Here is a 109922-nt window from a genome sequence, read left to right on the forward strand (position 1 = left end):
CGGCCAGCGGCTCGGCGGCCTTGGCTTCGATCGCCAGGTTCGGCAGCGGCAGGGCCGGGAAGCGCTCGCGCCCGACGCCCGGCTCGACGTCCTCCTGGCTGGCGACCACCCGTGGCCAGTTCTTCAGCCGGGCGAAGCAGTCTTCCACCGGAAGGAACACTTCCGCCGGCGGCAGCAATGGCCGTTCCGGATCGACCCGGCGGTCCTCGTAGCGGCTGCGTACGTCATTCCAGAACTGCTCCGCGGCCTGTTCGATGCCGGGCAGGGAGAACACCTGGGTGTCTTGCGGCAGGTAGTCGAAGAGGGTCGCGGTTTCCTCGAAGAACAGCGGCAGGTAGTACTCGATTCCCGAGGGTGTCAAACCGCTGGCGAGGTCCTGGTAGATCGGGCAGCGCCGGTAGTCGACGTCGAAGCGCTCGCGGAAGCGGCCGCGGAAGCCGGTGACCGCTTCCTTGTTCAGGGGGAATTCGCGTGCCGGCAGCAGGCGGATCGACTCGACCTTGTCGATGGAGCGCTGGGTCTCCGGGTCGAAGGTGCGCAGGGTCTCGATCTCGTCGTCGAACAGGTCGATACGGAAGGGCAACTCGCTGCCCATCGGGAACAGGTCGATCAGCGCGCCGCGGACGGCGAACTCGCCGTGCTCGTAGACCGTGTCGACGCAGCGGTAGCCGGCGCCTTCCAGGCGCAGGCGCATCCGCTCGACGTCGAGTTTCTGGCCGACGTCGAGGACCAGGCTGCTGCCGAGCAGGAAGCGGGTCGGCGCCAGGCGGTGCAAGGCGGTGGAGATCGGCACCACCAGCACGCCGTGCTTGAGCTGCGGCAACTGGTAGAGGGCGGCGATGCGCTGGGAAATGATGTCCTGGTGCGGCGAAAAGACGTCGTAGGGCAGGGTTTCCCAATCGGGGAAATGCAATACCGGCAGGTCGGGGGCGAAGAACCGCAGTTCCTGTTCCAGGCGTTCGGCATTCTGGCTGTCGGCGGTCAGCAGCAGGGTGAAGCGCTTGGCGGAACTGGCGGCCTCGGCGACAGCCAGGCTCAGCGCGGCACCGGGGAGGTTGCCCCAGTGTTGCTTGCCGGCGCTGGCCGGCAGGCTGGGAAGACGCAGTACGGACACGGGCAAGCTGGGCTCCGGTCGGGAATTTGACCCGCCGGATTGTAACTTTCCCGACTGCTGGATGTCAGTCTTCCGACTGCTGCAGATTGCCGAGCCTGGCCGGCGCGGTCATAATGTAGCCCCTTTTTTCATCCCCTACATGTGGAAGGTATTGCCCGTGACTCAGAAGCCCGACCAGTGTCTCGGTGAATGGATCGATCGTGAAGCCATCGCGGAAGCCATGATCCCGCTGATTGGCCAGCTCTACCGCAATAACAATGTGGTGACCTCGATCCATGGCCGTGGTCTGATCAACCGCTCGGTGATCGCGATCATGAAGGCGCATCGTTTCGCCCGTCATCGCATGGCTGATGACGCCGAGCTGTCGGTTCACGAGACGTTCCCGATCCTCAAGGCGATGAGCGAGCTCAAGCTGGGCGCCGCTTCCGTCGATCTGGGCAAGATGGTCGCCAAGTTCAAGGCAGAAGGTAACGGCCGCAGCATCGAGGACTTCGTCAAGGCCGAGCTGGCCGAGGTGGTCGGCAAGCAGAACGGCGATGCCCGCGAAGGCACCGACGTCGTGCTCTACGGCTTCGGCCGCATCGGCCGCCTGCTGGCGCGCATCCTGATCGAGAAGACCGGCGGCGGCGACGGCCTGCGCCTGCGCGCGATCGTCGTGCGCAAGGGTGCCGAGAACGACCTGGTCAAGCGGGCCAGCCTGCTGCGTCGGGACTCGGTGCACGGTCCGTTCGACGGCACCATCACCATCGACGAACAAAACAACACGCTGACCGCCAACGGCAACCTGATCCAGGTGATCTACTCCAACGATCCGGCGTCGATCGACTACACCCAGTACGGCATCAAGAACGCCCTGCTGGTCGACAACACCGGCAAGTGGCGCGACGCCGAAGGCCTCGGCCAGCACCTGAAGTGCCCGGGGATCGATCGCGTGGTCCTTACCGCTCCGGGCAAGGGTGCGCTGAAGAACATCGTGCACGGTATCAACCACACCGACATCGGCGCCGACGACAAGATCATCTCGGCCGCCTCCTGCACCACCAACGCCATCGTGCCGGTGCTGAAGGCCGTCAACGACCAGTACGGCATCGTCAACGGTCACGTCGAGACCGTTCACTCGTACACCAACGACCAGAACCTGATCGACAACTTCCACAAGGGCAGTCGTCGTGGCCGCAGCGCGCCGCTGAACATGGTGATCACCGAGACCGGTGCCGCCACCGCCGCGGCCAAGGCCCTGCCGGTGCTGAAAGGCAAGCTGACCGGCAATGCGATCCGTGTGCCGACGCCGAACGTGTCCATGGCGATCCTCAACCTGAACCTGGAAAAGGCCACCACCCGCGAAGAGATCAACGAGTACCTGCGCCAGATGGCCATGCACTCGGACCTGCAGAAGCAGATCGACTTCGTCAGCTCCCAGGAAGTGGTTTCCACCGACTTCGTCGGTTCGCGCCATGCCGGCGTGGTGGACGCCGAGGCGACCATCTGCAACGACAACCGTGTCGTCCTGTACGTGTGGTACGACAACGAGTTCGGCTACAGCTGCCAGGTAGTGCGCGTGATGGAAGACATGGCTGGGGTCAACCCGCCGGCCTTCCCGCGTTGATGCGCAAGGCGTAGAGGAAAACGGGAGCTCTCGGGCTCCCGTTTTTCATTTCTGTGGATAACCAGAACAAGAAACTACTCACTTCGATTTAGGGTTTTTCAATGGATGGTCAACATCTGCACCAGGGCGAGCTGAAGCGTGGCCTGAAGAATCGCCACATCCAGTTGATCGCGCTGGGCGGGGCGATCGGCACCGGGCTGTTCCTCGGCTCGGCGGGCGTCATCAAGACGGCCGGCCCGTCGATGATCCTCGGTTACGCCATTGGCGGCTTCATCGCCTTCCTGATCATGCGCCAGCTCGGCGAGATGATCGTCGAGGAGCCGGTGGCCGGCTCCTTCAGTCACTTCGCACACAAGTACTGGGGCGGATTCGCCGGTTTCCTTTCCGGCTGGAACTACTGGGTGCTGTACATCCTGGTGGGCATGTCGGAGCTGACCGCGGTGGGCAAGTACATCCAGTATTGGTGGCCGGACGTGCCGACCTGGGCGACGGCGGCGGCGTTCTTCGTGCTGATCAACGCGATCAACCTGGCCAACGTGAAAGCCTTCGGCGAGACCGAGTTCTGGTTCGCGATCATCAAGGTAGCGGCGATCGTCGGCATGATCCTGCTCGGTATCTACCTGCTGGTCGGCGGCGGTGGCGGACCGCAAGCCTCGGTGAGCAACCTGTGGGACCGCGGCGGCTTCTTCCCCAACGGTCTCAGCGGCCTGGTGATGACCCTGGCGATCATCATGTTCTCCTTCGGGGGGCTGGAGTTGGTGGGTATCACCGCCGCCGAGGCGTCCGAGCCGCGGAAGGTGATCCCGAAGGCGATCAACCAGGTGATCTACCGGATCCTGATCTTCTATATCGGCGCCCTGGCGGTGCTGCTCTCGCTGTATCCATGGGACCAGTTGGTGGAGACCATCAACGCTTCCGGCGACGACTACAGCGGCAGCCCGTTCGTGCAGATCTTCTCGTTGATCGGCAGCGGCACCGCGGCCAACATCCTCAACTTCGTAGTACTCACCGCGGCATTGTCGGTCTACAACAGCGGCGTCTACTGCAACAGCCGGATGCTCTACGGCCTGGCCGCCCAGGGTGACGCGCCGAAGGTGCTGATGTCGGTGGACCGCCGGGGCGTGCCGGTGCTGTCGATCCTGGTCTCGGCGCTGATCACCTTCCTCTGCGTGATCGTCAACTACGTATTGCCGCACAAGGCGCTGGAGCTGCTGATGTCGCTGGTGGTGGCGGCGCTGGTGATCAACTGGGCGATGATCAGCCTGTCGCACCTGAAGTTCCGCGCGGCGATGAAGCGCCAGGGCGTGGACACCTTCTTCAAGGCGCTCTGGTCGCCGTTCAGCAACTACCTGTGCCTGGCCTTCGTGTTGTTCATCCTTGGCATCATGCTGATGATCCCCGGGATCAACATCTCGGTGTACGCCATTCCATTCTGGCTGCTGCTGATGTGGTTGTGCTACCGGGTCAAGCTGTCGCTGGCGGAAAGGCGCGGGCTCGGCCAGCAGGCCTGAGCCTGCGGGTGGCGCAGGACGGGAGCTTCGGCTCCCGTTTTTCATTTCGCACGGGCATATTTTTCTGTCGTTTTCTGTTACGCGTTTCAAGACCCGGTGTGCGGCTTGGGTGGCTCCCGGGGAGGTGGCTCTTTATAATCCCGTGGTTACCTTGCGGGGCCATTCATCAATCGTGCCAATTCAGTACGTTGCGCGCGATGATGGTCATTTTCTGACTTGGGCCTCGTCTTTTCTGTCCACGACCACTAGGCACTAGACATGATCAAGATAAAACGTGGCCTGGACCTGCCCATCAGCGGCGCCCCCGAACAGCGCATCGAGGCAGCACGCCCGGTACGCAGCGTGGCGTTGATCGGTTTCGACTACCACGGCATGAAGCCGACCATGGCGGTGCAGGTAGGCGACCGGGTGAAGCTGGGGCAGGTGCTGTTCACCGACAAGAAGAATCCCTCCGTCAGCTATACCGCACCCGGCGCCGGTGTGGTCAGTGCCATCCATCGTGGCGAGAAGCGCGTCCTGCAATCGGTGGTCATCGATCTCGACGGCGACGAGCAACTGGAGTTCGCCCGTTATCCCGCTGACAAACTCGCCACGCTGAGCGCCGAGCAGGTCCGCGACAACCTGTTGCAGTCGGGCCTGTGGACCGCGCTGCGGACCCGGCCGTTCAGCAAGGTGCCCGATCCCGAGTCCAGCCCCAGTTCGATTTTCGTCACTGCCATCGATACCCAGCCGCTGGCCGCCGATCCGCAGGTGGTTATCGCGGAGCAGGGCGAGGCCTTCCAGGCCGGGCTGACGGTGCTCGGGCGCCTGGCCCGGGTGTTCCTGTGCAAGGCGGAAGGCGTTTCGCTACCCGGCGAGGCGCTCTCCGGCGTGACCGCGCAAGCATTCTCCGGTCCGCATCCGGCGGGCCTGCCCGGCACCCATATCCACTTCCTTGACCCGGTGGGTGCCGGCAAGAGCGTGTGGAACCTGAACTACCAGGACGTGATCGCCATCGGCAAGCTGTTCACGACCGGGCAATTGTGGACCGAGCGGGTGATCGCCCTGGCCGGTCCGGTGGTGGAAAAGCCGCGTCTGGTGCGCACCCGCTTGGGCGCCAACCTCGACGAACTGGCCGCCGGCCAGTTGCAGCCGGGCAACAACCGGCTGATCTCCGGCTCCGTGCTGGGCGGTCGCACCGCCCATGGCGCCTACGCCTACCTGGGGCGCTACCACCTGCAGTTGTCCTGTCTCAAGGAGGGCGACCAGCGCGAGTTCCTCCACTACCTGCGCGCCGGGGTGGAAAAGCATTCGCTGCTCAACGTGTTCGTCTCCAGGCTGCTCGGCGGCAAGCGCTTCGCCTTCACCACCAGCACCAACGGCAGCCCACGGGCGATGGTGCCGGTAGGTAACTACGAGGCGGTGATGCCGCTGGATATCCTGCCGACTCAATTGCTGCGCTACCTGATCGTCGGCGACACGGAAATGGCCCAGAAGCTCGGCGCCCTGGAACTCGACGAAGAGGACCTGGCGCTGTGCAGCTACGTCTGCGCCGGCAAGTACGAATACGGCCCGATTCTGCGGGACAATCTGGCACGCATCGAGCAGGAGGGCTGAGCCATGGGTTTGCGTAACCTGCTCGACAAGGTCGAGCATCATTTCGAGAAGGGCGGGCGCTACGAGAAGTGGTACCCGCTGTACGAAGCCGTGGACACCTTCCTCTATCGTCCGGGCAGCGTCACCCGCACCACTGCACACGTGCGCGACGGCATCGACCTGAAGCGCATGATGATCATCGTCTGGCTGTGCACCTTCCCGGCGATGTTCTTTGGCATGTACAACGTCGGCCACCAGGCCAACCTGATCTTCGCCCAGAGCCCCGATCTGTTGAGCGCCCAGGATGGCTGGCGCTTCGCCCTGATCGGCGCGCTGGCCGGGTTCGACCCGAACAGCCTGTGGGATTGCCTGGTCCAGGGCGCCGCGTACTTCCTGCCGGTGTACCTGACCACCTTCATCGTCGGCGGTTTCTGGGAGGTGCTGTTCGCCAGCATCCGCCGCCACGAGGTCAACGAAGGCTTCTTCGTCACCTCGGTGCTGTTCGCCCTGACCCTGCCGCCGTCCGTCCCGTTGTGGCAGGTAGCCCTGGGGATCAGCTTCGGCGTGGTGCTGGGCAAGGAAGTGTTCGGCGGCACCGGGAAGAACTTCCTCAATCCGGCACTGGTCGGCCGGGCCTTCCTGTTCTTCGCCTACCCGGCGCAGATGTCCGGCGACGCGGTATGGACCTCGGTGGACGGCTTCGCCGGCGCCACCTCGCTGAGCCTGGCCGCCGCCGGCGGCGTGGACAACATCCTCGGCCACGGCTTGACCTGGATGGATGCCTTCCTCGGCCACATGCAGGGTTCGATGGGCGAGACCAGCACCCTGGCGATCTTCATCGGCGGCGCCGTGCTGCTGCTGACCCGCATCGCCTCCTGGCGCATCGTCGCCGGGGTGATGCTGGGGATGGTCGCCATGAGCTACCTGTTCAACGCCATCGGCTCGGCCAGCAACCCGATGTTCGCCATGCCCTGGTATTGGCACCTGGTCACCGGCGGCTTCGCCTTCGGCATGATCTTCATGGCCACCGACCCGGTCTCGGCGTCCATGACCGATACCGGCAAGTGGCTGTTCGGCGCCCTGATCGGAGTGATGGTCATGCTGATCCGGGTGGTCAACCCGGCGTTCCCGGAAGGCATGATGCTGGCGATCCTGTTCGCCAACCTGTTCGCACCGCTGATCGACCATTTCGTCGTTCAGGCCAACATCAAGCGGAGGCTGGCGCGCAATGGCTAATCAAGAATCCACCACCCGCACACTGCTGGTAGCCCTGGTGGTGTGCCTGGTCAGCTCGGTGTTCGTCGCCGGCGCGGCGGTGGCGCTGAAGCCGACCCAGGCGGAAAACCGCCTGCTCGACAAGCAGCGCAGCATCCTCGCCATCGCTGGTCTCGGCGAGCCGGGCATGTCCGGCAAAGAGGTCAAGGCGCTGTTCGACAGTCGCATCACCGCCAAGGTGGTCGATCTGCAGAGCGGCACCTTCAGCGATGCCCAGGACCCGCTCGGCTACGACCCGCTGAAAGCGGCCAAGGACCCGGCGCTGTCGGATGCGCTGCCCGCCGCCGAGGACATCGCCTCGATCAAGCGCCGCGAGCGCTATACCACGGTCTACCTGGTGGAGACCGACGGCAAGCTCGACACCCTGATCCTGCCGGTGCGCGGCTACGGTCTGTGGTCGACCCTCTACGGCTTCCTGGCGCTCAAGGGCGACCTCAACACGGTCGCCGGCTTCGGCTTCTACCAGCATGGCGAGACCCCCGGTCTCGGCGGCGAGGTCGACAATCCGAAATGGAAGGCGCTGTGGGTCGGCAAGACCCTCTACGACGCCCAGGGCGATCTTGCCGTACAGATCATCAAGGGCTCGGTGGACCCGCAATCGGCGAAGGCGACCCACCAGGTCGACGGCCTGGCCGGCGCCACCCTGACCAGCAAGGGTGTCGACAACCTGCTGCATTTCTGGCTCGGCAAGGACGGTTTCGACGCCTTCCTCGCCAATCTGCGCAAAGGGGAGGCGTGATGGCTGCTCAACCCACGATCCGCGAAGTCCTGTTCAATCCGGTCTTCCAGAACAATCCGATCGGCCTGCAGATCCTCGGGATCTGCTCGGCGCTGGCGGTAACCTCGAACCTGAAGACCGCTACCGTCATGGCCATCGCCCTGACCCTGGTGACCGGCTTCTCCAACCTGTTCATCTCGATGATCCGCCGGCAGATTCCCAGCTCGATCCGGATGATCGTGCAGATGGTGATCATCGCCTCGCTGGTGATCGTCGTCGACCAGGTGCTCAAGGCCTATGCCTATAGCCTGAGCAAGCAGCTCTCGGTGTTCGTCGGGCTGATCATCACCAACTGCATCGTGATGGGCCGCGCCGAAGCCTTCGCCATGGCCAACCCGCCGCTCGTGTCGTTCTTCGACGGCATCGGCAACGGTCTCGGCTACAGCGCCATGCTGCTGGTGCTCGGCTTCGTCCGCGAGCTGTTCGGCGCCGGCAAGCTCTACGGCATCAGCGTGTTGCCGACGGTCAACGATGGCGGCTGGTACCAGCCGAACGGCCTGCTCCTGCTGCCGCCTTCGGCGTTCTTCCTGATCGGCCTGATCATCTGGGCCCTGCGGACCTGGAAGAAAGACCAGGTCGAGGCCCCGACCTACAAGATGGCCCCGCAGGTATCCAGCAAGGAGGCTTACTGATGGAGCACTACATCAGCCTGTTCGTGAAGGCCGTGTTCGTCGAGAACATGGCGCTGGCGTTCTTCCTCGGCATGTGTACCTTCATCGCCATCTCGAAGAAGGTGGAGACCGCCATCGGCCTGGGTATCGCGGTGATCGTGGTGCAGACCATCACCGTGCCGGCCAACAACCTGATCTACACCTACCTGCTCAAGGACGGCGCGCTGGCCTGGGCCGGGCTGCCCGAGGTGGACCTGAGCTTCCTCGGCCTGCTCAGCTACATCGGGGTGATCGCCGCCATCGTGCAGATCCTCGAGATGCTCCTCGACAAGTACGTACCCAGCCTCTACAACGCGTTGGGCGTGTTCCTGCCGCTGATCACGGTGAACTGCGCGATCATGGCCGGCTCGCTGTTCATGGTCGAGCGCGACTACAACCTTGCCGAGAGCACGGTGTACGGCGTCGGCTCGGGCTTTTCCTGGGCGCTGGCGATCGCCGCGCTGGCGGGTATCCGCGAGAAGCTCAAGTACAGCGACGTCCCCGAGGGCCTGCAGGGCCTGGGGATTACCTTCATCACCATCGGCCTGATGTCGTTGGGCTTCATGTCGTTCTCCGGCGTGCAGTTGTAAGGAGAGGCCCGTGATCGGATTCGAGATTTTCCTGGCCATCGGCATGTTCACCGCCATCGTCCTGGGCCTGGTGGCGATCATCCTGGTCGCCCGCGCCAAGCTGGTGTCGAGTGGCGACGTGACCATCCAGATCAACGGCGAGCACAGCCTGACCGTGCCGGCCGGCGGCAAGCTGCTGCAAACCCTGGCGGCGAACAACGTGTTCCTGTCTTCCGCCTGCGGCGGCGGCGGCACCTGCGCGCAGTGCAAATGCGTGGTGGTCGAGGGCGGCGGCGAGATGCTGCCCACCGAGGAGTCGCACTTCACCCGGCGCCAGGCGAAGGAAGGCTGGCGCCTGTCGTGCCAGACGCCGGTCAAGCAGGATATGCAGATCCGCGTGCCTGAAGAGGTCTTCGGGGTGAAGAAATGGGAGTGCACGGTGGAGTCCAACCCCAACGTCGCCACCTTCATCAAGGAACTCACCCTGCGCCTGCCGGACGGCGAGAGCGTGGACTTTCGTGCCGGCGGCTACGTGCAGCTGGAATGCCCGCCGCACGTGGTCGAGTACAAGGACTTCGATATCCAGTCGGAATATCGCGGCGACTGGGACAAGTTCAACATGTGGCGCTACGTGTCGAAGGTCGACGAGACGGTGATCCGCGCCTACTCGATGGCCAACTACCCGGAAGAGAAGGGCGTGGTCAAGTTCAACATCCGCATCGCCTCGCCACCGCCAGGCAGCGACCTGCCGCCGGGGCAGATGTCGTCCTGGGTGTTCAACCTCAAGCCGGGCGACAAGGTCACCGTGTACGGGCCGTTCGGCGAGTTCTTCGCCAAGGACACCGAGGCCGAGATGGTCTTCATCGGCGGCGGCGCCGGCATGGCGCCGATGCGTTCGCACATCTTCGACCAGTTGCGCCGGCTCAAGTCGAACCGCAAGATCAGCTTCTGGTACGGCGCGCGCTCGCTGCGCGAGGCCTTCTATACCGAGGAGTACGACCAGCTGCAGGCGGAGAACCCCAACTTCCAGTGGCACCTGGCGCTGTCCGACCCGCAGCCGGAGGACAACTGGACCGGCCTGACCGGTTTCATCCACAACGTGCTGTTCGAGAACTACCTGAAGGACCACCCGGCGCCCGAGGACTGCGAGTTCTACATGTGCGGCCCGCCGATGATGAATGCCGCGGTGATCAAGATGCTCACCGACCTGGGCGTGGAGCGCGAGAATATCCTGCTGGACGATTTCGGTGGCTGAGCGTTTCCGTCCGCTTGCCATGGCCGGACTGGCAGCGCTGGCGCTGGTCCTGGCCGGTTGCGGCGACACCCTGGAAAGCTTCGGCGGCCCGACCATGGGCAGCACCTATTCGATCAAGTACGTGCGCGGCGCCTCGGCGCCCGACGTCCAGACGGTGAAAGCCGCGGTGGAGGCGATCCTCGCCGAGGTCGACCGGCAGATGTCCACCTACCGCGACGATTCCCTGGTCTCGCGTTTCAATGCGCTGCCGGCGCAGTCCTGCATGGAGCTGCCGCCACCGATGCTGGAGTTGCTGCGCTACGGCGGCGAGTTGTCGGAACAGAGCCAGGGCGCCTTCGACATGACCGTCGAGCCGCTGATGAACCTCTGGGGCTTCGGTCCGCAGGCGCGGGTGGAGAAGGTTCCCAGCGCCGAGCAGATCGCCGCGGTGCGCCGTGACGTCGGCCATCGACACCTGCGCATCGACGGCCAGCGCCTGTGCAAGGACGCCGCCGTACAGCTGGACTTCGACAGCATCGCCGCTGGCTATACGGTGGACGCGGTAGGCGAACGCCTGAAGGAGCTTGGCGTGCGCAGCTACCTGGCGGAAATCACCGGCGAGTTGAAAGCCGAAGGGCGCAAGCCGGACGGCACGCCCTGGCGCATCGCTATCGAAGCGCCGCGCGAGGGCCAGCGGGTCGCCCAGCAGGTACTGGCGCTGGACGGCTACGGCGTCTCGACCTCGGGCGATTACCGCAACTATTTCGAAGAGAACGGCCAGCGCTATTCGCACACCTTCGACCCGCGCACCGGCGCGCCGATCGACCATCACCTGGCTTCGGTCACGGTGATCGATCCGTCGACGCGCAACGCCGACGGCCTGTCGACCCTGCTGATGGTGCTCGGTCCGGAGGAGGGCTACCGTTTCGCCGAGAAGCACCGACTGGCGGCGCTGTTCGTCAGTCGCCAGGGCAACGGTTTCGACAGCCGCACCACGCCACGCTACGAGCAACTGTTCGGCAACCAAGGAGAACGTCCATGACCTGGCTACTGGTCTTCGTCATCATGCTGCTGGTGGTCTTCGGCATGTCCATCGGCGTCATCATGGGCCGCAAGCCGATCGCCGGTTCCTGCGGCGGCATCGCCAACCTGGGGATCGAGAAGGAATGCTCGATCTGCGGCGGCGACCGGCAGAAATGCGAGGAAGCCAACCGCGACGAATCTGTAGTGCCCGGAAAACTCGCCTACGACGCGACCAAACGCTAATGTGCGACATTTCGCACAGGGCGTAACATATGCCCGCCTCGAGGTCGGACCGAGCCTTGCCCGGCGAATGCCGTCGTTCGCACCGACCCGATGATCGAATCGATCCGCCGCGCACATGTTGTGCAGCGGCTTTGCCGGAGGCGCCAGTGGGCGCCTCGGCCTGTTCTGAGGAGTACGCATGGCTGTCTACAACTACGACGTGGTGATTTTGGGCACGGGTCCGGCGGGCGAAGGGGCGGCGATGAACGCCTCCAAGTACGGACGCAAGCTGGCGGTAGTCGACAGCCGTCGCGTGGTCGGAGGCAACTGCACGCACCTCGGCACCATTCCTTCCAAGGCCCTGCGCCACTCGGTGAAGCAGATCATCGAGTTCAACACCAACCCGATGTTCCGCCAGATCGGCGAGCCGCGCTGGTTCTCCTTCCCCGACGTGCTGAAGAGCGCCGACCGGGTGATCTCCAAGCAGGTCGCTTCGCGTACCGGCTACTACGCGCGCAATCGCATCGACATGTTCACCGGCACCGCCAGCTTCGTCGACGAACGCACCGTCGAAGTGGTGACGCCGAGCGGCGCGGTGGAGCGCCTGGTCGCCGACCAGTTCGTGATCGCCACCGGCTCGCGCCCGTATCGTCCTTCGGACATCAATTTCAACCACCCGCGGGTCTACGACAGCGACACCATCCTGTCCCTGAGCCACACCCCGCGCCGGCTGATCATCTACGGAGCCGGGGTGATCGGCTGCGAATACGCGTCGATCTTCAGCGGCCTGGGCGTGCTGGTGGACCTGATCGATACGCGCGACCAGTTGCTCAGCTTCCTCGATGACGAGATTTCCGATGCGCTGAGCTACCACCTGCGCAACAACAACGTGCTGATCCGCCACAACGAGGAGTACGAGCGCGTCGAGGGGCTGGACAACGGTGTCATCCTGCACCTGAAGTCGGGCAAGAAGATCAAGGCGGACGCGCTGCTCTGGTGCAACGGCCGGACCGGCAACACCGACAAGCTCGGCCTGGAGAACGTCGGCATCAAGGTCAACAGCCGTGGCCAGATCGAGGTGGACGAGAACTACCGCACTTCGGTGAGCAACATCTTCGCCGCTGGCGACGTGATCGGCTGGCCGAGCCTGGCCAGCGCTGCCTACGACCAGGGCCGCTCGGCCGCCGGCAACATCGTCGAGAGCGACAGCTGGCGCTTCGTCAACGATGTGCCGACCGGCATCTACACCATTCCGGAGATCAGCTCGATCGGCAAGAACGAAAGCGAACTGACCGCGGCGAAGATTCCCTACGAAGTGGGCAAGGCGTTCTTCAAGGGCATGGCCCGGGCGCAGATTTCCAACGAGCCGGTGGGCATGCTGAAGATCCTGTTCCATCGCGAGACCCTGGAGATCCTCGGCGTGCACTGCTTCGGCGACCAGGCTTCGGAAATCGTCCATATCGGTCAGGCGATCATGAACCAGCCGGGCGAGCTGAATACCCTGAAGTACTTCGTCAACACCACCTTCAACTACCCGACCATGGCGGAAGCCTATCGGGTAGCGGCGTTCGACGGCCTCAACCGGCTTTTTTGAAGGACTCCGGCCGGCGGCCTGAGCCGGCCGGAGGGGATGTGCTCAGCGATTCCCGAGGGTGGCGCTGGCCAAACCGGGAAAGTCTGTGATCAGGCTGTCCACGCCGAAGTCGGCGAGCCGGCGCATCAGCGCCGGTTCGTTGACCGTCCACACCGAGACGTGAAGCCCCTGGCGCTGGGCCTTGAGCAGGCGTTCCGGGGTGCATAGGGTCCAGTTCAGGGCGAGCAGGGCACAGCCATAGTGCTGGGCGACCTTCAGCGGGTCGAGCCAGGCGTATTCGGCGACCAGCCCGCGCGACAGCTCTGGGGTCAGTTCGTTGAGGGCCTTGAGCACGGTCCGCGAACCGCTGGTGACGGTGACCTTGTCGCGGTTGCCGAAGCGCTCGGTCAGCTCCCTGATCCGCGTTACCGTCCGCGCCGCGCGTTCGCGCGAGGCGCTCTTCACTTCCAGCTGCCAGTGCTCGAACGGGCACTTCTCGAACAGCTCCTCCAGCCGCGGGATCGGCGTCGGCCGTACCCAGCCGGGGCCGCCCTTGCGCGCGTCGTAGGTGACCAGGGTGGCCGCGTCGTGTTCGGCGACCTTGCCGCGGCGGCCGGTGGTGCGCTTCAGGGTCGGGTCGTGGATCACCATCAGTTCGCCGTCGCGGGACAGGTGCAGGTCCAGTTCGCAACGGTTGACGCCATGCTCCAGGCAGCGCTGGAAGCTGGCCAGGGTGTTTTCCGGCGCTTCGCCCTTGGCGCCGCGATGTCCATAGATGAGAGTCACTTTGGCTCCTTGTTCGAGGGTTGCGCGGGATTCCGCGGCCGATGATGGCGAACGCTGTCGAGCACCCGGCCGCTTTCGAAATATACCGAGAAGTCGCGGTAATCCCAGCGCACGATGGGCGGCTGGCCGACCGCGGGATGTTCCTCGTCGGCCAGGCCGAAGCGTTGCAGCACGGCTTCGCGGCTTTCGCCGTGCGCGGGCAGGGCGACCCGGGTATCGCCCTGGGCGCCCAGCGGAATGCTCAGGGTGTCGGCGAACAGCGGCGGGGCGAGGAGGAGGGAGCACAGCAGTAGCGAACGGAGCATCGGCACATCTCAGGTCGAAGAAGGTTTCAGGTCGAAGAAGGTTGGCCCGGCTCGCCGAGCGGGCCCTGTCCGGCCCGTGCCAGGCGGCGCTGCTGGGCCTGCTTCTGGAGGATATGCCGGGCCAGCAACTGGCGCTGTGCGTCGCTCAACGCTTCGAACTCGGTGCCGATCTCGAATTCGTCGTCGTGTGGCTGGGCGTGGATTACCCGGGCCCGCAGTTCGAGGCCGAACCCCTGCGGCAACAGGACCATGCGCAGGACGAGCAACTGGCCGACCGGCAATGCGCGGTCGTGGCGGAAGCTGACTCCCCCCTCGGACAGGCTGACCTTGCGCGGTTCGCCGATCTCCTTGAGCAGGCTCTGCACCATGACCTGGCCAAGCAGGTCGATGCGCTTGTTCATCACCTTCAGGTAGTTGGCCAGCGTGCGGTCGCGTTCGCTGATGTGGCGCAGAAGGTGCTGCGACTCGTAATCCATCAGGTGGAGGTCGCTGAGCAGGCTGAACAGGGTGGCCCCCGGCCCGCTCTCCAGGCCGTCTTCGACGGCCCCGGCAGGGCGAAATTCCAGTGCGAGGGTATCTTCGATACGGTAGTATTCGCGGCGGTCATCCGCGTCACGAGTGGACATGGCGAACCCACGGCGGCAGTGATGGTCAGAGTGTAAGGCCGCCGGCGATGCCTCGCCACTTCGCCATCCCGACGCATCCATTTTCTGCCAGCTAAGGGCGACATGTTCAGACCCCTGTCCGTTTTCATCGGCACGCGCTATACGCGGGCCAAACGTCGCAGCCATTTCGTCTCCTTCATTTCGCTGACCTCGATGATCGGCCTGGCACTGGGCGTGCTGGTGATGATCGTGGTGCTCTCGGTGATGAACGGCTTCGATCGCGAAATGCGTACCCGCATCCTCGGCATGGTGCCGCAGGCCACCGTCGAGTCGTACCAGCCCATCGATGACTGGCGCGCCCTGGCCGAGAAGGTCAAGGCCCACGAGCATGTCACCGCGGTAGCGCCGTTCACCCAGATGCAGGGCATGCTCAGCGCCAATGGCGCGGTGCAGACGGTGATGGTCGATGCGGTCGATCCGCTGGAAGAGGCCAAGGTCTCGATCATTCCCGATTTCTTCAAGCAGGGCTCGCTGGCGGAACTCAAGGCCGGCGGCTTCGGCATCGTCATCGGCCAACTGGCGGCGCAGAAGCTCGGCGTCGGCATCGGCGACAAGGTCACCCTGATCCTCCCCGAGGTGGCGGTCACCCCGGCCGGGGTATTCCCGCGGATGAAGCGTTTCACCGTGGTCGGCACCTTCCGCGTCGGCGCCGGCGAACTGGATGGCGGCCTGTCGCTGATCCACCTGGAAGACGCCGCGCGCCTGCAGCGCTGGAAGACCAACCAGGTACAGGGGCTGCGCCTGAAGCTCGACGACCTGTTCCAGGCGCCGCGGGTGGCCTGGGAGATCGCCCGGACCCTGACCGACAATGACTTCTACGCCCGCGACTGGACGCGCAGCCACGGCAACCTGTACCAGGCCATCCGCATGGAAAAGACCATGATCGGCCTGTTGCTGCTGCTGATCGTCGCGGTCGCCGCGTTCAACATCATTTCCACCCTGGTGATGGTGGTCACCGACAAGAAGTCGGACATCGCCATCCTTCGTACCCTCGGCGCCACGCCGGGGCAGATCATGGCTACCTTCATGGTCCAGGGCACGGTGATCGGGGTGATCGGCACGCTGGTCGGCGGGGTCCTCGGGGTGGTCGCGGCGCTCAACGTCAGCGCCTGGATTTCCGCCCTGGAAAAGCTGCTGGGCCACCAGTTCCTCGCGTCCGACGTGTACTTCATCGATTACCTGCCGTCGCAACTGATGCTCGACGATGTCGTGCTGGTCTGCGGCGCGGCCCTGGTCCTCAGCTTCTTCGCCACTTTGTATCCAGCCTGGCGTGCGGCGCGCACCCAGCCTGCGGAGGCTTTGCGTTATGAATGACAAGTCGGTGCTGAGTTGCCGCAACCTGAGCAAGAGCTACGACGAGGGGCCGCAATCGGTGCAGGTGCTGTCCGGCGTCGAGTTGAACCTGCTGCCTGGGGAGCGGGTGGCTATCGTCGGCAGCTCCGGTTCGGGCAAGAGCACCTTGCTGAACATGCTCGGCGGCCTGGACACGCCCTCCGCCGGCAGCGTCTGGCTCGCCGGCGAGGAACTCTCGGCGCTGAACGAGACGGCCCGCGGGCTGCTGCGCAACCGCGCGCTGGGCTTCGTCTACCAGTTCCACCACCTGTTGCCGGAGTTCACCGCCCTGGAGAACGTCTGCATGCCGCTGTTGATCGGCCGCACGCCGATCGCGGAAGCCCGCCAGCGGGCGGCCGAGCTGCTGGAGCGGGTCGGGCTGGGTCATCGCCTGTCGCACAAGCCGGCCGAGCTGTCCGGCGGCGAGCGCCAGCGGGTGGCGATCGCCCGCGCGCTGGTCAACCGTCCGCAGCTGGTACTGCTCGACGAGCCCACCGGCAACCTTGACCAGCATACCGCCCAGGGTATCCAGGAGCTGATGCTGGAACTGAGCCGTTCGTTGCAGACCTCGTTCCTGGTGGTAACCCACGATCTCCAGCTGGCCGGGCACATGGATCGCATCCTGCGCCTGGAAGAAGGCCGACTGATCGCCGCGTAGCGGGGCGACGGCGTGCCCGCCGTCCGCTCCCGTCCGGCGAATCCCCCATCGACTCGGTGCATCCGCGACATGTTCAGACCGTTACCGTTCTTCATAGGCCTGCGCTACACCCGCGCCAAACGCCGCAACCACTACATCTCGTTCATCTCGCTGACCTCGATGATCGGCCTGGCGCTGGGCGTGCTGGCGATGATCATCGTGCTCTCGGTGATGAACGGCTTCCAGAAGGAAATGCGCACGCGGATCCTCGGCATGGTGCCGCATGCCACTATCAGCGCGACGCAGCCGCTGGACGACTGGCAGACCGTCGCCAACGCGGCGCTGCGGCACCGCGAGGTGGTCGGCGCGGCGCCGTTCGCCGAACTGCAGGGCATGCTGTCGTACAAGGGCAACATGCTGCCGGTGCTGGTCAACGGCATCGACCCGCAGGAGGAGCGCAAGGTTTCCATCATCGGCGAGCACATCGTCCAGGGCAGCCTGGACGACCTCAAGCCTGGCGAGTTCGGCATCGTCCTCGGCGAGATCACCGCGCGGCGCTTCCATGTCAATGTCGGCGACAAGCTGACCCTGATCGTCCCGGAAGCCACCAGTGCGCCGGGCGGCATCACTCCGCGCATGCAGCGCTTCACCATCGTCGCCCTGTTCAAGGTCGGCGCCGAACTGGACAACTCGCTGGCGCTGATCGACATCGCCGATGCCGGCCAGTTGCTGCGCCTGCAACCGGGCCAGGTGCCGAGCGTGCGCCTGGAACTGAAAGATCTCTACCAGTCGCCGCAGGTCGCCGCCAAGGTGGTCAAGGAGTTGGGGCAGGGCTTCAGGTCCAGCGACTGGACCAGGACCCAGGGCAGCCTGTTCAACGCGATGAAGATGGAAAAGACCATGATCGGCCTGCTCCTGCTGCTGATCATCGCGGTCGCCGCCTTCAACATCATCGCCACCCTGATCATGGTGGTCGCCGACAAGCGCACCGACATCGCGATTCTTCGTACCCTCGGCGCCACGCCGCGGCAGATCATGGCGATCTTCATGGTCCAGGGCACCGTCATCGGCGTGATCGGGACGGTCATCGGCGGGGTGCTCGGGGTGTTCGCGGCGTTGAACATCACCGGGATGATCGACCGCATCGAGCGGCTGGTCGGGCACAAGGTCTTCAGCTCGGACGTGTACTTCATCAACTACCTGCCTTCCGACCTGCAGGTGCTGGACGTGGTGCTGATCTGCAGCGCTGCATTGCTGATGAGCTTCCTCGCCACCCTGTACCCATCCTGGCGCGCGGCGCGGACACAACCGGCCGAGTCGCTGCGCTACGAGTGAGCGAGAAGGCCTGCGCCAGTCCCTGCACGGGGCGGACAAGGCCCACGAAAAAGCCGCCTTCGAGGCGGCTTTTTCATGTCCGGCGGATCACTTCGCGGCGACCCGTTCGCGACGTTGCCGGCAGCGTCGGCTCCAACTGCGCTGCACCCACCAGCGCCAGTAGAGCATCGTCAGCGCGTAGCCGAGGATGGCGGCGATGATGCCGCACACCACCGAACCGAGCAGGAAGGGCTGCCAGAGGCTGGACAGCTCCTGGCTGATCCATTCCCAGGTGAGATGGTCCGGCAGGGTGCGCGGCGGCACCTGCATCAACCAGGCGCCCAGCTTGTAGGTGCAATAGAAGACCGGGGGCATCGTGATCGGATTGGTCAGCCAGACCAATCCGACGGAGATTGGCAGATTGCTCCGAATCCACACCGCCAGACCGGCAGCCAGCAGCATCTGCATCGGCATCGGGATGAAGGCGGCGAACAGCCCGGCGGCCATGGCGCGCGATACCGAGTGGCGATTGAGATGCCAAAGGTTGGGATCGTGCGTCAACTTGCCGAGAAAGCGCAGCGACTTCTGCGAGCGGATGCTTTCCGGATCGGGCATGTAGCGCTTGAACAGGCGACGCGGCATGTGGGCTCTCGGTGGATATAGGCTTGCGTATTATGCCAAGCAAGATGACAGGATTTCGTTGCCCATTGTATGACCCCATGTGACATGTCGGGGAGCGGAGGGCACGCCACGGGGATGGGAGGAACCGTTCATGCGCCTGGGATTGCCAGCCCTCGCCGCGGGGCTGCTGGCCCTGCGCTTCCTGGCGGAATTGCCGTCGGTCGGCTGGCTGCTGGGCATGGCCGCCGCCGGACTGTTGCTGCTGTTCGGCCGGCTGTACTGGCTGGGGTTGTTCCTGCTCGGGTTCGCCTGGGCCTGCGGCTCGGCGCAAGTCGCCCTGGACGGACGCCTGGCCGCCGAGCTGGATGGTCGCACCCTTTGGCTGGAGGGGCGTGTGGTCGATCTGCCGGCGAGCGGCGAGGGCGTCACGCGCTTCCGGCTGGAGGAGGTCCGCGCTGCGCGGGGCGTGCTTCTTCCCGAGCGTCTGCGCCTGAGCTGGCGCGGCGCGCCGCCGCTGATGGGCGGCGAACGCTGGCGCCTGGCGGTGACCCTGAAACGCCCCCGCGGCCTGGTGAACGCGGCGGGTTTCGACTACGAGGCCTGGTTGTTGGCGCAGCGGGTCGGTGCCGTTGGCACGGTGAAGGCGGGCCAGCGCCTGCAGCCGGCCAGCGGCCTGGATGCCTGGCGCGATGCCTGGCGCCAGCGCCTGCTGGCGGTCGACGCACAGGGGCGCGGCGCCGCCCTGGCGGCGCTGGTGCTGGGGGATGGCTCGGGGCTGAGCGCGGCCGAGTGGCGAATGTTCCAGGACACCGGCACCGTGCATCTGATGGTCATCTCCGGTTCGCATATCTCGTTGCTGGCGGGGATGCTCTATGGCCTGGTGGCGGCCTTGCATCGCCTGGGCTGCTGGCCGCGGCGCCTGCCCTGGCTGCCCTGTGCCTGCGCCCTGGGTTTGCTTGGTGCCTGGAGCTACGGGTTGATGGCGGGTTTCGAGGTCCCGGTGCGGCGCGCCTGCCTGATGGTCAGCCTGGCGCTGGTCTGGCGCCTGCGTTTCCGCCACCTGGGCTTGCTGACCCCGCTGCTGGCAACGCTGGTGCTGGTCTTGCTGGTCGAGCCGCTGGCCAGCCTGCAGGCGGGGTTCTGGCTGTCGTTCCTGGCGGTTGCCCTGCTGCTCTGGCTGTTCGCCGGGCGCCTTGGGCGCTGGCGCTGGTGGGCGGCCTGGGGGCGGGCGCAGTGGGGGATGGCGCTGGGGCTGGCGATGCCGCTGCTGGCGCTGGGCCTGCCGTTGAGCCTGAGCGGAGCGCCGGCCAACCTGCTGGCGGTGCCTTGGATCGAACTGCTGGTAGTGCCCCTGGCCCTGGCGGGGAGCCTGCTGCTGTGGGTGCCCGGGCTGGGCGAGGGGCTGCTTCGCGCCGCTGGCGTTTCGCTGGACCTGCTGTTTCGTGCGCTTGGCCTGCTGGCGGGCCTGGCCGAGGCCTGGCAGCCACCCGCCGCAGCGGCCTGGAGCGTAGCGCTGGGCATGCTCGGCGCGCTCTGCTGGCTGGCGCCGGCTGGCTTGCCGTTGCGTGCCCTCGGTGCCGCGTTGCTACTGCCGGCATTGTTGCCGTCATCGCCGCCTGTCGAATGGGGGCGGGCGGAAGTGCGGGTGCTGGACGTCGGCCAGGGGCTGGCCGTGCTGGTGCGTACCCGAGAGCATGTCTTGCTCTATGACAGCGGTGCGCGGCAGGGGGCGTTCGACATGGGCGAGCGGGTGGTGGTGCCGGTGCTGCGCAGCCTGGACCTGCGGCGCCTGGACGGCCTGTTGCTGAGCCATGCCGACAACGACCATGCAGGCGGTGCTCCTACGGTCGCTTCCCGATTCCCGCCGGGTTGGCTGGTCAGCGGCGAACCCGCGCGCCTGCCTTCGCCGTTGTTCGCGGACAGCTGCGACGAGCGGAGCTGGTCCTGGGATGGCGTGGTTTTCGAACAGTGGGCATGGGCACAGGCCGGCGACAGCAACGACCGCTCCTGTGTGCTGAGGGTCGAGGCCGATGGCGAAGTCCTGCTGCTGACCGGGGACATCTCGCGTGCGGCCGAGCATGCCTGGCTGGCGCGACAGGCCGATCCCCGGGTCGACTGGTTGCTGGCGCCGCATCATGGCAGCCGCAGTTCCTCCGGAGTCGCCTTCGTGTTGCGTACGCGGCCTCGCCATGTGCTGGTCTCGCGAGGTTGGTGCAACGCCTTCGGCCATCCCCATGGCGAAGTGATGGAGCGTTACGCGAGGGTCGCCGCGCAGGTCCACGACACGGCACGCGACGGTGCCCTGACGTTTCTCCTCGGAAGCCGTGGCGGCGCACGCCGGGAGCGTGATTCGGCGCACTTCTGGCGGGAAAAATGAGAACCGTGGCGGTCGGCGGAAAAGGGTCGCTGTGCTAGAGTGGCGCCACTTTTTTTTCGGGGATATGCCACTGTGTGGGAACTGGTTCAAGCCGGCGGCTGGATGATGCTGCCGATCATTCTGAGTTCGATCGCCGCCACCGCCATCGTCGCGGAGCGCCTGTGGACGCTGCGCAAGAGCCGCGTCGCGCCGCCCGAGCTGCTCGGCCAGGTGTGGAAGCAGATCAAGGGCAAGCAACTGAGCGCCCAGAAGCTCAAGGACCTGCGCGCCAACTCGCCGCTGGGAGAGATCCTCGCCGCCGGTCTGGCCAACTCCAAGCACGGTCGCGAGATCATGAAGGAGTGCATCGAGGAGGCTGCTTCCGGTGTCATCCACGAGCTGGAGCGCTACCTCAACGCCCTCGGCACCATCGCCGCGATGGCGCCGCTGCTGGGCCTGCTGGGTACGGTGTTCGGCATGATCCAGATCTTCGGCGCCTTCATGGACAACGGCATGGCCAACTCGCCGATGCTCGCCGCGGGCATCTCCAAGGCATTGATCACCACCGCCGCCGGCCTGCTGGTGGCGATTCCGGCGGTGTTCTTCCATCGCTACCTGCTGCGGCGGGTCGACGAACTGGTGATCGCCATGGAGCAGGAGGCCATCAAGCTGGTGGAAGTGGTGCAGGGCGATCGTGAAGTCGACTACGTCGAGGAAGGCAAAGCGTGAAATTCCGCCGCAGACGGGCGGGTGCCGCCCGTGAAGACGTCTTCATCAACCTGGCGTCGCTGATCGACGTGATCTTCGTCCTGCTGCTGTTCTTCGTGGTCAGTACCACCTTCACCCGCCCCGAGCAGCTCAACATCGAGCTGCCATCGGCGGAGAGCGGCGAAACCGCCGGCACCGAGCAGAAGCAACTGGAACTCTCGGTGGATGCCGAGGGGCACTACGCCTTGAACGGGCAGGCGCTGGCCAAGAGCGACCTGGCCACCCTGATGGCGGCGATGCAGCGTGAATCGGCGGGCGACAACAACCTGCCGGTGGTGATCAGCGCCGATGCCAAGTCCACCCACCAGTCGGTGGTCACGGCGATGGACGCAGCGGGCAAGCTGGGCTTCGTCCACCTGCGCATCACCACGGTCGAGAACACGGCGGCCAAGCCCTGATGTCGTTCTCCGAGCGACTGATCGCCGCCTGGTACCAGGGGCATCCGGCGCTGGCGCTGCTGCGTCCGCTGGAGGCTCTCTATCGTCGGGTGGCGAACGGCCGCCGGGCGGACTTCCTGTCCGGGCGCAAGCCCGCTTACCGGGCACCGCTGCCGGTGCTGGTGGTAGGCAATATCACCGTCGGCGGAACCGGCAAGACGCCGATGATCCTCTGGATGATCGAGCACTGCAGGGCTCGCGGCTTGCGGGTTGGCGTGATCAGCCGCGGCTATGGTGCCCGGCCGCCCACCACGCCGTGGCGGGTGCGGGCCGAGCAGGACGCCGCGGAGGCCGGCGACGAACCGCTGATGATCGTCCGGCGCAGCGGCGTGCCGCTGATGATCGACCCGGATCGTCCGCGCGCCCTGCAGGCGCTGCTCGCCGAAGAGCAGTTGGACCTTGTCCTCTGCGACGATGGCTTGCAGCACTATCGTCTGGCGCGCGATCTGGAGCTGGTGCTGATCGATGCCGCGCGCGGTCTCGGCAATGGTCGTTGCCTGCCGGCCGGTCCGTTGCGCGAACCGGCGGAGCGTCTGCAAAGCGTCGACGCGCTGCTTTACAACGGCGCCGACGAGGATCCTGACGGCGGTTACGCATTCCGCTTGCAGCCTACTGCGCTGATCAACCTGCAGAGCGGCGAGCGCCGACCGCTGGAGCATTTTCCCGCGGGCCAGGAAGTCCACGCCCTGGCCGGGATCGGCAATCCGCAGCGTTTCTTCAGGACGCTCGAGGCGCTACACTGGCGAGCGATTCCGCATGCCTTCCCGGATCACGCGACCTACACGGCGGCCGAACTGGCGTTCAGCCCGCCGCTGCCGCTGCTGATGACCGAGAAGGATGCCGTTAAATGCCGGGCTTTCGCAGCGGCCGACTGGTGGTACCTGGCGGTCGATGCGGTGCCTTCCCCTGCATTCGTCGCCTGGTTCGACGCCCGACTCGAGCATCTCCTGGCGCGCTGACCGGCGGCCGTGCCGCCATTGTATGAAGGACTCCGCCATGGACCCGAAACTCCTCGATATTCTTGCCTGCCCGTTGACCAAGGGCCCGCTGGTGCTCAGCGAAGACAAGACCGAACTGATCAGCAAGCAGGCCGGCCTGGCCTATCCGATCCGCGACGGCATCCCGGTGATGCTGGAGAGCGAGGCTCGCTCCCTGAACGTGGACGAGCGGCTGGACAAGTAATGACCCAGGCGTTCACTGTCGTCATTCCCGCCCGCTACGCCTCTACTCGTCTGCCCGGCAAGCCATTGCAGGATATCGCCGGCCAGCCAATGATCCAGCGCGTCTGGAACCAGGCCCGCAAGAGCGCCGCCAGCCGCGTGGTCGTCGCCACCGACGACGAACGCATCCTGGCGGCGTGCCAGGGGTTCGGCGCCGAGGCGCTGCTGACACGTGCCGAGCACAACTCCGGCACCGATCGCCTGGAGGAAGTCGCTTCCCGGCTCGGCCTGGCCAGCGATGCCATCGTGGTCAACGTCCAGGGCGACGAGCCGCTGATCCCCCCGGCGCTCATCGACCAGGTGGCGGCCAACCTGGCGGCGCACCCGGAGGCCGCCATCGCTACCCTGGCCGAGCCGATCCATGAGGTCTCCGCGCTGTTCAATCCGAACGTGGTCAAGGTCGCCACCGACATCGACGGCCTGGCCCTGACTTTCAGTCGTGCGCCCTTGCCCTGGGCTCGCGACGCCTTCGCCCGCGATCGCGACAGCCTGCCGGAGGGCGTGCCCTATCGTCGCCACATCGGCATCTACGCCTATCGCGTGGGTTTCCTTGCCGATTTCGTCGCCTGGGGACCGTGCTGGCTGGAGAACGCCGAAAGCCTCGAGCAATTGCGCGCGCTCTGGCACGGGGTGCGAATCCATGTGGCCGATGCCCGCGAAACCATGCTTCCGGGCGTGGATACGCCGGAAGACCTCGAACGCGTTCGCCGCGTGCTGGGGGGCTGATGCGCGTCCTGTTCGTCTGCCTGGGCAACATCTGCCGGTCGCCCACCGCCGAAGGCGTGTTCCGGCGCAAGGTCGAGGAGGCCGGGCTGGCTTCCCGCATCCATGTCGATTCCGCCGGTACCGCCGGCTGGCATGTCGGCAAGGCGCCTGACCAGCGCACCCGCCTGGCCGCGCAAAGGCGTGGCTACGACCTGTCGGCACTGCGTGGACGCCAGGTCGGCATCGAGGATTTCTCCCGCCATGACCTGATCCTGGCCATGGACCTGTCCAACCTGGCTGACCTCGAGACCCTGCGTGCCGGGCGCGGTGCCGCCGAACTGGATCTGTTCCTGCGTCGCTACGGATCCGAGCGGGACGAAGTGCCCGATCCCTACTATGGCGGCGAAGAAGGCTTCGAGCAGGTCCTCGACCTGATCGAACATGCCTGCGACCGTCTGTTGATCGAAGCCAAGGGGCGACTGTGAGCCTGGAACTGCAAGAGCATTGCTCGCTGAAGCCCTATAACACCTTCGGCATCGACGTGCGCGCCCGCCTGCTGGCCCACGCCCGGGACGAGGCTGATGTGCGCGAGGCCCTGGCCCTGGCTCGGGAGCGTGGATTGCCGCTGCTGGTGATCGGTGGTGGCAGCAACCTGCTGCTGACCCGTGACGTCGAGGCGCTGGTTTTGCGCATGGCCAGCCAGGGGCGGCGAATTGTTTCCGATGCCGCGGATTCGGTGTTGGTCGAGGCGGAGGCGGGCGAGGCCTGGGACCCATTCGTACAATGGAGCCTGGAGCGGGGCCTGGCCGGTCTGGAAAATCTCAGCCTGATTCCCGGCACCGTGGGTGCGGCGCCGATGCAGAACATCGGCGCCTATGGCGTGGAGCTGAAGGATGTCTTCGACAGCCTGACGGCGCTGGATCGCCAGGATGGAACCCTGCGTGAGTTCGATCGCCAGGCCTGCCGTTTCGGCTACCGCGACAGCCTGTTCAAGCAGGAGCCTGATCGCTGGCTGATCCTCCGCGTGCGCCTGCGCCTGACACGGCGGGAGAGGCTGCACCTGGACTACGGGCCGGTACGCCAGCGCCTGGAGGAGGAGGGCATCGCCAGTCCGACGGCCAGGGACGTAAGCCGGGTAATCTGCGCCATTCGCCGGGAGAAGCTGCCCGACCCCGCCGTATTGGGCAATGCCGGCAGCTTCTTCAAGAACCCGCTGGTGGATGCGACGCAGGCCGAGCGCTTGCGTCAGGCCTTCCCGGATCTGGTTGGCTATCCGCAGGCGGACGGTCGGTTGAAGCTGGCCGCAGGCTGGCTCATCGACAAGGGCGGCTGGAAGGGCTTTCGCGATGGCCCGGTGGGGGTACACGCGCAGCAGGCGCTGGTCCTGGTCAACCATGGCGGTGCCACCGGTGCCCAGGTCCGGGCATTGGCGGAGCGTATCCAGGAGGACGTCCGTCGGCGTTTCGGCGTCGAATTGGAGCCTGAACCCAATCTCTACTGAGGGTGCGGCTGGAGAATGAAAAAGGGATGCCGGCGGCATCCCTTTTTCATTGTGCGTGTTCGGCGGCTCTGGTCATGACGGGCGGTATGCCGGAGTGCCGCGGAATGACACGCAAAAAAAGGGGATGCCATGGCATCCCCTTTTTTCAGTCTGTCACTCAGGCATGCGGGCGCGAGGTTTCGCTTTCCTCGGTCTTTTTCGCGTGCTCCGTGTCGGCGGCGTCTTCGCCGGAAGCTTCAGGCTCGGCCTGTACCGCTTCCTGGGCTTCGTCCGCCTGGGACGGAACGTCGGCCTGGGTGATTTCTTCAGCCTGGGGTGCAGCAGGTTCCTCCTGGGCCGACGCTTCCTCGCTCGCTACAGCCGGGACCTCCTCGACGGCGGGAGCGGCCTGAGCTGCCGCTTCGGCTGCTGCTGCGGCTTCGCGTGCCAGACGCTCGGCTTCGCGTTGCAGGCGACGTTTTTCCCGTGGGTCGTTGAGGGCACGGCCGGTCGCGTTGGCCGGCACCGCCGCGATGGCCGGGGTCGGCTCCTCGGTGGTTGCGGGCTCGCTAGGGGCTGCTGCTTCGACGGGCACCGGGGCGGCAACTTCTTCGGCCGCTTCCGTTGCCGGTTGCACGGCGCTCTCGGCGTCTTCGCGGCTTTCCACGCTTTCGCTGGCGAAGGGAGCTTCTTCAGTGGCTTGCGCGACCAGCAGGGTGCTCTGGTCGGCTTCGTCCCGGACCACGCTGACGGTCACCGGCGCTTCGATGTCGGCGGTTTCGCCGGCATTGGCCTCGCTGTCCGCGCCCTGGGTTTCGACGGCTTCGCTGGTCGACGCGTCGGTCTCATCGCTTGCCGTGGTTTCGCTGGCAGCCTCGCTGGTAGTGGCCGGGGCTTGCTCCACGTTTGCTTCTACGGCTTCGCTGGCGACAGCGATACCGGCAGCGGCGGCGGCTGCGACGGTGTTCAGCGGCGCGGCGGCATTATCGGTCGCCTCGCTGCCTTCCAGCTCACCGCTGACCTCGCGCTGGCGTTCGCGGCGGTTGCTGCGACGACGCTGGCCGCGGGAGCGGCGGCGCGGGCGCTCGCCATCGGTATCGTCCTGCTCGTCCTGCTCCAGGCTCTCGTCGTTCGGCAATGCCTCGGCTTCCAGGGCCGCGGCGTCGCGAGCCTGGCGATCCTCGCGCGGCTGGCGCTCTTCGCGGGCCGGGCGCTCGGCGCGTTCTTCACGGCCTTCGCGGGGTTGGCGCTCTTCGCGGGCCGGGCGTTCGGCGCGCTCTTCGCGGCGGCGTTCGCTGCGTTCCTCGCGACCTTCGCGGCCTTCGCGCGGTTGGCGCTCTTCGCGGGTTGTCCGCTCGGCGCGCTCTTCACGGCCTTCGCGCGGCTGGCGCTCCTCGCGAGCCGGGCGCTCGGCGCGCTCTTCGCGGCGACGTTCGCTGCGCTCTTCGCGGTTCGGGCGTTCGGCGCGCTCTTCGCGCGGTTGACGCTCTGCACGCTCCTCGCGCGGTTTGCGCTCTTCGTCGCGGCGATTGCCATCGCGGCCATCGCGGCGGCGGTTCTGCTGGCGGCCGTTGCGACGCTCGTCCTGGCGGGTTTGGCGCTCGGCAGCCGGCTTGCTGGTTTCAGCAGGCTTGGCGGCAGGTTGATCCTTGCCTGCGAACAGGCCGACCAGGGACTTCACCAGGCCCTGGAACAGGCTCGGCTCGGGCATCGGCTTGGCCGGCTCGACCGGTGCTTCGGTGTGTTGCGGTGCGGGCTGCTGGGGAGCGACGGTCTTGACTGCTGCTTCCTGGCGGACCAGGGTGCGGGTCGAGCTGACCGGCTGGGCTTCTTCGTGCTCGACGGTGGCCATTTCGTAGCTGGTCTGGCCGGCAACCAGTTCGGGGCTGTCATCGCGCAGACGCTGGACTTCGAAATGCGGGGTTTCCAGATGATCGTCCGGCAGGATGAAGATGCGCGCGCGGGTACGCAGTTCGATCTTGGTGATGGCGTTGCGCTTCTCGTTGAGCAGGAAGGCGGCGACCTGGAAGGGCACGCGGGCGCGGACTTCCGCGGTGCGGTCCTTCAGGGCTTCTTCCTCGATCAGGCGCAGGATGGCCAGCGACAGCGACTCGACGTCGCGGATGATGCCCTGGCCGTTGCAGCGCGGGCAGACGATGCCGCTGGTCTCGCCGAGGGACGGACGCAGGCGCTGGCGGGACATTTCCAGCAGGCCGAAGCGCGAGATGCGACCGACCTGGACGCGCGCGCGGTCGGCCTCGAGGGCTTCGCGGACACGCTCTTCCACGGCGCGCTGGTTCTTCGCCGGGGTCATGTCGATGAAGTCGATGACGATCAGGCCGCCGATGTCACGCAGGCGCAGCTGGCGGGCGATTTCCTCGGCCGCTTCCAGGTTGGTCTGCAGGGCGGTTTCCTCGATGTCGCCGCCCTTGGTGGCGCGCGCCGAGTTGATGTCGATGGAAACCAGGGCCTCGGTCGGGTCGATGACGATGGAGCCGCCGGACGGCAGCTTCACTTCGCGCTGGAAAGCGGTCTCGATCTGGCTCTCGATCTGGAAGCGATTGAACAGCGGAACGCTGTCCTGGTACAGCTTCACCTTGCTGGCGTACTGCGGCATCACCTGGCGGATGAAGTTCAGGGCTTCTTCCTGGGCGTCGATGCTGTCGATCAGCACTTCGCCGATGTCCTGGCGCAGGTAGTCGCGGATGGCGCGGATGATGACGTTGCTTTCCTGGTAGATCAGGAAGGGCGCGCCACGTTCGCCGGACGCTTCCTTGATCGCGCTCCACAGTTGCAGCAGGTAGTCGAGGTCCCACTGCAGTTCCTCGGTGCTGCGGCCGAGGCCGGCGGTGCGCACGATCAGGCCCATGTCGGCCGGTGCGTTGAGGCCGTTCAGGGCCTCGCGCAGCTCGTTGCGCTCTTCGCCTTCGATACGGCGGGAGATGCCGCCGGCGCGCGGGTTGTTCGGCATCAGCACCAGGTAACGGCCGGCCAGGCTGATGAAGGTGGTCAGGGCGGCGCCCTTGTTGCCGCGCTCTTCCTTCTCGACCTGGACGATGACTTCCTGGCCTTCGCTCAGGACTTCCTTGATGTTGATCCGGCCTTCGGGGGATTTCTTGAAGTATTCGCGGGAGATTTCTTTGAGGGGGAGGAAGCCGTGGCGTTCGGCGCCGAAGTCGACGAAGGCGGCTTCGAGGCTGGGTTCGACGCGAGTGATGCGGCCTTTGTAGATGTTGGCCTTCTTCTGCTCGCGGGCGCCCGACTCGATGTCGAGGTCGAACAGGCGTTGGCCGTCGACCAGTGCAACACGCAACTCCTCGGGTTGAGTCGCGTTGATCAGCATTCTTTTCATGTAGTACCAATGGTTTCCGGGGCTACCGGAAACGGCGATCGGCACACACGACTCTCACGGTCGGTGCTCGGGCGCGTATTCAGGAATGGCAGGCCATTCCCGTGTCCAGCGGCGCTCGGCACTGGGTGCCGGTCCGCGACTACGTCTCCTGCTTCCTGTGTTTCAGAAGCACTTGAGTCAGGAGGAGGAATCGGCTGTCGGAGGCGGACGAAAAATGCGTCTGGATCAAGCTAGAAGCTACGCAGTCCAACAGCCGTACATCTCCACCCTACACATGTTCCTTAAGAATCGGGCGCCGCTCGCAGTATCCGGAGCGGGTTGGCATCTCGCGCTCACCGAAGTGGTCGCGGCTCATGTTTCAAGGCTTTGGTTTCGAGTCGTTAGCGGGTTGGAAATTTTCGTATTTCCGCTGAAACGCCTCTGTAGGACGGCCTGACGTCCGTTCAAAGTGTTTGCAGGCGAGGGGGAAATGCAGGTTGGCAATCATCCGCAGGCCAGGCCGCTTATGGCGGCTTCCCGACTATAGCAGCAATGATTAAGTGCTTCAATTGAATGAAAAATTGTTATGATGTACGGATGACTACTCCCGCCTCTCCGACCACCGGTGTCCAGCTGCTCGATGTGCCGCCGGAACTGGCTGGTCAACGTATCGACAATTTCCTTATCGCCCGTCTCAAGGGGGCGCCCAAGACCCTGATCTATCGCATCCTGCGTAAGGGCGAAGTGCGCGTGAACAAGGGGCGGATCAAGCCCGACTATCGGCTCCAGGCCGGAGACCAGGTGCGCGTGCCGCCGCTGCGCCTGGCCGAGCGTGATGAGCCGGCGCCGCTGGCGCAGGGGCTGCTGGAGCGGATGGAGGCGGCGATCGTCTACGAGGACAAGGCGCTGATCGTGGTCAACAAGCCCGCCGGGATCGCTGTGCATGGCGGCAGCGGCGTGAGCGCCGGGGTCATCGAGGTGTTTCGCCAGTTGCGCCCCGATGCCAAGGATATCGAATTGGTGCATCGTCTCGATCGCGATACCTCCGGCCTGCTGATGATCGCCAAGAAGCGCAGCATGTTGCGTCACCTGCATGAGGCCCTGCGGGGCGAGAAGATCGTCGACAAGCGCTATCACGCCCTGGTCCGTGGCCACTGGCCGGCTGGCAAGAAGAACGTGCGCGCGCCGCTGCTGAAGAACAACCTGCGTTCGGGCGAGCGAATGGTAGAGGTGAACGTCGAGGGCAAGGACGCGCTGACCGAGTTCCGGGTGCTGCGTCGCTTCGGCGATTTCGCCACCCTGGTGGAAGCACGCCCGATCACCGGGCGGACCCACCAGATCCGCGTGCATGCCAAGCACGCCGGGCATGCCATCGCCGGCGACCCGAAGTATGGCGACGAGGATTTCTCCCGCGAGATCCGCGAGCTGGGCGGCAAGCGCCTGTTCCTGCATGCCGCGCAGTTGCGCGTGCCGCTGCCCGACGGGCAGGTGTTGGAGCTGGAGGCGCCGGTGGACGAGATGTGGCAGCGTTCGCTGGAGCGTTTGAATGACTGACTACGCGTTGCTGGTATTCGATTGGGACGGCACCCTGGTCGACTCGATCGCGCGCATCGTCGATTCGATGAAGGCGGCGGCGCGGGAAACCGCTCTGCCGGAGCGGGACGATACCCGGATCAAGGGCATCATCGGCCTCGGCTTGCCCGAGGCGATCGCTTCGCTCTATCCGGAGGTTGGCGATCCTGCTCTGGTCGAGCGTTTCCGGTGTGCCTACAGCGAGCATTACCTGGCGCAGGAAGCGCAGCCGTCGCGGTTGTTCCCCGGCGTGGCCGAAGCCATGGTGCATTTTCGCGAGGCCGGGTTCCGCCTGGCGGTCGCCACCGGCAAGAGTCGGCGCGGCCTGGACCGGGTGCTGGCGGGGCATGGCTGGAGCGATTTCTTCGATATCACCCGCTGCGCCGACGAAACGGCCAGCAAGCCGGACCCGTTGATGCTCCACGAGATCCTGGCGCACTGCCGGGTCGAGCCGGGGCGGGCGCTGATGATCGGTGATTCGCCGTTCGACCTGGAAATGGCGCGACGGGCGGGGATGGATTCGGTTGCGGTGGCCTATGGCGCCCAATCGCTGGAGCAGTTGCGGCCTTATGCGCCGCGGCTGGAAGTTGAGCATTTCACCGAGTTGCGCGCCTGGTTGGGCGGTGCTCGACGTGAGGCGGTTTCAGGAGTGGTTGAGCATGTCTGACGAGTGGAAGTCGGAAACGCCGAAGGCGAATGACGACAAGAGCTGGAAGCTGCTGGAAAAGGCGGTCCTCGCCGGGGTCCAGGAGCAGCGGCGGGCGCGGCGCTGGGGGATATTCTTCAAGTCGCTGACCTTCATCTATCTCTTTGTCGTGCTGCTGGCCTTCAGTCCGTTCGGCAGCCTGGAGAAATCGGCCTCGCGCAGCGGTAGCCACACGGCACTGATCGAGGTGAAGGGCATGATCGCCGACGATGAGCCGGCCAGTGCCGACAATATCGTCACGGCCCTGCGCGCGGCGTTCAAGGATGAGGGTACCAAGGGGATCGTCCTGCGGATCAACAGTCCGGGCGGCAGTCCGGTGCAGTCCGGCTATATCTATGACGAGATTCGTCGCCTGCGCGGCGAGCACCCGAACGTCAAGGTCTATGCGGTGATCAGCGACCTGGGTGCCTCCGGCGCCTACTACATCGCCAGCGCCGCCGACCAGATCTACGCCGACAAGGCCAGCCTGGTCGGTTCCATCGGCGTGACGGCGGCCAGCTTCGGTTTCGTCGGCACCATGGAGAAGCTCGGTGTCGAGCGGCGCGTCTATACCTCCGGCGAGCACAAGTCGTTCCTCGATCCTTTCCAGCCGCAAAAGCCCGAGGAGACCCAGTTCTGGCAGCAGGTGCTGGATACCACCCACAAGCAGTTCATCGACAGCGTGAAAAAAGGGCGCGGCGACCGGCTCAAGGTCGAGGGGCATCCGGAGCTGTTCTCGGGTCTGGTTTGGTCCGGCGAACAGGCATTGCAGCTGGGTTTGATCGACGGCCTGGGCAATGCCAGCTATGTGGCGCGCGAAGTGGTGAAGGAGAAGAAGATCGAGGACTACACCGTGCAGGAGTCGCCTTTCGATCGCTTCGCCAAGAAGTTCGGTGCCAGTGTGGCGGAGCGCCTCGCGCTGTGGATGGGCTGGCAGGGGCCGGTACTGCGCTGAGGGTGTTTCCCTTCCTTATATAAAGAAGCCCGGCCGAAGCCGGGCTTCTTTATATGGAATGCCGGCTCAGGGGATTTCGACGCCTTCCTCGAGGAGCATGTCGACCAGGCGGATCAGGGGCAGTCCCACCAGGCTGGTGGCGTCCTCTCCTTCGGTGGAGCGGAACAGGCTGACGCCCAGGCCTTCCGCCTTGAAGCTGCCGGCGCAGTCCAGCGGGCGTTCCGCTTCGACGTAGCGGCGGATGCGGCTCTCGTCGAGGTGGCGGAAGTGCACGGTGAACGGCACGCATGCCACCTGGATGCGTCGGCTGGCGCTGTTGAGGAGGGCCAGTCCGGTGAGGAAGGTCACGCTCTTGCCGCTGGCGTCCCGTAGCTGCTGGATGGCGCGTTCGGGGGTGTGCGGCTTGCCGAGGATGTTGCCGTCGAGTACGGCGACCTGGTCGGAGCCGATCACCAGGTGTTGCGGATAGCGTCCGGCCAGCGCTTCGGCCTTGCTGGCGGAAAGGCGGCGCACCAGTTCCTCGGCACTTTCCCCGGCGCGATGGCTTTCGTCGATATCGGGGCTGGCGCTTTCGAAGGGAAGGCGCAGGCGGGTCAGGAGTTCGCGTCGGTAGGGGGAGCTGGAGGCGAGGATCAGGTCGGGCATGAGGTTCTCCATGGCGAGCGGCCGATTTTAACGAAAAGACTCGTCCTTACAGCGGTTTATGGCTAATTTCCTTTGACAGGCGCGGGGGCGTCCCTATAATGGCGCGCTTATGTTGAATGGGCCGATTCCACCTCATATCGATCCGCGCAAGTTGGTCGACCGCGGCGCCACCCTCGAGGGTGTGTACGCGCTCGCCGATATGCCGCGTGTATGCGAGCAACTGACCAGCGATGCCGGTGAGGTGCGCGTGAAGGTTTCCTTCGAGCGCGACCACCAGAAGCTGGCGGTCATGCATATGCAGCTCGATACCGAGGTGAGCATGGTATGCCAACGCTGCCTGGATGCGGCGGCCATTCCCGTGCATGGCGAATATACCTACGCCATTCTTCGGGAAGGTCAGTCCGCCGACGGTCTGCCGAAGGGGTACGATGCGCTGGAAGTGGGGGAGGAACCCCTGGACCTGCTGGCGCTGGTCGAGGACGAGCTGTTGCTCGCCTTACCCATCGTTCCGGCCCATGACCCCGAAGTATGTCAGCACCCGGCTGGATTCGTCGTCGAAGACGAGCCGGAGTCGAGCGAAGTCGAGGACAAGCGTCCTAATCCGTTCAGCGTACTGGCACAGTTGAAGCGTGACCCAAACGTTTAGGAGTTAATCAATCATGGCTGTTCAGCAGAACAAAAAGTCTCGTTCCGCTCGTGACATGCGTCGTTCCCACGATGCGCTCGAGTCCAATGCTCTGTCCGTGGAAAAGAGCACCGGTGAAGTCCACCTGCGCCACCACGTATCCCCGGACGGCTTCTATCGCGGCCGTAAGGTAGTAGACAAGGGCTCCGACGAGTAATCCTTGTCCGCACCAATCATCGCGATTGATGCAATGGGTGGGGACTTCGGTCCCCACTGCGTTGTTCCGGCCTCTATTGCCTTCCTGGCCGAGAATTCCTCTTCGCAACTGATCCTCGTCGGTCAGCCTGCCCTCCTCGAAGAACTCCTTTCCCGCTATCCGTCGCTCGACCGGCAGCGCCTGCGTGTGCATGCGGCCAGCGAAGTGATAGGTTCAGACGAACGTCCCTCCCAGGCCTTGCGTGGCAAGCCGGACGCTTCCATGCGCGTGGCGCTGGAGCTGGTCCGCGACGGCCGGGCGCACGCGTGCGTCAGCGCCGGCAATACCGGGGCGTTGATGGCGCTGTCGCGGCACCTGCTGAAGACCCTGCCCGGTATCGACCGCCCTGCGATGGTGACGGCGGTTCCGACCGAGAAGGGGCATTGTCATCTGCTCGACCTCGGCGCCAACGTGGATTGCAGTGCCGAGCATCTCTATCAGTTCGCGGTGATGGGCGCGGTGGCGGCAGAGGCCTTGGGCTGCGTCTCGCCCCGGGTCGCCCTGCTCAACGTGGGGACCGAGGAGATCAAGGGCAACCAGCAGGTCAAGCTGGCGGCGAGTCTGTTGCAGAAGGCGCAGGGGTTGAATTTCAGCGGATATATAGAGGGCGATGGCCTGTATCGCGGCGAGGCCGACGTGGTGGTCTGCGACGGTTTCGTCGGCAACATCCTGCTGAAAGCCAGCGAAGGCCTGGCTGCCATGGTGTCGGCGCGGATCGAACAGCGCTTCCGCGATGGACTGGCGGCGAAGCTGGTCGGTGCGCTGGCGTTGCCGCTGCTGCGCCGGCTGCGCGGCGATATCGCTCCGGCACGCTATAACGGCGCCAGTTTCCTCGGATTGCAGGGGATAGTGGTGAAAAGCCATGGGTCTGCCGCCGAGGAGGGTTTCCAGAGCGCCTTGCGTCGCGCGGCACTGGAAGTCCGGGAAAACCTGCCGCAACGATTGCATGGCCGTCTCGAGCATCTGCTGCTCTAATGTGTGACCGGGCGGTCCAGGCAGCCATCCAACACTCAGTTTCCTGCGCCAGTCGCGGCTGGCGCGTTATCTCCGACGAGCAAAAGACCACAAGGGACCTATTCAATGTCTGCATCCCTCGCATTCGTCTTCCCCGGCCAGGGTTCGCAATCCCTCGGCATGCTGGCCGAGCTGGGCGCCCAGCAGGCGCTGGTGCGCGATACCTTCGCCGAGGCCTCTGAGGCGCTCGGTTACGACCTTTGGGCGCTGGTCCAGAATGGTCCTGAAGAGCGCCTGAACCAGACCGACAAGACCCAGCCGGCCATCCTCACGGTTTCGATCGCGCTCTGGCGCCTCTGGCTGGCCGAGGGCGGTGCGCGCCCAGCGTTCGTCGCCGGGCACAGCCTGGGCGAATATTCCGCGCTGGTCGCGGCCGAAAGCCTGGCGTTCGCCGATGCGGTCAAGCTGGTCGAGCGTAGGGGCCAACTGATGCAGCAGGCGGTTCCGGCGGGGCAGGGCGGCATGGCCGCGATCCTTGGCCTGGAAGACGCCGATGTATTGGCGGCCTGTGCCGAGGCGGCCCAGGGCGAGGTGGTCAGCGCGGTCAACTTCAACGCGCCGGGGCAGGTAGTGATCGCCGGTGCCGCGGCTGCCGTTGAGCGTGCCATCGAGGCATGCAAGGCACGCGGCGCCAAGCGCGCGGTGGCGCTGCCAGTCAGCGTGCCGTCGCATTGCGAACTGATGCGTCCGGCCGCCGAGCAGTTCGCCGCCTCGGTCGAAAGCCTGCAGTGGCAGGCGCCGAAGATTGCGCTGGTGCAGAACGTCAGCGCCGCCGTGCCGGCTGATCTCGATACGCTGCGCCGCGACCTGCTGGCACAGCTGTACAGCCCGGTTCGCTGGGTGGAGAGCATCCAGCTGCTGGCGGAAAAGGGCGTCACCGAGCTGGTCGAGTGCGGGCCGGGCAAGGTCCTGGCAGGCCTCAACAGGCGCTGCGCGAAGGGCATCAATACCCATGGCCTGGATGGCGTCGAGGCGTTCGCCGCCACGCGCGCCGCCCTGGCCTGAGAGAGAGAAAGGAGAGAATCCCATGAGTCTGCAAGGTAAGGTCGCATTGGTAACCGGCGCCAGCCGTGGCATCGGCCAGGCGATTGCGCTGGAACTGGGGCGCCTGGGTGCCGTAGTCATCGGCACCGCGACCAGCGCGTCCGGCGCCGAGAAGATCGCCGAAACCCTCAAGGCCAATGGCGTCGAGGGTGCGGGCCTGGTCCTGGACGTTTCCAGCGACGAATCCGTAGCCGCGACCCTGGAGCACATCCAGCAGCATCTCGGCCAACCGCTGATCGTGGTCAATAACGCCGGCATCACCCGCGATAATCTGCTGGTGCGCATGAAAGACGACGAGTGGTTCGATGTGGTCAACACCAACCTGAACAGTCTCTACCGTCTGTCGAAAGCCGTTCTGCGCGGTATGACCAAGGCCCGCTGGGGGCGCATCATCAACATCGGTTCCGTGGTCGGCGCCATGGGCAATGCCGGGCAAACCAACTATGCCGCGGCGAAGGCCGGCCTGGAGGGCTTCACCCGTGCGCTGGCCCGGGAAGTCGGTTCGCGTGCCATTACCGTGAATGCGGTGGCGCCGGGCTTCATCGACACCGACATGACCCGCGAGCTGCCGGAAGCCCAGCGCGAAGCGCTGCTGGGCCAGATTCCGCTGGGTCGCCTGGGGCAGGCGGAAGAGATCGCCAAGGTGGTCGGCTTCCTCGCTTCGGACGGCGCAGCCTATGTGACCGGGGCCACCGTGCCGGTCAATGGTGGGATGTACATGAGCTGAATGTGACGTTACCTTTCTCGGGTCTGTCATAAGCGCTGTCTAGAATTCGTTGCGGAATTGCAGCCGGGTTATTAGATAGAATTATCGAAGTGGCCGTGGGAAGGTGAGGCGTTCAGCTTGAAAAGCAGAAAACCCTTTCTATACACTTACCCGCAGCCCAGCTGCTCGGATTTTCCATAGGAGTGAAAACAAGGTATGAGCACCATCGAAGAACGCGTTAAGAAGATCGTCGCTGAACAACTCGGCGTGAAGGAAGAAGAAGTCACCAACAGCGCTTCCTTCGTCGAAGACCTGGGCGCCGACTCCCTTGACACCGTCGAGCTGGTGATGGCTCTGGAAGAGGAATTCGAGACCGAAATCCCTGACGAGAAAGCTGAAAAGATCACCACCGTTCAGGAAGCCATCGACTACATCGTTGCTCACCAGCAATAAGTAGTCGTCGGATTTTCCGACGTGGAAAAGCCGCACAGCCTGTAAGGGCGTGCGGCTTTTCTTTAGCGCCTTACCTACTCTGGTAGTCTGTCGGCGCAACCCCGTGAAATGAGAAAGAGGAAGTCGTAGTGTCGCGTAGACGCGTCGTCATTACTGGCATGGGCATGCTGTCGCCGCTGGGCCTGGATGTCCCGAGCAGTTGGGAAGGTATTCTCGCCGGTCGCAGCGGGATCGCCCCGATCGAGCATATGGACCTGTCCGCCTATTCCACCCGCTTCGGTGGTTCGGTCAAGGGTTTCAATGTCGAGGAATACCTGTCCGCCAAGGAAGCCCGCAAGCTCGACCTGTTCATCCAGTACGGTCTCGCCGCCAGCTTCCAGGCCGTTCGCGATTCCGGCCTGGAGGTCACCGACGCCAATCGTGAGCGTATCGGCGTATCCATGGGTTCCGGTATCGGCGGCCTGACCAATATCGAGAACAACTGCCGATCCCTGTTCGAGCAGGGGCCGCGGCGCATCTCGCCGTTCTTCGTGCCCGGTTCGATCATCAACATGGTTTCCGGCTTCTTGTCGATCCACCTGGGTCTGCAGGGGCCCAACTACGCCCTCACCACCGCCTGCACCACCGGTACCCACAGCATCGGCATGGCTGCTCGCAACATCGCCTATGGCGAGGCCGACGTGATGGTCGCCGGCGGTTCCGAAATGGCTGCCTGCGGTCTCGGCCTGGGTGGTTTCGGCGCGGCTCGCGCGCTCTCCACTCGCAACGACGAGCCGACCCGTGCCAGCCGTCCGTGGGACCGGGATCGCGACGGCTTCGTCCTGTCCGACGGTTCCGGCGCCCTGGTGCTCGAAGAACTGGAGCACGCCCGTGCCCGCGGCGCGCGGATCTATGCCGAGCTGGTTGGCTTCGGCATGAGCGGCGACGCCTTCCACATGACCGCGCCGCCGGAAGACGGCGCCGGTGCCGCCCGCTGCATGAAGAACGCGCTGCGCGATGCCGGCCTGGATCCTCGCCAGGTCGATTACATCAACGCCCATGGCACCTCCACCCCGGCCGGCGACATCGCCGAGATCGCCGCGGTGAAGAGCGTGTTCGGCGAGCATGCCCATGCGCTGTCGATGAGTTCGACCAAGTCGATGACCGGCCACCTGTTGGGTGCCGCCGGTGCGGTGGAGGCGATCTTCAGCGTGCTGGCCCTGCGCGACCAGGTTGCCCCGCCGACCATCAACCTGGACAACCCGGACGAAGGTTGCGACCTCGACCTGGTGGCCCATGAAGCCAAGCCGCGCAAGATCGACGTGGCCCTGTCGAACTCGTTCGGTTTCGGCGGGACCAACGGCACCCTGGTGTTCCGCAGGTTCGCCGACTGATGCTGGACTGGGTCGACGGCCGGCCCGCCGCCGAGCTGTCCGTGCGCGATCGCGGACTGGCCTATGGCGACGGGCTGTTCGAGACCCTGGCGGTGCGCGCCGGCACGCCGCGTCTCCTGGAGCGCCACCTGGCGCGCCTGGAAGAGGGGTGTCGGCGCCTGGCGATCCCTCTCGACACCGCGGCGTTGCGCCAGGAGTTGCTGGCGTTCTGCGCGGCGCTGGGCGACGGTGTCGCCAAGCTGATCGTCACCCGCGGCGAGGGTTTGCGTGGCTACGCGCCGCCTGCCGAGGCCTCGCCGCGGCGAATCCTCTCCGGATCGCCGCGTCCGGCCTATCCCGAGCGCCACTGGCAGCAAGGCGTGCGCCTGTTCGCTTGCCGCACGCGCCTGGCCGAGCAGCCCCTGCTGGCCGGCCTCAAGCACCTCAATCGCCTGGAGCAGGTCCTCGCCCGTGCCGAGTGGAGCGACGCCGGGCATGCCGAAGGGCTCATGCTGGACGTGCACGAGCGGGTAGTGGAGGGCGTGTTCAGCAACCTGCTGCTGGTTCTCGACGGCACCCTCGTGGCGCCTGACCTGCGGCGCTGCGGCGTCGCTGGAGTGATGCGCGCGGAATTGCTCGAGCGCGCCGAAGGAATCGGCGTCCCGCTGGCGATACGGGATGTTTCCATGGCTGAACTGGCGACGGCCGACGAGGTCTTTCTGTGCAACAGCCAGTTCGGCATCTGGCCGGTCCGGGCATTGGACGAGCACGTCTGGCCGGTCGGCGAGCTGACCCGTAAACTGCAAGACCAACTTCGCGACGACCTGGATTTCTGACTTTGATGCGCAAACTGCTGGTGCTGCTGGAGAGTGGCCTGTTGTTCGTTGGCCTCTGCGTCGGCCTGGCTGCATGGCAGCAGCAGCGGGCGCTGGAGCAGCCCCTGCAATTGACCGAGGAGCGCCTGCTGGACGTTTCCTCGGGCTCCACGCCGGGCGGCATGCTCGCGCGTCTGGAGCAGGAAAAGGTGCTCCATGGCGCGTTCTGGCTGCGCCTCTACTGGCGTTTCAACCTGCCGGGCCAGGCCCTGCACAGCGGCGAATACCGCCTCTTGCCGGGGATGAAGGGCGCCGACCTGCTGGAACTCTGGCGTGAAGGCGAGGTGGTGCAGTACAGCCTGACCCTGGTCGAGGGCTGGAGTTTCCGCCAGGTGCGCGAAGCGCTCGCCAGGCAGGGCAAGCTGGAGCAGACCCTGGCCGGCCTGAGCGACGGCGAGATCATGCAACGCCTCGGCAAGCCCGACGAAGTGGCCGAAGGGCGCTTCTTCCCCGATACCTACCGCTACACCCGTGGCATGCGCGACATCGACATACTGCGCAAGGCCTACCAGCGCATGCAGACCATCCTCGCCAAGGAATGGGATGGCCGCAGCCAGGACCTGCCTTATCGCGACGCCTACCAGGCGCTGATCATGGCCTCGCTGGTGGAAAAGGAAACCGGCGTGCCGGAAGAGCGTTCGCAGATCGCCGGCGTCTTCGTCCGCCGCCTGCAGCGCGGCATGCTGTTGCAGACCGATCCGACGGTGATCTATGGCATGGGCGAGCGCTACAACGGCAAGATCACCCGCGCCGACCTGCGCGAACCGACCCCTTACAATACCTATGTGGTGCCTGGCATGCCGCCGACCCCGATCGCCCTGGCCGGGCGCGAGGCGATTCGCGCCGCGCTGCATCCGGCCGAGGGTGAGACCCTGTATTTCGTGGCGCGCGGCGATGGCAGCCATGTGTTCTCCAGCAGCCTGGACGAACACAACAAGGCGGTCCGCGAGTACCAGTTGAAGCGTCGCTCGGACTATCGCTCCAGCCCCGCGCCCATCACCCCGCCGCCACAATGAGCGGCGCAGCCAAGATAAGGAGTGCCGTGTGACCGGCCTGTTCGTCACCCTGGAGGGCCCGGAAGGGGCCGGCAAGAGCACCAACCGCGACTACCTGGCCGAGCGCCTGCGCGAGCGCGGCATCGAGGTGCAGTTGACCCGCGAGCCTGGCGGCACGCCTCTCGCCGAGCGCATCCGTGAACTGCTGCTGGCGCCCAGCGACGAGCCGATGGCCGCCGATACCGAGCTGTTGCTGATGTTCGCCGCGCGGGCCCAGCATCTCGCCGGGGTCATCCGCCCGGCGCTGGCGCGCGGGGCCGTGGTGCTCTGCGATCGCTTCACCGATGCCACCTATGCCTACCAGGGCGGCGGGCGCGGTTTGCCGGAGGCGCGCATCGCCGCGCTGGAAAGCTTCGTCCAGGGCGACCTGCGGCCCGACCTCACGCTGGTCTTCGACCTGCCGGTGGAAATCGGCCTGGCGCGGGCGGCGGCGCGTGGCCGGCTCGACCGTTTCGAGCAGGAGGACCGACGCTTCTTCGAGGCCGTGCGTCAGACCTACCTGCAGCGCGCCGCGCAGGCCCCGGAGCGTTACCAGGTGCTCGATGCCGGGTTGCCGCTGGCCGAGGTGCAGGCTGGCCTGGATCGGCTGCTGCCGAATCTGCTGGAGCGTCTGAATGGCTGATATCTATCCCTGGCAGCAGGCGCTCTGGAGCCAACTGGGCGGCCGCGCCCAGCACGCCCACGCCTATCTGCTCTACGGTCCCGCCGGGATCGGCAAGCGTGCCCTGGCCGAGCATTGGGCCGCCCAACTGCTCTGCCAGCGGCCTGCCGCCGCTGGCGCATGCGGCGAGTGCAAGGCCTGCCAGTTGCTGGCCGCCGGTACCCATCCGGACTACTTCGTGCTGGAGCCGGAGGAGGCGGAGAAACCGATCCGGGTCGATCAGGTCCGCGACCTGGTTGGCTTCGTGGTGCAGACCGCGCAACTGGGCGGGCGCAAGGTCGTGTTGCTCGAACCCGCCGAGGCGATGAACGTGAACGCCGCCAACGCCCTGTTGAAAAGCCTTGAAGAGCCGTCGGGCGATACCGTGCTGCTGCTGATCAGCCACCAGCCCAGCCGCCTGTTGCCGACCATCAAGAGCCGCTGCGTGCAGCAGGCCTGCCCTTTGCCGGGCGCGGCGGCTAGTCTGGAATGGCTGGCGCGGGCCCTGCCCGACGAGCCGGCCGAGGCCCTGGAGGAACTGTTGGCGCTTTCCGGCGGCTCGCCGCTCACCGCCCAGCGCCTGCACGGCCAGGGCGTGCGCGAGCAGCGCGCGCAGGTGGTCGAGGGGGTGAAGAAGCTGCTCAAGCAGCAGATCGCCGCCAGCCCACTGGCCGAAAGCTGGAACAGCGTGCCGTTGCCATTGCTCTTCGACTGGTTCTGCGACTGGACGCTGGGCATCCTGCGCTACCAGTTGACCCACGACCAGGAGGGGCTGGGGTTGGCCGACATGCGCAAGGTGATCCAGTACCTGGGCGACAAATCCGGGCAGGCCAAGGTGCTGGCCATGCAGGACTGGCTGCTGCAACAGCGGCAGAAAGTGTTGAACAAGGCCAACCTCAACCGTGTCCTGCTTCTCGAAGCCCTGCTGGTGCAGTGGGCAAGCCTGCCCGGGCCGGGCTAGAATCCCGCTGATATTCGACTGGCAGGAACCTGCATGAGTTTGCCACCCAATCTGGGGCCGCGTAACGGCATCCTGTCCTTGACCATCAAGGACAAGTCCGTGCTGTACGCCGCCTACATGCCGTTCATCAGGAACGGCGGGCTGTTCATTCCCACCAACAAGAACTACAAGCTCGGCGACGAAGTCTTCATGCTGCTCAACCTGATGGAAGAGCCGGAGAAGATCCCGGTGGCCGGCAAGGTCGTCTGGATCACCCCGAAGGGCGCCCAGGGCAACCGTGCGGCTGGCATCGGCGTGCAGTTCAACGACGGTGACAACACCGCCCGCAACAAGATCGAAACCTACCTGGCCGGGGCGCTGAAGTCGGACCGGCCGACCCACACGATGTAACGCTAGACAGGATCATGCTGGTCGATTCCCACTGCCACCTCGATCGCCTCGACCTGGCCGCCCATGGCGGCTCGCTCGATGCGGCGCTGGATGCCGCGCGAGCGCGTGGCGTCGGTCAATTCCTCTGCATCGGCGTCAGCGCCGACAATGCCCAGGCGGTGAAGGCCCTGGCCGAGCGCTATGCCGACGTGCACTGTTCGGTGGGCGTACACCCGCTGGACCTGGAGCCCGGAAGCGCGCCAGCGCTGGACTGGCTGCTGGGCGAACTGGCGCATCCGCGGGTGGTGGCGATCGGCGAGACCGGCCTCGACTACCACTACGAACCGGAAGCCGCCGAGTTGCAACAGGAGGCGTTTCGCCTGCACCTGGAAGCCGCGCGGATCACCGCCAAGCCAGTGATCGTGCACACCCGCGAGGCGCGCGCCGACACGCTGGCGCTGCTGCGCGAGGCGGCGTTGCCGCAGGCCGGCGTGCTGCATTGCTTCACCGAGGACTGGGAAATGGCGCGATCGGCGCTGGACCTGGGCTTCTACATTTCCCTGTCCGGCATCGTCACCTTCCGCAATGCCGATGCCCTGCGCGAGGTGGCTCGCCAGGTACCGGCCGACCGGCTGTTGGTGGAGACCGACTCGCCCTACCTGGCGCCGATTCCCCATCGCGGCAAGCCGAACCTGCCGGAATACGTGCGCGATGTCGCCGAATTCCTCGCGACGTTGCGTGGCGTCAGCCTGGAAACCCTGGCGGAGCAGACTACCGCCAATTTCCATCGGCTGTTTCCGTTGGCCCGCTAGGCCGGCGCACGGATAAAAAAAAACCCGGGTTCTGGGGGATGAATCCGGGTCAAGACCATTAGGAGTGGAACAAAGGTACGCATTCCTCGGTACCTTCACTGGCTGGGTACTTGGGGGGAGATACCGCGCGCCAGTACCTTTCAGTATTGGTCATGTTCGTGGGGCGTCCAGACAGGGCTGGCGGTTTTTTAAACAGATTTGGAATACCCTTGCGGTCCTTGAGTACCTAGGTGCCTGCGACCTGGCGCAAGATCGCCAGGGTATCGTCGATCACCGTCGAACTCGTGTAGAAGTGCGGGGAAAAACGGATACCTCCGCCACGCTGGGCGCAAATGACCCGTTCCTGGCGAAGCGTTTCGAAGAGTGTCCGATTGTCCTGGCTGTCCAGGCTGAAGGTCAGGATGCCCGCGCGTCGGCTCGGGTTCCGCGGGCTGTGCAGGCGTACCCCGGGAATTCCCGACAGACCGTCCTGTAGCCACTGGACGCGCTCGGCGATGTCTCTGCCGACCCGCTCCATGCCGACCTCCTCCAACAGCCCCAGGCTGGCCTCCAGGGCCATCGCGCCGAGCATGTTCGGGCTGCCGCATTCGAAGCGCCGGGCGCTGCGCGCCGGCCGCCAGTCGCGACGCTCGTAATCGAGGGCATGTTCCAGCATGTGCCAGCCATATTCGTGCAGCGCCAGGCGCTCGCGCTGCTCGGGATGGCAATAGAAGACGCCCAGCCCTTCGGGGCTGAGCATCCACTTGTGCCCATCGGCCATGGCGAAGGCACAATCGTAGGCCTGTACGTCGAAGGGCAGGGCGCCGAGCTGCTGGATCGCGTCGATGCAGAACAGCACCCCGCGGCGGCGACATCCCGCGCCGATGCGCTCCAGGTCAAGGCGCAGGCCGCTGGCGTACTGCACCGCGCTGATCGACAGCAGGCGGGTGCGCGGGCCGCAGGCGGCGAGCAGGGCGCTCTCGGGATCGTCGCCGGCGAGACCGACCTCGACCACTTCGACGCCGCGCGGGCGCAAGGCTTCCCAGACCACTCTATTGGAGGGGAACTCCTCGTTGCCGATGACGACCTGGTCGCCCTCTCGCCAATCCAGGCCGAAGGCTACGAAGGAAAGCGCCTCGGAGGTGTTCTTGACCAGGGCGAGGTCGCTGCCGGCGCGCGCATTGAGCAGTCGGGCAAGGCGCTCGCGCAGGCGATGTTCTATCTTCAGCCATTCCGGATAGTCGCTGGCGCCGTGGGCGACGTTCTCCCGGGCGAAGGCGCTCACCGCGTCGGCGGCGCGTCTAGGCCAGGGTGCGACCGCTGCGTGGTTGAGGTAGCGCAGACCGTTGGTCTGGTCGAATTCGTCCTGGTAACAATTCATCGTCGGATGTTCCGTGCATTTTCGTGCTGAATAGGCATAATACGCGGCTTCGATTTTTGACTCATTTTGACCTGACAGTCTTTTTATGCAGAAAGAGCCTCGCAAAGTTCGTGAATTTCGTCGCCGTGAACAGGAGATTCTCGATACCGCCCTCAAGCTGTTCCTCGAACAGGGGGAAGACAGCGTAACGGTCGAGATGATCGCGGATGCCGTCGGCATCGGCAAAGGCACGATCTACAAGCACTTCAAGTCCAAGGCGGAGATCTACCTGCGCCTGATGCTGGACTACGAGCGCGATCTCGCCGCCCTGTTCCATTCCGAAGACGTAGCCCGCGACAAGGAAGCCCTGTCGCGTGCCTACTTCGAGTTCCGCATGCGCGATCCGCAGCGCTACCGCCTGTTCGACCGCCTGGAAGAGAAGGTGGTGAAGACCAGCCAGGTGCCGGAGATGGTCGAGGAGCTGCACAAGATCCGCGCCTCCAACTTCGAACGCCTGACCCAACTGATCAAGGAGCGTATCGCCGACGGCAAGCTGGAGAACGTTCCGCCGTACTTCCATTATTGCGCTGCCTGGGCGTTGGTGCATGGCGCCGTGGCGCTGTACCACTCGCCGTTCTGGCGCGAGGTGCTGGAAGACCAGGAAGGTTTCTTCCACTTCCTGATGGATATCGGCGTGCGCATGGGCAACAAGCGCAAGCGCGAAGGCGACGCTCCCAGCGCCTGATACCTGTGGTGCCGGGACGCAGTCACTGCGCCCCGCGCACTCTTTGCCGGCAGGGATATACTCGTCGCCCATCGATCCGCCGCCGGGACGTCGGCTGCCCATTTCCGGCGAATCCGCCGGTGGCTCCACGTTCGTTCAGGAGTTCTCCGATGAGTGTCCGTGAATTCCCCATCCACTACATCGAACCGGTGTTCCGGCCCCCGAGCGAGGCGCATTCGCTGATCCTCCCGGTGACCAATGGCTGTTCCTGGAACAAATGCGGCTTTTGCGAGATGTATACCCAGCCGCAAAAGAAATTTCGCGCCCGCGACGAGAACGAGGTACTGGAGGAGATCCGCCGCTGCGGCGAGCGCCTGATCGTCAAGCGGGTGTTTCTCGCCGATGGCGACGCCCTGGTATTGCCGACCCGCCGGCTGCTCGCGGTGCTGCAGGCGATTCGCGAGCACTTGCCGGAGGTGGAGCGGGTATCCAGCTACTGCCTGCCGCGCAACCTGCGCAGGAAGTCGGTCGACGAGTTGCGCGAACTGGCCGACGCCGGGCTGCGAATGGCCTATGTCGGCGCCGAGTCCGGCGACGACGAAGTGCTGGCGCGGGTCAACAAGGGCGAGACCTATTCCTCTACCCTGGATGCGCTGGAAAAGCTTGGCGAGGCGGGGATCAGTCGTTCGGTGATGATCCTCAACGGTCTGGGCGGAATGACCCTGAGCGCGCAGCACGCGGACAACTCCGCGCGCCTGATGAACGCCGCCCAGCCGGAGTACCTGTCGACCCTGGTGGTGAGTTTCCCTACCGGCGAGCAGCGTTTCCGTGCTGGCTTCGCCGATTTCGAGGCGCTGGATCGGCGTGCCCTGTTCGTCGAGGTCGAACGCCTGTTGCAGGGTTTGGAGCTCGAAGACACGGTATTTCGCAGCGACCACGCTTCCAACTATCTGGTGCTCAAGGGCGAACTGGGTGCCGACAAGGCGCGCCTGCTGGCCGAGGTCCGCCAGGCCATCGAGCAGCCGCAGCACGCTGCCCTGCGCCAGGAGTGGCAGCGTGGCCTGTGATGGCGCGGAAGCTGCATCGGCTCGTCATTCGCCGGTTTTCCGACGCCGGCAGGGGAGATGACCGATGTTGCACCTGTTCCGTATCGCCCTGGCGATGCTCCTCCTGGGCAGCCTGTCCGCCTGCATGAAGCCCAGCGACCTGGCCGACGGCGCCGACTACTACCTGCGCGACGCCGGGGTGCTCGATCACAGCGCCAGCCAGCGCAGCAACAACCGGCGGATCCAGGCCGACTCCTTCATCTACATCGGCCAGGGCCCGTTCGTGCCGCCGGGCTACCGGTACGCGCGGCCGAACGTGGTGGCCGAGCAGGCCTTCGAAGGTTTCGTCGAGTATTTCCCGCTGGTGCGCCGCGCCAAGGCGCCGCTCGGCCTGGACGACGCGATGCGCGAGGCGCGTGCCGCCGGCGCTCACTACCTGCTGTACTGCCGTTTCGCCCGGGGCGACAACAGGATCGGCAACTGGGAGGAGTGGGAAGACGAAGAGGAACTCGGCCGGGTCGGGCGCGATCGCAGTGTCATCCAGGTCATGCTGATCGAGACCAGCACCCGTTTCCTGGTGGACAGCGCGACCATCCGCAGCCGCGGCGGTTTCCTGACGTTCTACGACGCCACCCCGGAAGACCTGCTGCGTCCCCCGCTGGAGCAATACGCCCAGGAATTGCTGGGCCTGAACAGTCGAGGAACAGGCTATGAGTGATACCGGCAAGGCCAACGACCTGCTGGCGCAGATCCCCAGGGGCGAAAAGAAGGGCCTGCCGCCCGTGCACCTGTGGAATCCGCCGTTCTGCGGCGACATCGACATGCGCATCGCCCGCGACGGCACCTGGTTCTACCTGGGCACGCCGATCGGACGCAAGCCGATGGTGAAGCTGTTCTCCAGCATCATTCGCCGCGACGGCGACGACTATTTCCTGGTGACTCCGGTGGAAAAGGTCGGTATCCGCGTCGACGATGCGCCCTTCGTCGCGGTGACCCTGCAGGTGCAGGGCGAGGGCGGGGCGCAGGTACTGCGCTTCGCCACCAACGTCGAGGACGAGGTCGAGGCGGACGCCGGGCATCCGCTGCGCGTCGAGATCGACCCCCGCAGCCAGGAACCCACGCCCTACCTGCGGGTGCGCGACAACCTCGAGGCGCTGGTGCATCGCAACGTGTTCTACCAGCTGGTCGAGCTGGCGGTGCCGCGCCGGATCGACGGCATCGAATGGCTCGGCGTCTGGAGCCACGGCGAGTTCTTTCCCCTCGGCCCGCAGCCGGACTGACAGGCGCAGCATGAAAAAAGGCTCCCGAGGGAGCCTTTTTCGTTTGCCTTACATGTTGGGGTAGTTCGGCCCGCCGGTACCTTCCGGCGCCACCCAGGTGATGTTCTGCGCCGGGTCCTTGATGTCGCAGGTCTTGCAGTGCACGCAGTTCTGCGCGTTGATCTGGAAGCGCTTGCTGCCGTCGTCGTTGGCCACCACTTCGTACACGCCTGCCGGGCAGTAGCGCTGGGCCGGCTCGTCGTAGAGCGGCAGGTTCTTCTCGATCGGAATGCTCGCATCGGCCAGCTTGAGGTGGATCGGCTGGTCTTCCTCGTGGTTGGTATTGGAGAGGAACACCGAGGACAGCTTGTCGAAGCTGAGCTTGCCGTCCGGCTTCGGGTAGTCGATCTTCGGCGCTTCGCTGGCCTTTTTCAGGCAGGCGTAGTCCGGCTTGTCGTCATGCAGGGTGACGGGGATCTTGCCGCCGAAGATGTTCTGGTCGATGAAGTTGAACGCGCCGCCGCCGATAGCGCCGAACTTGTGGATGGCCGCGCCGAAGTTGCGGCTGCGGAACAGTTCGTCGTACAACCAGCTGGCCTTGAACGCATCGACGTAGCTGGACAGCTCGTCGCCGCCTTCGCGGCCGGCGGCCAGGGCCTCGGCGATCGCGTCGGCGGCGAGCATGCCGGACTTCATCGCGGTGTGGCTGCCCTTGATCTTGGCGAAGTTCAGGGTGCCGAGGTCGCAACCGATCAGCGCGCCGCCGGGGAAGACCATCTTCGGCAGCGAATTCAGGCCGCCCTTGCAGATGGCCCGGGCGCCGTAGGCCACGCGCTTGCCGCCTTCCAGGTACTGCTTGACCACCGGGTGGTGCTTGTAGCGCTGGAACTCGTCGAACGGCGACAGGTGCGGGTTGCTGTAGGACAGGTCGATGATCAGGCCGACGAACACCTGGTTGTTCTCCAGGTGGTAGAGGAACGAGCCGCCGGTATTTTCGTCGTTCAGCGGCCAGCCGGCGGTATGGACCACCAGGCCGGGCTTGTGCTTGGACGGGTCGATGTCCCAGATTTCCTTGATGCCGATACCGTAGTGCTGGGCATCGGCCTCGCTGTCCAGGTTGTATTTCTTGATCAGTTGCTTGCCGATGTGCCCGCGGCAGCCTTCGGCGAACAGGGTGTACTTGGCCCGCAGCTCCATGCCGGGGGTGTAGTAGCCTTCTTTCGGGTTGCCTTCGCGGTCGACGCCGAGGTCGCCGGTGACGATGCCGCGGACCACGCCGTTCTCGTCGATCAGCGCTTCCTGGGCGGCGAAGCCCGGATAGATCTCCACGCCCAGTCCTTCGGCCTGCTGGGCCAGCCAGCGGCAGAGGTTGCCCAGGGAGATGATATAGTTGCCCTCGTTGTGCATGGTCTTGGGCACGAAGAAGTTGGGCACCTTGGTAGCGCTCTCGGCGCTCTTCAGGACGTAGATGTCGTCGCCGGTCACCGGGGTATTGAGCGGCGCGCCGAGTTCCTTCCAGTCGGGGAACAGCTCGTTCAGCGCGCGCGGCTCGAACACCGCGCCGGAGAGGATGTGGGCGCCCACTTCGGAACCCTTCTCGACCACGCAGACGCTGATCTCTTGACCGGCTTCGGCGGCCTTCTGCTTCAGTCGGCATGCGGCGGACAGACCGGCGGGGCCGGCGCCGACGATGACGACGTCGAATTCCATGTATTCGCGTTCCACTATCGATCTCCTACTCAAGGCTCACGGTATCTGTTTATTGGTGGCTGAGATCTTTCCCTGATCAGAGCGGGCGCATTATATATAGCTGCATGGGCAGGTCCAATACAAACGTTTGTTTGAATTCTTTGGAAGCCTGATAGAATCGGCATTCGAGGGGGGGAAACCACCCTTTTGCCGTATTGACCGAAAAGGGTGATCCGGTCAAGATACGGGCGGTTTTGCGGTCGCTGTCTAGCAGAGTGTCGGTTTCCGGCCGGCGAGCATCACCGGCCAGGCCTGTCTGGCGACATCCTTATTCACCGGAGAATAACGAGGAATCCATGAAGGTTCTTGTAGCAGTCAAACGAGTGGTCGACTACAACGTCAAGGTCCGCGTCAAGGCGGACAACTCCGGCGTCGACCTCGCCAACGTCAAGATGTCCATGAACCCCTTCTGCGAAATCGCCGTGGAAGAAGCCGTGCGCCTGAAAGAGAAGGGCGTGGCTACCGAGATCGTCGCTGTCTCCGTCGGCCCGACCGCCGCCCAGGAGCAACTGCGCACCGCGCTGGCGCTGGGCGCTGACCGTGCGATCCTGGTGGAGAGCAACGACGAGCTGAACTCCCTGGCCGTGGCCAAGCTGCTCAAGGCCGTGGTCGACAAGGAGCAGCCGCAGCTGGTGATCCTCGGCAAGCAGGCCATCGACAGCGACAACAACCAGACCGGCCAGATGCTCGCCGCGCTGACCGGCTACGCCCAGGGCACCTTCGCCTCCAAGGTCGAGGTCGCTGGCGACAAGGTCAACGTGACCCGCGAGATCGATGGCGGTCTGCAGACCGTCGCGCTGAACCTGCCGGCCATCGTCACCACCGACCTGCGCCTGAACGAGCCGCGCTACGCGTCGCTGCCGAACATCATGAAAGCCAAGAAGAAGCCGCTGGACGTGGTGACCCCGGACGCCCTGGGCGTTTCCACCGCTTCCACCGTGAAGACCCTGAAGGTCGAGGCGCCGGCTGCACGCTCCGCTGGCATCAAGGTCAAGTCCGTGGCTGAACTGGTAGAGAAACTGAAGAACGAGGCGAAGGTAATCTAATGGCTATCCTGGTTATCGCTGAGCACAACAACGCGGCCCTGGCGGCTGCCACCCTGAACACCGTTGCCGCTGCCAAGGCCATTGGCGGCGACATCCACGTGCTGGTCGCCGGACAGAACGTTGCCGCCGTGGCCGAAGCCGCCGCCAAGGTCGAGGGCGTCTCCAAGGTGCTGGTCGCCGACAACGCCGCCTACGCCCACCAACTGCCGGAAAACGTCGCACCGCTGATCGCCGAGCTGGGCAAGAACTACAGCCACGTGCTGGCCCCGGCTACCACCAACGGCAAGAACTTCCTGCCGCGCGTCGCCGCGCTGCTGGACGTCGACCAGATCTCCGAGATCGTCGAAGTGGTCAGCCCCGACACCTTCAAGCGTCCGATCTACGCCGGTAACGCCATCGCTACCGTGCAGTCCTCGGCTGCGGTCAAGGTGATCACCGTGCGTACCACCGGCTTCGACGCCGTCGCCGCCGAAGGCGGTTCGGCTGCCGTCGAGCAGGTTTCCGGCCCGGCCGATGCCGGCAAGTCCGCCTTCGTCGGCGAAGAGCTGGCCAAGTCCGACCGTCCGGAACTGACCGCTGCCAAGATCGTGGTCTCCGGCGGCCGCGGCATGCAGAACGGCGACAACTTCAAGATCCTCTACGCCCTGGCCGACAAGCTGGGTGCCGCAGTCGGCGCTTCCCGCGCCGCGGTCGACGCCGGTTTCGTGCCGAACGACATGCAGGTCGGCCAGACCGGCAAGATCGTCGCCCCGCAGCTGTACATCGCGGTGGGTATCTCCGGTGCCATCCAGCACCTGGCGGGCATGAAGGACTCGAAGGTGATCGTCGCGATCAACAAGGACGAAGAGGCGCCGATCTTCCAGGTCGCCGACTACGGCCTGGTCGCCGACCTGTTCGACGCCGTACCGGAGCTGGAAAAGGCCGTCTGAGCCCGATTCCAAGCCGACAAGACCCGCTCCCCGGAGCGGGTTTTTTTATGTCCGGGCTGCGACGCGTGACCCTTTGGTCACGATTCCTGCCTTCGGTCCGCCCAAGCGGAGGTGTCTCATTTACAATGCGCGACGTCTCTAGCTCCTGAATGTGCTTTTCCGGCATCTAGCAACCGAGGTTTTCATGATCATCAAACCGCGCGTGCGTGGCTTCATCTGCGTCACTACCCATCCGGCAGGCTGCGAGGCCAACGTCAAGCAACAGATCGACTACGTCGAGGCCAAGGGCCCCGTCGTCAACGGACCGAAGAAGGTCCTGGTCATCGGTTCCTCCACCGGCTATGGCCTGGCTGCCCGCATCACCGCCGCGTTCGGTTCCGGCGCCGATACCCTCGGGGTGTTCTTCGAGCGTCCGGGCAGCGAGAGCAAGCCGGGCACCGCCGGCTGGTACAACTCGGCGGCCTTCGAGAAGTTCGCCCACGAGAAAGGCCTGTATGCCCGCAGCATCAATGGCGACGCTTTCTCCGACGAGGTGAAGCGGCTGACCATCGAGACCATCAAGCGCGATCTCGGCAAGGTCGACCTGGTGGTCTACAGCCTGGCCGCGCCGCGCCGTACCCATCCGAAGAGCGGCGAAGTGTTCTCCTCGACCCTCAAGCCGATCGGCAAGTCGGTCAGCTTCCGTGGCCTGGACACCGACAAGGAAGTGATCAAGGACGTGGTCCTGGAGGCGGCCAGCGACCAGGAGGTCGCCGATACCGTTGCGGTGATGGGCGGCGAGGACTGGCAGATGTGGATCGACGCGCTGCTGGAGGCCGACGTGCTGGCCGACGGCGCGAAGACCACCGCGTTCACCTACCTGGGCGAGAAGATCACCCACGACATCTACTGGAACGGTTCCATCGGCGCAGCCAAGAAGGATCTCGACCAGAAGGTCCTCGGTATCCGCGACAAGCTCGCCCCGTTGGGCGGCGACGCGCGCGTCTCGGTGCTCAAGGCGGTGGTGACCCAGGCCAGCTCGGCGATCCCGATGATGCCGCTGTACCTGTCGCTGCTGTTCAAGGTGATGAAGGAGCAGGGTACCCACGAAGGTTGCATCGAGCAGGTCGACGGCCTGTACCGGGAGAGCCTGTACGGCGCCGAGCCGCGCCTCGACGAGGAAGGCCGCCTGCGTGCCGACTACAAGGAACTGCAGCCGGAAGTGCAGTCCCGTGTCGAGGAGCTGTGGGACAAGGTAACCAACGAGAACCTTTACGAATTGACCGACTTCGCTGGCTACAAGAGCGAGTTCCTCAACCTGTTCGGTTTCGAGGTCGCTGGGGTCGACTACGAGCAGGACGTCAACCCGGACGTGCAGATCGCCAACCTGATCCAGGCCTGAGGCCTGGATCCGAGCCGTCCTCGCGACGGCTCCCGCTCCCCCGAACCGGCGCCCAGGCGCCGGTTCGCGTTTTCAGCGACCGGCCACCTGGGCGTTCCGTACGCCGTCGAGGAAGGCCTGGTAGTGCTGCGCGGTTTCCTCCGGGCGTTCGACCATCGGCACGTGTCCGCAGTTTTCCATGATCACCACGCTGGGCCGCTTCAGCAGCGGACGCATCACCTCGATGCTGGAGACGTCCAGCACGCGGTCGCGGTCGCCCCATAGCAGCAGGGTCGGTGCCTCGATCTTCGGCAGTTCCGGCTCCAGCGGGATGTAGCGCTGGCGCAGTTGTTCGAATATCTGCGCGTTGAACGCCGACGCGGCTACCGCGCGCTCGCCGAGGTAGCGCTTGAGCGGCGCCGGCAGCGGCGGTTGCTGGACGAACACGAAGTCGAGCAGCTTCTGGAAGTCTTCCGGCTGGCGCACCACCAGGGGATTCTCGCCGCGCTCCAGGTCCTCGAACAGTTCGCTCTTGCGCGCCGGCATCACCCCGGCGTTGTCGATCAGCGCCAGCGATAGCACCTGTTCCGGATGGCGCGCCGCGTAGAGCGCGGCGATGTGCCCGCCCATGGAGTTGCCGGCCAGGTGCAGGCGGCGCACGCCGATGGCGGCGGCGAAATTGGCGACTCGCTCGGCCTGGGTGCCGACGTCGTAGCTGGCCTGTTGCGGCTTGCTGCTGTCGCCGAAGCCGGGCAGGTCGAGGGCGACCACATGGTAGCGCTCGGTCAGCGGCCGGGCGAAGCGCAGCCAGTTGTCCTTGTCGGCGCCGAAGCCGTGGATCAGCAACAGGGTCGGGTTCTTCTCCGAGCCACCTTCCAGGTAGGCGATCTCCAGGTTGTCGACCTGCACGCTGTGCTCGCTGAGACCGGCGAGACCGCGCTCGACGGTGCGTACGCTGGCGAGGAGGGTAGCCGGGACGAAGTAGAGGATGCCGGCGGCGACCGCCAGCAGCAGAACCAGACCGAGGAGGAATCGTTTCATGGGTGTCCGAAGGCTTCAGGAAAAAAGGGGCCAGCGCTGAACGCTAGCCGTGCCGGCCCGCTGTCGCAAGCCTTGTGACGAGTCTAGGCGTGCTGCCGGTGGTCGGCGCCGAACCTAAGGACGGCGGTTCATTCGCCGGGTCGATAGAGATGTCGATGCTCGGCGCGGTACAGCGAAGAGTCGGCGAAGCCTTCGGCGGCCAGCACCTCGCCGACCAGGATCAGCGCGGTGCGGCGGAAATTCCTGGCGGCGACCTTGGGCAGGATGTCGCCGAGGGTGCCGCGAACCTGTTCCTGGTCGGGCCAACTGGCCCGGTGGATCACCGCGACCGGGCAGTCGGCGCCGTAGTGCGGCAGCAGTTCCTCGACGATCTTCGCCAGGTGGGCGACGCCCAGGTGGATCGCCAGGGTCGCCCGGTGCCGCGCCAGGTCACCCAGGCTCTCGCCTTCCGGCATCTTCGTGCGTGCGGCGTAGCGGGTCAGGATCAGCGTCTGGGACACTTCGGGCAGGGTCAGCTCGCAGCCGAGCAGGGCGGCGCAGGCGGCGGTGGCGGTGACCCCGGGGACGATCTCATAGGGGATGCCGAGTTCGCGCAGGTGGCGGATCTGCTCGCCGATGGCGCCATACAGGGAGGGATCGCCGGAATGCACGCGGGCTACGTCGAGGCCGCGGCGATGGGCTTGCGCGAGTAGCTCGACGATCTGTTCGAGGTCCAGCTCGGCGGTGTTCACCACCTGGCCGGCCTGGTGCCCCTCGAGCAGCGCTTGCGGAACCAGCGAGCCGGCGTAGAGGATCACCGGGCACTGGCGGATCAGGCGCTGCCCCTTGACGGTGATCAGGTCGGGGTCGCCGGGACCGGCGCCGATGAAATAGACGGTCATGGGAGTTCTCGTTCGGTGAGAAGACGTGCCAGGGCGATGCTCGCCCGATCGTCGCTGCGTTTCGCCCCGAGCAGATCGGCGCGACCGCCACCCAGGCGTTCGGCCAGGGCCAGGGCGGCGGCCTCGGCGACGCTGGAGCAGCCGGTTTCGCGCAGCGCGACGGCGGAGGGGCTGAGCAGGCGCGGCTCGTAGTCGTGCAGGACGGCGGGTGCGAGGAAATGCACGGGGCGTTCGAGCAGCGTGGCCAGTTGCCGCAGGCCGGGTTCGTCGCGTTTGCCGTCGATGCTGGTGAGGGCGTCCAGCTCGGCCAGGCTGCGCCCGTATTCGCCCAGCGTTCGCTCCAGCAGCGCGCGCAGATGCTCGGCGCTACAGCCTCGGCGGCAGCCGATGCCGGCGATCAGCAGGCTGGGGATGGGCAGGGGCATGCGCGCACCGGAGGAAATGGAAGGAGAGGCACTATGGACCCGCGACCGGCAAGGGTCGCGGGTGGCAGGCGGTCAGGCGTCGACGCCGCCCCGGTTGCGCCGGAACAGCCAGGCAGCGGCCAGGCCGAGGGCGGCCCAGAACAGCGCATTGCTGACCAGCGAGGCGACCACGAAACGCTGGGCCAGGGCTTCCGGCGCCAGGCTGGCATGGACCTCGGGCTGCGGCGCGCCGAACAGGTGCGGCAGCGCCAGCAGGACGGCGCCGACCAGCTTCAGCGGCCAGTTGCCGCCGAACACCAGCAGGGCCAGGCCCACCGCGGTGGCGGCGGCGGTGGCGATCCACCAGTACTGGCGTTGCACCAGGTCGGCCGCGGCGGTACCCGGCAGCTCCGGCGGCAGGCCCAGCGACGGCGCCAGGCAGAACACCGCGTAGCCGGCCAGGCCCCAGAGCAGGCCCTGCCAGGTCTGGCCCGGCGCGCGCAGGGTGAAGAGGCCGGCGAGCATCAGGGCGAAGCCGACCGCCACCACCAGGTTGCCGCCGGTGGTGGAGAGGGTACGCTGCCAGCCGTCCTCCGGCTCCCAGGCCTCCTCGTCGTGGACATGGGCGGCGACGCCGGGGGTGTGTTCGTGGGGCTGGGCCGCGACCGGCTCGCTCTTCTCGTAGGTCTCCGCCTCGAGGATCAGCGGGGTGACCCAGAGAATCTGCAGCAGGGTCAGCAGCAGGGCGGCGAGCAGGCCGGCGAAGCCGGCGGTCTGGGCGATGCGCTTGATCATTCTGGTTCCCTCGCGACTCAGTGGCAGGGGAAGCCGGAGCTGTGCCGGGTATCGTGGGCGGCGTTGTGTACCGCGTCGATGTGCGAGAAACCGGCGAAATAGACCAGCAGCGCGCCGAGCAGGCCGGCGCCGATGGCCAGGCTCAGTCGCTTCGACAGGGAGGTGGTGGAGCTGGCGTGCGCCAGGGTGCTGCTGGACATGGTGCGTTCCCTCTGGATTGGCATGGGCGTGGCAGAGGAGTACGCACGAGGAACAGGCCCGGACGGCCCGCTTCACGCTTGCGCCCGCCCACCGCGGGTGAATCAAACGAAAGGTTCCAGGCCGGTCTCCGGGCTCGCGCGCGATGCGCTTACCGTTGCGGGGGCAGCGCCGGACTGGCTCGGAGAGCGTCACCGGCTTCCCGTTTCACCTCGTGCGCGCCGGCACGAGACACCTGGGACAACCCGCCTAGGACAGCATGAAGGACCGCCGGGCGTCAACCGGCCCGATTGACCCTGGCCCGCGCACTGCGTAGCCTTGCCGGTTCGAGGTTCCTCGCCGGCGACGGCGGGGCTAAGAGGGAACGCGGTCGATGCCGCGGCTGCCCCCGCAACTGTGAACGGCGATCGTTCCCCAATGCCACTGCGTGACGCGGGAAGGCGGGGAACCGGCGGAGACGCCAGACCGTGAGCCAGGAGACCTGCCTCGTCGATCCCGTGGCGCGATGCCCGGGGACAAGACTTCCATACAACCGGGCGGGGTGATCCGGTGGCGAATCCGTTGCGCGGCCCCTGCGTCCGCGCCACTCGTCCGCATGCCCGCCGAGCTGAACAAGGGCTGCCCATGAAAACCCTGGCGAAACTCCCCGTCACCATCGTCACCGGCTTCCTCGGCGCCGGCAAGACCACCTTGCTCCGGCACATGCTGGACAACGCCGAAGGCCGGCGCATCGCGGTGATCGTCAACGAGTTCGGCGAACTCGGCATCGACGGCGAGATCCTCAAGCAATGTTCCATCGGCTGCAGCGAAGAAGAGGCGCAGGGCCGCGTTTTCGAGCTGGCCAACGGTTGCCTGTGCTGCACCGTGCAGGAAGAGTTCTTCCCGGTGATGCGCGAGCTGGTGGCGCGCCGCGGCGACCTTGACCAGATCCTCATCGAGACCAGCGGCCTGGCCCTGCCCAAGCCGCTGGTGCAGGCTTTCCAGTGGCCGGAAATCCGCAACGCCTGCACGGTCGACGCGGTGATCACCGTGGTCGACAGCCCGGCGGTGGCGGCCGGCACCTTCGCCGCCCATCCCGAGCAGGTGGACCAGCAACGCCGCCAGGACCCCAACCTCGACCATGAATCGCCGCTGCACGAACTGTTCGAGGACCAGTTGGCCAGCGCCGACCTGGTGATCCTGAACAAGGCCGACCAGCTCGACACCGAGGCCCTGGCGCGGGTCCGCGCGGAGATCGCCGGGGAGCTGCCGGCGGCGGTGAAGATCGTCGAGGCGAGCCGGGGCGAGCTGCCGCTCCCGGTCTTGCTGGGACTCAACGCCGAGGCCGAGCTGCACATCGACGGCCGGCCGACCCACCACGACCACGAAGGCCACGAGGACCACGACCACGACGAGTTCGACTCCTTCCACGTCGATCTCCCCGAGGTGGAGGAAGCTGCGCTGCTCGAGGCCCTCGGCGAGCTGGTGGAGCGTCACGACATACTTCGCATCAAGGGTTTCGCCGCCATTCCGGGCAAGCCCATGCGCCTGTTGGTACAGGGCGTCGGCAAGCGCTTCGACAGGCATTTCGACCGCAAGTGGCTGGCCGACGAAGCCCGCAGCACCCGGCTGGTGGTGATCGGCCAGGAGCTGGACCAGGCCGCCATTGCCAACCAGCTGCGCACAGCGCTTGCCTGATCCGTGATCCCCGGCCGGGGCCGGCGATGGCGATTCGCCGGCCCCAGCTTCTTGCGTCCTACCGGTAGAACGTCCATGCACCTGTTGCGCACCCAACCCGGCGGCTTCGTTCCCGACGACGGCATCGCCCACCTGGCCCAGACTCCCGCCGAGCTGGTGATCCTCTGCAGCGGCGATTCGCACCTCGCATTGCTGGCCGAGGCCGCCCGTGCGCTGCCGGACGACTACCCGAGCCTGCGCCTGGCCAACCCCATGCAGTTGCAGAACCACGCCTCGGTGGACCTCTACGTCGAGGAAGTGCTGCGGCACGCGCGGGTGATCCTGCTTTCGCTGCACGGCGGCATCGGCTACTGGCGCTACGGCGTGGAGCAACTGGTGGCGCTGGCCGAGCGCGGCGCGCTGCTGATCCCGGTGCCCGGCGACGACCGCCCCGACCCGGAGCTGAGCGCCCTCGGCAACCTGCCGGCGGAGCAGGCCGAGCGCTTCTGGCAATACTTGCGCCAGGGCGGCCTGGAGAACGCCGGGCAGTTCTACCGCTGCCTGGCCAGCCAGTGCCTCGGCCGCGACTACGCCTGGCGCGAACCGCAGGCGCTGCCGCGGGTGGCGCTGTTCCATCCACGGCATGCCGAGGCGACCCTGGAACACTGGCGTGCCGACTGGCAGGCCGGGCGTCCGGTGGTCGCGTTGCTGTTCTATCGCACCCACCTGCAGGCAGCCAACACCGCCTTCATCGCACGCTTCTGCGAACGCCTCGCGGCGCAGGGGCTCAACCCGTTGCCGATCGCGCTGGCCAGCCTCAAGGAAAGCGCCTGCCTGGCGCAGGTGGAAGACTGGCTGGAGCGCAGCGACGCCGCGCTGATCGTCAATACCACCGGTTTCGCCCAGTCCAATCCGGAGGCGCCCGAGTTGCGTCCGTTCCGTCGCGACGTGCCGGTGTTGCAGGCGATCTGCTCGCTGGACAACCGCCCGCTCTGGCTGGACAACCCGCAAGGCCTGGGGCCGCGCGACCTGGCCATGCACGTGGCGCTGCCGGAGCTGGACGGGCGCATCGTCACCCGGCCGATCAGTTTCAAGGGCCTGGCCTGGCGCAGCGAACGCAGCGAGAGCGACGTGGTCTGCTATCTCGCCGACGACGAGCGCATGGATTTCGTCGCCGAACTGGCGCGGCGCTGGGCCGAGCTGGCGCGCAAGCCAAACGCGGAAAAACGGGTGGCGCTGGTGCTGGCCAACTACCCGACCCGCGATGGCCGGATCGGCAACGGCGTCGGCCTGGACACCCCGGCGGCGGCGCTGAACATCCTTCGTGCCCTGCGCCAGCAGGGCTATCCGGTCGACGGACTGCCCGCCAGCGGAACCGAGCTGATCCGCCAGTTGCTCGGCGGCGTCAGCAACGACCTGGAGCATCTCGACCTACGGCCCTGCGCCCAGAGCCTGGCGCTGGACGACTACCTGGCCTGCTTCGCACGCCTGCCGGAGCGCAATCGCCAGGCGGTGCTGGCGCGCTGGGGCGAGCCGCAACAGGACCCGATGTTCCGCGACGGACGGATGATGGTCGCCGGCCTGCGCTATGGCCTGACCTTCGTCGGCATCCAGCCGGCGCGCGGCTATCAGCTCGATCCGGCGGCGGTCTACCACGATCCCGACCTGGTGCCGCCGCACGGCTACCTGGCGTTCTACTTCTGGCTGCGCCACGCCTACCGCGCCGATGCCCTGCTGCACGTCGGCAAGCACGGTAACCTGGAATGGCTGCCGGGCAAGGGAGTCGGCCTGTCCGCCGAATGCTGGCCGGACGCGTTGCTCGGTCCGCTGCCGAACATCTATCCGTTCATCGTCAACGATCCGGGGGAGGGCGCCCAGGCCAAGCGCCGCACCCAGGCGGTGATCATCGACCACCTGATGCCGCCGCTGACCCGCGCCGAGAGCTACGGCCCGCTGCGCGACCTGGAGCGCCTGGCCGACGAGTTCTACGATGCCTCGCTGCTCGACCCGCGCCGCGCCGAACAGTTGCGCGGCGAGATTCTCGTCCTCCTGCGCGACAACCGTCTCGACCGCGAGATCGGCTTGCAGCTCAGCGACGATCCGGACAGCTGGCTGCCGCAGCTGGACGCCTATCTCTGCGACCTGAAGGAGTCGCAGATCCGCGACGGCCTGCATGTGTTCGGCGAGTCGCCGAGCGGGCGATTGCGCCTGGATACCCTGCTGGCGCTGCTGCGGGTTCCGCGCGGCGATGGCAAGGGCGCCAACGCCGGGTTGCTGAAGAGCCTGGCGGACGACCTTGGCCTGGGCTTCGATCCGCTGGCCTGCGACATGGGCGAGGCCTGGCAGGGCGCGCGGCCGGCCTGCCTGGAAGAGCGGGGCGGGGAGCCCTGGCGTACTCTCGGGGATACCCGCGAACGCCTGGAATTGCTGGCGTTGCACTGGATAGAAAGCTGCCTGGGCGGCGAATCGCCGCCTGCCACCTGGCGTGCCAGCGGCGAGGTGTTGCGCGGCTTGTGCGAACAGGTGGCACCGACCCTGGACGCCTGTGGCGGGGCCGAGATCGACGGGCTGCTGGCAGCCCTCGAAGGGCGCTTCGTACCGGCCGGTCCGAGCGGCGCGCCGAGTCGCGGGCGACTCGACGTGCTGCCCACCGGACGCAACTTCTTCTCGGTGGACGTGCGCAACCTGCCGACCCCGACCGCCTGGCGCATCGGCTTCCAGTCGGCCAACCTGCTGCTCGAGCGTCACCTGCAGGAACATGGCGATCACCTGCGCCAGCTCGGTCTCTCGGTGTGGGGCACGGCGACCATGCGCACCGGCGGCGACGACATCGCCCAGGCCCTGGCCCTGCTCGGCGTGCGACCGGTCTGGCAGGCCGGCAGCCAGCGCGTCGCCGATTTCGAGATACTCCCGGTCTCCCTGCTGGACCGCCCGCGGGTCGACGTGACGCTGCGGGTCTCCGGGTTCTTCCGCGACGCCTTCGCCAACCTGATCCGCCTGTTCGATGCGGCGGTGCAGGCGGTCGCCGAGCTGGACGAGGCGGAGGAGCTGAACCCGCTGGCCGCTCGCGTACGCCTGGAGCGCCAGCGCCTCGAGGCGCAGGGCACGGCGCCGGCGGAGGCGCGCCGGCAGGCCGGCTGGCGGATCTTCGGCGCCAAGCCGGGTGCCTACGGCGCCGGCGTGCAGGGCGCAATCGAAGAGCGGCTGTGGGAGACCCGCGCCGACCTTGCCGAGGTCTACCTGAACTGGGGCGGCTACGCCTACGGTGCCGCCGACGACGGCACGCCGGCGCGGGAACGCTTCGCCCAGCGCCTGGAACGCCTGCAGGCGGTGCTGCACAACCAGGACAACCGCGAGCACGACCTGCTCGATTCCAACGACTACTACCAGTTCCAGGGCGGCATGCTGGCGGCGGTGGAAACCCTGCGCGGCGCGCCGGTGGCCAGTTACCACGGCGACCACAGCCAGCCGGACAACCCGCGCATCCGCACGCTCAAGGAAGAGCTCAACCGGGTGGTGCGGGCGCGGGCGGTGAATCCGAAGTGGATCGCCGGGATGAAGCGCCACGGCTACAAGGGCGCCTTCGAACTGGCGGCGACGGTGGACTACCTGTGCGCCTTCGATGCCACCAGCGAGTTGATCGACGACCACCAGTACGCGCTGCTGGCCGACGCCTACCTGCTCGATGCGGAGACCCGCGAGTTCGTCCGCCAGCACAATCCGCAGGCCCTGCGCGACATGGCCGAGCGCCTGGTGGAGGCGCAGCGGCGCGGGCTCTGGCAGGAGCCGGGGGCCTATCGCGAGGCCCTGGAGAACCTGCTGCTGGACGTCGAAGAGGAATAGCGGAGCGGCATGGCCGCTCGCGCCGCTTTCAGCGCCGCTCGGCGAGCCGCCGGGCGGCGTCGCGGAGAATCCGCTCGGTGCCTTCCCAGCCGAGGCAGCCGTCGGTGATCGAGACGCCGTAGCGCAGTTCGCCGCCGAGCGCCTGGCAACCGTCGAACAGGTGGCTTTCCAGCATTACCCCGACCAGGTCGCTGGCACCGGCCAGGCGCTGGTCCAGCACGCTGGCGAGGACGCCGGGCTGGTTCAGCGGGTTCTTGCTGCTGTTGGCGTGACTGCAATCGACCATCATCCGCGTGGCGATGCCCTGGCTTTCCAGGGCCTGGCGCACGGCCTGCACCTGCTCGGGGCCGTAGTTCGAACCGTGGCGGCCGCCGCGCAGCACCACATGGGTGTCCGGATTGCCGCGGGTCTCGATCAGCGCCGGGTGACCGTGCGGGTCGAGGCCGAAATGGCGGTGGCCGTGGGCCGCCGAACGGATCGCGTCGCAGGCGATGCCGACGCCGCCGTCGGTGCCGTTCTTGAAGCCCACCGGCAGGCCGAGGCCGCTGACCAGCTCGCGGTGGATCTGCGATTCGCTGGTGCGCGCGCCGATCGCCGCCCAGCTCAGCAGGTCGTCGAAGTAGCCGGCGGCCAGCGGTTGCAGGAGTTCGGTGGCCAGCGGCAGGCCGAGGCGCAGCATGTCCAGCATCAGTTGCCGGGACAGCGCCAGGCCGGCGGCCATGTCGTCGCTGCCATCCAGGTGCGGGTCGTAGGCGAGGCCCTTCCAGCCCACCGTGGTGCGTGGCTTTTCCACGTAGGCGCGCATCACCAGGAGCAACTGGCCGTCGAGTTCGTCGCTCAGCGCCGCGAGGCGTTCGGCGTATTCGAGGGCGGAGCGGGGATCGTGGATCGAACAGGGTCCGACTACCACCAGCAGGCGCGGGTCGTCGCCGTCGAGGATGGCGCGGATGGCGTCGCGGCTGGCGGCGACCTGGCTGGCCAGCTCCAGCGGCAACGGCTGGCGGGCCTTGAGTTCGAGCGGGCTGGGCAGGCGTTCCAGGGCGGTACGGGCGGTGGCGCTGGGCAGGGCGACGGCCTGGACGTTCGGCGAAAGGGTGGTCAGTGCGGATACGGATGAGTTCATGGTCTGGCTTCCTGGGCTGGCGGCGGGCGTCCCGCGCGCGTCGTGCCCTATCGAGGTGTTCGGCAATGTCGTGGGTTGGCGAGCGGCTGGCGGCCGTCGCTAAATCGCCAGGTGTTGAGCGGGTAGCCAGTGCGGTAGCGGTATGCGGTCATGATCGATGTCCTGTGCGTTGGTCTGTGGTTGTGGCCTTGTGGGCCGGAAAAACGGGCCGGAAAAACAAAACCCCCGGTCGGGGAGCCGACCGGGGGTTTGCGTGTGCAGGGTAGGCGTCCCGTATACCGTGGGCGCCGTTGGGGTATCAGGCGCCGGAGTGGCTAAACCAATACCCGAAGAAATACGCGGCACGGGGTGCCTGCGGCGCACGCGCGCGCAACGACAAGCCAGGGCGCGAGGCACTGGAATGCAGGTGCGGATGGCGGGTGTGCGGCATGGGTTTCTCCCGTGAACGAGTCCCGAGCTTACTGCAAGCGAGGCGGCCGGTTCAACGACTGTTTCACGGTTCGATACCGGCGCCGCCGGCCTGATAGACTTGGCGGTCCGTATTTCCGTCCGTCCGCCGCAGGAATCCCCATGAGCGCTACCGTGCATTACCCCCTGTCCGCCGTGGTCGCCGCCGACGAACTGAAGCTGGCGCTGTGCCTGGCCGCGGTCGATCCGGCGATCGGCGGGGTACTGATCGAGGGGCCGCGCGGAATGGCCAAGTCGACCCTGGCGCGGGGCGTCGCCGAACTGCTGCCGGCGGGCGAGTTCGTTACCCTGCCGCTGGGCGCCAGCGAGGAGCGCATCGTCGGCAGCCTCGACCTGGACGCCGCCCTCGGCGAAGGTCGCGCGCGGTTTTCCCCGGGCGTGCTGGCCAAGGCCGACGGCGGCGTGCTCTACGTCGACGAAGTTAACCTGCTGCCGGACCACCTGGTGGATTTGTTGCTCGACGTCGCCGCCAGCGGCGTCAACCTGGTCGAGCGCGATGGCATTTCCCACCGGCATCCGGCGCGTTTCGTGCTGATCGGCACGATGAACCCGGAAGAGGGCGAACTGCGCCCGCAACTGCTCGACCGTTTCGGCCTCAACGTGCGTCTCGACACCCAGCCGCCGCCGGCCGAGCGGGCAGAGATCATCCGTCGCCGGCTGGCCTTCGATGCCGACCCGCAGGCCTTCGCCGAACGCTGGGAAGGCCAGCAGGACACCCTGCGCCGCCGTTGCGCCGAGGCGCGCCGGCGGCTGGCGCGGATTCCCCTGGACGATGCGGCGCTGGACAGCATCGCTCGACGCTGCTTCGAGGCGGCTGTCGATGGCCTGCGCGCCGACCTGGTCTGGCTGCGCGCGGCGCGCGCCCATGCGGCCTGGCGCGGCGGCGAGCGGATCGAGGCGGAGGACATCGATGCGGTGGAACATTTCGCCCTGCTGCATCGCCGTCGCCAGTCGAACCCGCCACCATCGGCGGCCAATCCACCGCCACCGCCCGCGGCGGCCCCTGTCGCGCTCCCGGAGCGCACCGGCGACGGCGAAGGGCAGTGGGGCGAATTGCCGGCTCGGCCGGTGGCCATGGGGACCGCCCGCGAGCTGCCGCGCTGGCCAAAAAAGCCCTGAGCATCCGCCCGCGCTCGGTCATGGGTGCGGATGCCAGGAGCAGACCCGGAGCCCTGCGCGGCGGTCTTGGCGGCGCCCTGAGCCAGGGTGCGGAGGGCGCCATCCAATGGTTGCCGACCCTGCTGCGTGGACGTCCCCGACAGCGCCGCGACCTGCTTCGCCAGCCGCGCAGCCGGCGCCCGGGCGAACTCTGGCTGGTGATCGTCGATGCCTCCGCCAGCACCCGCCGGTACGGCGCCCTGGCCCAGGCCAAGGGAGTGTTGGCGACGCTGTTCGAGGAGGCTTATCGGCAGCGCATCCGCCTGGCCGTGCTGCATGCCACCGGGCAGCAGGCGCAATGGCTCTGGCAGGGGCAGAAGGCCTCGCGGGAGTTGCAGGACTGGCTACGCCAGCTGGGCGCCGGCGGCGGTACGCCGCTGCTCGACGCCCTGCACCAGGCCGCTGGCTGGCTGGCGCGCCGACAGCGGCAGAAACCCGCCGAGCATCAGCGTCTGCTGGTGCTTACCGACGGCCGTCTGCGCGACTGGCCGGCGCTGCCGGAGGCTGCCTGCCCGAGCCTGCTGGTCGACCTCGAAAGCGGCCCGTTGCGCCTGGGCAAGGCCGAGCGCCTGGCCCGGGAACTGGGGGCCGAGTATCGGCATATCAGTGAATTGAACGAAGTCTGAGGGCGTTTCGGCGAGTCCTGCGGCTTTTTCGGTCAAATTGTATTTCGACTGTAATTCAATAAATATTATGCGCGTAATATCTTCCTGCGATCCAGCCAATCCATCTCACGGAGATATCCTCATGTCGCCGATTTCAGTCGTTATCGCCGGTTACGCCCGTTCGCCGTTCCACTTCGCCAGGAAAGGCGCGCTGGTCGATATCCGCCCGGATGACTTGGCCGCCGCGGTGCTCAAGGGGCTGGTGGAGAAACTCGATCTCGACCCTGCGCTGCTGGAGGACGTGGTCATGGGCTGCGCCTATCCGGAGGCGGAACAGGGCATGAACATCGCGCGCATCGCCAGTTTCCGTGCCGGCTTCCCGCAGAGCCTCGGCGGTGCGACCCTCAACCGTTTCTGCGGTTCGTCCATGAGCGCCGTCCACTACGCCGCCGGGCAAGTCCTGCTGGGCGCCGGAGAAGCCTTCATCGCCGCCGGGGTAGAGTCGATGACGCGGGTGCCGATGGGCGGCTTCAACCTGTCGCCCAATCCCGCGTTGCTGCAGGACTATCCGGCGGTATACATGAGCATGGGGCAGACCGCCGAGAATGTCGCCGAGCGCTACGCCGTCAGCCGCGTCGAGCAGGAAGAGATGGCCGTACGCTCCCACGCCAAGGCAGTCGCCGCGCGCGAGGCCGGCTTGCTGCGCGAGGAGATCGTCGCCATCGACACCCCCGCCGGCCGGGTCGCCGAGGATGGCTGCATCCGCCCGGGTACCAACCTGGAGAGCCTGGCCCAGTTGAAGCCGGCGTTCGGCGGCAGCGTCACCGCCGCCACCTCGTCGCCGCTCACCGATGGCAGCGCCGCGCTGCTGGTCTGTAGCGAGGACTTCGCGCGCCGCCACGGGCTGGTGATCCTGGCGCGGATCAAGGCGGTGGCGGTGGCCGGTTGTGCGCCGGAGATCATGGGCATGGGGCCGGTGCAGGCGACGCGCAAGGTTCTGCAACGGGCCGGGCTGGGCATCGCCGACATCGACCTGGTGGAGATCAACGAGGCCTTCGCCAGCCAATCCATCGCCTGCATCCGTGAACTGGGGCTGGACATGGACAGGATCAACCTGGATGGCGGCGCCCTGGCCATCGGTCATCCGCTGGGCGCCACCGGCGCGCGGATCACCGGCAAGGCCGCTGCGTTGCTGCGGCGCACCGGCGGGCGCTATGCCATCGCCACCCAGTGCATCGCCGGCGGCCAGGGCGTGGCGACCCTGCTGGAAGCGGTGGAGTGATCGCGCGCCGATGAAAAAAGGCCCGGTGGATGAGCCGGGCCTGGATGGGGAACCTGCGCCGGCGGCCCGGCGCAGGGTAGTCGCGGTTACTTGATGAAGTCGTGACCCCAGCGTTCGATCTGGCTGGCGCTCTTCTGCATCTGCAGCGACCGCGATTGTGCTTTCTGGCCGGCGGCGGCGATCTCGTCGTCGACCACCTTGGTCGACAGCGACAGCCAACTGGTCACGAAGGCCATGGCGTCGCTGTGGATCTCCAGGGCGTCCTGGTTGATGTTGGCGATGCCGTCGCACTTGCTGTGGTAGCACTCGTCGTAGGCCTTGCCGGCGGTGCCGCCGTACTTCTGCGCCTGCTCTTCGGTCTTCAGGCCCTCGGCGCCGGTGAACAGGCCGCCGAAGGCGATGCCGCTGTTGAAGAACTCGGCGTAGTCGGAGCGGAAGTCGATCTCGGTGCCTTCCGATTGCTGGCCGCGCAGGCGGAAGTAGGCTTCGAACAGGCGCTCGATGGCGGCCGAGCCGGGCGGACCCTGGAGGCCGAAGTCGGAACCGTCGCCGTCATAGATGAAGTTGCCGAAGTTCGGCGAGCCGATCATGTCGAAGTTCAGGTAGGCCTTGATCTTCTTCTTCTCTTCCGGGGCGAGGTTCTGCACGTAGTGGGTCGAGCCCACCAGGCCGGCTTCCTCGGCGCCCCACCAGGCGAAGCGCACCTTGTTGACCGGCAGCGCCTTGGCCAGCAGCACGGCCATCTCCAGTTGGGCGGCGCTGCCCGAACCGTTGTCGTTGATACCGGGGCCTTCGAACACCGAGTCGAGGTGCGCGCCGACCATCACCACGTTGTTCGGGTTGCCGCGACGGGTCTCGGCGACCACGTTGTAAGTCTCGGTCTTCTTGCGTACCACGTCGACCACCAGGTGCAACTGCAGGTCCGGGGTCTGCGACCAGGCCACGCCGTTGTCGTAGGTGGCGAAGATCACCGGGATGCCGCCCTCGTAGGACTCGCCCACGGTGACGTTCTCCAGGCCCTTGCGGTCGTCGGTGTTGCCCTGGTTGAAGATGATCACCCCGGCGGCGCCGGCGGCCGCGGCGTTCTCGGCCTTCTGCTCGAAGTTGCAGGTGCCGCGCTGGATCAGCGCGATCGAGCCGGCCGGGAAGTTGGCGAAGTCTTCCGCCTCGCAACCGCTGGTGGAGGTGTTGCCGGCGCCGAGGGACAGGTCCACCGGGACCACCTTGGCGGTGACGTCGCCTGCCTCGGTCTGCGACAGGTAGGTGAAATCCTTCTCCCATTCGTAGGTGACCGGCTGCGGCACGGTGGCGCTCAGGCTACCCGGGCCTTTCGGGTAGTAGGCGGTGAACGGGAAGGGCTGCACGCTGACCTTGTAGCCGGCTTTCTGCAGGGTCTGCTTCACGTAGTCGACGGAGGCCTGGTAGCCCGGCGTGGCGGCGGCGCGGTTGCCGTCGTTGAGACTGGCGATGTCCTCCAGCTTCTGCAGGCGCTTGACCACGTTGCTGGCTTGCAGGCAGCGCGGCAGGCCAAGCGGGGTGCTGACCAGCAACGGCGATTTGCAGATCGACGGGTTGGGTTTGCCGGGCGTCCAGAACTCGGTGAACTGTTGCGCTTCCGAAGGTGCCGCCAGGGATGCGGCGGAAACCGAGAGGGCGAGGGCGCCGAGTGCGTATCTGAGATTGTTCTTGTTGCTCATGAGACTCCGTTCCTTGTGAGGCGATGATCGATAAGCCGTTGATGGCATGGCGCTATTGCCCGAAATGCCGCCTCGGGCACGGCCTGACTGCCAGACTAGGAGCGCTTTCCGGGCTGTCCTGGCGTAATTCCTGAAATGTGAATTTCATCAACTTTTTGTGGAAGAATTGCTGATAGCTCGCTGGCGGGATGGAGGGCGGCTTTCTATCGTTAATGCCCTTCGGCGCGGGCCCATGGCCGTTGGTCGGGGCTGGGAGGATGGTGCAGCAGGAAGGAAACCGTCTGGCGCGCGGATAAGCGCGCGAGCGGAGTGGCTGGCACCAGCGCTGTCACAGATTTGTCGGAAATTTTGTATACATTTGTCTGGATATTTTCGGATCGAATTGTCTACAGTGTGCGCACAACAATAAAAGCGAGAACAGCGCACCATGAAAACGACGTCCTCCGGAACCCCACCCGTTCCACGGCCTGAAGACGAGAACCTCGGTGTCGGCGCCAACATGGCCTACGGCCTGCAACATGTGCTGACCATGTATGGCGGTATCGTCGCGGTCCCCCTGATCCTCGGCCAGGCCGCCGGCCTCGCGCCCGGCGACATCGGCCTGCTGATTGCCGCTTCGCTGTTCGCCGGCGGCCTGGCGACCCTGTTGCAAACCCTCGGCGTGCCGTTCTTCGGCTGTCAGTTGCCGTTGGTCCAGGGGGTGTCCTTCGCTGGCGTGGCGACCATGGTGGCGATCATCGGCAGCGGTGGCAGCGGCGGCATTCCCGCAGTGCTCGGCGCGGTGATGGCGGCCTCGCTGATCGGGTTGCTGATCACGCCGATCTTCTCGCGCATCACCAAATTCTTCCCGCCGCTGGTGACCGGCATCGTCATCACCACCATCGGCCTGACCCTGATGCCGGTCGCCGCGCGCTGGGCGATGGGCGGCAACAGCCACGCGCCGGACTTCGGCAGCATGGCCAACATCGGCCTGGCGGCGATCACCCTGGTCATCGTGCTGCTGCTGAGCAAGCTCGGCAGCGCCTCGATCTCGCGCCTGTCGATCCTCCTGGCGATGGTCATCGGCACCGTCATCGCGGTGTTCCTCGGCATGGCCGACTTCTCCAAGGTCACCGAAGGCCCGCTGGTGGCGTTTCCCACGCCGTTCCACTTCGGCATGCCGACCTTCCAGGTCGCCGCGATCATCTCGATGTGCATCGTGATCATGGTGACCCTGGTGGAAACCTCGGCGGACATCCTCGCGGTAGGCGAGATCATCGACACCAAGGTCGACTCGCGGCGCCTGGGCAACGGCCTGCGCGCGGACATGTTCTCCAGCATGCTGGCGCCGATCTTCGGCTCCTTCACCCAGAGCGCCTTCGCCCAGAACGTCGGCCTGGTGGCGGTGACCGGGATCAAGAGCCGCTACGTGGTCGCCACCGGTGGGTTGTTCCTGGTGATCCTCGGCCTGCTGCCGGTGATGGGCCGGGTGATCGCCGCGGTGCCCACCGCCGTGCTCGGCGGCGCCGGCATCGTGTTGTTCGGCACGGTCGCCGCCAGCGGCATCCGCACCCTGTCGAAGGTGGACTACCGCAACAACATGAACCTGATCATCGTCGCCACTTCGATCGGCTTCGGTATGATCCCGATCGCCGCGCCGACCTTCTACGATCACTTCCCCAGTTGGTTCGCCACCATCTTCCATTCCGGCATCAGTTCCTCGGCGATCATGGCGATCCTGCTCAACCTGGCGTTCAACCACTTCACCGCCGGCAACTCCGACCAGCAGTCGGTGTTCGTCGCCGCCAGCGAGCGGACCCTGCGCTACCAGGACATCGCCGCCCTGCACGAAGGCGACTATTTCCTCGACGGCAAGCTGTACGACGCCCAGGGCAACGAAGTGCCGCTGGCCGGCGACGACAGCCATGGCGCGCCGCCGCGACGGCGCAGCGAAACCGCTGAAGCCGGCAGCGCCTGAGCCGCGCCGCGATGAACGACGGCCCTCCTTGCGAGGGCCGTTTTCGTTGTGCGCTTCAGAACAGCGCCTTGCCGCGGTCCAGGCGCTGGTCCACCAGCCATTTGCCGTGGGCGATGGAGGCGCGCTGGGCGTTTTCCAGGTCGGCGAGGAAGGCGAAGCGCACGGGCAGGGCGATGCGCTTGCTGGTGTGGCCTTCGGGATCGGTGATGTGGCAGCCACCGGCCCAGGGCGTGGGAATGCCCGGATGCTCGACGACGTCGGCGGTGATGGTGTAGCTGCGGTGCTGGCAGTGCAGGCTGGCCATGGCATGCTCCTCTCTGTCGGAGGCCGACCCGGCTACCTGCGCGACGCCTGTGGTTGCCACGGAGGAGCCTCGGGGCGGCGAGGTTTTCCCTGCGTGTCCCTACCTCTATAGCAGATCGTCGCCGGTCCGCCGCGAGAGCCGACGAAGGGCCGCGCTCAGCGGCGCTGGCGACGGCCGAGCATGCGCTCCAGGGTGCCGTCGCGGCGGACCCACTGGTGGTAGCCGGCGGCGAGCGCATGGAGCAGCACCACCGAGGTGCTCAGCCACAGGCCGACCACGCGGTGAACGGCGTCGAAGGGCTTCTCGAACGCCTCCCAGTTCAGGTTCCAGGTTTGCGAAATCCAGGCGAACAGCGCGGTGTCCTTGAGGCTGGGTACCACGAACAGGCCGAAGTCGGTGGGCAGGCGGGTGCCGACGTAGCCGGTGAGCGGCATCACCAGCATCAAGGCATACAGCGACAGGTGCGCGTAGTGCGCCAGGCGGTGCTCCAGCGGCGTCCCGGGGACCGCTGGCAGGCGCGGCCCGCGCAGCCGCGAGACGATCCGAGGGATCAGCAGCAGGCCGACCAGCAGGCCCAGCACCCAGTGCAGGTTGAGTACCGGCAGGCGCTGCGGGTGGTCGTGGCCGAGCACCCAGATGACGAAATAGGCCAGCACGATCGCGCCGATGAAACAGAACGCCATGCTCCAGTGCAGCAGGCGGGTGGACAGGCTGTAGACGGTCGCTGGATGCGTCACGGGAATGCCTCGCAGAGAGTGAAGGCGTGCAATCTATGAAACGTCCGGAGAGCGATCAAACGTATTTATGGATAATCGATAACGGAAAACTTAATCGAAACTTTCAAATGTGACGTTATTGCACCGAAACAGTGCTGCGAGTCGCTTTTTTCCGAAACGGAAGCTACTTGGCGGAATAATTCCGGGTCGGGATCATTGTAAGTTGGTTTTTCCTTCGCCCCGGCACTCGCGCCACGCCGGCAGAGCCTGGGGCGGGGCGCGGCTGACCCCCAAGCATTATCGGGAAATATTTTCCGTTGTCTTTCCGCTGACGTTTTGCCGACAGCAAGCTGACACAGATGTAATTGAACTCGATCGCTTCGTTTCTATAGTCTTCGAACACTTCGCCGTGCACTTTCAAGGACGGCAAGTGCATATCCTGCGTCTTTTCCGCCATGACGATTCTCGAGGTGAGAGCATGAGTAGTGAGCACGATGGCAAGGACCAGGACGACCTGTTCTCCCCGTTGCCTTACCTGCTGGTTTCCGGCGCTGTCGTGCTCATGACCCTGCTGCTGCGCTGCCTGTTCTGCCCGGGCGAGCAGTTCTGATCGCCCGGACCGGGACGACTCAGCGACCGCGGCTGAGGAAGTCGATCACCAGGCGATTCATCGGCGCGGCGCACTCTTCCGGCAGCCAGTGGCCGCAGCCGGGCAGGACATGGCCTTCGACGTCGTCCGCATAGGCTTTCATCTGCTCCAGCTGGAACGTGCCCATGCCGCCGTGGCCGCCGCCGGCGAGGGTCATGGTTGGCATCTGCAGGCGGGTCTTCGCCAGTTCGGCGTTCTGCCGCACGCTCTCGTTCAACGCGCGGTAGTACTCGAACGAGGCGTTCAGGCTGTGCGGCTTGGCGTACGACCTGGCGTACAGATCCAGCAGGCGCTCGCTGAACACCTCGGTGTTGCTGGCATGGGACTTGATGAAGTGCTCGAGGAAGAAGCGTTCCTTGCCGGCGATCAGGGTTTCCGCCAGGCGGTCGTCGGCGGCGAAGAAACTGAAGTGCCAGACCAGCGACTCGCCCTGGGCGGTGAAGGCCGGGAAGCGGTAGATCCGCGCGTCCGGGATCGGCGCTTCCATGTACACCAGGCGGGCGATGTCGGCCTGGTTCTTCACCACCATCGGGTAGGTGTTCCAGATACCGATGTCGTGGGCCACCAGGTCGAACGGGCGATCCGGGCTGAATTGCCGGGCCAGCTTGTGCAGGTAGACGGCGACCTGTTCGCCGCTATAGCCGGTCTTCGGCGGCTCGGACTGGCCGAGGCCGGGCAGGTCCGGCGCGATCACGGTGAAGCGCTTGGCCAGTTCCGGCATCAGTTGGTGCCATTCGTACCAGGTCTGGCCGAAACCGTGTACCAGCATCACCAGCGGCCCCTGGCCGCCTTTCACGTAGTGCAGCTTCACGCCGTCGACTTCCCGGTAGGCGCTTTCGAAGCCATTCGGGACGGGGAATTCCTCGGCGGCGAAGCCGCCCAGGGAGAAGGTCAGGGCGATGCCGGCCAGGAGGCCGCGGCAGAGTCTATCGAGGATCATGGTTGTGCTTCCTTGGTGGGCTCAGTGAGGGATTTGGCCGCCGAGGGACGGCTCGGTGGCAGCTTGGCGTGGCGCCAGCATCAGCAGCAGGGCCACGGCCATCGCCGCCAGGCAGACCAGCGCGCCGACCTCGCCGAGCGGCGCCAGGCCGCTGCCGTCGATCACCCGGCTGCCGGCGAGGGCGCCGATGCCGATCCCGGCGTTGCAGGCGGAGATGTTCAGCGAGGCGGCGAACGCTGGGGCCCGCGGCGCGGACTTCATCACCCGCACCTGGCCGACGATGAACAGTGCTGCCTGGGCCACGCCCCAGGTCGCCAGGGTGGCGGCGAGCAGCCAGGCGTTGCCGAGGGTCGGCACCAGGGCGAGCATGCCCAGCGCCATCAGCAGGACGAACAGCAGGGTTGCGCCCAGTGGGCTGCGATCCACCAGGCGCCCGCCGAGCCAGTTGCCGAGCAGGCCTACCGCGCCGAAGCCCATCAGCGTCCAGCCGACCAGCGAACCGCTGAAGCCGGCCAGGCGCTGGAGGATGTCGGCCAGGTAGGTGTAGGGGGTGAACATGCCGGTGAAGACCAGCAGCGACAGCAACAGGTGGCCGAGCACCAGCGGTTGGCGCAACACGCTCGCCTGGCTGCGCAGCGAGACGCCCGGCCGTCCGGGAATGCGCGGCAGCCAGGCGGCCAGCAGCAGCGCCTTGGCCAGGGCCAGCGCGGCGAGTGCGGCGAATGCCAGGCGCCAACTCCAGGCGTCGGCGATCAGCGTGCCGATGGGAATGCCAAGTACGGTGGCGGCGACGATGCCGAAGAACACCAGCGCCACGGCGCGCCCTTCGCGCGAGGGGCCGGCCAGGTGCGCGGCGGTTTCGCTGGCCATGGCCCAGAACACCGGGAGCGCCAGGGCCGGGACGAAGCGCGCCACGGCCATCGTCCAGATATCGCCGGCCACGGCGGCCAGCGCATTGGCCGCGGCGAACAGCAGCAGGCAGGCGACGAACAGCCGCTTGCGTTCGACGCCCGCCAGCGCGGCGGTGAGGAACGGACCGAAGGCGGCGACGCTGAAGGCGAACAGGCTGACCAGCAGGCCGGCCTGGGCGACGCTGACCTGGAGGTCTGCGGCAAGCGCCGGGAGCAGGCCGACGATGACGAACTCGGTGGTCAGGATGGTGAAGCCGGCGGCGGCCAGCAGGAGGATCGGCAATAGCACGGCAAGACTCCTCCGCGAGCGCAGCCGTGGCCGCGCCCGGGAACGATGCATGGGAGGGAAGGGAATCAGGCCGTAGCGGACTGGCCGAGGGTCGGGTAATCGGTGTAGCCGGCAGCGTCGCCACCGTAGAACCGCGCCTGGTTGGCCTCGGCCAGCGGCGCGCCGAGACGGATCCGCTCGACCAGGTCGGGGTTGGCGATGAACGGCCGGCCGATCGCCACCGCGTCGGCCAGTCCGGCCTGGAGTATCGCTTCGGCGCGCTCGGCGTCGTAGTTGCCGCAGACGATCAGCGGCGCGCGGAAGCGTTCGCGCAGGCGCTCGCGGAAGCCTTGCGGGTAGGCCGGGCCGCCGCTCCATTCCCACTCGGCCAGGTGCAGGTAGGCGATGCCGCGTCGCTGCAGGGCTTCGGCAAGGTAAAGGGTCATCGCTTCCGGCTCGTCGTCGTGCATGTCGTTGATCGTGCCCCAGGGCGACAGGCGCAGGCCGACGCGCTCGGCACCGACCGCGGCGACCAGCGCGTCGACGATCTCCAGCAGGAACCGCGCGCGGTTCTCCAGGCTACCGCCATAGGCATCGCTGCGTCGGTTGCTGGCGCTGGCGAGGAACTGGTCGATCAGGTAGCCATTGGCGCCATGCAGTTCGACCAGGTCGAAGCCGGCGTCGAGCGCGTTGCGTGCGGCGCGGACGAATTCGTCGCGGACCCGGCGGATGTCTTCCAGGGTCATTTCCCGCGGCGCGTCGGCGGGCGCCATGGACCCGCCGCCCTGGCCATCGGCGATGAACACCTGGGCCTTGGCCTGGATCGGCGAGGGCGCGATCGGCGCCTCGCCGCCGGCCTGCAGCGAGCGATGCGACATGCGCCCGACATGCCAGAGCTGCGCGGCGATCAGTCCGCCGGCGGCGTGCACCGCCTCGGTGACCTGGCGCCAGCCGGCCAGTTGCGCCTCGCTGTAGATACCGGGGGTGTAGGCGTAGCCCTGGCCGAGGCGGGAAATCTGCGTGCCCTCGCTGACGATCAGCCCGGCGCCGGCGCGCTGCGCATAGTAGAGAGCGTTCAGGGCGGTCGGCACGTCGCCCGGCTGTTGCGCCCGGGAGCGGGTCATCGGCGCCATGACGATGCGGTTGCGCAAGGCCAGGTTGCCTACGGCGAGCGGGGAGAGGAGCAGGTTGGACATGGTCTTTTCCTTTCGAAGGCGGCAGGGAGATGGCTTGAACATCTGTATCGGTCGCTAAATAATATGGCGATGGCAACGCTCGTCAAGTAAATTTATAGTGATCGATACAAATAATGGAGGTCAGGATGGCAACGCGAGGCAGGCCACGGGCATTCGACAGGGACACCGCCCTGCAGCGAGCCATGGACGTGTTCTGGGTGCGTGGCTACGAAGGCGCTTCGCTGGCGGCCCTGACCGAGGCGATGGAAATCAGGCCGCCCAGCCTGTACGCCGCCTTCGGTAGCAAGGAAGGGCTGTTCCGCGAAGCCCTGGCCCACTATCTCGGCCAGCACGGCCGCTATCGCCGGGATGTCCTCGATGGCGCGCCGAGCGCCCGCGAGGGCGTGGCCGAGCTGCTCCGCGAGACCGTCGCGCGCTTCTGTTCCGACGAGTTCCCGCGCGGTTGCCTGGTGGTGCTCGCGGCGCTGACCGGAACCCCGGAAAGCGAGGCGGTGCGGGACGCGTTGAGCGCCGAGCGCGGCGAGTCGATCCGCCTGTTCCGTGAGCGCATGCGGCGCGGCATCGCTGACGGCGACCTGGCGGCGGACACCGACGTGGAGGAGTTGGCGACCTTCTATGCCACCGTGCTGTTCGGCCTCAGCGTGCAGGCCAAGGACCGGGTGCCTTGCGAGCGCCTGCTGGCGGTGGTCGAACGGGCGCTGCGCGCCTGGCCCTGAGCGGGCCGCATCAGGCCGCCGCGCTGCGGCGCAGCCATTCCAGCAGCAGCGTGGCAGGCTCTCCGGCCTGCAACGGTCGCGGGGTCAGCAGGTGATAGCTGCTGCCGTCGGCGAGGAATCCCAGCGGCGCCGCCAGCAGGCCGGCGGACAGATCGTCGCGCACCAGTTGCCAGGGGCCGATGGCTACGCCGAGTCCGGCGCCGGCCGCCTGCAGGCTCAGGTAGAAGTGCTCGAAGCGCTGCCCTTCGGTCGTCGCTGGCGCCTGTCCGGCGAGACGGGTCCAGGTGTTCCAGGCTTGCGGGCGGGTCGCCGTGTGCAGGCGCGGTGCGACGGCGCGAAGCCCGGGCGGGCCTGCATCGAGGTGGAAATGCCGTTCGACGTCGCTCGCCCGGCAGACCGGGCCGACCTGCTCGTCGAACAGCCAGTGGGCATGGCTGCCGGGCGGCCAGGGGAAGTCGTTGCGGCGGATCGCCAGGTCGATGCCGCGGCCGAAGGCGAACGGCCCGCCGCCGGCGACCAGCTGGATCGACAGTCGTGGCTGTTCCTGCATGAATCCGGCGATCCGCGGGATCAGCCAGCGCATCAGCAAGGTCGGTTCGCAGGACAGCACCAGCGCGGTGGGGCCGGCCTCCGCGCGCAGGGTCTCGCCGGTGCGCTCGATCAGGTCGAGGGCCGGGCCGGTGCCGGCGAGCAGGCGCCTGCCGGCCTCGCTGAGGAAAACCCGCTGGCCGCGGCGTTCGAAGAGCGCACAACCGAGTTCCTCCTCCAGGGTCCGCACGGCGCGGCTGATGGCACCGTGGGTCAGGCACAGGGCCTCGGCGGCACGGGAAAAGTTCTCCAGGCGGGCGGCGGCCTCGAAGCAGCGCAGGGCGTTCAGCGAGGGCAGGCGACGGCGCCTGAATGGTGAGTTTTCCTCACCATGATTGTCAGTATTCATCGTTCTCGCTCGGCGCTGGAGACCGGTAGATTGTGTCGTCCATTCTACCTTGGAGCCTTCCAGGCATGACAGAGTTGCTAGCTTTCCTGACCATCACTGTGCTTGCGGTGATCAGCCCCGGCGCCGATTTCGCCATGGTCTCGCGCAACAGCCTGCTGTATTCCCGCCGCGCCGGCCTGCTCACCGCGCTGGGCATCGGCGCGGGGGTGACGGTACATGTCGCCTACAGCATCCTCGGCGTCGGCGTGCTGGTGCGCGAGTCGCTGGCGCTGTTCACCGCGCTGAAGCTGGCGGGCGCCGCCTACCTGGTGTTCCTCGGCCTGCGCATGCTGCTGGCGCGAGAGGACTCGGTGGCGGAGGAGGCGGCGGGCGGCGACGGGGTTTCGTCCTGGGCGATGTTGCGCAGCGGCTTCCTGACCAATGCGCTCAATCCGAAGACCTGCCTGTTCGTGGTCAGCCTGTTCATGCAGGTGATCGATCCGCATACCGCGTTGCCGGCGCAACTGGGCTACGGGGCCTTCATCGCGCTCGCCCACGTGGCCTGGTTCGGCCTGGTCGCCTGCTTTCTCTCGAGCCCGGCGGTGCGCGGCCGGCTCCTGCGTTTCCGCCGGCGCATCGACCAGTTCTTCGGCGCCCTGCTGGTCGGACTCGGCGTCCTGCTGGGGGCGAAAAGCCCATGAGCATGGACCACTGATGGCCGCTTGCCGCCTTTGAAGCGAGGCCGGCGGCTCCCTAGAATGCGCCGTTCATGCCGTCGCCAGTTGAGGGACGGTCCCAGGATCGCGGGACGCATGGGAGTTGCATGAAGAAGGGAGCGACGCTTTTCGCCGTCCTCTGGGCGGTACTCGGCCTGGGCCTGCTGGTCGGTTTGCCGGTGGCCATTCATTTCATTCTCGGCCAGTACGACGAGGCCGGCTTCAGCGGGCCGCAACTGGTCTTCGAGGAACAGGGCCATTCCTACCTGGCGTTCACCCTCGACGACTATCGCGCCAACGAAGTGGACAACGGCGTGGTACACGGCAGCAGCCGCAGCTATGCCCAGGTGGTCGACCTGGAGGACGGCAGCCTGCGCTGGAGCATGCGCCTGGATGCCGACAACGAGCGCGGCGACGACTGGGGTTCCGGCGAACTGCTGGGCCAGTCGTCGCGCTACCTGTTCTTCCTGCGCAACGAACTCTACGTACTCGACCGGCGCGACGCCGCCCCTGCGCTGGCGTTCGACGAGCTGGAGCGGCGCACTGGCGGCCTGCCGTTGAAGTCGGCGCCCTGGGGGAAGGACGCCTATCGCTACGACGAAGGCCGGGGCGGATTGCTGATGCTCGCGCTGGACGGCCGCGTCTGGTTCCTCGACGGCGACAGCCTGGCCCTGCGCGAAGCTCCGGAAGTCGATGCCGCGCGGTATTTCCACGGCGACCCGCCGCCGCCGGCGAATGCCGGGATCGACTGGCAGGCGCCGGGCCTGACGCGCCTGCCCGACGGACGCCTGCTGATCCTCGCCAGCGATCACGAGGCCCGAGCGCTGGAGCGTGGCGAGGCGCTGCCGGCAGCGAACCAACGGGCGCGACGCCAGCGCCTGTCACTGGGCACCCTGGATTGGCGGTCGCCGGCGGAGAATCGACTGCGTCCGCTGCTCGACGCGGCCTTCCTGCAGGCTGGCCTGCTGCCCGATCCAGCCGCTGCCGAAGAGCCGCAGCGGCTGCTCGAGCGACCGTCCGAGCGGCAGCGCCAGCATCCGTCGCTGCCGCCCGAGCCGCAGCCGCCGGAAGAGTTCGACGAGCGCGTGGAGCGTTTTCCCAGTACCCGTGCGTTCCTTGCGGCGCGTGACGCCTACCGCCAGGAACGGCGACGCTGGATTGCCGCGCACGATGCCTGGCGGGAACGGGTCGCCGACCTGGAGGCGGCGGCGGATGCCGAGTACCGTCGCCGGCGCGACGAGCAGACGCGCGAGGAGGCGTTGTACCGTCGCTATGCCTCGGCGCTGCCGGGCGGCGATTCCAGGTTGGCGCGCCGTCCCTGGCGAGTCGACGGCAACTGGCTGGTGCTGCACCGGCGCAGCCTGGCCGAGCGTAGCGAGCTGCTGCTCAGCTCGGTGTCTGGCGACGGCAGCTTGCTCTGGACCCTGGAGCTGCCCATCGAGCGTCCCGAGCGGCTGTTCCGCCTGGATGCCCACAACCTGCTTCTCAGCGGCCGTGGAGAGGAAGGCGGGCGGTTGGTGCGGGTCGATCTGCGCCGGGGCAGCGGCATCGTCCATCGCCTCGGGCGCGGCGGCGCGCCATTGCAGCGGGTCGAGTGGCCCGAAGGCCAACCGTGATCGCCTGCGCCCAGCCTGGGTGTCTGCCCAGCGGGGCGGGGGGCCGGGCGCCGATTCAGGGGTTCCTGAAGACGAATACGCCGCTGTCCACCAGGCGCGTCAGGCGGATGCGCAGCAGCAGGGTGCGGTGGGCTGCGAGGAAGCGCGGCACCTGCGCCAGCGGAATTGCCAGGCCTTCGCTGTCGCCGGGGCCCACCGCGGTATAGCCGACCGGCTGGCGCGGCGGATCGAACGGCGGCTGGGCCGACACGCTGAGCGACAGGGTGTCCACGGCGAAGCCGGCGAGCAGGTCGTCGAGGGACTCGATCGACAGGTACAGCGAGCGGTAGGCGGGGTTGTCCTCGTAGGGATGGACGTCTGCGATGACCTGCTCGTAGAAGCGCTGTTCGAAACGCCGGTCGCTGTTCAGCTTGCGGAAGAACTGGATGAAGTAGTCGCGCACCTCCTGGTCGAGGTCGTCGCAGACGTGGCTGACCAGGTTCAGGTAGCGCGGCGAGCGGCGCTCGATGCCGGGGTCGAGCTGATCGATGCGGCGCTGCCAGGGGAAGCTTGCGCCGCTGCTCCGGTAATCGGCGTCCTCGACCTCCAGCGCGGCGCGGATCAGCTCCAGGGTATGCGGGTTCTTCGGTCCGCGGTCCTTCAGCGCCACGCTGGCGTGGTTCTCGCCGTCGACGATGGCGAAGGCGATCTCGCCGCGCGATTCTTCCAGGCGCCAGCCGGGCCTGGCGCGCTGGCGGACATCCAGTTCGAGGCTCAGGCGGCAGGCGTTGAGGTTCGCCGTGGCGATCCGCACCGTGCCGTCGCCGCCGGCTTCGTTGGCGATGGCTTCGACGCCGCTGTAGCCGGCATTGCCCACCAGCACCGTGGCGAGCAGGCGGCCGGCGCCGTACCAGGCCTCGGCGCCGAACAGGTCGCGCTCGGCGAGTTGCCAGGAGTACGGCGAGCCCAGCTCCAGTCCCTTCAGCACCTGGGTGCCGGTCTGCCCGACGAAGCGGTTCCAGCCTTTCAGTACGCGACCGATGAAGGAGCGTCCCTTGTGCGCCAGCGGCGAGCCGAAGTTGGCCGGGGCGAGCATCAGGAAGCGCTTGACCGGCGCGCTGGCGGGGTCGAAGTGGCGGGTCAGCCAGTCGCGCAGCACCAGGGCGCCGGTGCTGTGCACCACCACGTCAACCGTGCGCGGTGCCCGCGACAGTCCCTGGGCGGTCCAGGCGCGATCCAGGGCGGCGGCGAGGTCGGCGTAGGTGACGTCGTCCTGCAGGGAGATCCAGTCGGCGAGGCGGATCTGCGTCGGCGCGCTGCCGAACCAGGCTTCCAGCTGCTCGGCGAGGCGGCGGAACGACTTCGAATCGTCGCTCCAGCCGTGGACGATGACGATCGAACGGGGCATGTCCGGCATCCTCTGGGGCTGATCCGGGCGACTATAGATCATGCGCCGCTGCGACGTGCCCTGACCTGTGAAAACGTCTAGGATGCGGCGGTCGCCCCCGACTGCCGCCGGCGCGGCATCGCCAGCGCGTTGCTGCGGCAGGCGCGGGACGACTGTCGCGGCGACCGCCTGTTCACTTCCTGCAACCGCTCCAACCTGCCGATGCGGCGCCTGCTGGAGCGCGAGGGATTCCAGCCGAGCGGGGTGATCGACAACCTCGACGAAGGCGATCCGGAGCTGGTCTTCGTGCGTTTCCTCGCGCCGTCGCGCTGAGTCCCGGGCTCATTTCAGGTTGCCGGCGAGGAACTGGCGCAGGCGCTCGCTGCGCGGCGCGCCGAACACCTGGTCCGGCGTCCCTTGCTCTTCGATCACGCCCTGGTGGAGGAAGATCACATGGCTGGAAACCTGGCGGGCGAAGGCCATCTCGTGGGTGACCAGGACCATGGTGCGACCTTCCTCGGCCAACTGCTGCATGACTTTCAGCACTTCGCCGACCAGTTCCGGATCGAGCGCCGAGGTCGGTTCGTCGAACAGCATCACCTGCGGCTCCATGGCCAGGGCGCGGGCGATCGCCACGCGCTGTTGCTGGCCGCCGGAGAGTTCGCAGGGATACTGCCGTTCGACCTTCTCCGCCAGGCCGACCTTGGCCAGGTAGTGGCGCGCGCGGGCCACGGCGTCGTCGCGGTTCATTCTCAGGACGTTGACCGGGCACTCGACCACGTTCTCCAGCACCGTCAGGTGGCTCCACAGGTTGAAATGCTGGAAGACCATCGCCAGCCGGCTGCGGATCCTCTGCAACTGCCGGGGATCGGCGGCGCGCAGCTCGCCCAGGGCGCCGGGACGGGTGCGCAGTTCCTCGTCGCCGACGCGGATGCGCCCGGCACAGGGCTTTTCCAGGAAGTTGACGCAGCGCAGGAAGGTGCTCTTGCCCGAGCCGGAGGAGCCGATGATGCTGATCACGTCTCCCTTGCCGGCCCTGAGCGAAACGCCCCTGAGCACCTCATGGCTGCCGTAGCGCTTGTGGATGTCTTCGACCTGCAGGCTGTACATGCGCGTGTCTCCGGGAGAGGTCAGTGGGTTTGCGGTCTGAGGTAGGCCAGCCAGCGCAGCTCGCCGCGGCGGAACAGCCAGATCAGCAGGAAGGCGGTGCCGGCGTAGAGCGCGCCGGCGATGCCGAAGGACAGGAACGGCGCATAGGTGGCGGAATTGACGTCGCGGGCCACCTTGAGCAGGTCCGGCACGGTGGCGGTGAACGCCACCGAGGTGGAGTGCAGCATCAGGATCACTTCGTTGCTGAAGTACGGCAGTGCCCGGCGCAGCGCCGAGGGCAGGACGATGCGCCGGTAGAGGGTGAAGCCGCCCATGCCGTAGGCGCGCGCCGCTTCCACTTCGCCGTGGGGCGTGTTCCTGATCGCGCCGGCGAAGATTTCCGTCATGTAGGCGCAGGTGTTGAGGACGAAGGCCAGCACCGTGCAGTTGAAGCCGTCGCGGAAGAACGCGTTGAGAAAGTCCTGGGCGCGTATGGCATTCAGGCTGTAGACGCCGGTGTAGAAGAACAGCAACTGGATGTACAGCGGGGTGCCGCGGAACACGTAGGTGTAGAGCCAGACCGGGTAGCGCAGCAGCGGGTTGCCGCAGGTCCGCGCCACTGCCAGCGGGATGGCCAGCAGGAAGCCAAGCGCCACGGCGAGGATCAGCAGCCACAGGGTCATCGCCAGTCCGGTCAGTTGCAGGCCGTCGGTCCACAGGTAGGCCTGCCAGTATTCGTCGAGTACCGCGTTCATGGCAGCGGCCTCCTGACGCCCAGCGAGCTGCGCCGCTCCAGCCACAGCAGCGCGGCGTTGGAGATTGCGGTGATGGCCAGGTAGATCAGCCCGCAGACCAGGGTGAAGTGGAAGAACTGCAGGGTGCCTTTGCCGGCGTCCTGGGTGGCCTTGACCAGGTCGCCGAGGCCGATGATCGAGACCAGCGCGGTGGACTTGACCAGCACCTGCCAGTTGTTGCCGATGCCCGGCAGGGCGTAGCGCAGCATCTGCGGCAGGAGTACCCGGCGGAACACTCGCCAGCGCCCCATGCCGTAGGCTTGCGCGGCTTCGACCTGGCCGGCCGGGACCGCCTGGAAGGCGCCGCGGAAGGTTTCCGTGAAGTAGGCGCCATAGATGAACGCCAGGGTGACGCAGCCGGCGGCGAACGGGTCGATGTCGACCTGGCCGATGCCGAGGGCGTCGGTGACGCGGTTGAGGAGGATCTGCAGGCTGAAGAACAGCAACAGCATGATGACCAGGTCGGGGACGCTGCGGATCAGCGTCGTATAGCCGCTGGCCAGGGCGCGCAGCGGGCGGTTGGCGGCGAGCTTGGCGCTGGCGCCGAGGAGGCCGATGAGCACGGCGCCGAGCAGGGAGCCCAGCGCCAGTTTCAGGGTCACCAGGGTGCCGGCGAGTATCTGCGGGCCGAAGCCGTCGAGGAACATTTCACTCTCCATTGCTTGTTGTTGTCGGTCGAGGTGAAAAGCGGCCGGACGCCGTTCAGGGCGTGCCGTAGAGGTCGAAATCGAAGTAGCGGGCGTTGATTCGCGCGTAGGTTCCGTTGGCGCGGATCGTCGCCAGCGCCTTGTTCAGGTCCTCGCGCAGCGCCACGTCCTCCTTGCGCAGGCCGATGCCGTCGCCGACCCCGAAGTAGCGAGGGTCGTCCAGCACCGCTCCGGCCAGTTCGAAATCCTTGCCGACCGGCTTGTCGAGGAAGCCGTAGCTGGCCTGCACCGCGCCTTGCAGCGAGGCGTCGAGGCGGCCCATGACGAGGTCGGCGTAGACCTGTTCCTGGTTCTGGTAGGAGACGACCCGCACCCCCTTGGCGGCCCATTCGGCCTTGGCGTAGGCCTCCTGGTTGGAGCCCTGGCCGACCCCCACGCGCTTGCCGCGCAGGCTCTCGGCGTCGGGCAGGAGCGCCGAGCCACGGCGTACCACCAGGCGGCTCGGCGCGTTGGAGACGCGGTCGGTGAAGGCGATGTGCTGTGCGCGTTTCGGCGTGATGGTCATCGACGAGACGATGGCGTCGATCTTGCGCGACAGCAGCGCCGGGATGATGCCGTCCCAGTTGCTTTCGACCCATTCGCAGCGGGCTCGCAGCTCCGCGCAGAGGGCTTCGCCGATCTCGATGCCGAAGCCTGCCAGGCGGCCGTCCGGCTGCTTGTATTCGAGCGGCGGGTAGGTCGGGTCGACGCCCAGGCGCAGGACCTTGCCTGTCCAGTCGGCGGCGCCGGCCGGTGCGGCGAGGAGGAGGGAGAGGGCGATGCTGCCGAGGGTTCTTGTCATTGTGGTTGTCCTCTGTCGATCCGCGCGCGCCAGGCCGCGCGCCCGTTGAAAACCCTGGCTCAGGCCAGGAAGCGCTCGGCCAGTCGCACCCAGTAGCTGGCGCCGACGGCCAGGCAGTCGTCGTTGAAGTCGTAGCCGGGGTTGTGCAACTGGCAGCCGCTCTCGCCCTGGCCATTGCCGATCACCAGGTAACTGCCGGGACAGCGTTCGAGGATGAAGGCGAAATCCTCGCTGGCGGTGAACGGCCGCAGTCCGTCGATCAGGCATTCCTCGCCCAGCCAGTCGCGGGCCACCTCGCGGGCGAACGCGGTCTGCCCGGGATGGTTGACCAGCACCGGATGGCAATGCCGGTAGTCGACCTCCGCCCGCGCGCCGAAGCTGGCGGCCTGGCCGCGGGCCAGTTCGCCGATGCGGCGCTCCAGCAGGGCACGGGTTTCCGCGGTCAGGGCCCGGACGCTGAGGATCATTTCGGCGCTGGCCGGGATCACGTTGGAGACCGTCCCGGCATGGATCGCGCCGACGCTGACGATCGCGGTGTCCTGCGGGTCGACGTTGCGCGAGACGATGCTCTGCAAGGCCAGCACGATGGCGGAGCAGACCACCACCGGGTCGACGGTGCGCTGCGGCACCGCGCCGTGGCCGCCGCTGCCGATCACGCGGATGACCACGGTATCGGCCGAGGCCATGAAGGGGCCGGGATGGAAGCCGAGGTGGCCGACGGGGTATCCCGGGACGTTGTGCATGGCGAAGATGGCGTCGCAGGGGAAGCGCTCCAGCAGCCCGTCGTCGAGCATCGCGCGGGCACCGCCGAGGCCCTCTTCGGCAGGCTGGAAGATCAGTTGCAGGGTGCCGCGCCAGCGCGGCGACTCGACCAGGTGCCTGGCCGCGGCGAGGAGCATCGCGGTGTGGCCGTCGTGGCCGCAGGCGTGCATCACGCCGTCCACCTGGCTGGCGTAGGGCAGGCCGGTGGCTTCCTGGATCGGTAGCGCGTCCATGTCGGCGCGCAGGCCCAGCGCTGGGCCCTCGCCGCGGCACAGGGTGCCGACCACGCCGGTGCGACCCACTCCACGGCTGACCTGGTAGCCCCAGGCCTCCAGGCATTCGGCGACCAGCGCGGCGGTTCGCCGTTCCTCGAAACCCAACTCCGGGTGGGCATGGATATGGCGGCGCAAGGTAACCATCTCTTCCCGCAGCGCCGCGATGGCGGGCAGGACGGCAGGCTCGGTCATTCTTCTTGTTCTCCTCAAGGGCTCCGACCGGTGGGCGGCGGGGCGTTGTCGAAGCCGATGGTAGGCAAGCGGGGGACTGGCGGGGAGGCTCGCTTTGGCTATGATGACAACCTTTCGTTGTCACCTCGGTAAGCCCGTGAAACTCCACCAGTTGCAAGCCCTGGTCGCCAGTGCCGACGCCGGCGGCATCCGCGCCGCCGCCCGCGTCCTGGGGATTTCCCAGGCGGCCGTGACCCGCGCGCTGCGCGAACTGGAAACCGAACAGCATCTGCCGCTGTTCGTCCGCACGCCCAGCGGCCTGACCTTCACCGAATACGGCAAGGCGCTGCTGATCCACGCCCGGCTGGTGCTCAAGCAACTGGAGCACGCGCAGGTCGAACTCGACCACCTGCGTGGCCAGGCCAGCGGCCGGCTGTGCATCGGGGTGACGCCTTGGGTGGCGCTGACCTTCCTCTCGGAGGCGGTGCAGGCGTTCCGCGAGCGCATGCCGGAGGTGCGCCTGGAGCTTTTCGAAAGCCTGATGGCGGTGGCCCAGCCATTGCTTCGCGACGGCAGCATGGATTTCGCCATCGGCCCGCTGCACGGCGCCCAGGCGGCCCAGGAGTTCGCCTGCGAGAAGCTGCTCGACTACGACACCGCGGTGCTGGTCCGCCAGGGGCATCCGCTGGCGGGTTGCGGCTCGATCCACGAGCTGCTGGAACAGGACTGGGCGTTGAACTACACCGGCGACGGCCACGACGCCCTGATGCGCGAGTTGTTCTGGCGCCACGGCGCCTTGATCGACGAGCGGCGCATCGTCCGCGCGCACTCCGTGGCGATCCTGCAGACCCTGGTGGAGCAGGCCGACATGTGCACCTGGGTGCCGGCGATCATAGGCGCCGCCCCGCCGTTGCTCGGCCGGGTGGTGCCGCTGGCGCTGCGGGAAACCTTCGAGCCACGACGGCTGGGCATCATCACCCGGCGCGGCGGAGCCCTCAGCAATCCGGCGCAATGCTTCGTCGAGTGCCTGCTGCAGGTGATCCGCCGCCACGCCCGCTCGGCGAAGAAGGATGACCGGCGCCTGTTCGAAACCCTGCGCCTGCTAGTCTGATTCCTACTGGCACGGACGTACGGTCGCTCAAGATCGGTCGTGCTGCGACCGATAGCCTGGAAAGCCACGAGCGAGGATGCCGGCATGCTGCAATGGTTCGCTAACCTGTCGTTCCGCAGGAAAATCGCCCTGCCGATCCTCCTGCTGGCGGTGCTTCTGCTGCTGGTGGGCGCGCTCGGCGTGCATGGCATCGCCCAGCTGAACGAGTCCAACCAGCGCCTGGGCAAGCGTTTTCTCCCCGGCATCGCCCTGCTACTCAACGCCGACCGCGATCTCTACCAGGCCTTCGTCGCCGAGCGCAGCCTGCTCGAGGGCCACCTGAGCGCCGAGCAGATCGCCGGCCTGAGGAACGATCACGCGGAAAACCTGCAGCAGGCCCTGGATCGGGTGCGCCAGTACGCGGCGATGCAGCCGGGCGAGGCGGAACTGGCCAAGGTCGCCGAGTTCGAGCGCGGCTATGCCCTCTGGAGCGCGACCTCGGCGCGGGTGCTGAGCCTGGCGGCCAGCGGTCCGAGCGCCGCGGCGCAGCTCAGCTACGGTGACAGCGATCGCCAGTTCGGGGCGATGCGCGAGGTGATCAACCAGCTCGACGAGATGGAAGAGGCGGCCGCGGCCGCCGACGGCGAGGCGTCCTCCGCGCTGGGCGAGCGCCACCGCTGGCAGCAGGTGGCGCTGGTGGCGTTCGGCCTGCTGGTGTGCCTGTCGCTGGTGCTGGTGTTCCCCGGCCTGGTGACCCGTCCGTTGCAGCGTCTGCTGCAACGCCTGGAAGAGATCGCCAACGGCGATGGCGACCTGCGCGTGCGCCTGGAGGTCACTTCGCGCGACGAACCCGGCCGCCTCGGCAGCGCCTTCAACGCCTTCCTCGACAAGTTGCAGCCGCTGATCCGCGAGGTCGGCCGGGTCACCGGCGAGGTCGCCGATTCAGCCGGTTCGCTGGCCGGCATGACCGCCGCCAACGATCGTCTGATCAACAGCGAGCACGCATCGGTGGACCAGGTCAGCACCGCCGCGACGCAGATGAGCAGCGCCGTCCACGAGGTGGCGCGCAATGCCCAGAGCGCCGCGCAGGTGGCCGATGACGCCCGCCGGCAGGCGCGCGAGGGCGCCAACGTGGTGGAAGCGACCATCGAGGTGATCCGCCAGTTGGCGCAGGAAGTGGAGAGCAGTTCCGAGAGCATCCAGCAACTGGCCCAGGAAACCGCCAGCATCGACGCGGTGCTGACGGTGATCAAGGGCATCGCCGAACAGACCAACCTGCTCGCCCTCAACGCCGCCATCGAAGCCGCGCGGGCCGGCGAGCAGGGGCGCGGTTTCGCCGTGGTGGCCGACGAGGTGCGGGCGCTGGCGGCGCGCACCCAGGATTCGACCAAGGACATCCAGGCGCGCATCGAGCGCCTCCAGGCCGGGGTGCAGAACGCCGTGCGGGCCATGCAGTCGGGCAGCCTCAAGGCGCGCGACAGCGTCGAGCGCGCCGCCGGGGTCGACGGCGTGCTGGCCGCCACCGGCGACGCGGTGGGGCGGATCAACGACCTCGCCGCGCAGATCGCCTCGGCCTGCGAGGAGCAGAGCCGGGTAATCGACGAAATCGCCCGCAACATCAGCGAGGTGCGCGAGCTTTCCGCCCAGGCGGCGGAACATTCGGAGCAGGGTACCGGGGCCAGCCGCCGGCTGTCCGAGCTGTCCTCGGAACTGGCGCGGCTGGTCGGCCGTTTCCGCGTCTGAAGCGCCGCCGCCTAGCGCGGCGCCAGCCAGATCGCCACGCCGGCCAGTGCCGCCGGGACCAGGAAGACCAGCAGCAGGATCGGCAGTTCTTCGCGCAAGCCGTAGCCAGCGTGCTGGACGCCGACCCACAGGTTGACCAGCGCGACGGCCAGCCAGGTCGGCAGGAACAGGCCGGCAGCGAGCGCCGGCCCGGCATCCCAGAGTTTGCCGAAGAGCAGGAACAGGCCGAGCAGGACGATGCCGCCGGCGATTACCAGGGTCACGTGCATGAAGGGTTTCCGCAGGCAGGCAGCGACCGCCGTGGCGGCCGCTGCGTGGCTCACTTGGTGGAGAAGCCGCCGTTGATGAGGATGGTCTGGCCGGTGATCCACCAGCCTTCGCTGACCAGGTGGCGGATGAACGGCACCACGTCGTCGATGTCGGTCAGGCCGGTTTTGGAGAACGGCGACAAGGCCGCGGCGTTCTTCAGGTAGTCCACCGCATCGGCACCTTCGGCGGGGTAGAAGAAGGGCGTGTCCATGGGGCCCGGGCCGACCGCGGTGACCGAGATGCCGCGCGCGCCGAACTCCTTGGAAGCGGCACGGGTGAAGTGCTCCACCGGCGCCTTGGTGCCGGCATAGGCGGCGTAGTACGGGGTATAGGCGCCAAGCAGGGAGGTCACCAGGGTGCAGATCTTGCCGTTGTCGTTGACGTGCTTGCCGGCTTCGCGCAGGAAGAAGAACGCAGATTTGGAATTGACCGCGCTCATCTCGTCGTATTCGGTCTCGCTGATCTCGGTGATGGGTTTCTTCAGCACCTTGCCGACGGTGTTGATGGCGATGTCCGGCTTGCCCACCGCGGCGATGGCGTCGGCGAACAGCTTTTCCATGGCCGCGGCGCTGGTGAGATCGCCCTGCAGCGCTACCGCCTTGGCTCCGGCTGCCTGCAGCGCGGCGACGGTGGCGTCGGCATCGGCCTTGCTCGCGGCGCTGTTGTAGTGGATGGCGATCGCCTTCGCGCCGTGGGCGGCGAGATCACGGGCGATCAGCCCGCCCAGGTTCTTGGCGCCGCCGGTGATGAGGACGGTCTTGCCTTTGATGGAGTGGTCGACCATGGGGTGTTTCTCCTGCGGTGAGTGGAGAACCCAGTCTAGGGAGGGCGGCCTTGCGGAGTAATCGCGGCGGCCTGGATAGATTGTCCAGAAACGCCGATCAATTCCCGCCTCCGGAGGAGCGCAGCCGCCTGCACGAATCTTCTAGAACCCCGGGACGGGCGCGTTATAGTCGCGGCGACGAAACCAACGAGTGGGAAGACCTGACGCACGATGGGGAGCCGAGACTGGATCGACCTGGCCCGCGACGCCGAGACCGGGATCGAGACCCTGCGCGCCCATTTCGAGGGCCACGCCTACGATCCGCACTGGCACGACAGCTACCTGATCGGCTACACCGAGATCGGCGTGCAGCAATTCAACTGCCGCCGACGCCGACACGACAGCACCGCCGGCCAGGTATTCCTGGTCGAACCGGGGGAGATCCACGACGGTCGCGCGCCGATCGCCGGCGGCTTCACCTACTCGATGCTGTACCTGCAGCCGGACTGGCTGCGGCGCGAACTGCGGGCGACCTTCGACGATGCGCCCAGCGACCGCGACCCCGGCTTCCACGCCAACCTCACCGAAGACCCGCGCCTGACCCTGGCCATCGCCCAGGCCTTCCGCGTCCTGCATGGCCGCGAGCTGCGACTGCTGCGGCAGACCGCCCTGGAGCTGGTGCTGGAGCGGCTGCGCGTGCACCTCGGCTGGCGCGAGGCGAAGCCATTCGATCCGCGCCTGCCGCTGGTGGCGCAGAAAGCCCGCGACTACCTGCATGCGCACTTCTACCAGGACATCGGCCTGGACGAGCTGGCCAGCGCCTGCGGCACCGACCGCTTCCGCCTGAACCGTGCATTCAAGGCCGCCTACGGCTTGCCACCCTACGCCTACCTGGTCCAGTTGCGCCTGGCCAAGGCGCGGCAGATGCTCGCTGTCGGCGGGCAACCGGCGGACCTCGCCAGCGCTCTCGGTTTCGCCGACCAGAGCCATCTCGGCCGCTGGTTCCGGCGCGCCTACGGGATGACCCCGGCGGCCTACCGCCGGCAGTGCACCCAGCTTCCAGACTGAGGCCCGGCGCGTCGCCAGGATGAAGGCTCCCCCGCCACAGGAGCCCGTCCATGCAATCCCTCGTGCCCTTCCTGCTGTTCGCCGTCGTCGCCTCGATCACCCCCGGACCGACCAACATCCTGGTCCTGAGCAACAGCCAGCGCCACGGCCTGGCCGCCGCCTGGCCGATCGTGCTCGGCGCCTGCGCGGCGGTGGCGGCGCTGATCCTGCTGCTCGGGCTCGGCCTGGGCGAGTTGCTGCGACGCCATCCGCTGCTCCAGCAGGGGCTCGCCTGGCTCGGCGTCGGCTGGCTCAGCTACCTGGCCTGGAGCCTGTTCCGCAGCGCGGGCGGCATCGACGGCGCGGAGCCGCCGCGGCGCCTCGGCGTGCTCGGCGGCGCGGCGTTGCAACTGGTCAATCCCAAGGCCTGGATGATGGCCCTCGCCGCGCTGGCACTGTTCGCCGGGGAAGGCGCCGGACAGGCCGGGCGGATCGGCCTGCTGGCATTGCTGTTCTTCCTGGTTTCGCTGCCGTGCCTGGCCAGTTGGGCCTTGCTCGGCGTCGGCAGCGCGCGGCTGCTGCGCTCGCCGTCGCTGATGAAACGCTTCAACCAGGGCATGGCGCTGTTGTTGCTGGCATCGGCCTGGGCCGCCCTGCTGCTCTGAGGCGGTCCGGTAGCTTCCTGACAAACCTGTGGGTTGGTACGCCGGGCCCGGGTTGGCTATGGTGGGACGATCCGTAGCCATGGCGCGGTCGCCGTCAGCACGCCGCGCAAGGAACCTCCATGTTGAAACCCGACATCACTGCCTTCTTCGACCCGGCCACCTCCACCTACAGCTACGTGGTGCGCGACCCGTCCAGCCGCGCCTGCGCCATCGTCGACCCGGTGCTCGACTACGACCCGGCCGCCGGGCGCACCAGCCATGCCAGCGCCGAACGCCTGATCGCCCACGTTCGCCAGCACGACCTGCAGGTGGAATGGCTGCTGGAGACCCACGTGCACGCCGACCACCTGTCGGCGGCCATCTTCCTGCAGCGCGAACTGGGCGGGTGCCTGGCCATCGGCGCGCGAATCACCCAGGTGCAGGCGAAATTCTCCGGCCTGTTCAACCTCGGCGAGGCGTTCCCGGTGGACGGCCGCCAGTTCGAGCACCTGTTCGAGGACGGCGAGTCGTTCCGCATCGGCGCCCTGGAATGCCGCGCGCTGCATACCCCGGGGCATACCCCGGCGTGCATGACCTACCTGGTCGGCGACAGCGCCTTCGTCGGCGATACCCTGTTCATGCCCGACTACGGCACCGCCCGCTGCGATTTCCCCGGCGGCGACGCGCGCCAGCTGTATCGCTCGATCCAGCGCCTGTTCGCGCTACCCGACGCGACCCGCCTGTTCATGTGCCACGACTACACGGCTCCCGGCCGCGACGAGCACCGCTGCGAAACCAGCGTCGGCGAGCAGCGCCGGCACAACGTGCACGTCCGCGAAGGCGTCGACGAGGAGGCGTTCGTCGCCATGCGCCAGCAGCGCGATGCCACCCTCGGCATGCCGACCCTGATGCTGCCGGCGATCCAGGTCAACATGCGCGGCGGCAACCTGCCGCCGGTGGAAGGCAACGGGGTGCGTTACCTGAAGATCCCGCTGGATCTGTTCTGATCAGCTGCGGCGACGCAGCAGGAGAATGAAGAACAGCCCGCCGATGGCCGCGGTGGCGATGCCGATGGGCAGGTCCTGGGGGGCGATCAGGGTACGCGCGGCGACATCCATCCAGACCAGGAACAGCGCGCCGAGCAGGGCGCACACCGGCAGCAGTCGGCGGTGCTCGGCACCCACCAGCAGGCGCGCGGCGTGCGGCAGCATGAGACCGACGAAGCCGATGGCGCCGCTCACCGAGACCAGCACGCCGGTCAGCAGCGAGCAGCAGACGAAGACCCACAGGCGTACGCGACGGGCGTCCAGGCCGAGGGTCACGGCGGTCTGTTCGCCGGCCATCAGCGCGTTCAGCGCACGGCCCAGCCCGAGCAGTACCAGCAGGCCGCCGGCCACGCACAGCGCCGGCAGCCAGATCAACGACCAGCGCGCCAGGCCGAGGCCGCCGAGCATCCAGAACAGCACAGAGGAGGCGGCGCGGTGGTCGCCGAGGAACAGCAGCAGGTTGGCCAGCGCCAGGAGCACGAACGACACCGCGACCCCCGCCAGCAACAGCCGGTCGCTGCCCAGGCGGCCGCCGCGACTGGCCACGCCGAGCACCAGCAGCATGCTGCCGAGGGCGCCGAGGAAGGCCGCCAGCGGCAGGGTCAGCAGGCCGATCACCTCGCCGATGTAGAGCACCACCAACACCGCGCCGAGGGTCGCGCCGGAGGTGGCGCCGAGCAGGTGCGGATCGGCCAGCGGATTGCGCGTGACCGCCTGCAGGGCCGCTCCCACCAGCGCCAGGCCGGCGCCGACGCAGGCGCCGAGCAGTACCCGTGGGGCGCGGATCAGCCAGACGATGTGCTCCTGGCCGGCGCTCCAGGCACCGGGCTCCGCCGCCACGCCGAACAGGCGCTGGAGGACGATGCGGCCGACCAGGCCGCTGTCCAGTCGCGCCGGACCGAAGCCGAGGGCGACCACGCAGGACAGGCCGAGCAACATGACCAGGCTGCCCAGCAACAGGCAATAGGCGCGAGGGCTGCGGAACAGGGTCATGGACGTGGCGCCCGAGGGTGGAGGCCGGCGACCAGGGTTTCTATCGCCGCGGCGTTGCCGATGCCCGGCGTGGCCTGGTTATAGGGCAGGACGATGAAGCGTCGCTCGCGGATCGCGGTCAGGCTGCGCAGCGCCGGGTTCTCTTCGAGGAAGCGCTGCTTCTGCGCGGCGCTGGTCTCGCCGTAGTCGACGATGACGATGACCTGCGGATCGCGGGCGACCACGCTTTCCCAGTTGACCTGGGTCCAACTGGCCGCCACGTCGTCGGTCACGCTGCGGCCGCCGGCGGCCTCGATCAGCGCCTGCGGCATGCCCAGGCGGCCAGAGGTGAAGGGGCGGTCCTCGCCGCTGTCGTAGAGGAACACCCGCGGCGCCTCGGTGTTCGCCGGGATGCCGGCGCGGGCGCGCTCGATGCGTGCCTGGAGGCTGGCGACCAGGCGCTCGGCGCGCGGTTCGACGTCGAAGATCCGTCCCAGGTTGCGCAGGTCGCGGTACAGCTCGTCGAGGCTGGCGCGGCGCGGCTCGCCGATCTGCGCGCAGGATTCGCTCAGCTCGTAGACCTTCACCCCCAGCGGCTCCAGGCTGGCCGGAGTGAGGTCGCCGCCGACGCGCATGCCGTAGCCCCAACCGGCGAAGAAGAAGTCGGCGTCGACATCGAGCAGGGTTTCCGCCGTGGGGTAGCGCGCCACCAGCTCGGGCAGCGGCTTGAGCGCGGCGATCAATCCGGGATCGGCATTCTTCCACCAGCCGCTGATGCCGGTATAGCCGACCATGCGCGTCTGCAGACCGAGGGCGACCATCATCTCGGTGAGGTTGATGTCGTGGCTGACTGCGCGCGACGGCGCGCGCTCGAACGTCACTTCGCGCTCGCAGCTGCGCACGCTGAGCGGGTAGCGCTCGGCCAGCGCGGCATCGGCGCAGGCGAGCAGGGCGCCGAGCAGCAGGTGGTGCAGGATCGGGTGCTTCATGCTTGGGTAATCCAGGTCAGGCGCGGGTGGTCGGCGAGGGGGTGGCGGTCGACCAGGGCGCGGACGCCGAACACCCGCCACAGCAGGTCGGCGTCGAGCACCTCGGTCGGCGTGCCCTGGGCGACGATGCGCCCGCCGTCGAGCACGTAGAGGCGGTCGCAGAAGGCCGCCGCCAGGTTGAGGTCGTGGAAGCTCGCCAGGGTGCTCAGGCCGAGGCCGCGCAGCAGGCGCAGAAGCTCCAGCTGGTAGCGCGGGTCGAGGTGGTTGGTCGGTTCGTCGAGGATCAGCAGGCGCGGTTCCTGGACCAGCGCGCGAGCCAGCAGGGCGCGCTGCTTCTCGCCACCGGAGAGGCTGGCGAAGGGGCTCGCGGCACGCCCTTCGAGACCGACCTGGAGCAGCGCCTGGCGGACCCGCTGGCGGTCGTCCGCGCCGTGGCCGTCGAACAGGCCCTTGTGCGGCGTGCGGCCCATGGCGACCACGTCCTCGACGGCAAGGCCGAAGTCCTCGGGGAACTCCTGCAACACCACCGCGATACGCCGGGCGGCCCAGCGCGGCGGCTGGCGCCAGAGGTCGTCGCCGTCGAGCACCACCCGGCCGCGCTGCGGTCGCGCATAGCGGAAGGCGCAGCGCAGCAGGCTGGTCTTGCCGCTGCCGTTGGGGCCGATCAGGCCGACGAAGCTGCCGGCCGGGACTTCCAGGTGCACGCCGCGCAGCAACTCGGTGGAGGCGTCGGGCGACCAGTGCAGGGCATCGAGGTGAAGGGACGACATGGCTACTCGCAGGTCCGGTGGTTCAGCAGAGACGATTGCCGCGGTGCCGGCTTCAGAAACTGAAGTCGGCGGTGACGTTGAACGAGCGCGGCTGGCCCATGATCCATTGCTGGCCGTTGTTGTTGTCAGCCAGGGCGTACTGGCGGTCGAACAGGTTGTACAGCTCAAGGCCGAGGGTCAGGTCCGGCCGTACCCGCCAGCCCAGGTTGGCGTCGACCACCGTGTAGCCGGGCAGGCTGGCCTGGTTGGCGGCGTCGGCGTAGCGCCGGTCGACGTAGCGCAGCCCGGCGCCGACGCGCAGGGTCTCGGCGAAGGACTTGTCCAGCCAGAGGTTGGCGGTGCGCCGTGGCACGTTCCTGGGGCGGTTGCCGTTGCGCGAGTAGGTCTGCTTGTCGATCGTTTCGTCGAAGTCGTCGTATTCGGCACGCACCAGCGCGGCGTTCGCTGACAGCCGCCAGTCCTGGGCCAGGTTCAATTCCAGGCTGGCCTCCAGGCCGTCCGAACTCTGCTGGCCGACCTGCTGCGCGTCGTGCGGCGGCAGCGGGTTGGCGCTGAGCAGCTTCTTCTTGACGATATGGTAGGCGGCCAGGGTCCATTCGCCGCGACCGTCCGGGAACAGTTGCTTGAGGCCGACCTCGGTCTGCTTCGAGTGGGTCAGGTCCATTTGCTGCTGGGCCGCGTTGAGGGTGATCAGGTTGCTCACACCGTCTTCGCTGGTGGAGTACTGGCCGTACAGCGACAGTTCCGGGGTCAGCGCGAAGACCAGCCCGGCGCGCCAGTTGCCGCCCTGCAGGCTGCGGTCGCTGCGGGTGCCGGTGAGCAGGTCGTCGCGGTCGATATGGTTCTGGTCGCGGCGCACCCCGGTCACCAGCGACAGGCGCTCGTTGAGCTGCAGGCGGTTCTCGGCGAACAGGGCGAAGGTGCGGGTCTGGCTGCGCGAGTGCGGCCGGTAGGGCGAGCGGCTTTCGAAGTAGCCGGGCGCGGGATGCCAGGGGTCGATGTAGTCGCCGCCGACATCGGTATAGGGCGATATGTTGTTGGTCAGGCGGAAGCGGATGCGGTTGTACTCGGCGCCGACCAGGGTGCGGCTGTCGAGGCCGAACAGGGCGTGCTGGAAGGCGAAGGTCTGGCGGTCGCCGATCTGCTCCTGCTCGTGGCTGATGCGCAGGTAGTCCTTGCGCAACAGCTCTTCGCGCGGGACGTCCCATTCGTAGGTTTCGGCGTTGCGCCAGTGGCGGCGGGCCTTGATGTAGTACAGCTGGTTGCTCGCGGTGACGCTGTCGGAAAGGCTCCAGTCGCTGGTCAGGCGGGTCCACTGGTCGTTGTAGCGCTGCACGTCGTTGCGCACGTTGTAGTTCTTCTCGCGCAGGCGCTTGTGGTACTTGCCGCCGACCAGCGGGGTGCCGAAGTCGTTCATCGGCTCCTGGTCGCCATAGTCGTGGGCGAGGGTGAAGGCCAGATCGTCGCTGGCCTGCCAGCGCAGCGCCGCGCTGATGCCCAGGTTGCGCGAGTCGCCACGGTCGATCCAGCCGTGGCTCTGCTGCTGGTTCAGGTTGAGCCGGTAGCTGAGGCTGTCGGTCAGCGAGCCGCCGCTGTCCAGGGCCAACTGGCGGTTGTCGTAGGAGCCGTAGCCGAGGCGCAGGTGGTTGCGGATCTCGCCGGCGAAAGGCTTCTTCGGCACCACGTTGATCACCGCGCCGGTGGCGCCTTCGCCGTACAGCACCGAGGCCGGGCCGCGGATCACGTCGATGCGCTCGACCATCCACGGATCGCTGGGGAAGTTCACCGTGCCCATGCCGGTGTACAGGCGCGTGCCGTCGAACAGTTGCATCACCGATGCATGGCCGCTGAAGCCGCGCGCCGAGAGGCCGGTACCGCCATCTCCGGGGGTGCCGATGAAGCTGATGCCGGGGCTGCGGGTAACGGCGGCCTGGACGCTGGGGTTGTTGCGTCGGCGAACTTCCTCGCCGCTGATGCTGCTGGTGCTCGCCGGGGTGTCCAGGGCGCTGAGGCCCAGGCGCGAACCGGCACTGACCGGAGTGGCGAGGTCGATGTGGTCGAGTTCGGCGGGATCCTGGCGAACGCTGACCAACTGGCTGGGCAGGGCGAGGGCGGCTTCCTCGGTTTCGGCGAGGGCGGGCGGTACCAGCAGCAGGCTGGTGGAGAGGCCGAGGGCGAAAGGCTCGGTGCGCAAACGGCTGAAGCGGGGCATGGGCGTTCCATCTCATGACCGGGCAGGACGGAACGCGCAGGAAATCGCAGGCGCGACAGCGCCTCGAACAACCGGCTCGCTCCCGCCCACCGCGGGTGTGCCAACAGGGCGTTGCAGGCCGGTCTCCGGGCTTGCGAGGGTCGTGAAATCCTCGCCTTCCCATGCTGGAGCACAGTGGCCTGAAGAGGATTTCGCTCGCTTACCGTTGCGGGGGCAGCGCCGGACTGATCACCGAAGTGACGCACCGGCTTCCCGTTTCACCTCCTGCGCGGCGGCAGGAGGCACCTGGAACGGGCCGGATGGGAACATCCGCACCGTTTCCAGTCAAGCCTTGAACGATCTGGATTGAATAAAATGTTATACTATAACAATTCGCTTGTGCAGTCTTTCTTCGCCGGACCCCACGCCCTGGCGCAGCTTCCCGGGTCATCACATTTTCTTCACGCCGGCCTGCTATGCTGCCGGCCTTCCTTGGGGAGTAGCCTGCCGTCACCCGTTGACGGCGCGCTGGTCAACATTCTTGGCAACCTGCCATGGCCAGCGCATCCAACCGGATTGGTGAGACCAACGACATTCCTGCGCCGAAGCCGGGCCGCGGGGTCATGTCGTTGACTCATGCCCGGCTGGAGTATCCGCGTGAATCCCGTTTCCCTGATCTTCCTCGCCTTCGCCATGTCCACCGATGCCTTCGCCGCGGCCATCGGCAAGGGCTCCAGCCTGGATCGGCCGCGCCTGTCGGAGGCGTTGCGCACCGGGATAATCTTCGGCGTGATCGAGGCCATCACCCCTCTGGTCGGCTGGCTGCTTGGCCAGGCCGCCAGCCAGTTCGTCGCCGACTGGGATCACTGGATCGCCTTCGTCCTGCTGGTGCTGCTCGGCCTGCACATGATCCACAACGGCCTGCGCGCGGATCATGAGACGGAACAGGAAAAGCCCGGCCAGCATTCGTTCTGGATTCTCGCGGTGACGGCGCTGGCCACCAGCATCGACGCGCTGGCGGTGGGCGTCGGCCTGGCCTTCGTCGACGTCAACATCTTCCTCGCCGCCGGTGCCATCGGCCTGGCCACCATGACCATGGTCACCCTCGGCACCATGCTCGGCCGGGCGCTCGGCGCAGTGACCGGCAAGCGCGCGGAGATGGTCGGCGGGGTGGTGCTGATCCTGGTCGGCGCGACCATTCTCTACGAGCATCTCAGCGCGGCGTGAGCGGCGCCGGAGACGGAGGCGGGACAGGTCGCAGCGAGTGGGTGGGCGTTCGCTTCAGGCGCTTTCCCAATCGCGGATCGCCGTCAGCAGCGCCTCGCCGTCGGCGAACTCGCGGTCCGCCGGCGGCAGCGCCGGGCGCGCCAGGACCAGCACCGGCAGGCCCATTTCCCGCGCCACCTGGAGCTTCGGCTCGGTGGCCTGGCTACCGCTGTTCTTGCTCACCAGCACGTCGCAGGCGAGGCGCTCGAACAACGCCCGTTCGCCATCCAGGCTGAACGGCCCGCGCGCGCCGATCACCTTGGCGCGCGGCGCGGCCGGCTGGCCTTGCAGGCAGCGCACGGTCCAGTGCTGGTGCGGCGGGACCTGGCCGAGATGCTCCAGCGGTTCGCGGCCGAGGGTGAACAGCGGACGGCGGAAGGGTGCGAGGGCGGCGATCAGCTCGCGCCAGTCGGCTACCTCGCGCCAGTCGTCGCCGGGCCCGGCCTGCCAGCCGGGCCGGCGCAGCGCCCAGCAGGGCACTCCGGCCAGTCGCGCGGCGCGCACGGCGTTCTGGCTGATCCGTGCGGCGTAGGGGTGGGTGGCGTCCACCAGCAGGTCGAAGCCCTGCTCGTCGATGAACGCCGCCAGCCCTTCGGCGCCGCCGTAGCCGCCGACCCGGACCCGGCAGGCCAGGTCGCCGGGCACCTTGCCCAGCCCGGCGAGGCTGTAGAGATGCGCCGGACCGAGCCGGCGGGCGAGGGCCAGGGCCTCACCGATCCCGCCGAGCAGCAACAGGCGCTTCATCGGCGCTCCTCGCAGGCCTGGCCGACCAGGTTGCCCTGGCGGTCGATGGCGAAGACTTCCAGCGCCACCTCGGTGGGCACGATGCCGCGGGCGAAGCGCAGGGCGTGGGCGCAGACCGCATCGCCCAGGGCCACGCCTTCGGCGTGTGCCTGGGCCAGCGCCTGCTGGCTGGTGTTGGCGGCGCGCATGCTGTCCTGTAGCGCGGTGCTGGCACCGAGCGCGGCGGCCCAGCCGGCCAATTGCGGCAGGTCGATGCTGGAATGGCGGCTGTGCAGGTCGAGGTGGCCGCCGGCGAGCTTGCTGATCTTGCCGAAGCCGCCGCACAGGCTGAGCTTTTCCACCGGCGCCCTGCGCAGGTGCTTGAGCACCGCGCCGGCGAAGTCGCCCATCTCGATCAGGGCGATCTCCGGCAGCGCATAGCGCCGGCGCATGGCGTCCTCGCTGGCGTTGCCGGTACAGGCGGCGATGTGACGGACGCCGTTGGCGCGAGCGACATCGATGCCCTGATGGATCGAGGCGATATAGGCCGAGCAGGAGAACGGCCGGACGATGCCGCTGGTGCCGAGGATCGACAGCCCGCCGAGGATGCCCAGGCGCGGGTTCATGGTCTTCAGCGCCAGCTCGGCGCCGCCCTCCACGCCGATGGCGACCTCGAAGCCGCCGGCGTAGCCCCGTTCGGCGGCGAGCTGGGCGAGGTGGCGTTCGATCATCTGTCGCGGCACCGGATTGATCGCCGGCTCGCCGACCGCCAGGGTCAGCCCCGGGCGGGTCACCGTACCGACCCCGGGGCCGGCATGGAAGCGCACGCCAGGCTCGGCGCTCAGGCGCACCCGGGCGAACACCAGGGCGCCATGGGTGACGTCGGGATCGTCGCCGGCATCCTTGAGGGTGCCGGCTTCCGCGCCGTTTTCCCAGGCGCGGCAGAATTCCAGGCGCATCAGCACCTGCTGGCCCTTGGGCAGGACGATCTGCACCGCGTCGCTGATCGTGCCGCCCAGCAGCAGGCGCGCCGCCGCCAGGCTGGTGGCGGTGGCGCAACTGCCGGTGGTGTAGCCGCTGCGCAACGGCGCGGGCTGCTCGGGGGTTTCCTCACGCATCGCGGGGAGGCTTCCTGGCGGCGGGCTTGCGCAATTCCAGCAGGGTGATCGGCAAGGCCTGGCGCCAGGTGTCGAAACCGCCCAGCGGTCGCGCGTGGGCGACGCCGAGGCGGGTGAGGTCGCCACCCAGGCGTTGCTGCCAGTCGAGCAGCACCCGTTCGCTCTGCAGGGTGACCGCGTTGGCGAGCAGGCGGCCGCCGGGCCGCAGGCGCTTCCAGCAGGTTTCCAGCACGCCCTCGGCGGTGACCCCGCCGCCGATGAAGATGGCGTCCGGCTCGGGCAGTTCCAGCAGCGCCTCCGGGGCGCTGCCGGCGACCAGGTGCAGGGTCGGTACGCCTAGGGCGTCGCGGTTGTGGCGGATATGTTCCTGGCGCTCGTCGTTGGCTTCGATGGCGATCGCCCGGCAACTGGGGTGCGCGCGCATCCATTCGATGCCGATGGAGCCGCAACCGGCGCCGACGTCCCAGAGCAGCTCGCCGGGGCAGGGCGCCAGGCGCGCCAGGGTCACGGCGCGGACGTCGCGCTTGGTCAACTGGCCGTCGTGGCGATAGGCCTCGTCGGCCAGGCCCGGGGTCAGCGGCAGGCGCACGGCGCCGGCGCCGGCGCGGCATTCCACCGCCACCAGGTTGAGATCGGCGGCGCGCGGCAGCGACCAGTCGCCGGCGAGGCCGTCGAGACGGCGCTCGAGCGGCCCGCCGAGGTGTTCCAGCACGCTCAGGCGACTGGCGCCGAAGCCACGGGCGTTCAACAGGCGGGCGATGGCGGCCGGGCTGTCGCCGTCGTTGCTGAGGACCAGCAGGCGCCGGCCGTCGTGGACCTGTGCCTGCAGCGCCGCCAGCGGGCGCGCCACCAGCGACAGGCAGGCGACCTCCTGCAGGGCCCAGCCGAGGCGGGCGGCGGCCAGCGAGAGGGAGGAGGGCGCCGGCAGGACCCGCAGTTCGGTCGCCAGCAGTTGCCGGGCGAGACTGGCGCCGACGCCGAACAGCATCGGGTCGCCGCTGGCCAGCACGCAGGTCGGCTGGCCGCGCCGGGCCAGCAATGGTTCCAGGGAGAACGGCGTCGGCCAGGTTTCGCGGGCGGCGCCGATGCACGGCGGCAGCAGTTCCAGCTGGCGCGCCGCGCCGACGATCCGGCTGGCTTGCAGCAGGGCACGCCGGGCCTGCTTGCCGAGGCCGGGATAACCGTCCTCGCCGATGCCCACCAGGGTCAGCCAGGGCGGCGTCGAGTCTGCCGATGACACGGTTCCGATACTCCTGAAATGCGTCTGTGAAGGGCCCGCGACGGCTTCCGGACGGAATGGGTTTTCCCGGCCCCGGGCTGGGCGGCATAATAGCGCGTTCGTCGGTGCCCGGCCCTTTCGCGTTAGCGCGGGGCCAACGAGGGCCGAAGAGGGAACACGGAGCCGCGGTCTTTTCGAAGCCCGGGCCTAGCCGTGGCTGCCCCCGCAACTGTATGCAGCCTGTATTCGCGCCATTCGCCACTGGATTACCGGGAAGGCGGCGCGAAGCGGAGGTTCCTCCCCCGGGTGGAACGCCGGGCTGCGAGCCAGGAGACCTGCCGCCGAAACCAGTCGCGAGTGCCAACATCGGGCGGGGTGTACCGATGCCGTGGTCTGTCCCTGGGGGACAGCGGTGCGGTCGCCGCGACGCCGATTCGAGTAGCGTTTTTGAACGACGACCAGACCCCGGCGCCCCTGCCCGTACCACGTCCGTCGCCCTGTCCCGGCCTGCTGCGTATCGTCCAGGCGCTGGACGGCGGCATCTGCCGCATCAAGCTCGACGCCGGCCGCCTGGACGCCGCCCAGGCACGCGCCGTGGCGGCCGCGGCGCGGGATTGCGCCAGCGGCGTGATCGAGGCGACCAACCGTTCCAACCTGCAATTGCGCGGCGTCCGTCGCGGCGAGGAAGAGCGGCTTGTCCGCCGCCTGCTGGACGCCGGCCTCGGTCCCCGGCATGAGTCCCTGGCCGGCGCCGACGACGTGCGTAACCTGATGCTCAGCCCGGCCGCCGGGCTCGATCCGCACCTGTCGCTGGACGTGCGCCCGCTGGCCGCTCGGCTGTTGCTGCGGCTCCAGGCGGACAGCCGCTACCACGCGCTGTCGGCCAAGTTCGCCATCCAGCTGGACGGCGGCGAAGACCTGGCGATGCTCGAACATCCCCATGACATCTGGCTCTCGCCGATGCCCGCGGCGCCGACCGCGACGCTGGTCTTCGGACTCGCCGGCTGCCCGGCCCGCGACCGCCCCCTGGCGGCGTTGCCGGCGGAGCGGGGCGAGTCCCTGGTGCTGGCGCTGCTCGACCTGTTCCTCGAGCGCGCCCAGCCGCAACAGACGCGAATGCGCCACCTGTTGCAGGAGCTGGCCGGAGAACCCTTGCTGGAGGCCTTGCAGGCGCGCCTGGATTTCCCTCTGCGGCGTGACGAGCGGGTGGCGGCCTGGCGGCGTTCGCCGGGGCGTCCGTGGAGTCATCTCGGCGTCCAGCCGCAACGCCAGCCGGGCCTGGTGATGGTCGGCGCGGCGGCGCCGCTCGGCCGGCTCGACAGCGCTTGCCTGGAAGGCCTGGCCGAGCTGGTCGAACGCCATGGCGACGGCAGCCTGCGCCTGACCCCCTGGCAAGGCGTGCTCCTGCCGAACCTGGCGCACGCCGAGGCCGACCAGGCGCTGCTCGGCCTGCGCGGACTCGGCCTGCTGACCGAGCCCGATGCGCCGTTGGCGCGGCTGATCGCCTGCAGCGGTTCCAGCGCCTGCGCCAGGGGCCTGGCCGACACCAAGGGCGACGCCTTGCGCCTGGCCGAACGCCTCGGCCCGCGCAGCGACCTGCCGCAACTGCACCTGTGCGGCTGCGAACGGTCCTGCGCCGCCGCCCACCGCGCGCCGCTCACCCTGCTGGCGCGCAGCGGCGGGTTCTACGACCTGTACCGGCACGACCCATGCCACCCCGGATTCGGCCAGTTGCTGGCCAGCCGCCTGACTTTCGCCACGGCCGCCGACTACCTGGCGGCCCTGCCTTCCCAGCCCACTTCCGGAAAACCCGCATGATTGACTACATCCGCGATGGCCAGGCGATCTATCGCCAGTCGTTCGCCACCATCCGCGCCGAAGCGAACCTCGCCGGCATCCCGGCCGACCTTGAAAAGCTCGCGGTCAGGGTGATCCACGCCTGCGGCATGGTCGACGTGGTCGACGACCTGCGCTTCTCGCCCGGCGCCGGCGCCGCCGGCCGCGCCGCGCTGGCCGCCGGCGCGGCGATCCTCTGCGACGCGCGGATGGTCGCCGAAGGCGTGACCCGCTCGCGGCTGCCCGCCGCCAACCGGGTGATCTGCACCCTCAACGAAGCGGACGTGCCGGCGCTCGCCACGGAACTCGGCAATACCCGCTCGGCGGTGGCCCTGGAGCACTGGCGCGAGCACCTGGAGGGCAGCGTGGTGGTGATCGGCAACGCGCCGACCGCGCTGTTCTACCTGCTGGAAATGCTCGACGCCGGCGCGCCGAAACCGGCGCTGATCCTGGGCTTCCCGGTCGGCTTCGTCGGCGCCGCGGAATCCAAGGAGATGCTCGCCGCCGATAGCCGCGGGGTGCCCTACGTGATCGTCCGCGGTCGCCGTGGCGGCAGCGCCATGGCCGCCGCGGCGGTGAACGCCCTGGCCACGGAGCGCGAATGATGAGTGTCGTGAAGGGCCGCCTGCTGGGCCTGGGCGTCGGGCCCGGCGATCCCGAACTGATCACCCTCAAGGCCCTGCGCCTGCTGCGCGCGGCGCCGGTGGTCGGCTATTTCGTGGCCAAGGGCAAGAAGGGCAACGCCTTCGGCATCATCGAGGCGCACCTGGACCAGGCCCAGGTGCGCCTGCCGCTGGTCTACCCGGTGACCACCGAGAAGCTGGAACCGCCGCTGTGCTACGAGACCATCATCAGCGATTTCTACGACACCGCCGCCGAACAGCTGGCCGCGCACCTGGACGCCGGCCGCGACGTGGCGGTGATCTGCGAGGGCGACCCGTTCTTCTACGGTTCCTACATGTACCTGCACGACCGCCTGGCGACGCGCTACGAAAGCGAAGTGGTGCCTGGCGTCTGCTCGATGCTCGGCGGCGCGGCGGTGCTCGGTGCGCCGCTGGTGTACCGCAACCAGAGCCTCTCGGTGCTCTCCGGAGTGCTGCCCGAGGAGGAGTTGCGCCGGCGCCTGGCGGATGCCGACGCGGCGGTGGTGATGAAGCTCGGCCGCAATTTCGACAAGGTCCGCCGCGTGCTGGTCGAGCTTGGCCTCGAGCGCCGCGCGCTGTACGTCGAGCGGGCGACCATGGCCAACCAGCGGATCGTGCCGTTGGAACGGGTGGAGCCGATGGCCTCGCCGTACTTCTCGCTGATCGTCGTCCCCGGCGACAAGTGGCAGGGAGGGGCCGGCGGTGAGTGACGCCCAGCAGGTTCCGGCCATCGTCATCCTCGGCCAGGGCGCGCTGGATACCGCGCGGCGGGTCCAGGCGCGCTATCCCGGGGCGCTGGTCCACGGGCTCGCCGGGCGGGTCGAGGCCGACCGTTCCTATACGGACTTCGGCGACACCCTGCGCGAACTGTATTGCGCCGACCGCCCGATCGTCGCCCTGTGCGCCGCCGGCATCGTCATTCGCAGCCTGGCGCCGTTGTTGCAACGCAAGGGAGCGGAGCCGCCGGTGCTGGCCCTGGCCGAGGACGGTAGCGCGGTGGTGCCGCTGCTCGGCGGGCTGGCCGGGGTCAACCGGCTGGCGCGGGAAATCGGCGAGGTGCTGGCCGTGGCGCCGGCGATCACCACCAGCGGCGAGCTGCGCTTCGGCACCTGCGTGCTCAACCCGCCCGCCGGTTATGTCCTGACCGACCTGGAGCAGGGCAAGCGCTTCGTTGCCGATTTGCTCGGTGGCCAGCCGGTGCGCGTCGAGGGTGCCGCCGACTGGCTCGACGCGGCCCGTTTGCCGCGCGACCCGGAGGCAGCGCTGGCGATTCACGTGACGCCCTCGGCGCGTGCGCCGCGGGCCGAGGAACTGCTGATCCATCCGCGCTGCGTGCTGGCGGCGCTCGAACCTGCCGACGCGGCGGCGGACGCGGTGCGCCAGGCGCTGGTCGATGCCGGCCTGGCCGCGGCGGCGCTCGGCGGCTTGCTGGCCGACAGCGCGCGGATGGCCGATCCGCGCCTGCAGGCCGCCGCCGATGCGCTCGGCGTACCGCTGCGCTTCCTGCCGCAGGCCGATCCCGCTGCGCGCCTGCGCCAGGCCTTGCCCGCCGCCGAGCAGGTCGGCGACCGGCTGGCGGTGGCCGCCGCGCCCTTGGCGATGGACCGCATCGGCCAGCGTCGCGGCCGACTCACAGTGATCGGCCTGGGGCCCGGCTGCGCCGAGCTGATGGTGCCTGCGGCGCGGCGGGCACTGGACGAGGCCGAGGACATCCTCGGCTACCAGACCTACGTCGACATGGCCGGACCCTTCCGCGCCGGACAGGTGCTGCATGGCAGCGACAACCGCGAGGAATTGCAGCGCGCCCGGCATGCCTTCGAACTGGCGGCGACGGGCAGGGCGGTGGTGCTGGTATCGTCCGGCGACCCCGGCGTGTTCGCCATGGCCGCCGCGGTGCTGGAAGCCCTGCATGGCGCTGGCGAGCCGGCCTGGGACGCGGTCGAGCTGCGGATCTTCCCTGGCGTCTCGGCGGCCCTGGCCACCGCGGCCAGGGCGGGGGCGCCTCTGGGCCACGATTTCTGCCTGCTGTCGCTGTCCGACAACCTCAAGCCCTGGGAGGTGATCGAGCGGCGCCTGGACCTGGCCGGCGCCGCCGACCTGGCGATGGCTTTCTACAATCCGATCTCGCGGGCGCGGCCCTGGCAACTGGGACGGGCGCTGGAGATCGTCGCCCGCCATCGTTCGCCGCAGACCCTGGTGGTGCTCGGTCGCGACATCGGGCGGCCCGGTGAGCGCCTGCTGCGCACCACCCTGGGCGAGCTGCGTGCGGAGCAGGTGGACATGCGCACCCTGGTGATCATCGGCTCGTCCACTACCCGCAGCTTCCCGCGCGCCGACGGCGAAGCCTGGGTCTACACGCCGCGCTGGTACCCATCGGAATAGCGGGGCGGGAGCGCGCGCGGAAATGTGGCAGACTGCTGCGCGCATCCCTGTACCGCGGAGCCTGAATCCATGTCCTTTCGCTGTTCCCCGTGCCGCCTGGCCGGCATCCTGCTGGCGGCGCTGTTCGTTCCGGGGCTGGCCGCGGCGGCCGGCTCCTGCGAGCGCCTGGTGGCCACCGGCAACCCGGAGTACCCCCCCTACCTGTGGCGCGACCCGCAGGATCCGAAGCGCCTGATCGGAGCCAATGCCGACCTGTTGCAGCGCCTGGGCAAGGAGCTCGGCGTGCGCATCGACGTGCTCTACAGCGGCTCCTGGGAGGAGGCCCAGGAAGAGGTGACCAGCGGTCGCGCCGACCTGCTCGCCGGGGCCTACCTGACCCTGGCACGGCTCGGCAGCATGGACTATGTACATCCGCCGTTCCTGATGACCAGCGGGGTGGTCTGGGTGAACAAGGACGCCGCGTTCCCGTTCATCGGCCGCGACGACCTGATCGGGCACAAGGGCAGCGTGCTGGCCGGCAGCAGCCTGGGCGAGGAGTTCGACCGCTTCGCCAAGGCCAGTCTCGACCTGAAGCCGGTGCCGAGCCTGACCCAGGGCTTGCAGGACCTGATGCTCAAGCGCAGCGAGTTCCTCCTCTACCAGGCGTTGCCCGGGCAGGCCCAGGTCGAGGCGCTGGGCATGGCCGACGACCTGGAGGCGCTGGAACCGGTGCTGAGCAGCGAGGGGCTGTACCTGACGCTGTCGCACAACTCCGCCTGCAACGATCCGTGGCTGCGCGGACAACTGGCGAAAAAGATGACAGAATTGTCGGCTGCCGGCGTTCCCGTAACGCTCTTGCAGGACAATCTCGAACGCTGGAAAGCCCAGCAATTGCCGGCTTCCGGCGCCAGTTCGACTACGCAGGAAAGTGACTTGTGAGCATTCGATGGATGATGGCCGCAGGCCTCGCCGCGCTGACCCTGAGCGGTTGTGCGAGCAACGACCCGGCTCCGCTGGAGCAGATGCGCCTGACCGAACAGGCGCTGGAGCAGGCCAAGGCGGTGGGTGCCACCGACGACGTGGCCGAGCTGAAACTGGCCCAGGACAAGTACGCCGCGGCGCAGATCGCGATGACCGCGGAGTCCTACAAGAAGGCGCGCCTGTTGGCCGAGCAGGCCGAGCTGGACGCACGCCTCGCCGAGTCCAAGGTGCTGACGCAGAAGAGCAAGGACCAGCTCGGCGAGCTGGACAAGAGCCTGAAACGTCTGCGCAAGCAACTGGGGGAGACCGACTGATGCCGGGCAAAGCGACTCTCTTCGCCACCCTGCTGGCCTGCGCCGCGCTGGCTGGCTGCGCCGACCACAAGCTCAGCGAACAGTCGCTGGCCAAGGCGCAGAGCGAGTTCGACCAGGTCAAGGAAGATTCCGACGTGCTCCGCGCGGCGCCCAAGGATGTGATCCGCGCCGGCGAATCGCTGGCCCGCGCCGAACGCCTGTCCAGCTACTGGGGCAGCAGCAGCGACGTGATCCAGTATGCCTACCTGAGCCAGCGCTACAGCGAGATCGCTCGCCAGCACGCCTTGCTCAACCTCAACCAGGAGCGCCTGACCCGCCTGCAACTGGAGCGCGAGCGCCTGCAACTGGCCCTGCGCGAAGCCAAGCTGCTCAGCGTGCAGGAGCAGGGCCAGCGCCTGAGCGAGGAGATCGCCAGTCTCAGCACCGAGGAAACCGAGCGTGGCCTGGTGCTCACCCTTGGCGACGTGCTGTTCGACTTCAACCGCGCCGAACTCAAGCCGGCGGCCAACCGCACCGCGCTGAAGCTGGTGCAGTTCCTCCAGCTCAATCCGCGGCGGGTGATCCGCATCGAAGGCTATACCGACAGCGTCGGCGACAGGCAGGCCAACCTCGACCTGTCGCGCGAGCGCGCCCAGGCGGTGGCCGACGTGCTCGCCGATCTCGGCGTGGATCCCGCGCGCATGCAGGTGGTCGGCTACGGCGAAGCCTTCCCGGTCACCGACAACGCCTCCAACCGGGGACGGGCGCAGAACCGCCGGGTGGAGATCGTCTTCTCCAACGACAAGGGCCAGCTCAGCGCGCCGCGCTGAGAACCGCGCCGCCGCAGGAAGCCCCGGTACCCCAAAGGGTCCGGGGCTTTTTTCGTCTGGCGAACCGGGTGGCGCTGGATTTCTCTGTCAGAACTTGCGCAAGAGCGGGCTATCATCGGGATCGAACTAGTTCGAGCGGCAATCCGTGCAGCATAAGCACCTTGTATTTCGTTATAACGAGTAGAGAGGCGCCATGAGTTCGAACGAAACCCTGCCGGGGTTGGTGATCGCCGATTCCTTCCCGGTCATGCAGTGGGCGCTGCAGCGCTACCTCAGCGAGGAGTGCGGACGCCAGGTGCTGGCGGTGGTCGGCGATAGCGACAGCCTGGTGGAGCGCCTGGCCGACCTGCCGCCGGAAAGCATCCTGATCACCGAGCTGGGCTTGCCTGGCCAGCGCAGCCGCGACGGTATCCACCTGGTGGAATGGCTGACTCGGCACTGCCCGCAAATGAAGGTGATGGTCTACTCGGTGTTCAGCGCGCCGTTGCTGGCCAAGGCGGTCCTGCGCAGCGGCGCCTCGGCCTACATCAGCAAGCGCAGCCCGCTGGAGACGCTGAAGGCGGCGCTGGAGTGCATGGCGCTCGGACAGACCTTCCTCGACCCCGGCCTGCACCCGCAGCGGCATACCGGCAAGCCGCTGAGCCCCACCGAGGTGGACATCCTCCGGCGCCTGGCGCGTGGCGACACGGTCAGCGAGATCGCCCAGCGGACCATGCGCAGCGTGTCGACCATCAGCACCCACAAGAAGAACGCGATGGTCAAGATAGGCCTCAACAGTGACGCCGAACTGATCGCCCTGGGCGTGATGAACTGGCTCCACGAACTCGCCTGACCGGGTTCGAAACATCTCGACCGCCAGTTGCGGAACAATCCTCGCCAGCCCCCGGGAGCCATCCCGCCGCAGCCGAGGAATCCGCATGATCCGCCAGCCCCGCTTTGCCCGTTTCGTCCTGCCGTTGTTGCTGAGCCTGTGCCAGCCGTCCTTCGCCGCCGAACTCCGCGCGGTTGCCGAAGCACGCCGCCAGGAACTCCTGCTGGAGGACTCGCCGGTGGCGTGCGGCGAGGCGGGCTGCACGGCGCGGGAAAGCCTCAGCCTGGTGGCGTTGCAGGTGCAGGCCCGGGTTCTGGTCACCCGCCTCGGCCGCGATGATTTTTCCCCGGCCGCCCGCCAGCCCGCCGCCGTCCCGGACTACCGCCTGTTCGGCGATCTCGGCCTGGCGCCAAGCCCCTTCGCCTGGCAAGCGTTGACCGGCGAGAGCGCGGCGGCGGACGCGTTGCGTTTCTGACTTTCCCTATGGCCGCTCCCCAGGCGGCTCTTGGCGGACTGTTTCCCGCCCGCACCCGGCCGGTGGCGACCGACCGGGTTTTCTTTTCCTCGCGAACGCGCCGTCTCTGCGACCGACCCGTACAGTTTTGCGACTGTATGCCTGGTTGTCGGCCGAACTGTTCTGGAGCAGTTTCACGAATTGAGCTACTGTTTCGGTTCAATCGCCGAGGAAAACCCGCCATGACCAATCTGCTGCTTTACCAACGCATCGCCCAGCAGTTGGCCGAGGACATTCGCCGTGGCGTCTACCAGCCGGGCGAGCGGGTACCGTCGGTGCGCAAGCTCAGTACCCAGTTGAACGTCAGCCACGCCACCGTGCTGCAGGCCTACGCCACCCTCGAGGACCAGGGACTGATCCGCGCCCGTCCGCAATCCGGCTTCTACGTCCACCGCACCCCGGCGCTGACCGCGCCGACCCCGGATATCGCGCGGGTCGAGCGTCCCGGCCTGGTCACCCGCAGCAGCATCATCAACCAGGTGCTCGCCGAGTCCCGCCGCGAAGGGGTATTCCCGCTCGGCGCGGCGGTGCCGCACGTGGACTACCTGCCGGTGCGCGCCTTGCACCAGCAACTGGCCAAGGTCACCCGCTTCCAGAGCCCACGGGCGTTCAGCTACATGTTCAGCCCCGGTTTCGAGCCGCTGCGGCGGCAGGTGGCGATCCGCATGCGCGACGCCGGCGTGGTGGTCGACCCGTCGCAGGTGACCATCACCCACGGCTGCGTGGATGCGATCCACATGGCCCTGCGGGTGCTGACCCGTCCCGGCGACCTGATCGCCACCGAGTCGCCGAGCTACTACGGCCTGCTGCAACTGGCCGACGTGCTGGGCCTGAAGGTCATCGAGATCCCCAGCGACCCGCGCACCGGGATCAGCCTTGAAGCGCTGCAACTGGCGGCCAACCAGTGGTCGATCAAGGCCTTGGTGCTGACCGCGCGGCTGAGCAATCCCTTCGGCGGGACGATTCCCGAGGATCGCCAGAAGCAACTGCTGAAACTGACCGCCGAACACAACATCGGGGTGGTCGAGGACGACATCTACGGCGAACTGATGTTCGACCAGGGCCAGGCGCGCTCGCTCAAGTCCCACGACCGCGACGGCCGGGTGATCTACTGCTCGAGTTTCTCCAAGACCATCTCGCCCGGCGTACGCATCGGCTGGATCATCGCCGAGCGCTACCAGGAGGAGATCCGTCGCTTGCAGA

The 109922-nt window shown here is 67.3% G+C and carries 109 protein-coding genes, 1 pseudogene and 5 riboswitches (2 of these 115 cut by a window edge); of the genes and pseudogenes, 72 read left to right on the top strand and 38 right to left on the bottom strand.

Annotation, left to right across the window (positions count from 1 at the left end):
- A protein-coding gene (gene mfd, locus JHD77_RS01495; protein ID WP_003113980.1) for a transcription-repair coupling factor crosses the window boundary here: on the bottom strand, positions 1 to 1114 show its 5' portion. Its footprint begins 2333 nt before the window's first position; the window shows 1114 of its 3447 coding nt (coding positions 1–1114); the start codon lies at positions 1112 to 1114; the stop codon falls past the left edge of the window.
- A gap of 139 nt (positions 1115 to 1253) precedes the next feature.
- On the opposite strand from mfd, the gene JHD77_RS01500 reads away from it, so the two are divergent.
- The 11 genes from JHD77_RS01500 to sthA all read left to right on the top strand — a co-directional run bounded on the left by JHD77_RS01500 (position 1254) and on the right by sthA (position 13151).
- Complete coding sequence (locus tag JHD77_RS01500) at positions 1254 to 2720, top strand: glyceraldehyde-3-phosphate dehydrogenase (RefSeq protein ID WP_023115225.1); 1467 nt, start codon at positions 1254 to 1256, stop codon at positions 2718 to 2720.
- A gap of 101 nt (positions 2721 to 2821) precedes the next feature.
- Entirely contained in the window at positions 2822 to 4231 is a 1410-nt protein-coding gene (locus tag JHD77_RS01505; protein ID WP_003113982.1) for an amino acid permease, read from the top strand.
- 258 nt (positions 4232 to 4489) lie between these two features.
- The gene (locus JHD77_RS01510) at positions 4490 to 5827 is read left to right on the top strand and encodes a Na(+)-translocating NADH-quinone reductase subunit A (protein ID WP_003113983.1); all 1338 of its coding nucleotides are present in this window, start codon (positions 4490 to 4492) and stop codon (positions 5825 to 5827) included.
- 3 nt (positions 5828 to 5830) lie between these two features.
- Positions 5831 to 7042 carry an NADH:ubiquinone reductase (Na(+)-transporting) subunit B gene (locus JHD77_RS01515; RefSeq protein WP_003109478.1) on the top strand — a complete coding sequence of 404 codons (1212 nt, stop codon included), beginning with the start codon at positions 5831 to 5833 and terminating at the stop codon, positions 7040 to 7042.
- Positions 7035 to 7820 carry a Na(+)-translocating NADH-quinone reductase subunit C gene (locus JHD77_RS01520; RefSeq protein WP_003105182.1) on the top strand — a complete coding sequence of 262 codons (786 nt, stop codon included), beginning with the start codon at positions 7035 to 7037 and terminating at the stop codon, positions 7818 to 7820. Before JHD77_RS01515 ends, JHD77_RS01520 begins: the two co-directional genes overlap by 8 nt.
- Positions 7817 to 8491: an NADH:ubiquinone reductase (Na(+)-transporting) subunit D gene (gene nqrD, locus JHD77_RS01525; RefSeq protein ID WP_003119802.1), complete on the top strand. Its 675-nt coding sequence runs from the start codon at positions 7817 to 7819 to the stop codon at positions 8489 to 8491. Before JHD77_RS01520 ends, nqrD begins: the two co-directional genes overlap by 4 nt.
- Positions 8491 to 9099, top strand: coding sequence for an NADH:ubiquinone reductase (Na(+)-transporting) subunit E (gene nqrE / locus JHD77_RS01530; RefSeq protein WP_003091182.1), 609 nt, complete (start codon positions 8491 to 8493; stop codon positions 9097 to 9099). Before nqrD ends, nqrE begins: the two co-directional genes overlap by 1 nt.
- Before the next feature lie 10 nt (positions 9100 to 9109).
- On the top strand, positions 9110 to 10333 hold the full coding sequence (gene nqrF, locus JHD77_RS01535) for an NADH:ubiquinone reductase (Na(+)-transporting) subunit F (protein ID WP_003143659.1): 1224 nt from the start codon (positions 9110 to 9112) through the stop codon (positions 10331 to 10333).
- Positions 10326 to 11354, top strand: coding sequence for an FAD:protein FMN transferase (locus tag JHD77_RS01540; protein WP_191519425.1), 1029 nt, complete (start codon positions 10326 to 10328; stop codon positions 11352 to 11354). The genes nqrF and JHD77_RS01540 overlap by 8 nt, the downstream gene beginning before the upstream one ends.
- Complete coding sequence (gene nqrM, locus JHD77_RS01545; protein WP_003091178.1) at positions 11351 to 11578, top strand: (Na+)-NQR maturation NqrM; 228 nt, start codon at positions 11351 to 11353, stop codon at positions 11576 to 11578. Before JHD77_RS01540 ends, nqrM begins: the two co-directional genes overlap by 4 nt.
- Before the next feature lie 178 nt (positions 11579 to 11756).
- The gene (gene sthA, locus JHD77_RS01550; RefSeq protein ID WP_003091177.1) at positions 11757 to 13151 is read left to right on the top strand and encodes a Si-specific NAD(P)(+) transhydrogenase; all 1395 of its coding nucleotides are present in this window, start codon (positions 11757 to 11759) and stop codon (positions 13149 to 13151) included.
- Between the two features lie 42 nt (positions 13152 to 13193).
- On the opposite strand, the gene JHD77_RS01555 is transcribed toward sthA, so the two are convergent.
- Genes JHD77_RS01555 through JHD77_RS01565 form a run of 3 tightly spaced genes read right to left on the bottom strand, consistent with a single transcriptional unit; the run spans position 13194 to position 14847 of the window.
- Entirely contained in the window at positions 13194 to 13916 is a 723-nt protein-coding gene (locus JHD77_RS01555) for a glycerophosphodiester phosphodiesterase (protein WP_003105190.1), read from the bottom strand.
- The gene (locus JHD77_RS01560; RefSeq protein ID WP_031756489.1) at positions 13913 to 14221 is read right to left on the bottom strand and encodes a hypothetical protein; all 309 of its coding nucleotides are present in this window, start codon (positions 14219 to 14221) and stop codon (positions 13913 to 13915) included. Before JHD77_RS01560 ends, JHD77_RS01555 begins: the two co-directional genes overlap by 4 nt.
- Positions 14222 to 14247: 26 nt before the next feature.
- Positions 14248 to 14847 carry a PilZ domain-containing protein gene (locus JHD77_RS01565; protein WP_003118087.1) on the bottom strand — a complete coding sequence of 200 codons (600 nt, stop codon included), beginning with the start codon at positions 14845 to 14847 and terminating at the stop codon, positions 14248 to 14250.
- 102 nt (positions 14848 to 14949) lie between these two features.
- Between JHD77_RS01565 and JHD77_RS01570 the strand changes: the two genes are divergently transcribed.
- From JHD77_RS01570 to JHD77_RS01580, 3 genes are all read left to right on the top strand, one after another.
- The gene (locus JHD77_RS01570; RefSeq protein WP_003091170.1) at positions 14950 to 16200 is read left to right on the top strand and encodes a lipoprotein-releasing ABC transporter permease subunit; all 1251 of its coding nucleotides are present in this window, start codon (positions 14950 to 14952) and stop codon (positions 16198 to 16200) included.
- The gene (gene lolD, locus JHD77_RS01575; RefSeq protein ID WP_003091168.1) at positions 16193 to 16876 is read left to right on the top strand and encodes a lipoprotein-releasing ABC transporter ATP-binding protein LolD; all 684 of its coding nucleotides are present in this window, start codon (positions 16193 to 16195) and stop codon (positions 16874 to 16876) included. Before JHD77_RS01570 ends, lolD begins: the two co-directional genes overlap by 8 nt.
- A gap of 69 nt (positions 16877 to 16945) precedes the next feature.
- Positions 16946 to 18190 (top strand): lipoprotein-releasing ABC transporter permease subunit, encoded by a 1245-nt coding sequence (locus JHD77_RS01580; RefSeq protein WP_003105198.1) that lies wholly within the window; start codon positions 16946 to 16948, stop codon positions 18188 to 18190.
- A gap of 87 nt (positions 18191 to 18277) precedes the next feature.
- Here JHD77_RS01580 and JHD77_RS01585 read toward each other — a convergent pair whose 3' ends face one another.
- Positions 18278 to 18811, bottom strand: coding sequence for a DUF2062 domain-containing protein (locus tag JHD77_RS01585; protein ID WP_003091165.1), 534 nt, complete (start codon positions 18809 to 18811; stop codon positions 18278 to 18280).
- Between the two features lie 130 nt (positions 18812 to 18941).
- Between JHD77_RS01585 and JHD77_RS01590 the strand changes: the two genes are divergently transcribed.
- From JHD77_RS01590 to murB, 8 genes are all read left to right on the top strand, one after another.
- Positions 18942 to 21167, top strand: a complete 2226-nt coding sequence (locus tag JHD77_RS01590; protein WP_031756491.1) for a DNA internalization-related competence protein ComEC/Rec2 — start codon at positions 18942 to 18944, stop codon at positions 21165 to 21167.
- A gap of 72 nt (positions 21168 to 21239) precedes the next feature.
- A complete protein-coding gene (locus JHD77_RS01595) occupies positions 21240 to 21875 on the top strand; it encodes a MotA/TolQ/ExbB proton channel family protein (protein ID WP_003091163.1) in 636 nt (211 codons plus the stop codon).
- Positions 21872 to 22312: an ExbD/TolR family protein gene (locus JHD77_RS01600; protein WP_003091161.1), complete on the top strand. Its 441-nt coding sequence runs from the start codon at positions 21872 to 21874 to the stop codon at positions 22310 to 22312. Before JHD77_RS01595 ends, JHD77_RS01600 begins: the two co-directional genes overlap by 4 nt.
- Positions 22312 to 23310 (top strand): tetraacyldisaccharide 4'-kinase, encoded by a 999-nt coding sequence (gene lpxK, locus JHD77_RS01605; RefSeq protein WP_031756493.1) that lies wholly within the window; start codon positions 22312 to 22314, stop codon positions 23308 to 23310. Before JHD77_RS01600 ends, lpxK begins: the two co-directional genes overlap by 1 nt.
- 37 nt (positions 23311 to 23347) lie before the next feature.
- Positions 23348 to 23533 (top strand): Trm112 family protein, encoded by a 186-nt coding sequence (locus JHD77_RS01610; RefSeq protein ID WP_003091157.1) that lies wholly within the window; start codon positions 23348 to 23350, stop codon positions 23531 to 23533.
- Positions 23533 to 24297, top strand: a complete 765-nt coding sequence (gene kdsB / locus JHD77_RS01615) for a 3-deoxy-manno-octulosonate cytidylyltransferase (protein WP_003091155.1) — start codon at positions 23533 to 23535, stop codon at positions 24295 to 24297. The genes JHD77_RS01610 and kdsB overlap by 1 nt, the downstream gene beginning before the upstream one ends.
- Positions 24297 to 24761 carry a low molecular weight protein-tyrosine-phosphatase gene (locus JHD77_RS01620; RefSeq protein ID WP_003106924.1) on the top strand — a complete coding sequence of 155 codons (465 nt, stop codon included), beginning with the start codon at positions 24297 to 24299 and terminating at the stop codon, positions 24759 to 24761. The genes kdsB and JHD77_RS01620 overlap by 1 nt, the downstream gene beginning before the upstream one ends.
- Complete coding sequence (gene murB / locus JHD77_RS01625; protein WP_003106928.1) at positions 24758 to 25777, top strand: UDP-N-acetylmuramate dehydrogenase; 1020 nt, start codon at positions 24758 to 24760, stop codon at positions 25775 to 25777. The genes JHD77_RS01620 and murB overlap by 4 nt, the downstream gene beginning before the upstream one ends.
- A gap of 157 nt (positions 25778 to 25934) precedes the next feature.
- On the opposite strand, the gene rne is transcribed toward murB, so the two are convergent.
- Positions 25935 to 29108, bottom strand: a complete 3174-nt coding sequence (gene rne / locus JHD77_RS01630) for a ribonuclease E (protein ID WP_031756495.1) — start codon at positions 29106 to 29108, stop codon at positions 25935 to 25937.
- 576 nt (positions 29109 to 29684) lie between these two features.
- Between rne and rluC the strand changes: the two genes are divergently transcribed.
- The 3 genes from rluC to sppA are packed head-to-tail and all read left to right on the top strand — an operon-like array spanning position 29685 to position 32299.
- The gene (gene rluC / locus JHD77_RS01635) at positions 29685 to 30641 is read left to right on the top strand and encodes a 23S rRNA pseudouridine(955/2504/2580) synthase RluC (protein ID WP_003104143.1); all 957 of its coding nucleotides are present in this window, start codon (positions 29685 to 29687) and stop codon (positions 30639 to 30641) included.
- A complete protein-coding gene (locus tag JHD77_RS01640) occupies positions 30634 to 31326 on the top strand; it encodes an HAD-IA family hydrolase (RefSeq protein WP_003104140.1) in 693 nt (230 codons plus the stop codon). The genes rluC and JHD77_RS01640 overlap by 8 nt, the downstream gene beginning before the upstream one ends.
- Positions 31319 to 32299, top strand: coding sequence for a signal peptide peptidase SppA (gene sppA, locus JHD77_RS01645; RefSeq protein ID WP_003091146.1), 981 nt, complete (start codon positions 31319 to 31321; stop codon positions 32297 to 32299). The genes JHD77_RS01640 and sppA overlap by 8 nt, the downstream gene beginning before the upstream one ends.
- Before the next feature lie 66 nt (positions 32300 to 32365).
- Here sppA and JHD77_RS01650 read toward each other — a convergent pair whose 3' ends face one another.
- The gene (locus JHD77_RS01650; RefSeq protein ID WP_003113992.1) at positions 32366 to 32944 is read right to left on the bottom strand and encodes a Maf family protein; all 579 of its coding nucleotides are present in this window, start codon (positions 32942 to 32944) and stop codon (positions 32366 to 32368) included.
- A gap of 109 nt (positions 32945 to 33053) precedes the next feature.
- On the opposite strand from JHD77_RS01650, the gene JHD77_RS01655 reads away from it, so the two are divergent.
- From JHD77_RS01655 to JHD77_RS01715, 13 genes are all read left to right on the top strand, one after another.
- Positions 33054 to 33590 carry a YceD family protein gene (locus JHD77_RS01655; RefSeq protein ID WP_003091144.1) on the top strand — a complete coding sequence of 179 codons (537 nt, stop codon included), beginning with the start codon at positions 33054 to 33056 and terminating at the stop codon, positions 33588 to 33590.
- Positions 33591 to 33603: 13 nt separating this feature from the next.
- The gene (rpmF, locus tag JHD77_RS01660; RefSeq protein ID WP_003091143.1) at positions 33604 to 33786 is read left to right on the top strand and encodes a 50S ribosomal protein L32; all 183 of its coding nucleotides are present in this window, start codon (positions 33604 to 33606) and stop codon (positions 33784 to 33786) included.
- Between the two features lie 3 nt (positions 33787 to 33789).
- Complete coding sequence (plsX, locus tag JHD77_RS01665) at positions 33790 to 34800, top strand: phosphate acyltransferase PlsX (protein WP_071533934.1); 1011 nt, start codon at positions 33790 to 33792, stop codon at positions 34798 to 34800.
- Between the two features lie 105 nt (positions 34801 to 34905).
- The gene (gene fabD / locus JHD77_RS01670; RefSeq protein ID WP_003091139.1) at positions 34906 to 35844 is read left to right on the top strand and encodes an ACP S-malonyltransferase; all 939 of its coding nucleotides are present in this window, start codon (positions 34906 to 34908) and stop codon (positions 35842 to 35844) included.
- 22 nt (positions 35845 to 35866) lie between these two features.
- A complete protein-coding gene (gene fabG, locus JHD77_RS01675; protein ID WP_003091137.1) occupies positions 35867 to 36610 on the top strand; it encodes a 3-oxoacyl-ACP reductase FabG in 744 nt (247 codons plus the stop codon).
- Between the two features lie 195 nt (positions 36611 to 36805).
- On the top strand, positions 36806 to 37042 hold the full coding sequence (gene acpP, locus JHD77_RS01680) for an acyl carrier protein (protein ID WP_003091135.1): 237 nt from the start codon (positions 36806 to 36808) through the stop codon (positions 37040 to 37042).
- A gap of 128 nt (positions 37043 to 37170) precedes the next feature.
- Positions 37171 to 38415: a beta-ketoacyl-ACP synthase II gene (gene fabF / locus JHD77_RS01685; protein ID WP_003104132.1), complete on the top strand. Its 1245-nt coding sequence runs from the start codon at positions 37171 to 37173 to the stop codon at positions 38413 to 38415.
- Positions 38415 to 39230 carry an aminodeoxychorismate lyase gene (gene pabC / locus JHD77_RS01690; protein ID WP_003113994.1) on the top strand — a complete coding sequence of 272 codons (816 nt, stop codon included), beginning with the start codon at positions 38415 to 38417 and terminating at the stop codon, positions 39228 to 39230. Before fabF ends, pabC begins: the two co-directional genes overlap by 1 nt.
- Before the next feature lie 5 nt (positions 39231 to 39235).
- Positions 39236 to 40285, top strand: a complete 1050-nt coding sequence (mltG, locus tag JHD77_RS01695; RefSeq protein ID WP_003104128.1) for an endolytic transglycosylase MltG — start codon at positions 39236 to 39238, stop codon at positions 40283 to 40285.
- Between the two features lie 28 nt (positions 40286 to 40313).
- A complete protein-coding gene (gene tmk / locus JHD77_RS01700; protein WP_003091125.1) occupies positions 40314 to 40946 on the top strand; it encodes a dTMP kinase in 633 nt (210 codons plus the stop codon).
- Positions 40939 to 41925 (top strand): DNA polymerase III subunit delta', encoded by a 987-nt coding sequence (locus tag JHD77_RS01705; RefSeq protein WP_016852671.1) that lies wholly within the window; start codon positions 40939 to 40941, stop codon positions 41923 to 41925. The genes tmk and JHD77_RS01705 overlap by 8 nt, the downstream gene beginning before the upstream one ends.
- A gap of 33 nt (positions 41926 to 41958) precedes the next feature.
- Positions 41959 to 42315, top strand: a complete 357-nt coding sequence (locus JHD77_RS01710; protein ID WP_003091119.1) for a PilZ domain-containing protein — start codon at positions 41959 to 41961, stop codon at positions 42313 to 42315.
- A 14-nt stretch (positions 42316 to 42329) separates the two neighbouring features.
- Positions 42330 to 43106, top strand: a complete 777-nt coding sequence (locus JHD77_RS01715) for a TatD family hydrolase (protein ID WP_003091117.1) — start codon at positions 42330 to 42332, stop codon at positions 43104 to 43106.
- A gap of 226 nt (positions 43107 to 43332) precedes the next feature.
- Here JHD77_RS01715 and JHD77_RS01720 read toward each other — a convergent pair whose 3' ends face one another.
- Positions 43333 to 44466, bottom strand: coding sequence for an aminotransferase class V-fold PLP-dependent enzyme (locus tag JHD77_RS01720; protein ID WP_031756497.1), 1134 nt, complete (start codon positions 44464 to 44466; stop codon positions 43333 to 43335).
- A gap of 85 nt (positions 44467 to 44551) precedes the next feature.
- On the opposite strand from JHD77_RS01720, the gene JHD77_RS01725 reads away from it, so the two are divergent.
- The 4 genes from JHD77_RS01725 (at position 44552) to JHD77_RS01740 (ending at position 47495) form a co-directional block, all read left to right on the top strand.
- Positions 44552 to 45190 (top strand): TetR/AcrR family transcriptional regulator, encoded by a 639-nt coding sequence (locus tag JHD77_RS01725; protein ID WP_003091114.1) that lies wholly within the window; start codon positions 44552 to 44554, stop codon positions 45188 to 45190.
- A gap of 149 nt (positions 45191 to 45339) precedes the next feature.
- Positions 45340 to 46236: a radical SAM protein gene (locus tag JHD77_RS01730; protein ID WP_003091113.1), complete on the top strand. Its 897-nt coding sequence runs from the start codon at positions 45340 to 45342 to the stop codon at positions 46234 to 46236.
- Between the two features lie 64 nt (positions 46237 to 46300).
- Positions 46301 to 46933, top strand: coding sequence for a DUF4823 domain-containing protein (locus tag JHD77_RS01735; protein ID WP_003091112.1), 633 nt, complete (start codon positions 46301 to 46303; stop codon positions 46931 to 46933).
- The gene (locus JHD77_RS01740; protein ID WP_003113996.1) at positions 46926 to 47495 is read left to right on the top strand and encodes a DUF1285 domain-containing protein; all 570 of its coding nucleotides are present in this window, start codon (positions 46926 to 46928) and stop codon (positions 47493 to 47495) included. Before JHD77_RS01735 ends, JHD77_RS01740 begins: the two co-directional genes overlap by 8 nt.
- Positions 47496 to 47543: 48 nt before the next feature.
- On the opposite strand, the gene JHD77_RS01745 is transcribed toward JHD77_RS01740, so the two are convergent.
- The gene (locus JHD77_RS01745) at positions 47544 to 49199 is read right to left on the bottom strand and encodes an electron transfer flavoprotein-ubiquinone oxidoreductase (RefSeq protein WP_003102932.1); all 1656 of its coding nucleotides are present in this window, start codon (positions 49197 to 49199) and stop codon (positions 47544 to 47546) included.
- Between the two features lie 320 nt (positions 49200 to 49519).
- On the opposite strand from JHD77_RS01745, the gene JHD77_RS01750 reads away from it, so the two are divergent.
- From JHD77_RS01750 to fabV, 3 genes are all read left to right on the top strand, one after another.
- The gene (locus tag JHD77_RS01750) at positions 49520 to 50269 is read left to right on the top strand and encodes an electron transfer flavoprotein subunit beta/FixA family protein (protein WP_003091107.1); all 750 of its coding nucleotides are present in this window, start codon (positions 49520 to 49522) and stop codon (positions 50267 to 50269) included.
- Entirely contained in the window at positions 50269 to 51198 is a 930-nt protein-coding gene (locus JHD77_RS01755) for an electron transfer flavoprotein subunit alpha/FixB family protein (protein WP_003091099.1), read from the top strand. Before JHD77_RS01750 ends, JHD77_RS01755 begins: the two co-directional genes overlap by 1 nt.
- Before the next feature lie 184 nt (positions 51199 to 51382).
- Positions 51383 to 52579, top strand: coding sequence for an enoyl-ACP reductase FabV (fabV, locus tag JHD77_RS01760; RefSeq protein ID WP_003102929.1), 1197 nt, complete (start codon positions 51383 to 51385; stop codon positions 52577 to 52579).
- A gap of 72 nt (positions 52580 to 52651) precedes the next feature.
- Here fabV and JHD77_RS01765 read toward each other — a convergent pair whose 3' ends face one another.
- From JHD77_RS01765 to JHD77_RS01785, 5 genes are all read right to left on the bottom strand, one after another.
- Positions 52652 to 53599, bottom strand: coding sequence for an alpha/beta fold hydrolase (locus tag JHD77_RS01765; protein WP_003162180.1), 948 nt, complete (start codon positions 53597 to 53599; stop codon positions 52652 to 52654).
- A 128-nt stretch (positions 53600 to 53727) separates the two neighbouring features.
- A complete protein-coding gene (gene cobM, locus JHD77_RS01770; protein WP_003102926.1) occupies positions 53728 to 54480 on the bottom strand; it encodes a precorrin-4 C(11)-methyltransferase in 753 nt (250 codons plus the stop codon).
- Entirely contained in the window at positions 54477 to 54905 is a 429-nt protein-coding gene (locus JHD77_RS01775; RefSeq protein ID WP_016562082.1) for a cobalamin biosynthesis protein, read from the bottom strand. The genes cobM and JHD77_RS01775 overlap by 4 nt, the downstream gene beginning before the upstream one ends.
- A 72-nt stretch (positions 54906 to 54977) precedes the next feature.
- Positions 54978 to 55679 (bottom strand): CbtA family protein, encoded by a 702-nt coding sequence (locus JHD77_RS01780; protein WP_003162182.1) that lies wholly within the window; start codon positions 55677 to 55679, stop codon positions 54978 to 54980.
- A gap of 17 nt (positions 55680 to 55696) precedes the next feature.
- Positions 55697 to 55879, bottom strand: a complete 183-nt coding sequence (locus JHD77_RS01785) for a CbtB domain-containing protein (protein ID WP_003091059.1) — start codon at positions 55877 to 55879, stop codon at positions 55697 to 55699.
- Positions 55880 to 55981: 102 nt separating this feature from the next.
- Positions 55982 to 56131: riboswitch (cobalamin riboswitch) on the bottom strand.
- Between the two features lie 58 nt (positions 56132 to 56189).
- A riboswitch (cobalamin riboswitch) is annotated at positions 56190 to 56380 on the top strand.
- A 121-nt stretch (positions 56381 to 56501) separates the two neighbouring features.
- On the opposite strand from JHD77_RS01785, the gene cobW reads away from it, so the two are divergent.
- Both cobW and cobN read left to right on the top strand, forming a co-directional pair.
- Positions 56502 to 57554 (top strand): cobalamin biosynthesis protein CobW, encoded by a 1053-nt coding sequence (cobW, locus tag JHD77_RS01790; protein ID WP_023116991.1) that lies wholly within the window; start codon positions 56502 to 56504, stop codon positions 57552 to 57554.
- A 75-nt stretch (positions 57555 to 57629) separates the two neighbouring features.
- A complete protein-coding gene (gene cobN / locus JHD77_RS01795) occupies positions 57630 to 61376 on the top strand; it encodes a cobaltochelatase subunit CobN (RefSeq protein WP_023114513.1) in 3747 nt (1248 codons plus the stop codon).
- 28 nt (positions 61377 to 61404) lie between these two features.
- Here cobN and JHD77_RS01800 read toward each other — a convergent pair whose 3' ends face one another.
- Positions 61405 to 62499 (bottom strand): 3-deoxy-7-phosphoheptulonate synthase, encoded by a 1095-nt coding sequence (locus JHD77_RS01800; RefSeq protein ID WP_031673106.1) that lies wholly within the window; start codon positions 62497 to 62499, stop codon positions 61405 to 61407.
- 570 nt (positions 62500 to 63069) lie between these two features.
- On the opposite strand from JHD77_RS01800, the gene JHD77_RS01805 reads away from it, so the two are divergent.
- The 3 genes from JHD77_RS01805 (at position 63070) to JHD77_RS01815 (ending at position 66012) form a co-directional block, all read left to right on the top strand.
- A complete protein-coding gene (locus tag JHD77_RS01805) occupies positions 63070 to 64086 on the top strand; it encodes an ATP-binding protein (RefSeq protein ID WP_023517782.1) in 1017 nt (338 codons plus the stop codon).
- Positions 64087 to 64106: 20 nt separating this feature from the next.
- Positions 64107 to 64751, top strand: a complete 645-nt coding sequence (locus tag JHD77_RS01810; protein ID WP_003119819.1) for a vWA domain-containing protein — start codon at positions 64107 to 64109, stop codon at positions 64749 to 64751.
- A gap of 121 nt (positions 64752 to 64872) precedes the next feature.
- Complete coding sequence (locus JHD77_RS01815) at positions 64873 to 66012, top strand: thiolase family protein (protein ID WP_003114002.1); 1140 nt, start codon at positions 64873 to 64875, stop codon at positions 66010 to 66012.
- Positions 66013 to 66098: 86 nt separating this feature from the next.
- Here JHD77_RS01815 and paaP read toward each other — a convergent pair whose 3' ends face one another.
- Positions 66099 to 67709: an aminopeptidase PaaP gene (gene paaP, locus JHD77_RS01820; protein WP_003101464.1), complete on the bottom strand. Its 1611-nt coding sequence runs from the start codon at positions 67707 to 67709 to the stop codon at positions 66099 to 66101.
- Positions 67710 to 68136: 427 nt separating this feature from the next.
- Here paaP and JHD77_RS01825 point away from each other — a divergent pair, with 427 nt between their 5' ends.
- Entirely contained in the window at positions 68137 to 69666 is a 1530-nt protein-coding gene (locus JHD77_RS01825) for a nucleobase:cation symporter-2 family protein (protein ID WP_003162544.1), read from the top strand.
- A 55-nt stretch (positions 69667 to 69721) separates the two neighbouring features.
- On the opposite strand, the gene JHD77_RS01830 is transcribed toward JHD77_RS01825, so the two are convergent.
- The 3 genes from JHD77_RS01830 to JHD77_RS01840 all read right to left on the bottom strand — a co-directional run bounded on the left by JHD77_RS01830 (position 69722) and on the right by JHD77_RS01840 (position 71143).
- Positions 69722 to 69970 (bottom strand): hypothetical protein, encoded by a 249-nt coding sequence (locus JHD77_RS01830; RefSeq protein WP_003091048.1) that lies wholly within the window; start codon positions 69968 to 69970, stop codon positions 69722 to 69724.
- Between the two features lie 155 nt (positions 69971 to 70125).
- Positions 70126 to 70707 carry a cytochrome b gene (locus JHD77_RS01835; protein WP_031756499.1) on the bottom strand — a complete coding sequence of 194 codons (582 nt, stop codon included), beginning with the start codon at positions 70705 to 70707 and terminating at the stop codon, positions 70126 to 70128.
- 163 nt (positions 70708 to 70870) lie between these two features.
- Complete coding sequence (locus JHD77_RS01840) at positions 70871 to 71143, bottom strand: hypothetical protein (protein ID WP_031756500.1); 273 nt, start codon at positions 71141 to 71143, stop codon at positions 70871 to 70873.
- A gap of 21 nt (positions 71144 to 71164) precedes the next feature.
- Between JHD77_RS01840 and JHD77_RS32635 the strand changes: the two genes are divergently transcribed.
- Positions 71165 to 71296 carry a hypothetical protein gene (locus JHD77_RS32635; RefSeq protein ID WP_003091046.1) on the top strand — a complete coding sequence of 44 codons (132 nt, stop codon included), beginning with the start codon at positions 71165 to 71167 and terminating at the stop codon, positions 71294 to 71296.
- Positions 71297 to 71315: 19 nt separating this feature from the next.
- On the opposite strand, the gene cif is transcribed toward JHD77_RS32635, so the two are convergent.
- The 3 genes from cif to JHD77_RS01855 all read right to left on the bottom strand — a co-directional run bounded on the left by cif (position 71316) and on the right by JHD77_RS01855 (position 74650).
- On the bottom strand, positions 71316 to 72275 hold the full coding sequence (cif, locus tag JHD77_RS01845; protein ID WP_003091045.1) for a CFTR inhibitory factor Cif: 960 nt from the start codon (positions 72273 to 72275) through the stop codon (positions 71316 to 71318).
- Between the two features lie 21 nt (positions 72276 to 72296).
- The gene (locus tag JHD77_RS01850; protein ID WP_003101456.1) at positions 72297 to 73475 is read right to left on the bottom strand and encodes an MFS transporter; all 1179 of its coding nucleotides are present in this window, start codon (positions 73473 to 73475) and stop codon (positions 72297 to 72299) included.
- A 65-nt stretch (positions 73476 to 73540) separates the two neighbouring features.
- Positions 73541 to 74650: an alkene reductase gene (locus JHD77_RS01855; RefSeq protein ID WP_003101455.1), complete on the bottom strand. Its 1110-nt coding sequence runs from the start codon at positions 74648 to 74650 to the stop codon at positions 73541 to 73543.
- A gap of 125 nt (positions 74651 to 74775) precedes the next feature.
- On the opposite strand from JHD77_RS01855, the gene JHD77_RS01860 reads away from it, so the two are divergent.
- Positions 74776 to 75366: a TetR/AcrR family transcriptional regulator gene (locus tag JHD77_RS01860; protein ID WP_003119828.1), complete on the top strand. Its 591-nt coding sequence runs from the start codon at positions 74776 to 74778 to the stop codon at positions 75364 to 75366.
- A 10-nt stretch (positions 75367 to 75376) separates the two neighbouring features.
- Here JHD77_RS01860 and JHD77_RS01865 read toward each other — a convergent pair whose 3' ends face one another.
- A complete protein-coding gene (locus JHD77_RS01865; protein ID WP_003101450.1) occupies positions 75377 to 76303 on the bottom strand; it encodes a LysR family transcriptional regulator in 927 nt (308 codons plus the stop codon).
- Positions 76304 to 76368: 65 nt separating this feature from the next.
- On the opposite strand from JHD77_RS01865, the gene JHD77_RS01870 reads away from it, so the two are divergent.
- Together JHD77_RS01870 and JHD77_RS01875 are read left to right on the top strand one after the other, a co-directional pair.
- Positions 76369 to 76983 carry a LysE family transporter gene (locus JHD77_RS01870; RefSeq protein ID WP_003101448.1) on the top strand — a complete coding sequence of 205 codons (615 nt, stop codon included), beginning with the start codon at positions 76369 to 76371 and terminating at the stop codon, positions 76981 to 76983.
- 122 nt (positions 76984 to 77105) lie between these two features.
- Positions 77106 to 78614, top strand: a complete 1509-nt coding sequence (locus tag JHD77_RS01875; protein ID WP_003101446.1) for a PA2928 family protein — start codon at positions 77106 to 77108, stop codon at positions 78612 to 78614.
- 55 nt (positions 78615 to 78669) lie between these two features.
- On the opposite strand, the gene JHD77_RS01880 is transcribed toward JHD77_RS01875, so the two are convergent.
- Positions 78670 to 80001 carry an esterase/lipase family protein gene (locus JHD77_RS01880; RefSeq protein ID WP_003101445.1) on the bottom strand — a complete coding sequence of 444 codons (1332 nt, stop codon included), beginning with the start codon at positions 79999 to 80001 and terminating at the stop codon, positions 78670 to 78672.
- Between the two features lie 99 nt (positions 80002 to 80100).
- Between JHD77_RS01880 and JHD77_RS01885 the strand changes: the two are divergent.
- Positions 80101 to 80313, top strand: a pseudogene (locus JHD77_RS01885) (GNAT family N-acetyltransferase); the annotation flags it as partial.
- Between the two features lie 9 nt (positions 80314 to 80322).
- Here the strand turns inward: JHD77_RS01885 and JHD77_RS01890 are convergent.
- The 5 genes from JHD77_RS01890 to JHD77_RS01910 are packed head-to-tail and all read right to left on the bottom strand — an operon-like array spanning position 80323 to position 84580.
- Positions 80323 to 81090 carry an ABC transporter ATP-binding protein gene (locus JHD77_RS01890; protein ID WP_003091036.1) on the bottom strand — a complete coding sequence of 256 codons (768 nt, stop codon included), beginning with the start codon at positions 81088 to 81090 and terminating at the stop codon, positions 80323 to 80325.
- 20 nt (positions 81091 to 81110) lie between these two features.
- Positions 81111 to 81824 carry an ABC transporter permease gene (locus tag JHD77_RS01895; RefSeq protein ID WP_003091035.1) on the bottom strand — a complete coding sequence of 238 codons (714 nt, stop codon included), beginning with the start codon at positions 81822 to 81824 and terminating at the stop codon, positions 81111 to 81113.
- Positions 81821 to 82510 (bottom strand): ABC transporter permease, encoded by a 690-nt coding sequence (locus JHD77_RS01900; RefSeq protein ID WP_003091034.1) that lies wholly within the window; start codon positions 82508 to 82510, stop codon positions 81821 to 81823. Before JHD77_RS01900 ends, JHD77_RS01895 begins: the two co-directional genes overlap by 4 nt.
- A gap of 55 nt (positions 82511 to 82565) precedes the next feature.
- Positions 82566 to 83351 (bottom strand): ABC transporter substrate-binding protein, encoded by a 786-nt coding sequence (locus tag JHD77_RS01905; protein WP_003101442.1) that lies wholly within the window; start codon positions 83349 to 83351, stop codon positions 82566 to 82568.
- Between the two features lie 59 nt (positions 83352 to 83410).
- The gene (locus JHD77_RS01910; RefSeq protein WP_003101441.1) at positions 83411 to 84580 is read right to left on the bottom strand and encodes a M20 aminoacylase family protein; all 1170 of its coding nucleotides are present in this window, start codon (positions 84578 to 84580) and stop codon (positions 83411 to 83413) included.
- A gap of 100 nt (positions 84581 to 84680) precedes the next feature.
- On the opposite strand from JHD77_RS01910, the gene JHD77_RS01915 reads away from it, so the two are divergent.
- Positions 84681 to 85670 (top strand): LysR family transcriptional regulator, encoded by a 990-nt coding sequence (locus JHD77_RS01915; RefSeq protein WP_003119833.1) that lies wholly within the window; start codon positions 84681 to 84683, stop codon positions 85668 to 85670.
- An 84-nt stretch (positions 85671 to 85754) separates the two neighbouring features.
- Positions 85755 to 87392, top strand: a complete 1638-nt coding sequence (locus JHD77_RS01920; RefSeq protein WP_031756501.1) for a methyl-accepting chemotaxis protein — start codon at positions 85755 to 85757, stop codon at positions 87390 to 87392.
- 11 nt (positions 87393 to 87403) lie between these two features.
- Here JHD77_RS01920 and JHD77_RS01925 read toward each other — a convergent pair whose 3' ends face one another.
- On the bottom strand, positions 87404 to 87661 hold the full coding sequence (locus JHD77_RS01925; protein ID WP_003101434.1) for a hypothetical protein: 258 nt from the start codon (positions 87659 to 87661) through the stop codon (positions 87404 to 87406).
- 50 nt (positions 87662 to 87711) lie between these two features.
- Positions 87712 to 88485, bottom strand: coding sequence for an SDR family oxidoreductase (locus JHD77_RS01930; RefSeq protein WP_003101432.1), 774 nt, complete (start codon positions 88483 to 88485; stop codon positions 87712 to 87714).
- A 210-nt stretch (positions 88486 to 88695) separates the two neighbouring features.
- On the opposite strand from JHD77_RS01930, the gene JHD77_RS01935 reads away from it, so the two are divergent.
- The 3 genes from JHD77_RS01935 (at position 88696) to JHD77_RS01945 (ending at position 91162) form a co-directional block, all read left to right on the top strand.
- A complete protein-coding gene (locus JHD77_RS01935; protein ID WP_003091026.1) occupies positions 88696 to 89532 on the top strand; it encodes an AraC family transcriptional regulator in 837 nt (278 codons plus the stop codon).
- Positions 89533 to 89582: 50 nt separating this feature from the next.
- On the top strand, positions 89583 to 90176 hold the full coding sequence (locus JHD77_RS01940) for a LysE family translocator (protein ID WP_003114018.1): 594 nt from the start codon (positions 89583 to 89585) through the stop codon (positions 90174 to 90176).
- Between the two features lie 119 nt (positions 90177 to 90295).
- On the top strand, positions 90296 to 91162 hold the full coding sequence (locus tag JHD77_RS01945; protein ID WP_003101427.1) for an MBL fold metallo-hydrolase: 867 nt from the start codon (positions 90296 to 90298) through the stop codon (positions 91160 to 91162).
- Here the strand turns inward: JHD77_RS01945 and JHD77_RS01950 are convergent, their stop codons facing one another.
- The 4 genes from JHD77_RS01950 to JHD77_RS01965 are packed head-to-tail and all read right to left on the bottom strand — an operon-like array spanning position 91163 to position 96144.
- Positions 91163 to 92194 (bottom strand): FecCD family ABC transporter permease, encoded by a 1032-nt coding sequence (locus JHD77_RS01950; RefSeq protein WP_003101425.1) that lies wholly within the window; start codon positions 92192 to 92194, stop codon positions 91163 to 91165.
- A complete protein-coding gene (locus JHD77_RS01955) occupies positions 92191 to 93162 on the bottom strand; it encodes an ABC transporter substrate-binding protein (RefSeq protein ID WP_003118070.1) in 972 nt (323 codons plus the stop codon). The genes JHD77_RS01950 and JHD77_RS01955 overlap by 4 nt, the downstream gene beginning before the upstream one ends.
- The gene (locus tag JHD77_RS01960) at positions 93159 to 93932 is read right to left on the bottom strand and encodes an ABC transporter ATP-binding protein (RefSeq protein ID WP_003091019.1); all 774 of its coding nucleotides are present in this window, start codon (positions 93930 to 93932) and stop codon (positions 93159 to 93161) included. Before JHD77_RS01960 ends, JHD77_RS01955 begins: the two co-directional genes overlap by 4 nt.
- Before the next feature lie 52 nt (positions 93933 to 93984).
- Entirely contained in the window at positions 93985 to 96144 is a 2160-nt protein-coding gene (locus JHD77_RS01965) for a TonB-dependent receptor (RefSeq protein ID WP_015649119.1), read from the bottom strand.
- 99 nt (positions 96145 to 96243) lie between these two features.
- Positions 96244 to 96448, bottom strand: a riboswitch (cobalamin riboswitch).
- A 157-nt stretch (positions 96449 to 96605) separates the two neighbouring features.
- A riboswitch (yybP-ykoY riboswitch) is annotated at positions 96606 to 96774 on the top strand.
- Between the two features lie 6 nt (positions 96775 to 96780).
- Here JHD77_RS01965 and mntP point away from each other — a divergent pair.
- The gene (gene mntP / locus JHD77_RS01970; protein ID WP_003122506.1) at positions 96781 to 97350 is read left to right on the top strand and encodes a manganese efflux pump MntP; all 570 of its coding nucleotides are present in this window, start codon (positions 96781 to 96783) and stop codon (positions 97348 to 97350) included.
- A gap of 54 nt (positions 97351 to 97404) precedes the next feature.
- Here mntP and JHD77_RS01975 read toward each other — a convergent pair whose 3' ends face one another.
- The 3 genes from JHD77_RS01975 to JHD77_RS01985 are packed head-to-tail and all read right to left on the bottom strand — an operon-like array spanning position 97405 to position 100470.
- Positions 97405 to 98133: a cobalt-precorrin-6A reductase gene (locus JHD77_RS01975; protein WP_016253210.1), complete on the bottom strand. Its 729-nt coding sequence runs from the start codon at positions 98131 to 98133 to the stop codon at positions 97405 to 97407.
- Complete coding sequence (locus JHD77_RS01980; protein ID WP_003114022.1) at positions 98130 to 99230, bottom strand: cobalt-precorrin-5B (C(1))-methyltransferase; 1101 nt, start codon at positions 99228 to 99230, stop codon at positions 98130 to 98132. Before JHD77_RS01980 ends, JHD77_RS01975 begins: the two co-directional genes overlap by 4 nt.
- On the bottom strand, positions 99223 to 100470 hold the full coding sequence (locus JHD77_RS01985; RefSeq protein ID WP_016253211.1) for a bifunctional cobalt-precorrin-7 (C(5))-methyltransferase/cobalt-precorrin-6B (C(15))-methyltransferase: 1248 nt from the start codon (positions 100468 to 100470) through the stop codon (positions 99223 to 99225). Before JHD77_RS01985 ends, JHD77_RS01980 begins: the two co-directional genes overlap by 8 nt.
- An 85-nt stretch (positions 100471 to 100555) precedes the next feature.
- Positions 100556 to 100806, top strand: a riboswitch (cobalamin riboswitch).
- Positions 100807 to 100896: 90 nt separating this feature from the next.
- Between JHD77_RS01985 and cobG the strand changes: the two genes are divergently transcribed.
- From cobG to JHD77_RS02035, 10 genes are all read left to right on the top strand, one after another.
- Complete coding sequence (gene cobG / locus JHD77_RS01990; protein ID WP_016253212.1) at positions 100897 to 102267, top strand: precorrin-3B synthase; 1371 nt, start codon at positions 100897 to 100899, stop codon at positions 102265 to 102267.
- A complete protein-coding gene (locus JHD77_RS01995; RefSeq protein ID WP_003107929.1) occupies positions 102264 to 102890 on the top strand; it encodes a precorrin-8X methylmutase in 627 nt (208 codons plus the stop codon). The genes cobG and JHD77_RS01995 overlap by 4 nt, the downstream gene beginning before the upstream one ends.
- On the top strand, positions 102887 to 103639 hold the full coding sequence (locus JHD77_RS02000; protein ID WP_003091011.1) for a precorrin-2 C(20)-methyltransferase: 753 nt from the start codon (positions 102887 to 102889) through the stop codon (positions 103637 to 103639). The genes JHD77_RS01995 and JHD77_RS02000 overlap by 4 nt, the downstream gene beginning before the upstream one ends.
- On the top strand, positions 103632 to 105311 hold the full coding sequence (gene cobJ, locus JHD77_RS02005) for a precorrin-3B C(17)-methyltransferase (protein ID WP_031756751.1): 1680 nt from the start codon (positions 103632 to 103634) through the stop codon (positions 105309 to 105311). The genes JHD77_RS02000 and cobJ overlap by 8 nt, the downstream gene beginning before the upstream one ends.
- 69 nt (positions 105312 to 105380) lie before the next feature.
- Positions 105381 to 106229 (top strand): substrate-binding periplasmic protein, encoded by an 849-nt coding sequence (locus JHD77_RS02010; protein ID WP_003117645.1) that lies wholly within the window; start codon positions 105381 to 105383, stop codon positions 106227 to 106229.
- Complete coding sequence (locus JHD77_RS02015; protein WP_003091008.1) at positions 106226 to 106585, top strand: DUF4398 domain-containing protein; 360 nt, start codon at positions 106226 to 106228, stop codon at positions 106583 to 106585. Before JHD77_RS02010 ends, JHD77_RS02015 begins: the two co-directional genes overlap by 4 nt.
- A complete protein-coding gene (locus JHD77_RS02020) occupies positions 106585 to 107394 on the top strand; it encodes an OmpA family protein (RefSeq protein WP_003091007.1) in 810 nt (269 codons plus the stop codon). Before JHD77_RS02015 ends, JHD77_RS02020 begins: the two co-directional genes overlap by 1 nt.
- Positions 107395 to 107587: 193 nt before the next feature.
- Positions 107588 to 108226: a response regulator transcription factor gene (locus tag JHD77_RS02025; protein WP_003091005.1), complete on the top strand. Its 639-nt coding sequence runs from the start codon at positions 107588 to 107590 to the stop codon at positions 108224 to 108226.
- Positions 108227 to 108311: 85 nt separating this feature from the next.
- Complete coding sequence (locus JHD77_RS02030; RefSeq protein WP_003107036.1) at positions 108312 to 108680, top strand: hypothetical protein; 369 nt, start codon at positions 108312 to 108314, stop codon at positions 108678 to 108680.
- Positions 108681 to 108901: 221 nt separating this feature from the next.
- A protein-coding gene (locus JHD77_RS02035; protein WP_003091003.1) for an aminotransferase-like domain-containing protein crosses the window boundary here: on the top strand, positions 108902 to 109922 show its 5' portion. Its footprint extends 419 nt past the window's final position; the window shows 1021 of its 1440 coding nt (coding positions 1–1021); it begins with the start codon at positions 108902 to 108904; its stop codon lies beyond the right edge, outside the window.

It is taken from the genome of Pseudomonas sp. P20, from assembly GCF_016463925.1.
Lineage (GTDB): Bacteria > Pseudomonadota > Gammaproteobacteria > Pseudomonadales > Pseudomonadaceae > Pseudomonas > Pseudomonas aeruginosa.

Excerpts from the sequence above, each read along its gene's own strand:
- JHD77_RS02000 (WP_003091011.1), top strand. The coding sequence starts at position 102,887 with ATGATGAGTGTCGTGAAGGGCCGCCTGCTGGGCCTGGGCGTCGGGCCC.
- JHD77_RS01955 (WP_003118070.1), bottom strand. The coding sequence starts at position 93,162 with ATGAAGCACCCGATCCTGCACCACCTGCTGCTCGGCGCCCTGCTCGCC.
- JHD77_RS01935 (WP_003091026.1), top strand. The coding sequence starts at position 88,696 with ATGGGGAGCCGAGACTGGATCGACCTGGCCCGCGACGCCGAGACCGGG.
- JHD77_RS01895 (WP_003091035.1), bottom strand. The coding sequence starts at position 81,824 with ATGAACGCGGTACTCGACGAATACTGGCAGGCCTACCTGTGGACCGAC.
- JHD77_RS01520 (WP_003105182.1), top strand. The coding sequence starts at position 7,035 with ATGGCTAATCAAGAATCCACCACCCGCACACTGCTGGTAGCCCTGGTG.
- JHD77_RS01980 (WP_003114022.1), bottom strand. The coding sequence starts at position 99,230 with ATGCGTGAGGAAACCCCCGAGCAGCCCGCGCCGTTGCGCAGCGGCTAC.
- JHD77_RS01995 (WP_003107929.1), top strand. The coding sequence starts at position 102,264 with ATGATTGACTACATCCGCGATGGCCAGGCGATCTATCGCCAGTCGTTC.
- JHD77_RS01610 (WP_003091157.1), top strand. The coding sequence starts at position 23,348 with ATGGACCCGAAACTCCTCGATATTCTTGCCTGCCCGTTGACCAAGGGC.
- JHD77_RS01900 (WP_003091034.1), bottom strand. The coding sequence starts at position 82,510 with ATGTTCCTCGACGGCTTCGGCCCGCAGATACTCGCCGGCACCCTGGTG.
- kdsB (WP_003091155.1), top strand. The coding sequence starts at position 23,533 with ATGACCCAGGCGTTCACTGTCGTCATTCCCGCCCGCTACGCCTCTACT.
- JHD77_RS01785 (WP_003091059.1), bottom strand. The coding sequence starts at position 55,879 with ATGTCCAGCAGCACCCTGGCGCACGCCAGCTCCACCACCTCCCTGTCG.
- paaP (WP_003101464.1), bottom strand. The coding sequence starts at position 67,709 with ATGAGCAACAAGAACAATCTCAGATACGCACTCGGCGCCCTCGCCCTC.
- JHD77_RS01975 (WP_016253210.1), bottom strand. The coding sequence starts at position 98,133 with ATGAAGCGCCTGTTGCTGCTCGGCGGGATCGGTGAGGCCCTGGCCCTC.
- JHD77_RS01930 (WP_003101432.1), bottom strand. The coding sequence starts at position 88,485 with ATGGTCGACCACTCCATCAAAGGCAAGACCGTCCTCATCACCGGCGGC.
- JHD77_RS01580 (WP_003105198.1), top strand. The coding sequence starts at position 16,946 with ATGTTCAGACCGTTACCGTTCTTCATAGGCCTGCGCTACACCCGCGCC.
- JHD77_RS01915 (WP_003119833.1), top strand. The coding sequence starts at position 84,681 with ATGATGACAACCTTTCGTTGTCACCTCGGTAAGCCCGTGAAACTCCAC.
- JHD77_RS01710 (WP_003091119.1), top strand. The coding sequence starts at position 41,959 with ATGAGTTTGCCACCCAATCTGGGGCCGCGTAACGGCATCCTGTCCTTG.
- pabC (WP_003113994.1), top strand. The coding sequence starts at position 38,415 with ATGCTGGACTGGGTCGACGGCCGGCCCGCCGCCGAGCTGTCCGTGCGC.
- JHD77_RS01620 (WP_003106924.1), top strand. The coding sequence starts at position 24,297 with ATGCGCGTCCTGTTCGTCTGCCTGGGCAACATCTGCCGGTCGCCCACC.
- JHD77_RS01925 (WP_003101434.1), bottom strand. The coding sequence starts at position 87,661 with ATGCACGTGACCCTGGTAATCGCCGGCGGCATCGTCCTGCTCGGCCTG.
- acpP (WP_003091135.1), top strand. The coding sequence starts at position 36,806 with ATGAGCACCATCGAAGAACGCGTTAAGAAGATCGTCGCTGAACAACTC.
- JHD77_RS01780 (WP_003162182.1), bottom strand. The coding sequence starts at position 55,679 with ATGATCAAGCGCATCGCCCAGACCGCCGGCTTCGCCGGCCTGCTCGCC.
- JHD77_RS01515 (WP_003109478.1), top strand. The coding sequence starts at position 5,831 with ATGGGTTTGCGTAACCTGCTCGACAAGGTCGAGCATCATTTCGAGAAG.
- JHD77_RS01755 (WP_003091099.1), top strand. The coding sequence starts at position 50,269 with ATGGCTATCCTGGTTATCGCTGAGCACAACAACGCGGCCCTGGCGGCT.
- JHD77_RS01560 (WP_031756489.1), bottom strand. The coding sequence starts at position 14,221 with ATGCTCCGTTCGCTACTGCTGTGCTCCCTCCTCCTCGCCCCGCCGCTG.
- JHD77_RS01965 (WP_015649119.1), bottom strand. The coding sequence starts at position 96,144 with ATGCCCCGCTTCAGCCGTTTGCGCACCGAGCCTTTCGCCCTCGGCCTC.
- JHD77_RS01910 (WP_003101441.1), bottom strand. The coding sequence starts at position 84,580 with ATGACCGAGCCTGCCGTCCTGCCCGCCATCGCGGCGCTGCGGGAAGAG.
- JHD77_RS01715 (WP_003091117.1), top strand. The coding sequence starts at position 42,330 with ATGCTGGTCGATTCCCACTGCCACCTCGATCGCCTCGACCTGGCCGCC.
- JHD77_RS01740 (WP_003113996.1), top strand. The coding sequence starts at position 46,926 with ATGAGTGATACCGGCAAGGCCAACGACCTGCTGGCGCAGATCCCCAGG.
- JHD77_RS01705 (WP_016852671.1), top strand. The coding sequence starts at position 40,939 with ATGGCTGATATCTATCCCTGGCAGCAGGCGCTCTGGAGCCAACTGGGC.
- JHD77_RS01565 (WP_003118087.1), bottom strand. The coding sequence starts at position 14,847 with ATGTCCACTCGTGACGCGGATGACCGCCGCGAATACTACCGTATCGAA.
- JHD77_RS01855 (WP_003101455.1), bottom strand. The coding sequence starts at position 74,650 with ATGTCCAACCTGCTCCTCTCCCCGCTCGCCGTAGGCAACCTGGCCTTG.
- rpmF (WP_003091143.1), top strand. The coding sequence starts at position 33,604 with ATGGCTGTTCAGCAGAACAAAAAGTCTCGTTCCGCTCGTGACATGCGT.
- JHD77_RS01720 (WP_031756497.1), bottom strand. The coding sequence starts at position 44,466 with ATGAATTGTTACCAGGACGAATTCGACCAGACCAACGGTCTGCGCTAC.
- lpxK (WP_031756493.1), top strand. The coding sequence starts at position 22,312 with ATGTCGTTCTCCGAGCGACTGATCGCCGCCTGGTACCAGGGGCATCCG.
- fabD (WP_003091139.1), top strand. The coding sequence starts at position 34,906 with ATGTCTGCATCCCTCGCATTCGTCTTCCCCGGCCAGGGTTCGCAATCC.
- JHD77_RS01650 (WP_003113992.1), bottom strand. The coding sequence starts at position 32,944 with ATGCCCGACCTGATCCTCGCCTCCAGCTCCCCCTACCGACGCGAACTC.
- JHD77_RS01655 (WP_003091144.1), top strand. The coding sequence starts at position 33,054 with ATGTTGAATGGGCCGATTCCACCTCATATCGATCCGCGCAAGTTGGTC.
- JHD77_RS01585 (WP_003091165.1), bottom strand. The coding sequence starts at position 18,811 with ATGCCGCGTCGCCTGTTCAAGCGCTACATGCCCGATCCGGAAAGCATC.
- JHD77_RS01570 (WP_003091170.1), top strand. The coding sequence starts at position 14,950 with ATGTTCAGACCCCTGTCCGTTTTCATCGGCACGCGCTATACGCGGGCC.
- JHD77_RS01765 (WP_003162180.1), bottom strand. The coding sequence starts at position 53,599 with ATGAAACGATTCCTCCTCGGTCTGGTTCTGCTGCTGGCGGTCGCCGCC.
- JHD77_RS01870 (WP_003101448.1), top strand. The coding sequence starts at position 76,369 with ATGACAGAGTTGCTAGCTTTCCTGACCATCACTGTGCTTGCGGTGATC.
- cobW (WP_023116991.1), top strand. The coding sequence starts at position 56,502 with ATGAAAACCCTGGCGAAACTCCCCGTCACCATCGTCACCGGCTTCCTC.
- fabV (WP_003102929.1), top strand. The coding sequence starts at position 51,383 with ATGATCATCAAACCGCGCGTGCGTGGCTTCATCTGCGTCACTACCCAT.
- JHD77_RS01500 (WP_023115225.1), top strand. The coding sequence starts at position 1,254 with ATGTGGAAGGTATTGCCCGTGACTCAGAAGCCCGACCAGTGTCTCGGT.
- JHD77_RS02020 (WP_003091007.1), top strand. The coding sequence starts at position 106,585 with ATGCCGGGCAAAGCGACTCTCTTCGCCACCCTGCTGGCCTGCGCCGCG.
- JHD77_RS01590 (WP_031756491.1), top strand. The coding sequence starts at position 18,942 with ATGCGCCTGGGATTGCCAGCCCTCGCCGCGGGGCTGCTGGCCCTGCGC.
- cobN (WP_023114513.1), top strand. The coding sequence starts at position 57,630 with ATGCACCTGTTGCGCACCCAACCCGGCGGCTTCGTTCCCGACGACGGC.
- JHD77_RS02030 (WP_003107036.1), top strand. The coding sequence starts at position 108,312 with ATGATCCGCCAGCCCCGCTTTGCCCGTTTCGTCCTGCCGTTGTTGCTG.
- JHD77_RS01775 (WP_016562082.1), bottom strand. The coding sequence starts at position 54,905 with ATGCCCCTGCCCATCCCCAGCCTGCTGATCGCCGGCATCGGCTGCCGC.
- fabG (WP_003091137.1), top strand. The coding sequence starts at position 35,867 with ATGAGTCTGCAAGGTAAGGTCGCATTGGTAACCGGCGCCAGCCGTGGC.
- JHD77_RS01510 (WP_003113983.1), top strand. The coding sequence starts at position 4,490 with ATGATCAAGATAAAACGTGGCCTGGACCTGCCCATCAGCGGCGCCCCC.
- JHD77_RS01960 (WP_003091019.1), bottom strand. The coding sequence starts at position 93,932 with ATGTCGTCCCTTCACCTCGATGCCCTGCACTGGTCGCCCGACGCCTCC.
- JHD77_RS01875 (WP_003101446.1), top strand. The coding sequence starts at position 77,106 with ATGAAGAAGGGAGCGACGCTTTTCGCCGTCCTCTGGGCGGTACTCGGC.
- JHD77_RS32635 (WP_003091046.1), top strand. The coding sequence starts at position 71,165 with ATGAGTAGTGAGCACGATGGCAAGGACCAGGACGACCTGTTCTCCCCG.
- JHD77_RS01805 (WP_023517782.1), top strand. The coding sequence starts at position 63,070 with ATGAGCGCTACCGTGCATTACCCCCTGTCCGCCGTGGTCGCCGCCGAC.
- JHD77_RS01940 (WP_003114018.1), top strand. The coding sequence starts at position 89,583 with ATGCAATCCCTCGTGCCCTTCCTGCTGTTCGCCGTCGTCGCCTCGATC.
- JHD77_RS01860 (WP_003119828.1), top strand. The coding sequence starts at position 74,776 with ATGGCAACGCGAGGCAGGCCACGGGCATTCGACAGGGACACCGCCCTG.
- JHD77_RS01920 (WP_031756501.1), top strand. The coding sequence starts at position 85,755 with ATGCTGCAATGGTTCGCTAACCTGTCGTTCCGCAGGAAAATCGCCCTG.
- JHD77_RS01640 (WP_003104140.1), top strand. The coding sequence starts at position 30,634 with ATGACTGACTACGCGTTGCTGGTATTCGATTGGGACGGCACCCTGGTC.
- JHD77_RS02010 (WP_003117645.1), top strand. The coding sequence starts at position 105,381 with ATGTCCTTTCGCTGTTCCCCGTGCCGCCTGGCCGGCATCCTGCTGGCG.
- JHD77_RS01890 (WP_003091036.1), bottom strand. The coding sequence starts at position 81,090 with ATGTACAGCCTGCAGGTCGAAGACATCCACAAGCGCTACGGCAGCCAT.
- cobM (WP_003102926.1), bottom strand. The coding sequence starts at position 54,480 with ATGACCGTCTATTTCATCGGCGCCGGTCCCGGCGACCCCGACCTGATC.
- JHD77_RS01800 (WP_031673106.1), bottom strand. The coding sequence starts at position 62,499 with ATGAACTCATCCGTATCCGCACTGACCACCCTTTCGCCGAACGTCCAG.
- JHD77_RS01830 (WP_003091048.1), bottom strand. The coding sequence starts at position 69,970 with ATGGCCAGCCTGCACTGCCAGCACCGCAGCTACACCATCACCGCCGAC.
- JHD77_RS01865 (WP_003101450.1), bottom strand. The coding sequence starts at position 76,303 with ATGAATACTGACAATCATGGTGAGGAAAACTCACCATTCAGGCGCCGT.
- JHD77_RS01945 (WP_003101427.1), top strand. The coding sequence starts at position 90,296 with ATGTTGAAACCCGACATCACTGCCTTCTTCGACCCGGCCACCTCCACC.
- nqrM (WP_003091178.1), top strand. The coding sequence starts at position 11,351 with ATGACCTGGCTACTGGTCTTCGTCATCATGCTGCTGGTGGTCTTCGGC.
- JHD77_RS01950 (WP_003101425.1), bottom strand. The coding sequence starts at position 92,194 with ATGACCCTGTTCCGCAGCCCTCGCGCCTATTGCCTGTTGCTGGGCAGC.
- JHD77_RS01730 (WP_003091113.1), top strand. The coding sequence starts at position 45,340 with ATGAGTGTCCGTGAATTCCCCATCCACTACATCGAACCGGTGTTCCGG.
- sppA (WP_003091146.1), top strand. The coding sequence starts at position 31,319 with ATGTCTGACGAGTGGAAGTCGGAAACGCCGAAGGCGAATGACGACAAG.
- JHD77_RS01810 (WP_003119819.1), top strand. The coding sequence starts at position 64,107 with ATGGGTGCGGATGCCAGGAGCAGACCCGGAGCCCTGCGCGGCGGTCTT.
- lolD (WP_003091168.1), top strand. The coding sequence starts at position 16,193 with ATGAATGACAAGTCGGTGCTGAGTTGCCGCAACCTGAGCAAGAGCTAC.
- JHD77_RS01725 (WP_003091114.1), top strand. The coding sequence starts at position 44,552 with ATGCAGAAAGAGCCTCGCAAAGTTCGTGAATTTCGTCGCCGTGAACAG.
- JHD77_RS01825 (WP_003162544.1), top strand. The coding sequence starts at position 68,137 with ATGAAAACGACGTCCTCCGGAACCCCACCCGTTCCACGGCCTGAAGAC.
- rluC (WP_003104143.1), top strand. The coding sequence starts at position 29,685 with ATGACTACTCCCGCCTCTCCGACCACCGGTGTCCAGCTGCTCGATGTG.
- JHD77_RS01905 (WP_003101442.1), bottom strand. The coding sequence starts at position 83,351 with ATGACAAGAACCCTCGGCAGCATCGCCCTCTCCCTCCTCCTCGCCGCA.
- JHD77_RS01750 (WP_003091107.1), top strand. The coding sequence starts at position 49,520 with ATGAAGGTTCTTGTAGCAGTCAAACGAGTGGTCGACTACAACGTCAAG.
- JHD77_RS02025 (WP_003091005.1), top strand. The coding sequence starts at position 107,588 with ATGAGTTCGAACGAAACCCTGCCGGGGTTGGTGATCGCCGATTCCTTC.
- rne (WP_031756495.1), bottom strand. The coding sequence starts at position 29,108 with ATGAAAAGAATGCTGATCAACGCGACTCAACCCGAGGAGTTGCGTGTT.
- JHD77_RS01815 (WP_003114002.1), top strand. The coding sequence starts at position 64,873 with ATGTCGCCGATTTCAGTCGTTATCGCCGGTTACGCCCGTTCGCCGTTC.
- cif (WP_003091045.1), bottom strand. The coding sequence starts at position 72,275 with ATGATCCTCGATAGACTCTGCCGCGGCCTCCTGGCCGGCATCGCCCTG.
- JHD77_RS01735 (WP_003091112.1), top strand. The coding sequence starts at position 46,301 with ATGTTGCACCTGTTCCGTATCGCCCTGGCGATGCTCCTCCTGGGCAGC.
- JHD77_RS01880 (WP_003101445.1), bottom strand. The coding sequence starts at position 80,001 with ATGCCCCGTTCGATCGTCATCGTCCACGGCTGGAGCGACGATTCGAAG.
- nqrE (WP_003091182.1), top strand. The coding sequence starts at position 8,491 with ATGGAGCACTACATCAGCCTGTTCGTGAAGGCCGTGTTCGTCGAGAAC.
- JHD77_RS01505 (WP_003113982.1), top strand. The coding sequence starts at position 2,822 with ATGGATGGTCAACATCTGCACCAGGGCGAGCTGAAGCGTGGCCTGAAG.
- mltG (WP_003104128.1), top strand. The coding sequence starts at position 39,236 with ATGCGCAAACTGCTGGTGCTGCTGGAGAGTGGCCTGTTGTTCGTTGGC.
- sthA (WP_003091177.1), top strand. The coding sequence starts at position 11,757 with ATGGCTGTCTACAACTACGACGTGGTGATTTTGGGCACGGGTCCGGCG.
- JHD77_RS01840 (WP_031756500.1), bottom strand. The coding sequence starts at position 71,143 with ATGGCGGAAAAGACGCAGGATATGCACTTGCCGTCCTTGAAAGTGCAC.